The sequence below is a fragment of the Plebeiibacterium sediminum genome, from assembly GCF_026013605.1.
Taxonomy (GTDB): Bacteria; Bacteroidota; Bacteroidia; order Bacteroidales; family Marinilabiliaceae; genus Saccharicrinis; species Saccharicrinis sediminus.
The window spans coordinates 346,029-442,658 of the sequence record NZ_JAPDPJ010000001.1; the positions used below are offsets into that span (position 1 = coordinate 346,029).

Annotated in this window: 90 protein-coding genes (1 of these 90 cut by a window edge); 40 read left to right on the forward strand and 50 right to left on the reverse strand. The window is 30.2% G+C overall.

The window, feature by feature from the left end:
* A protein-coding gene (locus OM075_RS01485) for an adenylate/guanylate cyclase domain-containing protein (RefSeq protein ID WP_301188686.1) crosses the window boundary here: on the reverse strand, positions 1–697 show its 5' portion. It extends 1,115 nt beyond the left edge of the window; 697 of the gene's 1,812 nt are visible here — the first part of the coding sequence; its start codon is at positions 695–697; its stop codon lies beyond the left edge, outside the window.
* A 93-nt stretch (positions 698–790) separates the two neighbouring features.
* On the opposite strand from OM075_RS01485, the gene OM075_RS01490 reads away from it, so the two are divergent.
* From OM075_RS01490 to OM075_RS01510, 5 genes are all read left to right on the forward strand, one after another.
* The gene (locus OM075_RS01490; protein ID WP_301188687.1) at positions 791–1,624 is read left to right on the forward strand and encodes a universal stress protein; all 834 of its coding nucleotides are present in this window, start codon (positions 791–793) and stop codon (positions 1,622–1,624) included.
* Positions 1,625–1,737: 113 nt separating this feature from the next.
* Positions 1,738–2,328, forward strand: coding sequence for a non-canonical purine NTP diphosphatase (locus OM075_RS01495; protein WP_301188688.1), 591 nt, complete (start codon positions 1,738–1,740; stop codon positions 2,326–2,328).
* Between the two features lie 39 nt (positions 2,329–2,367).
* Positions 2,368–4,719, forward strand: coding sequence for a type IX secretion system anionic LPS delivery protein PorZ (porZ, locus tag OM075_RS01500; protein ID WP_301188689.1), 2,352 nt, complete (start codon positions 2,368–2,370; stop codon positions 4,717–4,719).
* A gap of 65 nt (positions 4,720–4,784) precedes the next feature.
* On the forward strand, positions 4,785–7,523 hold the full coding sequence (locus OM075_RS01505) for a hypothetical protein (protein ID WP_301188690.1): 2,739 nt from the start codon (positions 4,785–4,787) through the stop codon (positions 7,521–7,523).
* A gap of 14 nt (positions 7,524–7,537) precedes the next feature.
* A complete protein-coding gene (locus OM075_RS01510) occupies positions 7,538–8,524 on the forward strand; it encodes a Gfo/Idh/MocA family protein (protein WP_301188691.1) in 987 nt (328 codons plus the stop codon).
* 54 nt (positions 8,525–8,578) lie between these two features.
* Here the strand turns inward: OM075_RS01510 and OM075_RS01515 are convergent, their stop codons facing one another.
* The 23 genes from OM075_RS01515 to OM075_RS01625 form a co-directional block, all read right to left on the reverse strand.
* Positions 8,579–9,037 carry a hypothetical protein gene (locus tag OM075_RS01515; RefSeq protein WP_301188692.1) on the reverse strand — a complete coding sequence of 153 codons (459 nt, stop codon included), beginning with the start codon at positions 9,035–9,037 and terminating at the stop codon, positions 8,579–8,581.
* A 62-nt stretch (positions 9,038–9,099) separates the two neighbouring features.
* Positions 9,100–10,023, reverse strand: a complete 924-nt coding sequence (locus tag OM075_RS01520) for a hypothetical protein (protein WP_301188693.1) — start codon at positions 10,021–10,023, stop codon at positions 9,100–9,102.
* A 59-nt stretch (positions 10,024–10,082) separates the two neighbouring features.
* Positions 10,083–13,154: an ATP-binding cassette domain-containing protein gene (locus OM075_RS01525; RefSeq protein WP_301188694.1), complete on the reverse strand. Its 3,072-nt coding sequence runs from the start codon at positions 13,152–13,154 to the stop codon at positions 10,083–10,085.
* Between the two features lie 27 nt (positions 13,155–13,181).
* Positions 13,182–13,562 (reverse strand): DUF1987 domain-containing protein, encoded by a 381-nt coding sequence (locus tag OM075_RS01530; protein WP_301188695.1) that lies wholly within the window; start codon positions 13,560–13,562, stop codon positions 13,182–13,184.
* Positions 13,563–13,587: 25 nt separating this feature from the next.
* Complete coding sequence (locus OM075_RS01535) at positions 13,588–14,163, reverse strand: SiaB family protein kinase (protein ID WP_301188696.1); 576 nt, start codon at positions 14,161–14,163, stop codon at positions 13,588–13,590.
* A gap of 27 nt (positions 14,164–14,190) precedes the next feature.
* Positions 14,191–16,800: a PAS domain S-box protein gene (locus tag OM075_RS01540; protein ID WP_301188697.1), complete on the reverse strand. Its 2,610-nt coding sequence runs from the start codon at positions 16,798–16,800 to the stop codon at positions 14,191–14,193.
* Positions 16,801–16,808: 8 nt separating this feature from the next.
* Positions 16,809–17,576 (reverse strand): GAF domain-containing protein, encoded by a 768-nt coding sequence (locus OM075_RS01545; protein ID WP_301188698.1) that lies wholly within the window; start codon positions 17,574–17,576, stop codon positions 16,809–16,811.
* 10 nt (positions 17,577–17,586) lie between these two features.
* A complete protein-coding gene (locus OM075_RS01550) occupies positions 17,587–18,162 on the reverse strand; it encodes a chemotaxis protein CheB (protein ID WP_301188699.1) in 576 nt (191 codons plus the stop codon).
* A gap of 8 nt (positions 18,163–18,170) precedes the next feature.
* Positions 18,171–18,977, reverse strand: a complete 807-nt coding sequence (locus tag OM075_RS01555) for a CheR family methyltransferase (protein ID WP_301188700.1) — start codon at positions 18,975–18,977, stop codon at positions 18,171–18,173.
* Between the two features lie 3 nt (positions 18,978–18,980).
* The gene (locus OM075_RS01560) at positions 18,981–19,823 is read right to left on the reverse strand and encodes a CheR family methyltransferase (protein ID WP_301188701.1); all 843 of its coding nucleotides are present in this window, start codon (positions 19,821–19,823) and stop codon (positions 18,981–18,983) included.
* 14 nt (positions 19,824–19,837) lie between these two features.
* On the reverse strand, positions 19,838–21,715 hold the full coding sequence (locus OM075_RS01565; RefSeq protein ID WP_301188702.1) for a PAS domain S-box protein: 1,878 nt from the start codon (positions 21,713–21,715) through the stop codon (positions 19,838–19,840).
* A gap of 93 nt (positions 21,716–21,808) precedes the next feature.
* On the reverse strand, positions 21,809–22,906 hold the full coding sequence (locus OM075_RS01570) for a protein-glutamate methylesterase/protein-glutamine glutaminase (protein ID WP_301188703.1): 1,098 nt from the start codon (positions 22,904–22,906) through the stop codon (positions 21,809–21,811).
* An 85-nt stretch (positions 22,907–22,991) separates the two neighbouring features.
* Complete coding sequence (locus OM075_RS01575; RefSeq protein ID WP_301188704.1) at positions 22,992–23,462, reverse strand: chemotaxis protein CheD; 471 nt, start codon at positions 23,460–23,462, stop codon at positions 22,992–22,994.
* A 10-nt stretch (positions 23,463–23,472) separates the two neighbouring features.
* Complete coding sequence (locus OM075_RS01580; protein ID WP_301188705.1) at positions 23,473–24,375, reverse strand: sensor histidine kinase; 903 nt, start codon at positions 24,373–24,375, stop codon at positions 23,473–23,475.
* 17 nt (positions 24,376–24,392) lie between these two features.
* A complete protein-coding gene (locus OM075_RS01585; RefSeq protein WP_301188706.1) occupies positions 24,393–25,262 on the reverse strand; it encodes a CheR family methyltransferase in 870 nt (289 codons plus the stop codon).
* Positions 25,262–25,744: a chemotaxis protein CheW gene (locus OM075_RS01590; protein WP_301188707.1), complete on the reverse strand. Its 483-nt coding sequence runs from the start codon at positions 25,742–25,744 to the stop codon at positions 25,262–25,264. The genes OM075_RS01585 and OM075_RS01590 overlap by 1 nt, the downstream gene beginning before the upstream one ends.
* Before the next feature lie 2 nt (positions 25,745–25,746).
* A complete protein-coding gene (locus OM075_RS01595) occupies positions 25,747–26,208 on the reverse strand; it encodes a chemotaxis protein CheW (RefSeq protein ID WP_301188708.1) in 462 nt (153 codons plus the stop codon).
* A 6-nt stretch (positions 26,209–26,214) separates the two neighbouring features.
* Complete coding sequence (locus OM075_RS01600) at positions 26,215–28,245, reverse strand: chemotaxis protein CheA (protein ID WP_301188709.1); 2,031 nt, start codon at positions 28,243–28,245, stop codon at positions 26,215–26,217.
* A gap of 2 nt (positions 28,246–28,247) precedes the next feature.
* Positions 28,248–28,628: an Hpt domain-containing protein gene (locus tag OM075_RS01605; RefSeq protein ID WP_301188710.1), complete on the reverse strand. Its 381-nt coding sequence runs from the start codon at positions 28,626–28,628 to the stop codon at positions 28,248–28,250.
* Positions 28,625–28,990 carry a response regulator gene (locus OM075_RS01610; RefSeq protein WP_301188711.1) on the reverse strand — a complete coding sequence of 122 codons (366 nt, stop codon included), beginning with the start codon at positions 28,988–28,990 and terminating at the stop codon, positions 28,625–28,627. Before OM075_RS01610 ends, OM075_RS01605 begins: the two co-directional genes overlap by 4 nt.
* 19 nt (positions 28,991–29,009) lie before the next feature.
* Positions 29,010–29,321: an STAS domain-containing protein gene (locus OM075_RS01615; RefSeq protein WP_301188712.1), complete on the reverse strand. Its 312-nt coding sequence runs from the start codon at positions 29,319–29,321 to the stop codon at positions 29,010–29,012.
* Between the two features lie 20 nt (positions 29,322–29,341).
* Positions 29,342–31,045: a methyl-accepting chemotaxis protein gene (locus OM075_RS01620; protein WP_301188713.1), complete on the reverse strand. Its 1,704-nt coding sequence runs from the start codon at positions 31,043–31,045 to the stop codon at positions 29,342–29,344.
* Positions 31,046–31,055: 10 nt separating this feature from the next.
* Positions 31,056–31,568, reverse strand: coding sequence for a YfiR family protein (locus tag OM075_RS01625; RefSeq protein WP_301188714.1), 513 nt, complete (start codon positions 31,566–31,568; stop codon positions 31,056–31,058).
* Positions 31,569–31,753: 185 nt separating this feature from the next.
* Between OM075_RS01625 and OM075_RS01630 the strand changes: the two genes are divergently transcribed.
* From OM075_RS01630 to OM075_RS01680, 11 genes are all read left to right on the forward strand, one after another.
* Positions 31,754–32,827 (forward strand): hypothetical protein, encoded by a 1,074-nt coding sequence (locus OM075_RS01630; RefSeq protein WP_301188715.1) that lies wholly within the window; start codon positions 31,754–31,756, stop codon positions 32,825–32,827.
* A gap of 173 nt (positions 32,828–33,000) precedes the next feature.
* A complete protein-coding gene (locus OM075_RS01635; RefSeq protein WP_301188716.1) occupies positions 33,001–35,322 on the forward strand; it encodes an efflux RND transporter permease subunit in 2,322 nt (773 codons plus the stop codon).
* On the forward strand, positions 35,323–36,297 hold the full coding sequence (locus OM075_RS01640; protein ID WP_301188717.1) for a polyprenyl synthetase family protein: 975 nt from the start codon (positions 35,323–35,325) through the stop codon (positions 36,295–36,297).
* A gap of 56 nt (positions 36,298–36,353) precedes the next feature.
* Positions 36,354–37,862, forward strand: a complete 1,509-nt coding sequence (gene atpD, locus OM075_RS01645; RefSeq protein WP_301188718.1) for a F0F1 ATP synthase subunit beta — start codon at positions 36,354–36,356, stop codon at positions 37,860–37,862.
* Between the two features lie 2 nt (positions 37,863–37,864).
* Positions 37,865–38,119 (forward strand): F0F1 ATP synthase subunit epsilon, encoded by a 255-nt coding sequence (locus OM075_RS01650; protein ID WP_301188719.1) that lies wholly within the window; start codon positions 37,865–37,867, stop codon positions 38,117–38,119.
* A gap of 73 nt (positions 38,120–38,192) precedes the next feature.
* Positions 38,193–39,212, forward strand: a complete 1,020-nt coding sequence (locus tag OM075_RS01655; protein ID WP_301188720.1) for a glycosyltransferase family 9 protein — start codon at positions 38,193–38,195, stop codon at positions 39,210–39,212.
* 61 nt (positions 39,213–39,273) lie between these two features.
* Entirely contained in the window at positions 39,274–40,242 is a 969-nt protein-coding gene (locus OM075_RS01660; RefSeq protein WP_301188721.1) for a glycosyl transferase family 90, read from the forward strand.
* 102 nt (positions 40,243–40,344) lie between these two features.
* Positions 40,345–41,106, forward strand: coding sequence for a lipopolysaccharide kinase InaA family protein (locus OM075_RS01665; protein WP_301188722.1), 762 nt, complete (start codon positions 40,345–40,347; stop codon positions 41,104–41,106).
* Positions 41,107–41,316: 210 nt separating this feature from the next.
* Complete coding sequence (glf, locus tag OM075_RS01670; RefSeq protein ID WP_301188723.1) at positions 41,317–42,465, forward strand: UDP-galactopyranose mutase; 1,149 nt, start codon at positions 41,317–41,319, stop codon at positions 42,463–42,465.
* The gene (locus OM075_RS01675) at positions 42,422–43,450 is read left to right on the forward strand and encodes a glycosyltransferase (RefSeq protein ID WP_301188724.1); all 1,029 of its coding nucleotides are present in this window, start codon (positions 42,422–42,424) and stop codon (positions 43,448–43,450) included. The genes glf and OM075_RS01675 overlap by 44 nt, the downstream gene beginning before the upstream one ends.
* A gap of 119 nt (positions 43,451–43,569) precedes the next feature.
* Positions 43,570–44,667 (forward strand): CDP-glycerol glycerophosphotransferase family protein, encoded by a 1,098-nt coding sequence (locus tag OM075_RS01680; protein ID WP_301188725.1) that lies wholly within the window; start codon positions 43,570–43,572, stop codon positions 44,665–44,667.
* Between the two features lie 24 nt (positions 44,668–44,691).
* On the opposite strand, the gene OM075_RS01685 is transcribed toward OM075_RS01680, so the two are convergent.
* Together OM075_RS01685 and OM075_RS01690 are read right to left on the reverse strand one after the other, a co-directional pair.
* Positions 44,692–45,417 carry an SDR family NAD(P)-dependent oxidoreductase gene (locus OM075_RS01685; protein ID WP_301188726.1) on the reverse strand — a complete coding sequence of 242 codons (726 nt, stop codon included), beginning with the start codon at positions 45,415–45,417 and terminating at the stop codon, positions 44,692–44,694.
* Positions 45,418–45,481: 64 nt separating this feature from the next.
* Positions 45,482–45,961 carry an FAD synthase family protein gene (locus OM075_RS01690; RefSeq protein ID WP_301188727.1) on the reverse strand — a complete coding sequence of 160 codons (480 nt, stop codon included), beginning with the start codon at positions 45,959–45,961 and terminating at the stop codon, positions 45,482–45,484.
* Between the two features lie 193 nt (positions 45,962–46,154).
* Here OM075_RS01690 and OM075_RS01695 point away from each other — a divergent pair, with 193 nt between their 5' ends.
* Entirely contained in the window at positions 46,155–47,192 is a 1,038-nt protein-coding gene (locus OM075_RS01695; protein ID WP_301188728.1) for a CDP-glycerol glycerophosphotransferase family protein, read from the forward strand.
* Positions 47,193–47,677: 485 nt separating this feature from the next.
* On the opposite strand, the gene OM075_RS01700 is transcribed toward OM075_RS01695, so the two are convergent.
* The 3 genes from OM075_RS01700 to OM075_RS01710 all read right to left on the reverse strand — a co-directional run bounded on the left by OM075_RS01700 (position 47,678) and on the right by OM075_RS01710 (position 51,019).
* Entirely contained in the window at positions 47,678–48,877 is a 1,200-nt protein-coding gene (locus OM075_RS01700) for a hypothetical protein (protein WP_301188729.1), read from the reverse strand.
* Positions 48,870–49,751 carry an N-acetylneuraminate synthase family protein gene (locus OM075_RS01705; RefSeq protein ID WP_301188730.1) on the reverse strand — a complete coding sequence of 294 codons (882 nt, stop codon included), beginning with the start codon at positions 49,749–49,751 and terminating at the stop codon, positions 48,870–48,872. The genes OM075_RS01700 and OM075_RS01705 overlap by 8 nt, the downstream gene beginning before the upstream one ends.
* A gap of 101 nt (positions 49,752–49,852) precedes the next feature.
* Positions 49,853–51,019, reverse strand: a complete 1,167-nt coding sequence (locus tag OM075_RS01710) for an acylneuraminate cytidylyltransferase (protein WP_301188731.1) — start codon at positions 51,017–51,019, stop codon at positions 49,853–49,855.
* 189 nt (positions 51,020–51,208) lie between these two features.
* Here OM075_RS01710 and OM075_RS01715 point away from each other — a divergent pair, with 189 nt between their 5' ends.
* Both OM075_RS01715 and OM075_RS01720 read left to right on the forward strand, forming a co-directional pair.
* Positions 51,209–52,465 (forward strand): peptidase U32 family protein, encoded by a 1,257-nt coding sequence (locus tag OM075_RS01715; protein ID WP_301188732.1) that lies wholly within the window; start codon positions 51,209–51,211, stop codon positions 52,463–52,465.
* Between the two features lie 29 nt (positions 52,466–52,494).
* A complete protein-coding gene (locus OM075_RS01720) occupies positions 52,495–53,289 on the forward strand; it encodes a DUF2797 domain-containing protein (RefSeq protein WP_301188733.1) in 795 nt (264 codons plus the stop codon).
* Here OM075_RS01720 and OM075_RS01725 read toward each other — a convergent pair.
* The 4 genes from OM075_RS01725 to hemW all read right to left on the reverse strand — a co-directional run bounded on the left by OM075_RS01725 (position 53,282) and on the right by hemW (position 56,572).
* On the reverse strand, positions 53,282–54,064 hold the full coding sequence (locus OM075_RS01725) for a hypothetical protein (RefSeq protein WP_301188734.1): 783 nt from the start codon (positions 54,062–54,064) through the stop codon (positions 53,282–53,284). The two genes, OM075_RS01720 and OM075_RS01725, sit on opposite strands and share 8 nt — an antisense overlap.
* Positions 54,065–54,146: 82 nt before the next feature.
* The gene (locus OM075_RS01730; RefSeq protein WP_301188735.1) at positions 54,147–55,028 is read right to left on the reverse strand and encodes a cation diffusion facilitator family transporter; all 882 of its coding nucleotides are present in this window, start codon (positions 55,026–55,028) and stop codon (positions 54,147–54,149) included.
* Between the two features lie 5 nt (positions 55,029–55,033).
* The gene (locus tag OM075_RS01735; protein WP_301188736.1) at positions 55,034–55,438 is read right to left on the reverse strand and encodes a rhodanese-like domain-containing protein; all 405 of its coding nucleotides are present in this window, start codon (positions 55,436–55,438) and stop codon (positions 55,034–55,036) included.
* Between the two features lie 6 nt (positions 55,439–55,444).
* Positions 55,445–56,572, reverse strand: coding sequence for a radical SAM family heme chaperone HemW (hemW, locus tag OM075_RS01740; protein WP_301188737.1), 1,128 nt, complete (start codon positions 56,570–56,572; stop codon positions 55,445–55,447).
* 130 nt (positions 56,573–56,702) lie between these two features.
* Between hemW and OM075_RS26070 the strand changes: the two genes are divergently transcribed.
* A complete protein-coding gene (locus tag OM075_RS26070; protein ID WP_363321515.1) occupies positions 56,703–57,110 on the forward strand; it encodes a VanZ family protein in 408 nt (135 codons plus the stop codon).
* On the opposite strand, the gene OM075_RS01745 is transcribed toward OM075_RS26070, so the two are convergent.
* Together OM075_RS01745 and rpiB are read right to left on the reverse strand one after the other, a co-directional pair.
* A complete protein-coding gene (locus OM075_RS01745) occupies positions 57,098–57,541 on the reverse strand; it encodes an RrF2 family transcriptional regulator (RefSeq protein WP_301188738.1) in 444 nt (147 codons plus the stop codon). The genes OM075_RS26070 and OM075_RS01745 overlap by 13 nt on opposite strands.
* Positions 57,542–57,679: 138 nt before the next feature.
* Positions 57,680–58,123: a ribose 5-phosphate isomerase B gene (gene rpiB / locus OM075_RS01750; protein ID WP_301188739.1), complete on the reverse strand. Its 444-nt coding sequence runs from the start codon at positions 58,121–58,123 to the stop codon at positions 57,680–57,682.
* A 559-nt stretch (positions 58,124–58,682) separates the two neighbouring features.
* Between rpiB and nadA the strand changes: the two genes are divergently transcribed.
* From nadA to uvrC, 13 genes are all read left to right on the forward strand, one after another.
* Positions 58,683–59,678: a quinolinate synthase NadA gene (gene nadA, locus OM075_RS01755; RefSeq protein ID WP_301188740.1), complete on the forward strand. Its 996-nt coding sequence runs from the start codon at positions 58,683–58,685 to the stop codon at positions 59,676–59,678.
* A 28-nt stretch (positions 59,679–59,706) separates the two neighbouring features.
* Positions 59,707–60,093: a response regulator gene (locus OM075_RS01760; protein ID WP_301188741.1), complete on the forward strand. Its 387-nt coding sequence runs from the start codon at positions 59,707–59,709 to the stop codon at positions 60,091–60,093.
* Positions 60,094–60,106: 13 nt separating this feature from the next.
* Complete coding sequence (ruvB, locus tag OM075_RS01765; RefSeq protein WP_301188742.1) at positions 60,107–61,132, forward strand: Holliday junction branch migration DNA helicase RuvB; 1,026 nt, start codon at positions 60,107–60,109, stop codon at positions 61,130–61,132.
* 11 nt (positions 61,133–61,143) lie between these two features.
* Positions 61,144–62,667 (forward strand): lipopolysaccharide biosynthesis protein, encoded by a 1,524-nt coding sequence (locus tag OM075_RS01770; protein ID WP_301188743.1) that lies wholly within the window; start codon positions 61,144–61,146, stop codon positions 62,665–62,667.
* Complete coding sequence (gene dut, locus OM075_RS01775; protein WP_301188744.1) at positions 62,651–63,091, forward strand: dUTP diphosphatase; 441 nt, start codon at positions 62,651–62,653, stop codon at positions 63,089–63,091. The genes OM075_RS01770 and dut overlap by 17 nt, the downstream gene beginning before the upstream one ends.
* 27 nt (positions 63,092–63,118) lie before the next feature.
* Positions 63,119–64,870 (forward strand): tetratricopeptide repeat protein, encoded by a 1,752-nt coding sequence (locus OM075_RS01780; RefSeq protein ID WP_301188745.1) that lies wholly within the window; start codon positions 63,119–63,121, stop codon positions 64,868–64,870.
* Positions 64,857–65,690: a lipoprotein insertase outer membrane protein LolB1 gene (gene lolB1, locus OM075_RS01785; RefSeq protein WP_301188746.1), complete on the forward strand. Its 834-nt coding sequence runs from the start codon at positions 64,857–64,859 to the stop codon at positions 65,688–65,690. The genes OM075_RS01780 and lolB1 overlap by 14 nt, the downstream gene beginning before the upstream one ends.
* Entirely contained in the window at positions 65,632–66,840 is a 1,209-nt protein-coding gene (locus OM075_RS01790) for a murein hydrolase activator EnvC family protein (protein ID WP_301188747.1), read from the forward strand. The genes lolB1 and OM075_RS01790 overlap by 59 nt, the downstream gene beginning before the upstream one ends.
* A 96-nt stretch (positions 66,841–66,936) precedes the next feature.
* Complete coding sequence (locus tag OM075_RS01795; protein ID WP_301188748.1) at positions 66,937–67,329, forward strand: ATP-binding protein; 393 nt, start codon at positions 66,937–66,939, stop codon at positions 67,327–67,329.
* The gene (gene ybeY, locus OM075_RS01800; protein WP_301188749.1) at positions 67,330–67,752 is read left to right on the forward strand and encodes an rRNA maturation RNase YbeY; all 423 of its coding nucleotides are present in this window, start codon (positions 67,330–67,332) and stop codon (positions 67,750–67,752) included.
* Between the two features lie 68 nt (positions 67,753–67,820).
* Positions 67,821–69,698, forward strand: a complete 1,878-nt coding sequence (gene mnmG / locus OM075_RS01805) for a tRNA uridine-5-carboxymethylaminomethyl(34) synthesis enzyme MnmG (RefSeq protein ID WP_301188750.1) — start codon at positions 67,821–67,823, stop codon at positions 69,696–69,698.
* Positions 69,699–69,733: 35 nt separating this feature from the next.
* Entirely contained in the window at positions 69,734–71,359 is a 1,626-nt protein-coding gene (ade, locus tag OM075_RS01810; RefSeq protein ID WP_301188751.1) for an adenine deaminase, read from the forward strand.
* The gene (uvrC, locus tag OM075_RS01815; protein ID WP_301188752.1) at positions 71,359–73,167 is read left to right on the forward strand and encodes an excinuclease ABC subunit UvrC; all 1,809 of its coding nucleotides are present in this window, start codon (positions 71,359–71,361) and stop codon (positions 73,165–73,167) included. Before ade ends, uvrC begins: the two co-directional genes overlap by 1 nt.
* On the opposite strand, the gene lplA is transcribed toward uvrC, so the two are convergent.
* The gene (lplA, locus tag OM075_RS01820; protein WP_301188753.1) at positions 73,164–74,138 is read right to left on the reverse strand and encodes a lipoate--protein ligase; all 975 of its coding nucleotides are present in this window, start codon (positions 74,136–74,138) and stop codon (positions 73,164–73,166) included. The two genes, uvrC and lplA, sit on opposite strands and share 4 nt — an antisense overlap.
* A gap of 242 nt (positions 74,139–74,380) precedes the next feature.
* Between lplA and dtd the strand changes: the two genes are divergently transcribed.
* The 3 genes from dtd to OM075_RS01835 are packed head-to-tail and all read left to right on the forward strand — an operon-like array spanning position 74,381 to position 75,517.
* Positions 74,381–74,833 carry a D-aminoacyl-tRNA deacylase gene (gene dtd, locus OM075_RS01825; RefSeq protein ID WP_301188754.1) on the forward strand — a complete coding sequence of 151 codons (453 nt, stop codon included), beginning with the start codon at positions 74,381–74,383 and terminating at the stop codon, positions 74,831–74,833.
* Between the two features lie 45 nt (positions 74,834–74,878).
* A complete protein-coding gene (locus tag OM075_RS01830; protein WP_301188755.1) occupies positions 74,879–75,247 on the forward strand; it encodes an outer membrane beta-barrel protein in 369 nt (122 codons plus the stop codon).
* 27 nt (positions 75,248–75,274) lie between these two features.
* Positions 75,275–75,517, forward strand: coding sequence for a putative outer membrane beta-barrel protein (locus OM075_RS01835; RefSeq protein ID WP_301188756.1), 243 nt, complete (start codon positions 75,275–75,277; stop codon positions 75,515–75,517).
* A 3-nt stretch (positions 75,518–75,520) separates the two neighbouring features.
* Here the strand turns inward: OM075_RS01835 and OM075_RS01840 are convergent, their stop codons facing one another.
* Complete coding sequence (locus tag OM075_RS01840) at positions 75,521–77,125, reverse strand: L,D-transpeptidase family protein (protein WP_301188757.1); 1,605 nt, start codon at positions 77,123–77,125, stop codon at positions 75,521–75,523.
* Positions 77,126–77,375: 250 nt separating this feature from the next.
* On the opposite strand from OM075_RS01840, the gene OM075_RS01845 reads away from it, so the two are divergent.
* Positions 77,376–77,891, forward strand: a complete 516-nt coding sequence (locus OM075_RS01845; RefSeq protein ID WP_301188758.1) for a hypothetical protein — start codon at positions 77,376–77,378, stop codon at positions 77,889–77,891.
* 1 nt (position 77,892) lies between these two features.
* On the opposite strand, the gene OM075_RS01850 is transcribed toward OM075_RS01845, so the two are convergent.
* From OM075_RS01850 to OM075_RS01880, 7 genes are all read right to left on the reverse strand, one after another.
* On the reverse strand, positions 77,893–78,744 hold the full coding sequence (locus tag OM075_RS01850) for a patatin-like phospholipase family protein (protein ID WP_301188759.1): 852 nt from the start codon (positions 78,742–78,744) through the stop codon (positions 77,893–77,895).
* A gap of 138 nt (positions 78,745–78,882) precedes the next feature.
* Positions 78,883–79,878, reverse strand: a complete 996-nt coding sequence (locus OM075_RS01855; protein WP_301188760.1) for an ATP-binding cassette domain-containing protein — start codon at positions 79,876–79,878, stop codon at positions 78,883–78,885.
* 3 nt (positions 79,879–79,881) lie between these two features.
* Entirely contained in the window at positions 79,882–80,568 is a 687-nt protein-coding gene (locus tag OM075_RS01860) for a GTP-binding protein (RefSeq protein ID WP_301188761.1), read from the reverse strand.
* Between the two features lie 7 nt (positions 80,569–80,575).
* Positions 80,576–81,763, reverse strand: a complete 1,188-nt coding sequence (locus OM075_RS01865) for an ABC transporter substrate-binding protein (RefSeq protein ID WP_301188762.1) — start codon at positions 81,761–81,763, stop codon at positions 80,576–80,578.
* A 635-nt stretch (positions 81,764–82,398) separates the two neighbouring features.
* Positions 82,399–83,154 carry a LytR/AlgR family response regulator transcription factor gene (locus tag OM075_RS01870; protein ID WP_301188763.1) on the reverse strand — a complete coding sequence of 252 codons (756 nt, stop codon included), beginning with the start codon at positions 83,152–83,154 and terminating at the stop codon, positions 82,399–82,401.
* On the reverse strand, positions 83,135–84,406 hold the full coding sequence (locus OM075_RS01875; protein WP_301188764.1) for a sensor histidine kinase: 1,272 nt from the start codon (positions 84,404–84,406) through the stop codon (positions 83,135–83,137). Before OM075_RS01875 ends, OM075_RS01870 begins: the two co-directional genes overlap by 20 nt.
* A gap of 72 nt (positions 84,407–84,478) precedes the next feature.
* Positions 84,479–86,191 (reverse strand): carbohydrate-binding domain-containing protein, encoded by a 1,713-nt coding sequence (locus tag OM075_RS01880; RefSeq protein WP_301188765.1) that lies wholly within the window; start codon positions 86,189–86,191, stop codon positions 84,479–84,481.
* A gap of 472 nt (positions 86,192–86,663) precedes the next feature.
* On the opposite strand from OM075_RS01880, the gene OM075_RS01885 reads away from it, so the two are divergent.
* From OM075_RS01885 to OM075_RS01895, 3 genes are read left to right on the forward strand one after another with little or no spacing between them, the layout of a single operon-like run.
* On the forward strand, positions 86,664–87,434 hold the full coding sequence (locus OM075_RS01885; RefSeq protein ID WP_301188766.1) for a polyphosphate polymerase domain-containing protein: 771 nt from the start codon (positions 86,664–86,666) through the stop codon (positions 87,432–87,434).
* Positions 87,435–87,437: 3 nt separating this feature from the next.
* The gene (locus OM075_RS01890; protein ID WP_301188767.1) at positions 87,438–88,136 is read left to right on the forward strand and encodes a DUF4956 domain-containing protein; all 699 of its coding nucleotides are present in this window, start codon (positions 87,438–87,440) and stop codon (positions 88,134–88,136) included.
* Positions 88,137–88,186: 50 nt separating this feature from the next.
* Entirely contained in the window at positions 88,187–88,840 is a 654-nt protein-coding gene (locus OM075_RS01895) for a DUF2490 domain-containing protein (RefSeq protein ID WP_301188768.1), read from the forward strand.
* A 122-nt stretch (positions 88,841–88,962) separates the two neighbouring features.
* Here the strand turns inward: OM075_RS01895 and OM075_RS01900 are convergent, their stop codons facing one another.
* From OM075_RS01900 to OM075_RS01925, 6 genes are all read right to left on the reverse strand, one after another.
* Entirely contained in the window at positions 88,963–90,333 is a 1,371-nt protein-coding gene (locus OM075_RS01900; protein WP_301188769.1) for a C1 family peptidase, read from the reverse strand.
* Positions 90,334–90,659: 326 nt separating this feature from the next.
* On the reverse strand, positions 90,660–91,580 hold the full coding sequence (locus tag OM075_RS01905; RefSeq protein ID WP_301188770.1) for a magnesium transporter CorA family protein: 921 nt from the start codon (positions 91,578–91,580) through the stop codon (positions 90,660–90,662).
* 384 nt (positions 91,581–91,964) lie between these two features.
* The gene (locus tag OM075_RS01910; protein ID WP_301188771.1) at positions 91,965–92,450 is read right to left on the reverse strand and encodes a DUF4625 domain-containing protein; all 486 of its coding nucleotides are present in this window, start codon (positions 92,448–92,450) and stop codon (positions 91,965–91,967) included.
* Between the two features lie 176 nt (positions 92,451–92,626).
* Complete coding sequence (locus tag OM075_RS01915) at positions 92,627–93,088, reverse strand: DUF4625 domain-containing protein (RefSeq protein WP_301188772.1); 462 nt, start codon at positions 93,086–93,088, stop codon at positions 92,627–92,629.
* A 72-nt stretch (positions 93,089–93,160) separates the two neighbouring features.
* The gene (locus OM075_RS01920; protein WP_301188773.1) at positions 93,161–95,572 is read right to left on the reverse strand and encodes a TonB-dependent receptor; all 2,412 of its coding nucleotides are present in this window, start codon (positions 95,570–95,572) and stop codon (positions 93,161–93,163) included.
* Between the two features lie 35 nt (positions 95,573–95,607).
* Positions 95,608–95,997 (reverse strand): hypothetical protein, encoded by a 390-nt coding sequence (locus tag OM075_RS01925; RefSeq protein ID WP_301188774.1) that lies wholly within the window; start codon positions 95,995–95,997, stop codon positions 95,608–95,610.
* Positions 95,998–96,630: the final 633 nt, after the last annotated feature.

Genomic DNA, 96,630 nt, shown 5'->3' on the forward strand with positions numbered 1-96,630 from the left:
TTAGTGTTTCTGGATTTAAATGCTCTACAATCTTAGTAAACCCCTGTATATCTGCAAATAAAACAGTCGCTTTTTCATATTTAACTGTAGCTTTATGAGTTAATTTGCGGTTTTCTTCCTCATTAGTATCTACTTTTGGCTTTAGATACTTACTAAAAAGTGGTGCAATAGAATCCTGATGCCAATCATTAACTTTTTTATTTAATAAATCTACAACTCCAATTTTTATGATAACAAAAAATACAAATACAAAAACAACAAGTATAATACTTGATACCAAATACCTGCTGACTCCGCTCTTTACTTGAATGTGTATACTTTGACTGGCTTTTTCAGTTTGTACTATAAAGATATAGTTTCCTGAATCTAAATTATAGTAGCTACAACTATTTTTGTAGGTCCAATTCTGAGGTTGAGTTTCAAAATCTTTCAGATAAAATTTATATTTCTCCTTAACTGATGATAAATTGAAAAAATCAAATTCAATAAAGTCATCAGTAGATATTTCTAACAAAAAATCATCATTTATTTGATCTGTATTGATGGTATCTCCGGAAACTATTATATTTTGTATTAATTTTTCACTAATATTTAGATTAGCAGAAGCATAAACACTATGACTTAAAATCACAATCTGGTATAGAAATATAAATAACCCAAACTTATACCTGTACACATCTCTAACGTAACCAATCACCAGATCTTGTTTTTTATATTTAAATTATTGATTTTATTTCAAAAGTAGTATATTTATTTCGCAAAATGAACCTATGTTTTTTAAATAGTTTATATGGAAAATTCTGAAAGGACAATAATTGTACCTTATGATTTTACTGATATGGCGATGTATGCAGTAGAACATGCCATTGATCTTTCAAAAGGTAAAGATATTGGAATTACACTATTAAATATTGTAAAAAAAGAAAGTGAGATTAAGGATCTAACTGAAAAACTTTCTGCTGAAGCCAATAGTATTCATGAAAAATTTGGTGTAAAACCTAATTTCCTTGTTAAAGAAGGAACTATTTTCAAAACAATAAATCAGGTAGCAGAAGAACTTGAGGCTATTCTTATTGTTATGGGCACTCATGGCATCAAAGGATTACAAAAACTAACCGGAAGCTGGGCTTTAAAAGTTATTGTTGGCTCAAAAATTCCATATTTTGTGGTTCAGGATTCTCCTACAAAAAATTTAGTTAGGAAAATGGTATTCCCTGTTGATTTCAGAACTGAAAACAAGGAAAAATTACATTGGGCTGAATTTATTTCGCATTTTTTAAACACTAAAATCTATTTATTTAGTTCTTCAACTAAAGACGGAGCTGTTGAACCAAGAACTAAAGCAAATTTAGTTTTTTGTAAGAACTTTTTATCAGATAAAGGAATTGATTACGAACTTAGTCTTTCTGAAGGTGGTGGCTCTTTTTCTCAGGAGACGCTAAACTACGCTAAAAAAATTGAGGCTAGTGGAATCATAATCATGACAACAAGAGATATTGCATTTCACGATTACGTATTGGGTGCAAATGAACAACAAATTATTGCCAACGATTCAAAAGTTCCTGTTCTGGTAATTAATCCACGTACGGACTTAATGAAGTATGGCTATGGAGGTTTTGGTTGATATCATAATTATTTAAAATATAACATTAAACAACGGCCCACGGTCGTTGTTTTTTTTTAAATGATAAATAATTTTACAACAATAAATTCGTTTCTACTATAAACAATACATTTATGGAATTAGTTTTTGCCACTAATAATTTAAATAAACTCACAGAATTACAAAACATTATAACTGACTCGATTGTTCTTAAGTGTCTTTCTGACATTAATTGTAAAGAAGAAATTCCTGAAACAGGAGATACTTTAGAGGATAATGCCTCACAAAAATCGACCTACATATATTCAAAATATAAGATTAACTGCTTTTCTGACGATACAGGACTAGAAATTGAAGCGTTAAATGGAGCTCCTGGTGTTTATAGTGCCAGATATGCAGGAGAAGATAAAGATGCGAAAAAAAATATGACTCGGGTTCTTCAGGAACTTAATGGAATTAAAAATAGAAAAGCAAGGTTTCGAACTGTTATTTCTTTAATTATAGATGGGAAGGAACACCAATTTGAAGGAGTTGTAAACGGTCAAATAACAGAAATTGAATCTGGTAAAGAAGGTTTTGGATATGATCCTATTTTTATTCCTGATGGTTATACTAAAACTTTTGCCGAGTTATCCTTAGATGAAAAGAATAAAATTAGTCACCGTGGCAACGCGGTTAAAAAATTAGTAAAATATCTTAATACCAACTATACAGAAAACAAATAAACAAACAACTGTTTCTAATATCAATCAATTACCTCTTATATGAAATATATTTTTATTTTTTGTTTAGCTATAATACTTCCAACTAAAACATTTACTCAAGCCTCCATCGGAGATTGGCAGGAGTATTTAAGCTTTTCAAATGTTCAGAATATTGAAAAAATAGATCATATTATATATGCAGCTAGTGATATTGGAATTTTTACATATGATACAAATGACTTTATAATACAAAAGCATACAAAAATTAATGGTTTAAGTGATATCGGTATTTCAACAATTAAAAGAATACCAAATTCATCCAAACTTTTTATAGGATATGAAAATGGAAATATTGATATTTTAGAAAATGGGAATATCAATAATATCCCTGAATTAAAAATTAAATCAATATCAAACAGCAAAAAAATAAACAATGTTGATTTTATAAACAATCAGGCATATTGTGCTACTGATTTTGGGATTTTAGTTGTGGATTACAATAAATTAGAAATATCTGATTTTTATTACATAGGCGATAATGCTTCCCCACTAACTGTTAATCAGATAGCTCATACATCCGATTCAATTTTTGCAGCGACTAAAGAAGGTTTAAGAAAAGCACCTTTAAATAGTACTTCGTTAGCATATTATGAAACCTGGGAATACACATCTGAAGATCATAGTGAATTCAGTGGAGTAATTTCTGTAAATGATATGATAATAACTACTAAACACACAAATACCTATCAAACTTACGCATACTCAAACAATAACTGGAATATTATAAACTCTGCAAGTAATTTTATTAAACTGCAATCATTCACAAATAACTTTGCCATAGTACTTAATAACGAAATTGAATTATACTACAACAATCTAATACATCAAAGCACAATATCAGAATACCAGATTGAGGATAAAAAGTTAAGTATTGCTTATACTTGTATTTTAATTGATGATGAAATAGAATGGGTTGGTGATAAGAACAATGGATTAATTAAAATTGGAGAACCTTTTGATTTACAAATAGTGCCTGATGGTCCTTACTCCAACAGAAGCTTTAAAATAATTACCACTGCTAATGCTCTCTGGACAACCACTGGTGATTATAACCAAACACGACGAATTCCTGCAGAGGTTTCTATTTTTAGAGATCATGAATGGAAACATTTAAATTCTTCAACAGATCCTTTATTTCAAAATTACAACAACATTACGGATATTGTAATTGATCCTAATAATGAATCGCATGTCTATTTAGCAAGTTATAATAACGGAATTTTAGAACTAGAAGATGATAAAGCTGTTTATCAGTACAATGACCAAAATAGTGGTTTACAAAAAGTATATATCTGGGAACTTGTTGCCTCAATAGTACTTGATAATGATGGTAACCTATATGCAAACAACCAGGAAGTAACTTATCCTATCGTAGTTAAACCTGTGGGTGTAACCGATGACAAGGAATCATGGATACAATACAATTATTTACCTTATGACAATCCAGGTGACCAGTTTTGGATTAGAAAAATGATTTATACAAGCTGGGGTGATATTTGGTGTACAACCACTGATCAGGCCTTTGGTTTATTTATTATGAATACTAATGGTACACCTTATAATCCTGAAGACGATATTTATAGAAGCCCAAGAACAACAGCGAGCTTTAATGATTCCCGAAATTCTGTTATTAGTTTATGGGATGAAGATGGTAACAGCATTACATCACGACTACAATGTTTGGCAGAAGATAAAAATGGTTATATATGGATTGGGTCTGATGAAGGACCTCTTGTTTATTACAGACCTCAGACTGTTTTTGAAGAAGATTATCCACAGGTTTCAAAAATTCTTGTACCGAGAAATGATGGTAGTGGACTTGCTGACTACCTACTTGAAAATGAAAATATCGCAACTATTGAGGTTGATGGAGCAAACAGAAAATGGTTTGGAACACAAAATGGTGTTTATTTAATATCTGAAGATGGAACTGAAACGATCCATCATTTCACCAAAGAAAATAGTCCACTCATATCAAATATCATCAATAGTATTACAATTAACCCAGAAAGTGGCGAAGTGTTTTTCGGTACAGATAAAGGTATTGTTTCATTCATAGGCACAGCAACAGAAGGTAAAGAAAATTATAATTCTGTATTGGTTTTCCCAAATCCGGTAAAACCAGGATATGATGGTGAAATAACAATATCTGGTTTAATAGAAAACACAACAACCTTAATTACCGACATTAGTGGTAAGCTTGTATATCAGGCAATATCTACTGGCGGGCAAGTTGTATGGAATGGTCGTAACTTAAATAATAACAAAGTGTCTAGTGGTGTTTACTTAGTTTTTTCAACAAATGAATACGGAGAAAAATCTCTTGCCACTAAAATTATGATTGTCAGATAACATAACACATTTTTATTTTACATTTAAGCGGACTATTTTTGTGAGAAACCAAAGTTAAAAATTACATGCTTAAACGGATTATTACTATTTCTGCTTGTGTCATTTTAGGTGGTGTGTTACTATACGCATACTTTTTTTTACACGATTACAAAAACTATAAAAACAACAATGCAATAAAAGGGATCCCAACAGATGTTTCGTTTATCTTTAGAGTTGATAATCCTAATAATATCATTGAGTTTATTCAAGAAAAAACAGAATATAGTAGTGACTTGAAGAGCTTTGAATGGTTTAATTCCTTTTTCAGTACAATCAGTAAATTAGACAGTTCTGAAGTATATAACAACAAGGCTTTCAATAACCTAAAAAACAAATCATTAACTATTTCACTGCATCAAGAGGGGAAAAGTACACTTAGTCCTTTATTTATTTATGAAGTTAATAATAAAGCTGAAAATAAACTCCTTAGTTCGTTACTAACAGAAAACAAACCTTCTGATTGGAGCATATCAGAACGAAAATATAACTCAAACTTTATTTATAAAATAAGAGATAATAAAGAGCTCTTTGAAACATATTTATCTTTTGAGAATGGTTTATTACTTATCAGCCCCTCTTCTTTAATAATTGAAAAATCGCTCAGACAACTTGATACTGAGTATTCATTAGAAAAAGAAAAAACTTTTGATCAACTATTTAAAACTGCTGGAGACAATAGTGATATTAATTTATTTATCAATTTTAAAAACTCCAGTGACTTGTTAAATAATTTATTAAAACATGACATTGGTAATTCGCTCTCTTTTATTAATAAAATTGGAGATTGGGGAGAACTGGATATTAATCTTAGTAGCGACATCATAAGTATAAATGGTTTTATATACCCTTCTAAGAATCATGAAAAATTAAGCATTTTACTAAAAGGAATGAATCCTTCTACGTCAAGAATAAGCAAATGCATTCCTTCAAATTCAACTTTTTATCTTAGTTATAATATTGATGACAGTGATATTTTACAAAACAATTTAGATGCATATCTAAATGCTACAGGTAATATATCCTCATTTAATGACAAACTGCACTCCTACTCTAATATATTAGAAACAGAAGAATATCTAAGAACAGTTTTTAATTTTGTTGAAGATGAATTTGCCTTGGTTTTTACACCCAATAATACATCAATTCAGGATGAAGGTAAATATCTAATTATTGAAACAATAAGTAAATCAAAAACACTAAAATCTCTTGGTAACATTATAGATTCTTCAATTGAACCAGTTTACAAATATAATCTGGACACTGAAACTGCTTTTCCGATATATAATGCAAAAGGTCTTGAGGGCATATCATATATATTTAATCAATTTGTTCCTGACCCACCATCTAAGTTCTTCACTTTTATTGACAACTATCTTGTATTTTCAAATAGTATTAATTCACTTAAGTCAATTATATATTCCTTTGAACTAAAAAAAACATTGTATCACAGTAAATATTATCAACAGTTTAATGAAAACTTTTCTTACAAGGAAAACCTGTTTATGTATTGTGATTTATCAAAAATATCATTGATTATACCTAATGAATCTTCCAATAGTATTCTTAATCCAAACAAGGAACAAAAAGATGCACTATCGAAATTTTATGGGATAGGAATTCAAGTATCAAATGCAAATCAATTACTATATACTAATACTTGTGTTGAATATTTACCTGTTAGAGAAAATGAACCGAGAACTGTATGGCAAAGCGGTTTAGACAGCACAATTTTTTCCAAACCCAGTATAGTGCTTAACCATAACACTAAAGAAAAAGAAATATTAGTTCAGGATAAATCCAATATTTTATATCTGATAGCTAACAACGGCAAAATTTTGTGGCAAAAAAAGCTTGACAATCCAATACTAAGCGAAATATATCAAATTGATTATTATCAAAACAATAAATTGCAGTATCTATTTAATACAAAGGAAAGAATATACTTATTAGATAGAAATGGGAATTATGTTGAAAAATATCCAATAAACTTTAGTCATGAGGCTACAAATGGCCTGGCTTTGTTTGATTACGACAACAATAGAAATTACAGAATTTTTGTTGCGTGTAATAATAAGGAAACTTATGTATACGATAAAAGCGGTAAACAAATAAAAGGGTGGAAAGCCTCACAAACAGAAGGTATAGTGAATAATCCTATACAACATTTTAGAATTAATAATAAAGATTACATAGTATTTTCTGATGACAAGAGAAATTATATACTTAACAGAAAAGGTAATACCAGAGTAACCATTAAAAATGACTTTATTCGAAATAAAAATAGTCTGTTTTATGAATTTAATAATAACTCCATAATTACATCAGATAAAATGGGTAATGCAAGACTAATTAATTTAGAAAATGGAGAAACATCTCAAATTAAATTAAAAAATACAGATGAAGAGCATTACTTTATTTCAAGTGACGTAACAAATAATCCAGAGAATGAGCTTTTAATTCTAACACACGATCACCTCAATTTATACACAAATAAAGGTAATAAAATATTTTCTGAAGAAGTTGAAGGCAATATTTCCCTTGTGGCTGATATTTACTACTTCTCATCAGCCAATAAAAAAATAGGGATTTATGACGAGAAAAATCAAAAAATATATCTTTTTAACAGCAACGGAAATTTATACAAAAACTTTCCTTTAAAAGGAAAGTCTCGGTTTAGTATAGGTTTTCTAAGTTCAACAAGTAGTCAATTTAATCTTATTGTTGGGGGTGATAACAATTACCTCTATAATTATCGAATAGAATAGTAAAATAAATAGTTATGAAGAAAATTAATATTGGAGTACTCGGTGTTTCTAATCATCTTTTAAAACGCATTATTTTACCATTAAATAACATTAGCAATGGTTGCATATACGCTATTGCTTCAAGAAATGAAGATAACGCAGCTCAATTTGCTAAAAAATTTAATATTCCAAAATTCTACGGCTCATACGAAGCCTTATTAAATGATCCGGTAATAAATGCAGTATATATTCCTTTACCAAACCATTTACATCTAAAATGGATAAAAGAAGCTGCTCTAAAAGGAAAACATATTATATGTGAAAAACCTATAACTCTAAACGAAGATGAAGCAAAACAAGCTTTAACGTATGCAAATAACAATAAAGTATTGCTACAGGAGGCATTTATGTATAAATTCCATCCACAATGGATTCATGCTTTAAATTTAATAAGAACAAACCAATTAGGACAAGTTAAATATATTAGAACTTCATTTGCTTATAACAACCCAAATCCAAACAATATTAGAAATATTAAGGAGTTTGGTGGTGGAGCAATTATGGATATTGGATGTTACGCTATATCACTTTCCCGATACATTTTACAACAAGAACCATCACAAGTTATGGCATTAATGCAACATCATGAAAGTTTTAAAACAGATACATTATCAACAGCAATTTTAGATTTTAATGGTATTCATTCTTTATTTACAGTTTCTACGCTTACAGAAGCTAATCAATCCGTTGAAATAGTTGCTACAGATGGAATTATTAACATACACATTCCTTTCAATACTTATGTAGATACTAAGTCTAAAATAACTATTTCCACTGCACAGGGTTCGAGAGACGTAGAATTTAATGTCTGTGATCAATATGGACTAATGTTCGAGAACTTTTGTAGTAAAATCATAGAAAATGAAACTGAAAATACAGAAGTAAAAGATGCTATCAATAACATGAAAGTCATTGATGCCTTATTTAAATCGAGTGAAACCAAATCCTGGGTACAGATATAAAAAAAGCGGTGACAAAAACACCGCTTTTTCTTTATATAATTAGTTTGTTATTACTTACATTGAACTAATCTCAGCTGCAGAATATTGCTTAACAAGTGACATTACACCTTTTGCACATCCTTCTGCACCACCTTTAAAAGAAAAGACTAAACTATAAACTTTTGTTTTTAAGCAAAGGAATTCAAATGCGCTATACATTTTTCCTCCTTCAAAATTACTTACTAACAATTTATCTCCATCATAAAGTTGCATGATAACTTTTTCTGGATTACCTAATCCATTAACTGAATTAAATTTATATTGACTTCGGCTATTCAAAATTACACTAAACTTTACATATCCAGTTTTGGTATCTTTCTTTTCTTGCTTAAGATCAATTGTAAAATCTTTCATGTATTGTGTATCACCCATTTCCTTTAAAGCTTGCTTTAATAAATCATCACCACACTGTGCATGACCTTTAACCGCAAATATTGAAATGAACAATATTGATAATATTAAGACCTTCTTCATATTCATAAAATTTTATTTCTTAATAAAACTGTAAACAAAGATAATTTATTAATTGAAATTATCTATGATACAATAAAATCTCTAAGATTTTTGATTTCAGCAACTATTGAATCAATTTGTTCTTGAGTAATTTCAACATGGCTAATTTCATCTTGAACAATGATTAAAGTACCATTTTTTTCAATTCTCTTAGGCTCCCCAAATTCTGTAGTAATTTTAACATTAGCATAAGCTTGCTTAATCTGCTCCATACGGGTTACCATTTCAGCAAAGTTTGGATCGTTACTGTAATTATTTAAGATTATTAATAAAATATCAATTATATCTTTTTGCTCACCAATTCTATTAATTAATTCTTCATTTTTTGTAGCCTGAATTACACTACCTGCAATATATAAACCTTCAATCCATGCTCCGGTAACAATAAGAGTACTTACATTACTTCTCTTTTGCTCTCTTAAATATGAATCCATCTTATTAAAACTATTAACAGATATTTCCATTAATGAATCAAGATTATTACTATTTGTAGCTAGCTGTTTTAAAGAATTAAAATCAAAAAACTGACCAACTTTAATACCTTCTGAAAGTTCTTTAATAGCCAAAAGATAAGAAACTACAATTGTGTTTTTATCAAAAGTATTAATGTAACCTAAGTCAGCACTTAATACACCTAAGTTTAATGCTCTTTTAAAACTTGTATTATAATCCTTAATTTTTTCAGGCTTATTCAATATTTTTTGAGAAAATTCTACTCCTGATTTTTTGATTAAAGCTGCCATTTCAACTGGTGATGAGATATTTTGAATCACGTCCCCAATAATTTCTTCCGACAATTCTAATGGTGCATCATTTGTTAATGCAGAATCAGCAATTGAAAAATCATCTGAATCAGCTTGTTTTTGTCCTGAATTACCAGAACAAGCAGAAAACATAATTAGTATTCCACTTAATATAGCCGTAGTATACAATAATTTCTTTAACATGATAGGTTTATTTTAAATTTTCAAAATAATTAGGTTATACTGTAAACCTCATAAAAAGGTTACTTTTTAAGGTATTTAAATTCACTAAAGGCCTTGAATGATTTACGTAATAAATCATAATAAAGTACAATATATAATAATATGGTAAATAGCCATACCATTGAAATATTAAACCATAAAGTTTCGAAGTAATTTCCTGCAAAATGCTTTTTAGGTGCAAAAAAGTGAGATCTAAAGTCTAAAGCAAAAGATGGTTCCGGCAGCAGATATATTGGATCTACATTTTGTATCAGTTTATCTCCTTCTCTTAAAATCTTATTTTTTTCAAATACTTTACAAACAATATCAGATATACTTTCGTTTACATACTTATCTTTTAAGGCATTAAATTTATCTCTTCCATAAGTTGACATAGCGTAATTTATCATCTTTTCCTTTTTATTTGAGGCTGCAACAAATCTATTAGAATAAGATTCTTTTAGCTCCTCTAAATAGGTATTCAACTCACTATATACTGAAGAATTAAAACTATCAGCTTCCAATTTATCTAAACTTGAAAAGTTAATATCCTTAACCCTATTATTTTCTTTATTAACTTCATTTTTTAATAAAGCTAAATCATTAATAAAACTTTCTTTATCGTCTTCGGTTTTATCTGCTTTTGATAAATATTTATTACAATTATCCAGAATATCTTGTAATTCCTGTATGTAAAAAACGACTTTAAAATCTGTAGAACTTTCTTCCTGTTCCACGTCAAAAAACACCTTCCTAAACTTATTATTCTTATACTGGTCAACCATTAAGCCCTCATATATCCATCTGGATGGCATAAATTCTGCTATAAAAGGCACTTTATCTGCACTAGAAATATCCCTGTTTAACTTGTCAAAAGTAAACATTGCACCACCTAAAACCATTTGAGGAATCATTACCAATGGTATTAAAATGTAAATAGTTACAATTGAATTAAAGGATGCGGATAAAATTAATCCTAAGATATTAGCAAAAGCTGAAACTGAGAATAAGGCCAACCAAAATTCCAGATACATATCCTTGATTCCTAAAACCGTATTAGCAACACCTACAAATAATCCCATTTGTATAGCTGAAATGGTAAACAGAATAAGAACCTTGGAAACAAGATAACTCGATCTTGAAAGATTTAAAAAGGCTTCCCGCTTAAGAATTTTAGCATCTTTAAATATTTCCTCTGCACTAACAATCAATCCAAAAAATAGAGCAACTACAATACCCATAAAGATATATGGAGGAATGTTTTCATTATCTCTAAAGATGTAAACATTTGAATCCGGATTAACAATATATCTTATTAAGAAAGATAGAATGAGTCCTAATATCGGAGCCTCCAAAATATTTAATAAAATATACTGAGTATTCGATATCTTTGAAAAGAAATCTCTTAATGTATAAATCTTAAACTGATTAATCCAGGCAGGAATATTTAATGATCTAGGAGGTGCTGTCTCAACATCTTTAACCTTTGGAATCTCAATGTTGTTTACATAGTGTTCATTCCACTCCTTTGGACTGGTTTTCCTTTTATTAGTATAATTTCCATATTCATCAATTACATTAGCATCGATAATATTAAAAACTAATTCAGGATTAAGGTTACCACATTGCGGACATTCTCCTTGCTCACTATTAATTTGAGCATCTAGACGTTTAAAGTAGATTAATGACTCACTTGGATTTCCATAATAAACCGGATAACCTCCTGTATCAAGAATAAACATTTTATCAAACATCTTATAGATATCTGATGAAGGTTGATGAATTACAACAAAAATTAATTTTCCTTTTAATGTTAATTCTCTAAGAAGATTCATAACATTTTCAGAATCTCTGGAAGAAAGACCTGATGTTGGTTCATCAACAAATAATATTGAAGGCTCTCTGATAAGCTCTAAAGCAATATTTAGTCTTTTACGTTGTCCACCACTAATCATTTTATTTAGTGGAGAACCTACTTTAAGATTCCTTCTTTCAAATAAACCAAGACTTTGTAAAGTATCATTAACCAATTGCGTTAATTCTTCTTCATTTTTGTCTTTAAAACAAAGCTTGGCATTATAATAAAGGTTTTCAAATACTGTTAATTCCTCAATCAACAAATCGTCCTGAGGAATTAAACCAATTACACCTTCTATCTTCTCTCTTTCCTGATGTAAATTAATACCATTAATCCGAACCTCACCAGCACTCGGATTTTCAGTACCTGATAAAACATTTAACAAGGTAGTTTTACCAGCACCACTGGCACCCATAATACCAACCAATCGGCCATGTTCTTCAGCTAAATTTACATCTCTTAAACCAATTCCTCCATTTTTAAACTGAAAACCTAAGTTTTCAACTACATATGAAATCTTAGGTGTAGATGCATCCGTCATAAAACGACTTACTACATCAGTATAATAAATTGGTGCCCTGGCTGGTAACTTTAAAAAACTACCTTTAGGAAAAAGATAAATTCTTCGGTTTGATAATAACAAACCATTTAAAAAGACATCCTGATCTCCAGTATATCTTAAAAAATATAAATCGGCACTTTTAACTCTTAAAATTAAAATATTACCGTGTAACTTCTGTGCCTGAATATGTTCACGATGTTCACCATCATTTTCCTCTGAATTTATGGCTAAAACATTTTCATAATCAAGCTTTTTAAGGTCATCGCTAACAACAAAGGCTTCAATACTTTTCTTTTCATCTGCAGAAAATTTAAAAACATCTGCGGCAGTATTAATGATAGCCATTCGCTGATCGGTAAATTTACGATCGGCATTCACCAATTCGTACATACGAACCAATACAACAACCTTTTGCTCTTTATTAAGCTGTTTGTTAATTTTTTTACAGATTCCGATTATTCTAACAGAATCTTTCATTGAGGTAAGCTGAACCTTACCATCATTATTTCCATTGCTTCTTTTATCTTTTGAATGCCTCTGAAATAAAGCAAAATATTCATCTACAGCTTCAGATGTTAGCTGCTGCGTTAAAAAGTTTTTAACAAATTCTATTTCACTTTCTTGCACTCCATCATCTTGTTTGGCAATTAAACCAAACAATTGCATCAGTGCTTTTAATATTTCTTCACTCATAAGATGTTATTTGCAATAAATTATACTTTAGTCAGTATAAGCTTCGTATTCAAATGGGATTTCTACAATGTCAGCATATTCTTCACCAGCTTCCAGCATATCTTCCTCCTCCTCATGATAATGCCATTTAATGGTGACATCGTTACCATTCTCTACTATTTCTTCAAATTTTAATAAAATATCCAAAATAATTTTAGAAGATGCAGTATTAAAGTATTCTAACTTAAAATTAAATTCTGTTTTTTCGTTAGGAGCCTCAGAGTAACCATCGATCCAATTCATTATTGGCTCATAAAACATATTAACATCTTCCGGTAATGATCTCCCAGAAATCTCGAACTTATTGTTGTCTTTATCTAAAATTACATTAGGAGTATCATCTGTTCCCTGAATATTGATAACTTCCATGATTCTTTATATTTTAATAGTTTTTTTAATTATTTCGTCTAATTGTTGATGTCAGGATAAAGAATGAAACTTCATCACTAATTTTTTTGAATTGATAAGTCAATTCACTTCCTGTTTTCTTTGCAATATCAATAAGTCCTAAACCAGCACCACCTTTATCAGAAATACGTCCATCACGCATTTGTGTTTTATACAATTCAGATAGTCCCTTTTTATCTAAAGAGTTTACTTGCTCAAGATTCTCTCTTAAACCAGGAACTTTTTCATTTTTAATTACATTACCAGTAATGATATTATAACAATCATCACCACGGCTTACCATTACAATTCCCCTTCTCTCGTTTTCATCTTCATCTGAAAGAGAATCTGCGTGTTTGCTAATATTCTGTAAACATTCAACCATTACGTTAAAAACCTTACGCTGAACAGCATTTGATTCTTCACTTTTGGCTAAACTTTTCTCAGTTAATGAAGTAAAAGTTTTAGTTATTTCCTGTGTTACTTCTCCTTCGTACACCAAGCTAATTTCATTGGTTTTCATAGTTCGATAAAGCTGATAAGCAAAATCCAGAAAACTATGATTCTCTTGAGAATTTCCCATTGTAATTAAATATTTAGTTTGTATACTTTACAATTCAATACCGATTAATAAAACATCATCAACTTGCTTTTGATCTCCCATCCAATCATAAAAATCAGATGAAAAATGACGGGCAAAATGTGCCATTGTCAAGTCAGGACTTTCAACCAATGCTTCTTTAATTCGCTTGGTTTGATATTTCCTTCTATTCTCGCCTCCCAACTGATCGGGAAGACCATCTGAGAATATAAAGATTTTATCTCCATCCTCATAAGGTATTTCATGATTTTCAAAATCCTTTTCTTTCTTTTTAAGAAGAGGTTTTCCTCCAATACCTTTTCGGGAACCCTTATACTCTATTAATTCACCTTTTCGTAGCAAATATAATGGATTATGGGCACCTGCAAATTGTATTATCTTTTTTTCTTTATCTATTTTACACAATGCAAGGTCCATTCCATCTCTACCATTATTACCTTCATCGTTCTGTTTTAACGTTGTACGTACTCCCTGATGTAATAACTCTAAAATGTTTGCAGCATCAAAACCATTATCAATATTAACGATATTATTTAATAAAAAGTATCCTATAAATGATAATAGCGCTCCTGGCACACCATGACCTGTACAATCTACGGCTGCCACATAAAAAGTTTCATCTTTTTTGACAAACCATGGAAAATCTCCACTAACAACATCTTTTGGTCGGTAAAATATAAATGACCTTGGAAAATGACGTTGAATAAAATTGGTATCTGGTAAAATAGAAGTTTGAATTCTCTGAGCATAATTAATACTATCAGAAATCTTCTTATTCTTTTCTTTTATTTCTTGCTCAATCTTTTTGACTTCAGTCATGTCATGCGCAACAAATAAGACTGATTCAAGAAGTTTTTCCTCATTAAGTTCAGGGATTGCCTTTATTTGCATTATTTGAGTACCCACACTAGAATTGAGTTCAATCTCTTCGTTTATTTGGGTTGTTTCCCTTTTAACTTTTAATAAAACATCATTAACAAACTCAATAAATCTTTCATCTATATACAATTCAGAAATACGTTTTTTAGTAATTTCATTAATTGGCAATCCAATAAATCCTGCTACGGCAGGGTTAGCATATACAATTTTTCCTGATGTATTGATGCGAAGAATCATATCCGGAGAATTTTCAGAAAGTGATTGCATTCTACTCTTCATCCTTTCTTCTTTTTCTGCTCTGATTCTTTCTGTTATATCCTGAGTATTAAAGATGATACCTTTAATTGCCGGATCATGAAGCAGGTTTTTACCCTGTGTTTCAAGAAATAACTTTTCTCCGTTCTTTTTTAAATAAGCATATTGTGCTACACTCTCACCTCCAGGCGTTTGCTTTAAGTAAGAAAATAAATTATTAATTGCTTTATAACCTCGTGGGGTCATCATTTCAGGATCCATTCCTATTACATGATCTTTATCACTATATCCTAAAATTCGTTTAACGGATGGACTTTCGAAAACCAATCTTTGATTTTCATCGTAAATAGAAATAAATTCAGAGGCATTGGTTAATAAGGCAACTAATCGTTTCTGGCCATTTTCTACCTCTTGAATTTTAGATTCTAATAACTCATTTGATTTTTCTAAATCTTCCTGAGCTATCATCATCTCACGTGCATTTTCTTTAAGTTTTTCTTCATTTTGCCTTAAAGTAACAGTCATTTCCTGCGATTCCTTCAGTAAATATTCTGTTTTAGCATTAATTTTTTGTGCGTATATGGTTCTACCAATCATTGAACTAAGCTCTTCGGCAAAGTTCAATTTGTAAGTTGGAATATGATCATAAAGAAAACCTAACTCTACTATACCTTGTAATTCTTCCTCCTGCATTAATGGAAGAATAATTAAACTTTTGGGTTTATTGTCACCTAAAATACCAGAAGTTACTGTAAAATAATCATCCGGAATTTCAGTCCTGTAAATCATTTCTTTTTCAAAAGCAACCTGACCTACTAACCCACGTCCAATCTCATATTCATGATGAATAAAACGCTGTCTGTTATATGCATAGGTAGCAATATTGACTAATTTATTATTTTCAAGAATATAAAAGGCACCCTGTATTCCTTCTGAATAACCAATAATACCCTTTAACAATTCAATAGCTAATTTATCAATATTCCTGTGAGTTCTCAGGATATCATTTACTAATTCTTTCCCTTTGGTAATCCATCTCTGTTCTTCTTCTTTCTTATTTGTTTCCAACAAATTCTTTGCTAAACTTACTAAAGACGAGGAATCCCCATTTTTATATTGAAAAACAGAAGAAAAATCACCCTGACGAATGTAATTCGCTATCTGAATATTTGAATTTAAATTATTCTTTAAATTATTAATCTCCTTACTAAGATTTTGCTTATTGATTTGGTTGTAATTATAAAAATACAATGCAGTTATTGGTAAACCCATAATAAGTACATCTACAAACCAAACTAAAACAGATGTATGAATTTTTAATATTGAATTCATTGAAACTTTTTCACCCATAAAGTCAATAAACCCAAACCATACAAACAAATAAATCAGTATTATAAATAATGACATAAAGAACCTGTCCCCTTCGTTTATAAACGAAAAGGATAGATACTTCTTAATATGTTTAACAATTTTCTTTATATGCATTTCAAAAATTATAAAACTTTTAATTCCTTTAAACCCTCACTTATAATATTCCAGTGCCTTTCAATATTAACTAACTTAAAAGTAGCTAACTCAATTAGTCCTACTGTTTCATTGTTAACTACAATTGGTAACAAATACAAATGTTTAGGCTTAGATGAACCTGAACATGATTCTATATTAAAATAATCTTCATCAACATCACTAACTAAAGTAGCATTTTTATTAGTAATGCATTCACCACTTATACCACTTTTCTCATCTATTTCACCAAGTACTTCATCTTGGTTTAAACCATAAACACCTTGTACGCTAAATTTTGTTGAAGGTTCTATCTTAAAATAACATACCCCTAGGCCTATTTCGTAGTGCTTGGCTAATTTATTTAATAATGCAGTACCTAAACTTTTAATACTATTATTATTTACAACAACTTCGCTCAAATCGTTTTTAATAATATCAATTTCATCTGAACTTTTTGAATCTGTATTCAGCTCATTTTTAAGGTTTTCTATAGTCTTTTTAAGATGTTCATTTTTTTGAAGTAATTCATTTTCTAATTGTTTAAAATCTTGTTCAGCATCTTCTTTATCCTTGATATTTTGTCTTATTAGTCTATCTGTAAAATAAATGATTCCAATAAATCCAATAAATGAAAAGATTTCAAATACCAGAAAACTTGCAGATATTGGTTCATCAATAAAAAGGTACTTGGATAATGCAAAAACAAAGGCTGCAATAGCAAGAATATAGAGTATAAATACAGGTTTCTTTTTCATTTCAGACATTTTAAAGTTTATTCAAAAAGTCAATAATTCCTTCTGGCGATAATACTTCATCAGGAGTAAATAGCTGTAGTGCGGATTTAGGCATTGTATCAACATCACAGGTAACAGGATCCTGAACAATTGTATATCCATTCTTTTTATGCACTTCAAACATCCCCATAGCACCATCTCTATTTGCTCCAGTCAAAATAATTCCAACCATCTTTTCACGATAAGTTGTTGCGGCAGAAGAAAATGTATAATCAATAGAAGGTCGACTATGATTATTAACCTCCTCTGTTGATAATGAAATTGTTGAATCATATTCAACAAATAAATGATAATTAGATGGTGCTAAATATACTTTTCCACCTTCAATAGAATCCTTATCAAAAGGTTCAACCACCTGCAAATTTGATTTTAAATTTAATCCTTCTAATAGTCCGGATCTAATATGTTTCAGCCGATGTAAACATACAATTATCGGATATTTAAAATCCGGTTTAATATGAGCCAGTATTTTTGACACAATAGAAAAGCTCCCAGCTGATCCACCGATAACAATACCTTTATAATATTTTGCTCTACTTGTACTCATTTATATTATCAAACTTGATAAATTTGTTCATTATGATCATATGCATGACATAAATCCACATTATTATTACAAATTCGTTCCTTTATTCCTATAGCTAAAAAGCCATCTTTTTTAATATACTTTAATATCTCATCTTCCGCTTTATTCTGAAGTTTCGAATTATAATATATCATTCTATTTCTAAACAAAACAATATCAGCATTTTCTTCAGGACCTTGATGAAAAAAACTTTTATTAATAAACTTAACATTCTTAAACAAAGAAGAATCTATTTTTGTTATTCCAACTTCAGAAACAAAATAATCTTCAAAAGAAGTCTGCAATTCAAGCCTTTTAAAGTTCTGCTTACTTACTTCCAAAGTTTTTGTTAACATACACCCCTTTTGTACTTCTTCTATAATTTTTAAAGATGGTGAACTACAATATATCTGAGTTGATTCAATTAAGTTATCTTCTTTAAGAATAACAACTAAAGAACATAACTCATGCGAAGAAGCTAAATCTGGAATCCAAATATTTAAATTTTCCGCATTATATCTGGGCAATACTTTATTTTTTAAAGTCCTCCAAAAGGAAGGATCCCGAAACATTTCAGTGTCACTTACCTGAAAATGAAATAAAAAGTCATCAACTAAATTTCCTTTCCGAATTTCTTCAATAAAAGAATCAACAGACTTGACATTAAGCTGATTAAATACATAAGCAAAACGACGTCGTAAAAAAGATAGCGCATAATTATACACGTCCAGTTTTAAGATATCTTCTAAAACCGGAGTAATTAATCTTATATCGTTTAATGAAGGTACAACAGCCATTTTCTATTTATATTTAAATTGAAATGTTGAACTCTTTGTATATACCATTCCATGTTTTATAAATCGTGTTTTAAAGAAACCATGTAAAGCTTCATGATTACCTAACACAAGCACACCTCCATCAAACAGTTTATCAAAAAACTTCTTTATTATTTTCATTTGTAAATCCTGATTAAAATAAATCAAAACATTTCTACAAAAAATAATATCAAACTTCTGATAAAAAGGAATTTCTTCTGTTACTAAGTCATGTCTGCGAAATATAACTTTTTCCGTAAGAAAATCCTTAAATTTAAAACTATCATTGTTTTTATCTATATCACAGTAGTATTCAAAATCGTTAGCATCAGGTTTAACTCTTTTCATTAAATCTTTATATGCTTCAATATAGGTAACATTAGTACTAATACTATATTCTGCTTTTTTTGAACTACGTATAACTTTTTGATTGATATCTGAAGCAACAACCCTGGCCTTATCAAGTAGGCCCAATTCATTCAAAAGAATTAAATTAGAATATACTTCTTGTCCTGTTGAACACCCGGCATGCCATATATTAATCGTATTTTTGCTTTTTAGTGATGGTAATATTTTTGAATATAAATATTCCCAAGTTTCAGGATTACGAAATAGTTCAGTAGTATTTACAGTTATCTCGTCTACTAAATTTTCAACAAATGCTTCATCAGTCTTTGTTAAATATAATAACTCCTCCATATCTATTTTGTGATCATTCAATACCTTTTCTATTCTTCTTTGAATAGAATTATCTGAATACTCACAAAAATTGTATGGTGTATGCTTTTTAAGCTCTTCTAAATACGTTTTAAATGTTAAACTCCCCACAGAATAATTAAATTTTAGAATAACTCTACTTCAACATTTTGAATGAATGCCGTAAATGATTGATCTTCTCCAACTTGTGCCTCTGAAAGTAAAAATAAAACTGCTATATCATCTCCGAATTTATTCTTAATAGGAACTTCTTTACGTTCTCCGACAACTTTTTGCTCTTCTGTATTTACGTAAGCTTTAACAAAAAGATCATTTTTAGCAGTTTCTGTTGAGAACAGCATAGATACATGTTGACCTAACACTTCAGATCTTTCATAACCCCATAGTTTTTCTGCAGCAGCATTAAAGAATTCAAGAATACCTTCCTTATTTGTTGTGATGATTGCATCTAATGCGCCTTCTAAGGTTTTTTCATTTCTGATTTTAACAGCTTCTATTTCTTTAAACTGCTCTTTCATCTCATCTCTGGCTTGCTCTAACATAATTCCAAGTTCGTCTTTAGAACGTTGCATTTGCTCTTCCATACGTACTTGATCTGTTACATCATTTTCAAGACTCAAAATTTTAACAATGTCTCCGTAATTATCAATTACAGGGGTATAAGTGGTAAGTAAAAATATTTCTTCTCCAAGTTTTGTTCTTCTTCTTACTCGTCCTTTAAAGTTTTTACCATTTTGCAGGTCGGATAAAACCTTATTTAAATCATCTGCATCTTCCTGAAATGTAAAAATCTTTAAATTTTGTCCTTCGATTTCTTCAGGCAAATATTTAAAGGTTTCTAAAAACAGCTGATTGACTGAAATTAAAGATCCATCAACTCCAAACTCGCAACTGATTGCAGAGTTATCAATCGCTTCTAAAATACCCTTCATTTCTACAGCTCTACGGTCAGATTCTTCTTGTGTAGCCTGCATTTCTTCAAGGTTTTGGCGCAATTCTTCCTCTTGCTGCGACATACGTTCAGCCTGAATTTGAGTTTCGTGAAGAAGTTTAGTTGTTTGAATATTAATTTGAACAGCTGAAATTGTTGATGCTATACTTTCTGCAGTCTTTTCAACAAATTCAATTTCAAAAGGCTGGAATTCTTTAAAAGACGCCAATTCGATTACTCCATAAACTTCATCATTTGCTTTTAATGGAACAATCAGAATAGCGGAAGGATTTGTTTCTCCCAAACCAGATGTAATTGTGATATAATCATTAGGAACATCAGTAAGGTAGATTGTATCTTTTTCCAAAGCACAACGACCAATTAATCCTTCCTCCCATTGTATAACTTTATCTGCAAATTTCTTTCTATCAAATGCTATACAAGAGGTAAGTTCAAAAAACTTATCTCCTTTTGCATTTTTATTTAATAAATAGAAACCTCCCTGATTAATTTTTAAGTAATTAACCTGATAACTAATAATATTAAAAGCTAGTTCTTCCAGATTATCATTGTTACGTCTAAGTATTTCACCAAATTGAGCCAATCCTTGAGTAACCCAAGTACGCTGTTCTTCCTCAATTCTATTTTGCTCTTGTTCTTTTTTACTTTTTACCAAATAATCATGTAACTTTAATAACGACCTGCTCAATTGGTCCCTTTTATCAGTTACCAATTCAGTATTATTCAAATTACCTTCGCGTAGATTATTTACAAATTTTAAAACTCTTTCTGAACGTCTTGATTCAAATTTTAAAGATTTGCGTTGTTTTCTTATAATTTTTATAAATTTCAATGCAAAATAATATCCAACGGCTGTTGTTATAAAAGGCAAAACAATTACAATCCACATACCTGGAAACAGAATCAACATATCTGCAAATGTTCTATTAGATTGCATAAAAACATTTGAATTCAGATTGAAAAGAAAAACCAATAATGCAACAATAAAACCTAATAAAAAACCTCTGAAAGTAAACTTCCTTAATATATTAGATAATTCTACCTTTTTCACAATTTTGAGTTTTTAAATTTTTTGTAAATAGTCTTTTTTAAGAACCTGGTGAAGATAAGACATTTTAATCACCATATCATAAAAACCTAGTGTTTATAGGGATTTTATTAAATATGGAGCAATTTGGTCCAAACTTAAAATATGGTTGGCAGCGCCTAATTTTGCTGCTTCTTTTGGCATACCATAAACAACAGAACTTTGTTCATCCTGAGCTATGGTATTAGCTCCACTCTCCTTTAGTTCTAAAAGTCCTTTAGCACCATCATTGCCCATACCAGTTAACAAAATACCAATAGCATTTTTACCTGCGTATCTCGATGCACTTCTGAATAATACATCAACAGATGGCCTGTGTCTGTTAACTAGTGGTCCTTCTTTTACTTCCACAAAGTATTCTTTTCCCACCCTTTTTAGTAACATATGGTAATTACCAGCAGCAATTAATACACGGCCCTGATACAACTTATCACCATTTTCAGCTTCTTTTACCTCCAAATCACAGATATTATTTAAGCTATTTGCAAAGGATTTTGTAAATCCTTCAGGCATATGTTGCACAATAGCAATACCGGGCATTTTAGGAGGTAAATTTCTTAGAAAGGTCCGAATAGCTTCAGTTCCACCGGTAGAAGCTCCAAGCACAATAACTTTTTCTGTTAATGTTATTCTGTCTGAAGCAGATGCTCTTTGTAAAATTACATCAGCACTATATTTAGGCTTGACTTCTAACTTTGGAGGAGGCGTTGAAGGTATGACCTTATTGACTATTTTTTTTCTTGACAGTTTTGCTTGCGATGCGGCTTTAACAGCATCACAAATCATAATTTTTGATTCATTAATAAACTTAGCAGCATTCATTGCCGGCTTACCAATGATTTCTGAAGCTCCATATTCAAGAGCTTTCATAGCAGTTTCTGTACCCTCTGTTGTTAATGACGAAATGATAACTACAGGTATAGGATGTTGTGACATGATCTTTCGAAGAAACGTAAGACCATCCATTCTTGGCATTTCGATGTCCAGAGTTATAACATCTGGAACTTCTTTCATTATTTTCTTTACCGCAATTATAGGGTCAGCAGCTGTTCCCATTACTTCAATATCCGGATCGGAACCCAATATTGAAGAAAGACTTTGTCTTACAACAGCTGAATCATCAACAACTAATACCCGTAACTTATTATTCCGCATAGCACAAGGTTATCTATAAATCTTTTATTTCTACCTTAAATATAAAAATATTCAATACAAATAAATAAAAGATGTAAATATTCCTTTAAAGATTTTTTTTATCAAGCAATTTATGCCTGACTTCACCAGTATCCGTAAAAAAGATAATTTTTCTACCTCTTTTTCCTCCTGTACTTGAAGCAACAATTGGAATCTTCCTTTCTTCTAGCATAATACGTGCAACACGAATATTACGCTCTCCTATCTGAATTCTGGAACCACCTGTTTGCATCAACTCTCCACCACCAAAAATTTTAGCCTGCAAATCTTCAATTCTAGAACCATGAAAAAGCAGTTTATCAATCAATTTGTCGATGGCAATATTTCCATATTTAGGTGAAGCCAAATCATTACCACTCCAATGAGGTAGCATATAATGATTTATCCCTCCTATTTTTAACCGAGAGTCCCACAAACAAATTGCAACACATGAACCTAAAATAGTTTTAACCAGAAAGGGTTCTTTGCTTACAAAAAGAGAGGATGGATATAAAAAATGTTGTAAATATTGACTCATTTATTCACCATTAAAAAATCTCGTCCTCTTCATCAAAGAAGATATCATTACCTTCACCACTAAATCCATCAACTATATTCTTAGCTTCAGGAACACTAATTGTAAATGTTGATCCCTCTCCTTTTTGGCTTGAAATTTCAATATCACCGCTTAATACATCTAACAAAGCTTTGGTTATTGATAATCCTAAACCATGTCCTCTATTAATTGAATTAATACCAGTATCTAATCTTTTAAATCTTTCAAAAATGGTTTGCTGATTCTTTTCTGAAATACCAGTACCAAAATCCTGTACTGAAATTTTAAGAACATCATCTTCATCCAACCAAACAGAAATAACTACTTTACTATCCTTATAACTATACTTTAGCGCATTGTTAATAAGATTACTTAAAATTAGTTTTAACTTCTCTGAATCAGTCTTAAAATAAAAGTTTTTACCAAATCCATGTTCAATATTAAACTGAATATCAAAACTAATACCCATTTTTCTAGAGATAATATTAAATGAATCCACTACCGTTTGTAGCAAACTTCTAATATTAACTTTGGCAATATTTGGTGCAATTTCACCCGCTTCAATTTTTGCAGCAACAAAAATATTCTTCAACTGAAAATCAAGGTTAAATGCTTCAGAATGGATTAATGCCACCATAGAAACCACCTTTTTCCAATCGTGTTTTTCTACCGATAATATCGCTTTTGATAATCCAAGTATCGATGTAAATGGATTTACAATTTCATTGGAAATATTTGAAATAAAGTGACTTTTAAGTGCTTCCGAATCTTTAAGTTTTTTTGATACACTTTGTAATTCAAGTGTTAAATCCTTAATTTCCTTTTCACTATTTTTACCAGCCTCTAGCCGTTGTTTTAGCTCCTTAAGTAATTGTCTGTCTGATAAATTATTCATGGTTCTTTTTTTGTGCTTTATTTTTTTCTAAAAATAGTTGGCTTAATATGTTCTAAAGGAACATCCATCCCTGTTAACGATTCTGAATGACCAATAAAAAAGTAGCCTCCCGGTTTTACATGGGAACTTAACTTATTTATTACACTTTCTTGTGTTTGTCGATCAAAATATATTAATACATTTCTACAAAAAACTACATCAAAAGTTTCATTAATATTTGAATATGTAGAATCCATTAAGTTCAAATACTTTAATGACAAATTCCTTTGTAGTTCCGGTCTTACTTTAACCGTTGGATTAATTTTATCCTTACTCTTTAATAAATATTTCTTTTTTAAATCTATTGGAATAATATCCACTTTATTTAACGGATAAATTCCCTTAGCAGCCTTACTCAGAACATTCTGTGATATATCAGTTCCTAGCATGTTATATTCAAAAGCTGCATTTGAACTTTTAAACTCATTTAAAGTAATAGCCAAAGTATAAAGTTCTTCTCCACTTGAACATCCAGCACTCCAAATCTTAAATGGTTGACGTGTTTTACCGTTAACAAATTCAGGCAAAACTGTACTTTTTAGAAAATCAAAGTGAATTGGCTCTCTAAAAAAATCAGTTTTATTGGTAGTAACAACATTTAAAAAATTAAAAATTTCTTCTCGCTGTCCATCCTTACTAAACAAGTAGTCTTTATACTCGGTATAAGAATTCATATTTAATTCACGAATTCTTTTTAATAACCTTCCCTGCAACATGATTCTTTTAACAGGAGGCATTTTTATACCAAACTCAGTATAAATAAATTGACTAAATGCCTCAAAATCCTTGGTGGATAATTCAGCTTTAAAGCAATCTAAATCTTTTGAGTATGACTTTTTATTATCCACTACTTACTAATTTGTTTAATCATATCTCCCATTCCAATAATTTCATTAATACTAAATACTTTATCAGAATTTAATACTAAGTAAAAATTATCATTAATATTACAAGTTGCTTTTATATAATTGGGACTATAATCTGTATCTATTTGTTTAAATTCAGATTCTTCAACTTCAAAAACATCTGTAACAGCATCAGTAAGAATTCCTACTCTAAAAGAGCTATTTGTGTCTTCTCTTGTAACATCAATTATAACGATACATGTTTGCGGTGTAATTTGAACTGGATTCATACCAAATTTAACTCCAGTGTCAATTACTGGTACAACTTCTTCTCTGTGGTCTATTACACCCTTCATAAAAGAAACTGTTTCAGGCATTTTTCGAGGTTCTTCATACTCTCGAATCTCATTAACCCTGCTCACATGAATTGCAAACGATTCAGTGCCTATTTTAAACGAAAGATATGAATTGTTAATGTCTTCCATTACTATACGTTTTTACTTTCAATTTGATTAATAACATGCATTAAATCAATCATATGAATAAATTCATCTTTTTCCTGAACCGTACCTTCAAATGTATCAATTAAACCCATTCCATTTTGAAAGGCTGCAGGCATGATTTTATCATTTCCAACTTCAAAAACTTCTTTTACAAAATCTACAACAATACCAAATTGAGATTCGAGTTTATCCTCAGGTGATACAACAATTATAGAGGTATCTCTTGTATTTGTCCAGTTTTCAATTTGCATAATAACTCTTAAATCAGTTACCGGAACAATATTACCATGTAAATTAATTACACCAAGGATAAAATCTTTTGTATTTGGTACTTTTGTTACATTACCTTCTTCATAAGGTAGAATATTTCTAACCTTAAGGCTATCGAAAGCAAAAATCTGGTTTCCCAAATTAAATGATATTAATGTTTTAAAATCGCTCTCCATACCTAATTATTTATGTAGTTTTTGAACCCAATGATAATGTATCAATCTATTTGTATCAATTACCATAGATATAGTACCATCTCCCATAATTGAGGCTCCGGAAATCACTTCCTGATCTTTTAATAATCGGCCAAATGGTTTAACTACAGTTTGAAATTCACCAATCACTTCGTCAACTACTAAACCAATCTTTTTGTTTTCGAATTTAACTTGTATAATATGCTTTTTACCTTCACGAACAGGTTCATTAAATATGTTTCTCATATCTATTATTGGAAACTGTTCTCCATTTAGTGTTATTACATTATTGAAAATAAGTTTTTGTTCCGCAACTTCAAGTGGGAATATCTTTTCAATTAATGAAATAGGAATCACATATTGTGTTTCAGCTACAGTAACAAGTAAACCATCAATTATAGATAATGTTAATGGTAACTCAAGTGTAACAGTAGTACCTTTATCTGGTTCTGATGTAATTGAAACTTCACCTCTGATTTCCCCGATTTTTCTTTTTACAACATCCATTCCTACTCCTCTACCCGATATGTCTGAAACTTTATCTTTGGTAGAAAAACCACTCATGAATACTAAATCGAAGATTTCTTTCTCTGTTAATTCTATACCATCATCAACCAAACCTTTAGAAATGGCCTTTTTAAGGATATATTCAGGATCAATACCTTTACCATCATCAATTACCTTAATGATAACACTGGCTCCTTCATAATATGCTTTAAAAATGATAGTTCCCTTAGGTGATTTACCTTTTTTGATACGCTCATTTGGCAACTCAATACCATGATCCACACAATTCCTAATCATGTGTAACAACGGATCTGTAAGGTGTTCGATTATGTTTTTATCTAACTCAATATCACCACCTTCAATAATAAAATCGATATCTTTATTCAATTCTTTTGATAAATCACGAACCAATCTTTGGAATCGCATTAAATCATTCTGAATAGGAATAAGACTTATTTCAAAGGCATTATCTCTTAGTTGACGTGTTAATTTTTGAATATTTTCAGATAGCCCCATTAAATGTGCATCACCACTGTTTTCAGCATGCAGATTTAATTGTGCTTGTATAGTTACTAACTCACTAACTAAATTAACAAGTTCATCTATTTTTGTAGATGATACACGTATACTAGATATTTTATGTTCTTTTAATTGAACTTTCTTTTTTTCAGCTTGCTCTATGTCCTGTTTTTCTTGCACCCAGGAAACACTCTTTAATAGCTCTCCTGTTAATTCTTCCTCACCAGCTTGTGCTCTTTCTACAAAATCCTCTAATTCCGGACGTCTTAGTATATTTCCTTTACTAATTTCTGTAACTACAAGATCACATTCATCTTCAACAAATATAAATACGTCCTGAATTTCATTTTCAGGCTCAGTTGTATTCAATATCACATCCCAGGCAACAAAACAATCCTCAGGATTTAAATCCTCAATTTCAGGAACATTATAATCATAAGAAACAACAATAGCTTCACCTAATGCATGAAGGTCATCAAGCAAAAACAATGGGTTTGTTCCATTTTGCAAAATATTGCTATGAGGCTTTATTTTGATTAAAAATGTTTTGGAGTCATCGTCTTCAACTTCGTCAGCAGTTTCAATTACTGTTTCTTCAACTGTTTTTTCACCAGGAGAATTAACAAATTGTTGAACTCTGGTTGTTAAAGCTGCAAGCTCCTTTTTGTCTTCAGAGTCTGTAAGATCACCAACATCAAGAAAATGTTTAATTTGATCTATTGCATTAAAGGTTAATGAAATCAGATCATCAGTAACAGATAACTTCCCATTGCGAACCCAATCAAATACTGTCTCTAAATGATGAGTAAACTCACTTAAATCATTAAAGCCAAACATTGCACCTCCACCTTTAAGGGAGTGCATAGCTCTAAATATCCTCTCTATTATTTCTTTATCACCTTTATCATTCTCAAGTAACAATAATGCTTCTTCAAGATCATGAACATTATCCAGTGATTCTTCAACAAATTTTGCTCTGAACTTATCAATCATGCCTATGCATTTTTTGTAATTAAAGAATCAAAAAAACGTAAAGTGTCATTTACGTCATTCTTATCTATTTGATGTTGTTGAGTTTGTAGGAGCTCCGATTTAATTACAGGAATTAACTTTTGTGTATTTGAAACGATTTCACTCGAAGAAGCAATACTACCATCTCTTAAACCACTGTAAACTAACTCCATTGGTTTTACAATATGATCAACACTCTCAATGCCTAACATTGGAGCAGTACCTTTTATATTGTGAGCAATAGCAAACACCTTTTCAATAATACAATCTTCTAATTCCCCCTTTTTTTCTCTTACAAGGTTTTCTATAACTTCCAAATCCTTGATAGAGTCCTTAATAAAGGTCTCCTTAATTTTCTCAATCATCGTAATACTCTTGATATCGCACTAAGTAATTTGGCAGGAACAAATGGCTTAATAATCCAACCTGTAGCACCAGCTTGTTTTGCTTCCATCTTTTTAGCTGCTTGTGATTCTGTTGTTAAAAACAAAATCGGAATATGCTTATAAGCATCTATTTCTCTTACTTTACGAATTAAACCTAAACCATCAAGGTTTGGCATATGTAAGTCTGTAATAATGATATCAATGGTTCTGCCATCTAAAAATTGTAAGGCATCTTCTCCATCAACACCAACCAATACATTATAACCTTCGTTTTGTAGAGTAAAGTTAACAACTTCCCTTATACTTTCTGAGTCATCAACAATAAGAACTGTCTTAGCCATAATTAGTTAAAATTAATTTCTATAGTTTAAATAGATTGTTAAATCCAGCATTTGATATTAATCCATGAATCTCTTCACTAAACATTCCCTCAATCGTACATTCCTTACCTTTATTTTCAAAAGATTTTTTTACCGAACTCATCAATTGAATAAAAGTAACATCTAACGATGATGGATTAGTTATACGAATATCTAAATTATTTGAAAAATCAACAGCATCCAAAATACTTTCTCTGATTTTACAAATATGATTTATTATAAGCTCACCAGAGATTAATATTTTACTCTGATTTTTATCGTGTTTAACATCAACTGAGAATGCTGTATCCATAATAATATTTTATTATAAATTTAAAATTTCTCGTAGTTATCTAGATCGAACTCTTTATCTAAGTTAATAATATCGCCTTTAGCCGATACATTAGCTTTCTTTTCTTTATTATTTTTAGGAGTAACCACATTTTCGTTAAAAGTTACTTCTGTTTCGATCTTCTCTTCCTTTTCTACTTCTATTACATCTTCATCTCCAATATTAAAGAAACTTACTGCTTCTTTTAAACTATCGGCTAACACAGCTAGTTGCTCTGCACTTTGTGTTAACTCATCAGATGAAGAGGCATTTTCCTGAGTAATAAGGTTAAGATTCTGCATTGCCATATTAATTTGCTCGGCACCTGTCTTTTGTTCCAAACTGGCAGCAGAAATCTCTTTAATTAACTGAGTTGTTTTTTCAATATCAGGAACTAATAATCGTGATTTTTCTCCAGCTTCCTGAGATACTTTTAAACCTCCGTTTACCAAAGTATGAATTTCATCAGCGGCAACTTTACTTCGTTCTGCCAACTTACGAACTTCAGCAGCTACTACAGAAAAACCTCTACCATGCTCTCCAGCTCTGGCAGCTTCCACTGCAGCATTTAATGCTAAAATATTTGTTTGGAAAGCAATATCACCAATTATTGTAATTTTTTCTGCAACACTTTTCATTGAAGCAGCTGCTTCAGAAGAAAGTTTGTCTGCAACATTTACATCTTTAGCTGTTTCTACAGTAATTTTTTCTGTCTCAACTGCATTCTCTGTATTTTGATCAATATTCGCTACCATTTCTTCGATAGAAGTTGAAACTTCTTCGGCTGAAGCAGCCTGATCGGCAGAACCTTTAGATAATTGTAACGAGCTATCCTTTACGTTTCGACCACTAACAACCAAATCATTGGCATTTTCTTTAATTGAAAGTACAATACCTTTCAGGTTAGAAGCCATCTTGTTTAGGGCATCTGCTAATAATCCAATCTCATCTTGCTGATCAATTTCAAGTTCAGCTGTCAAATCACCTTGTCCGATTGTTTGAGCAAATGTTAATCCTTTATTTAAAGGTTTAACAATACTTGTATACAATACATAGGCACTAAAAACAGCAACAGCAGCAAGTACAAAAATCATAATAATTACAAACAACCCAAAACCTGCAAATGAATCATCCATATTTTTTAATGAAGATTCATTTAAACTATGAAAGTTATTTTCAATTGTTTCAAGATCTTTTATAATTTCGGTACCTAGATTGATTATTTCACCATCTTCCTGAACCATTGGTTCAACTTCAAAAATAACCATTACATCATCGTAGGACTCAAAACTATTTAAACTGGACATTACATATTTTTGCTTTTCAAATAATGAATCAGTTTTATGTACTACCTGTGCAAAACTATCTTGAAATTCTTTTTTCCACCTTGGTGTAAGAGATTTTAAATCATTTACCAGTGAAGGATAATCTTCTTTAATTAAAGTTTCTAATCTTTGTTTGTCAGATGTACCTGGTTGTCTATCTACAAATACCCAGCTCTTGATTAAGGATTTGGAATTATTAACCATATCTCTGAATTGCTGAAGTTTTTGTTCTGAAGGATTGTAGATACCAGTAATTTCTTCACTTAAATTTCTACTGTTATGTAAAGTCACATAAGTAGAAACTCCATTAAAGATAATTGCTATTAAAATTAACCCAAAACCTGCAAATAATTTTTGAGCTATATTCAATTTAATCTTCATACTAAAATTTTTACTTTTTAATGGCTGCTGCCATATTTGCTAATTTTGAACTAATACTTAAGCCTAAAGTTTGTGCATTGGCTTCATCAACCTCAAACTTAAGGTTATTATCTCTGACTACAAAATTAATTACAGCACCATGATCTGTTGCTCCCTCAGATTCTGTTATTATTAATGAATTTTTCCCCAACGTCCCTTTTAAAGTTTCTGCATGACGAGAAAAATTGATGTATGATGATACATAGAGTACTTGACAATCTGTAACGTCTTCAACACTATTAAACTGTTTAATAACTACATTTTGATACCCAAACTTTTTTCCAGCTGATTGCTCAGTTAACCAATCTGCTATTTTTGAGTTTTTTAATACTCCAATTACAAAATCACCTTGTTTTGCTTCTTCTGCCCAACCAATATAACGAATGAAATTTAAAGTAAATACAGACTTATATTTTTCAACTTGACTAAAACCTGTCAATGGTATAAGCACTAAAAAGAATAAAATTAAAAATTGTTTCCTCATAACACTCTCTGAATATGTTTTTACTGTTTCCCTTGCCCTTAGTACGGCGAATATATTTTTAGGTTACCTTTTTTGTTTATAAAATGCTGAAAAGACCACACAAGGAAAATAATTACTAACTTAAAAATGGTAATAAAACAATATTACCATAACTTTGTCGCCACTTATAAATACTTGATTAATCAATGAGGAATTATAAAATTTTCAATTTACAAGAGGGAGAATCATTTGTTTCAAGAGTAAAATCAACTTTTCTTGAAATACAAAAACAATTAGCAGATAAAACAATCACTAAATTAGATATACACATTCATTCAACAAATGCTGAAACATTTAAAGATGAATGCGACATTTTAAGTGCAGCAATAAAAGAGTCATTTAAAAATAAGATTCCTGCTACCACCTTTATTTCAAATCATCCGGCAGATAATAACGATGTTTTGATTTCATGTCAGTTTTATACACACAGTAGTGAAAAAATCAACTTCAAAAAAATACTTGACCATCATTATGTAACCATTGAACACAAAAATGGTATTGAATTAATTTCAGGTGGGATACATTTTAACGAAAACTCCATATTACTAAATATACAACGTGCTTTTGATTTTGCTGAACAGTTATTGATGGCTGAAGACATGAATTTTGGACACATTGTTAGACAATGGGACTACATAACAGCAATAAATGAAAATTCAGAATATGATGGATCATCAAAAAATAATTTGGAAATTTTTAATGAAATAAAATCATTTTTTCTTGAAGAATCGTTGTTTAAAAATGGATATCCTTCTGTTTCTGACAATGGAATATATCAAGGAGGCATTGTTATAGATTTTATGGCCTTTAATAATTATGAACACTTTACTTCAGTTAATATTAAATCTGATTATTACTTACCATTTTCTGATCAGGCTAAATATTTATATACAGATAAAGATGAAGTATGGATTTCAGGATCATGTTTAAACTATGATACTTCAAAGGATATTGAAAAACAAATTTTAAAAGCGCTTGAGGAAACTTTTAAGCTAATTGAAAATAAAAATTTGGTGGCATCCAATATCAACATCCCTGAACCATATAATTTTAAAGATGGTTTTAAATTAATAAAAGCGTACGTGCGACATGAATCTTACAACAAAGAGGTGAAAGACATTATTCATTCAGTACTACCCAATACAGAATGCATTATTATAAATACAGAATTCTACAGTAAAGACAAACTTATTGAAATTGAGTCTTTTACTTCTATTTAACTTTTAAAATAAGTTAATATTAATCATTTATTAAGCAGGTCTTTCAATTTATAATAACTTCGCAACTCATTTTTATTATTTAATACAGATTGATAATGTGGATTCTGGTAGCGCGCACAATATTAAAAAATAGAATATTCTTTTTAAGTCTTTTATTGGTCATCACGTCTTTTATGGCTTATAAAGCTGGTGATGTACAAATGTCATATCAATATGCACCATTACTTCCTGAAGATGATCCGGCATATTTGGAATATGAAGCTTTTGAACAACAATTCGGAAACGAAGGTAATTTAATGGTTATAGGAGTAACTGACTCAAATTTCTTTAAGCTTAATCATTTTAAACACTGGACAAATTTTTCGAAAAAGATAACTGAAATTAATGGAGTAACATCTGTTCTATCAGCTACAGAAGCTTATAACTTAATAAAAAATAAAGACGAAAAGCAGTTTGAGATAGAACAAGTTTTTAATTCTGATTTTAACAGTCAATATGAATTAGACTCTCTTAAATCTATCTTTTTTGATTTGCCTTTTTATGAAAGTACACTTTACAATAAAAAGACAAATACATATTTAATGGCGATTACTTTGACTCCGGAAATTCTTCAAAGTCCTGAAAGAGTTGAATTAATTAAAAATATAAAAGAAGCAGGAGAGGAGTATTCTGTAAAATCAAAAAATGAATTACACTATTCTGGTTTACCATATATTAGAGTAACCACTGCTGAAATGATAAAAAAGGAACTTAACATGTTTATTTTCCTTGCTCTTGGCGTTACTGCTGTTATCATGTTTTTGTTTTTCAGATCCTTTAAGGTTGTCATGTTTTCAATGCTTGTTGTGGGCATTGCAGTAATTTGGGCTTTAGGAACACAAGCGCTCTTTGGATATAAAATTACCATACTTACAGGGATGATCCCGCCGTTAATTATTGTAATTGGAATTCCAAACTCGGTATTCTTGCTCAATAAGTATCACCAGGAATATAGAAAGCATGGTAATAAAATTAAAGCCCTTCAAAGAGTAATATGTAAAATTGGTAATGCTACTTTTTTAACCAATTTAACTACTGCATCCGGTTTTGCCACTTTTATATTTACCAGCAGTAAAATTCTTGTTGAATTTGGAATCATTGCAGCTATAAACATAATTGGAGTATTTGTGCTTTCACTACTTTTAATTCCAATTATTTTCAGCTTTTTATCTGAACCAAAAGAAAGACATCTTAATCATTTGGAAAATAAAGCGGTAAATAAAATTGTTGATAAGCTTGTTCATATTTCATTAAATCACAGAACTAAAGTATATATAATAGGAGGGGTAATGCTTCTGATTGGTTTTGTTGGTATTTCTATGATCAAAACCACCGGTTTTATGTTGGATGACATACCACATGAAGATCCTCTTTATATTGATTTAAAATATTTTGAAGAAAACTTTGATGGATTAATGCCACTTGAGGTGATGATAGATACTCAAAAACCAAATGGAGTACTAAAATCAAGCAACTTAAAAAAAATGGATAAATTCCACGAGGAATTGTCTAGTCATCCGGAGATTTCAAAAGCTATATCCCTATCTGAAGTAGTAAAATTTGCTCGTCAGGGATTTTATAATGGTAATAAAAAATACTATGACATACCTAGTAATCAGGAAAGAAATTTCTTATTATCCTATGTAGCTAATAGTAAAGGAGATCAATCAAAAATAATAAGTACATTTATTGATTCTGCTAAAACAAAAACACGACTAAGTTTTAGGCTTAAAGATGTTGGAACAACAAAAATGACAGAACTTTATGATCATGTTGTTAAGAGTTTAAGCGAAATTTTTCCCAACGATAAATATTATACCTCTGTTACAGGAGCAAGTGTATTGTTTTTTAAAGGCACAAAATATTTAATACATAACTTATTTGTAAGTTTATTTCTTGCTATTATTTTAATTGCATCATTTATGGCATGGATGTTTTCATCCAAAAGAATGGTTCTTGTTTCACTTATTCCTAACTTAATTCCATTAATAATGACTGCGGCTTTAATGGGATACTTTTCAATACCAATAAAACCATCAACCATATTGGTGTTTAGTATTGCATTTGGAATATCTGTTGATGATACTATTCACTATTTAGCCAAATATCGTCAGGAATTAAGTGAAACCAACTGGAGTATTAAGGCTGCAGTTGTTTTGGCCTTAAAAGAAACTGGTGTAAGTATGATGTACACCTCTATTATACTGTTCTTTGGGTTTGGAATATTTGGTTTTTCTGAATTTGGGGGAACTGTCGCTTTAGGTGTATTAGTTGCTGTTACATTGTTAATAGCGCTCTTCTCTAACTTAATTTTATTACCTTCGATTTTGCTAACACTTGAAAAACTCATTACCAATAAATCGTTTAAAGAGCCATTATTACAGATATATAATGAGGATGAAGATATTGAGTTAGAAGAACTAAAAATTGAAAAAAAATCAAAAGATCAAAAATAAATGTTATCGATAAATCAGGTTCAGGAACTTATTAAAAGTGAAATAGAACAAACCAACTTCATTAAAACACCTTCTAATTTATACGAACCCATTGAGTACACAATGGAAATGGGAGGTAAAAGAATTAGGCCTTTGCTTTGTTTAATGGCCACACAACTTTTTAATGGGGATATTCAAAAAGCTTTAAAACCTGCTCTTGGACTTGAGATTTTTCACAACTTTACCTTACTCCATGATGACATTATGGATAATGCAGATGTGAGACGTAACAAACCAACTGTTCATAAAAAATGGAACGAAAATGTAGGTATTCTATCGGGTGATGCAATGCTCATTAATGCCTATCAATACATCTCTCAATGTGAAAGTGAAATATTGCCAAACCTCTTAAATCTATTTAATGATGTTGCTTTAGGAGTGTGTGAAGGACAACAATATGACATGGACTTTGAAGATAGGGTAGATGTAACTGTTGATGAATATATTGAAATGATCCGGCTTAAAACAGCCATTTTATTAGCCGGAAGTTTAAAATCGGGAGCGATTCTTGCTAAAGCCTCTGAAAAAGATGCTGATCTAATATACCAATTCGGTATTAATATAGGCATTGCATTTCAACTTCAGGATGATTATTTAGATAGTTTTGGAAACCAAAAATCCTTTGGAAAAAGGATAGGAGGTGATATTATAGCAAATAAAAAAACATTTTTACTAATTACTGCCCTTAATAATGCAACCTTTGAGGACAAACAAACGTTAAAAAGTTGGATTGATGCAAAAGACTTTGACGAACAGGAAAAAATAGACTCTGTCAAAGCAATCTTCATCAAAAATTTGGTAGATAAATCTTCCCAAAAATTAATGGAAGAATATTACAATCTTGCTATGAACAATATCTGCCAAGTAAACGGTAATGAAAAAATTAAAAACGAATTAATAGATTTTGCAAAAAATCTTATGCAAAGAATTAACTAATTATTACTAAAATAATTTGTAACTTTTTGCCCAATTCAAAATATTTTCGATATCTCATGGAACAATTAGAAGGGAAAATTATACAGGTTGTTGGACCTGTAATCGACGTAAGTTTTGACTTAAAAGACCAGGAACTTCCTAACATTTTAGATGCGCTGGAAATAACGCGTGATAATGGAGAGATAATTACTATAGAATGCCAACAACATATTGGAGAAAATACGATCAGATGTATTTCTATGGATGCAACTGATGGTTTAGTTAGAGGTATGAAAGTAATTCCAACTGGTCAACCAATATTAATGCCCCCGGGAAACTCAGTAAGAGGACGCCTTTTAAGTGTTACAGGAGCTGCCATTGATGGTATTGGAGATGTTGATAAAACAAATGGTGTTCCTATTCATAGAGAACCACCAAAATTTGAAGATTTATCAACAGAAAGTGAAATTCTTTTTACCGGTATTAAAGTAGTCGACTTAATTGAACCATATGCCAAAGGTGGTAAAATTGGTTTATTCGGTGGTGCTGGTGTTGGAAAAACAGTTTTAATTCAGGAGTTAATCAATAATATTGCGAAAGGTTATGATGGTTTATCTGTATTCGCTGGAGTAGGTGAACGTACCCGTGAAGGAAATGACCTTTTACGCGAAATGATTGAAGCTGGGATTGTTAACTACGGTGAAGAGTTTAAGAAAAGCATGGAGGAAGGTAGTTGGGATTTATCAAAAGTGGATAAAAAAGCTTTAGCAGATTCTCAGGTTACCATGGTTTTTGGACAGATGAATGAACCACCAGGTGCTCGTGCAAGAGTAGCATTATCAGGATTAAGTATTGCAGAAAGTTTTAGAGATGGTGATGGTTCTGGTGCCGGTAAAGATATTTTATTATTCGTTGATAATATATTCCGTTTTACACAGGCTGGTTCTGAGGTTTCGGCTCTTTTAGGTCGTATGCCATCAGCAGTAGGTTATCAGCCAACTTTATCTTCGGAAATGGGTGAATTGCAGGAAAGAATTACATCAACAAAGAATGGTTCTATTACATCAGTTCAGGCTGTATATGTACCTGCAGATGACTTGACTGACCCTGCTCCGGCTACAACATTTACTCACCTTGATGCAACAACAGTATTAAGTCGTAAAATTGCTGAATTAGGTATATACCCTGCAGTAGATCCATTGGATTCTACATCGAGAATTCTTACTCCTGAAATTGTTGGTGATAAACACTATAATACAGCTCAAAGAGTAAAAGAAATTTTACAACGCTATAAAGAACTTCAGGATATTATAGCAATTCTTGGAATGGAAGAATTATCAGAAGAAGATAAACTTGTAGTACATAGAGCTAGAAGGGTACAAAGATTTTTATCTCAACCTTTCCATGTGGCTGAGCAATTTACTGGTTTAAAAGGAACTTTTGTAAGCATTGAAGATACCATCAAAGGATTTAACATGATTATTGATGGTGAAGTAGATAAATATCCTGAAGCTGCTTTTAACTTAGTTGGTACTATTGAGGAAGCCATAGAAAAAGGTGAAAAATTACTTGCTGAAGCTAAATAATTATGGATTTAAATTTAGAAATTATTACACCTGAAAAGATACTTTATTCTGCAGATATTGGACTTGTTTCATTACCCGGAATAAATGGAAACTTTACCATTCTAAAAAATCATGCTGCCATTATTTCTAAATTGGCTAAAGGTAAAATTAGAGTTATTGGTAAAGATGGTAAGGAAAGTATTTTTGATTGTGATTCAGGCATTTTCGAATGTAAAGACAATAAAGCTACCATACTTATTGGTTCTATAAAAGACTAAGATAATTTAATAGATATATTGAAAAACCGTTATCATTTATTGATATCGGTTTTTTGCATTAATAAAGGTTATTGTGAAAAAGGTACTTATTATACGTTTAAGTTCAATTGGAGATATTATTCAATGTATGTCTGTTACAGGAGGTTTTAAAAATCATTATCCTGATTGTGAGATACATTGGATTGTAAGAAAAGATTTGGCTTCATTACTAAAAATTGATCCCAGAATTGACCAGTTAATTGAATTTGACCGAAAACTTGGTATGTCAGGTTTAATAAAACTGGCATTAAAACTAAGAAAAGAAGGTTATACTCACGTTTATGATGCCCACAGCAATATACGCTCTAACATATTAAAATTAATTCTTCGTCCATTGGCAATAGGGCCTAAATTGGTTACGAGACGAAAAAGTAGATTGAAGAGATTTTTACTCTTTAAATTCAGAATTAATCTTTTGCCAAAACCATTCAGAGCTTTTGAATCGTTTAGATTACCATTAAAAAAATGGGGTATACTTAATTTTTATACCCTTAATGATAATTGGGTTTTTCCTAAAGAAACAGAGGAAAAATGCCTGGAATTATTAAAAGACCAACCATTAAAAACAATAACACTGGTACCTTCTGCAGCCTGGGAACTAAAACGTTGGCCTGTTGAATACTGGAAGAAACTTGTATCGCTATTACCTGATTATCATTTTACCATTTTAGCAGGACCTACAGATTACTTTTGTGAAGAAATTGTTGCAGCTGATCCGGATCGTGTTCTAAATTTAGCTGGAAAAACTTCACTATTAGAGAGTTTTTGTGTTACCGCAAAATCAAATTATGTAGTAAGTGGTGATACCGGATTTTTACATGCTGCGGATTTATTTAATATTCCCGGTTGTGCTATTATAGGACCTACAGCATTTGGATATCCTACGGGTGAGAAAATGAAAATATTTGAACAGAATCTACCTTGTCAACCATGTAGTAAACATGGAGATACCAAATGTAAATTAAAAGAAATAAAAAAGTGCCTGATAGACATAACTCCTGAACAAATAGTTAATGAGATTAAAGCTAATGAATCATGTTTTTTACCTAAATAAAATATATCGTTAACATATAAATGATTCATAATTAAGATTTTTGAACCCTAATTAATAATAAATGGGTTCAATTTTATCAAAAAGAATTAGTGGTAAACACAAAAACAACAAATTAACTTACTATATAATTGGCTATTTAGTAAAATGGTTTTACTCTGGATATAAACCAAAATATCTTAAAACCAAACTAAAATCACTAAATCAATATAACTTAACTTATATTGAAAAAAGAGTGAATTATTATAATAAATTATTCAGGATATATAGCACAAAAAATTCTATCCCTTTATCAAAATTTAAATACATAGGCCAATTTAAAACCTACTATCTGGATTTTTTAAAATTTAAAAGATACTTTTCACCAATCTCAAAAATACACTACGAATTTGGTGATGTAATCCATATTCCCAAAAATCCTACGATAGTTAAGAGCAGACCAATTTCTAGTTATAATGAAAATTCAGTTCTTCTAAACTTAAACAAAATACGACACTTCACTTTTGTAAAGGACAGTATATCATTTACAAACAAAATAAATCAATTAGTTTGGAGAGGGAAAATCACGAAATTAATGCCACACAGAGAAGCTTTCTTTAATATTCACCAGAACAATTCAATTTGTAACATAGGAGCCGTCAATAATTATGTTAACAATAAGGATTGGATTAAACCTCGCCTGACAATTGAAGAACAATTACAATACAAGTTTATTTTATCAATTGAAGGAAATGATGTTGCCACAAATCTAAAATGGATTATGTCATCAAATTCGGTTGCAGTAATGACTAAACCAAAATATGAAACCTGGTTTATGGAAGGAACATTGATTCCAAATTATCATTATATATGCATAAAAGATGATTACTCAGATTTAAATGAAAGATTGGAGTATTATATAAATAATCCAGATAAAACATTACAAATAATTCAAAACGCAAATAAATACGTAGAGCAATTTAAAAATAAGAAGCAAGAAAAATTAATTGCTTTATTGGTTCTTAAAAAATACTTTGATTTAAGCTCCAAATAAAAAGTGAATTTAAAGTTTGGTATTGGTTATTGCCATCAAGTTTTACTATCAGGACAAAATTTGATATATATTTGTTGACAAAATAAAATTAATTGACAATTGATGAGATTTCAGGTAAACCCAAAGTTTAAAGAAGTAGAAGATTTTATTAAAGATTTACCCAATAGTTTTGACAACACTGGTGAATCTATATACAAAGGAAGAAACGAAATCAAAATTTTTGATTATAAGGGCTATAAAATCAACGTAAAATCTTTTAAAATACCTCATTTCATCAATAAAGTAGCATATGCCTGGCTGAGAGGTTCAAAAGCAAAACACTCTTACCAATATGCCTTAAAAATGCGTAGAGTAGGAGCTGATACTCCTGAACCAATTGGATATGCAGAAACTTTAAAAAATGGCCTTTTTAACAGAAGCTATTACGTAAGTATCCATCAGGATTATGATTTTACGATAAGAGACTTAATCGGGTTTGAATTTGAAGATAAAGACAATATTTTACGTCAGTTTGCTCGTTATACTTTTCAAAAACTACACAAAAACAGAATTCATCACTTAGACTACTCAAGAGGTAATATTTTAATTACACGAAAGGATAAAGGCAACTATGAATTTAGTGTGGTTGATATAAACAGAATGAAGTTTGAAAAGATGCCCTATTTAAAAGGATTAAAAAATTTCCGCCAGATATGGGCTAGTGAAGAAGAATTAGAAGTTGTTGCCAGAGAATATGCCAAATTAAATGGCAAAAATGAAGAAGAAGCGGTAAAACTTTTAATTGAGTTTGACAAACAACATAAGTATAAAATTAATCGCAAAGCTGAACTTAAAAGAAAAATGAGAGGAGAGGATAAAAATTAATCTTTGATTAATAATTGAATATTAATTTTCCCTTAGTGTAAAGTTGTAATTAAATACACTTTAAATTCATTTATTTATTTCAATCTAAATATAGTTAACTTAATTTCCACTTAATTAGTAATACATCTACAACATCTATTTTTATTTACTAAACAATTGATTAGCAGTACATAGAACTAATTAGTTATAGATAAATAAATCTTGAATGTTATGGAATATTCTTATGACTATTTGATTGTTGGAGCTGGGTTATTTGGAGCTGTTTTTGCAAATGAAGCTACAAAAAGAAATAAGAAAGTTTTAATAATTGACAAAAGAAATCATGTAGGTGGAAACTTATATTGTGAAAATATTGAAGGCATAAACGTTCATAAATATGGCGCTCATATTTTCCATACTAGCAATAAAGAAACCTGGGACTACATAAATCAGTTTGTTGAATTTAATAGGTATACAAACGCTCCAATAGCAAATTATAAAGGAAAGCTATTTAACCTTCCTTTTAATATGAACACCTTTTACCAACTTTGGGGTGTTACAACTCCTGAAGAAGCTAAAAACAAAATTGACGAGCAACGAGAACCTTACCTCAATCTAAAACCAAAAAATCTTGAAGAACAAGCTCTTCATCTGGCAGGAAAAGATATTTATGAAACGCTTATAAAAGAATATACAGAAAAACAATGGGGGAGGCCTGCTAACCAAATACCAGCATTTATTATTAACAGACTGCCTTTTAGATTTACATTTGATAATAATTATTTTTCTGATTTGTACCAGGGAATTCCGATAGGTGGTTACAATAAACTTTTTGATAATTTACTGAAAGATGCAGAGGTCTTAACAAATGTAGATTATTTTGAAAATAAAATGTTATTCGATGAGCTTGCAGAAAAAGTGCTGTATACTGGAAAAATTGATACATTTTTTAATTATAAACTAGGCATACTCGATTACCGGAGTTTACACTTTGAAACATCAATTCATAATACTCCAAATTATCAGGGAAATGCGGTTGTTAATTATACAGACAAGGAAACGCCCTATACTAGAATAATAGAACACAAACATTTTGAATTTGGTAACCAGGATAAAACAGTTATTACCAAAGAATTTCCTCATGAATTTAGCAAGGATAATGAACCTTATTATCCTATCAATAATCAAGATAATAATTTACTCTATAGCAGCTATAGGTATTTAGCTGATTCGTTATCCCATAAATTTTTATTTGGGGGAAGGTTAGCGGATTACAAATATTATGACATGGATGATACTATTGAAGCTGCCTTAAAATTATCAAATACAGAATTTAATGGACAAATATTATATAGCGAGAAATTACAGGTCGAAATTTGACGCTGCAGGAAAAGCAAAAATGGATTGTGAAACCATCCTGGAGAAAAATGGTTGGAAAAATATAGGTTTTAAACAATCATGGATTAGTATTGCTGTATTAGGAACATTAATTAGTGCAATAGGAATATCATGGGCACTAATTAAATTAAAGCCTAAAAGTACCTTATGTTTGCAATATCCACTTAACAAATTCTATGATTATATATTAACTATAGCCTTATTTAAACAGTGTAAGATCATTACAATAGTACATGACGTATATACTTTAAAAGGTAAAGTAACAAAACAAAAAAAGGAACTAGGTAATCTTTCTAAATCAAATACACTTATTGTACATAATTCTACAATGAAAGAATGGTTCTTAGACCAAAATATTAATACAAATTTAATTGAACTGAATATATTCGATTATTTGCACTCCATCTCTTATAATATTAAAAAACAACCATTAAATAGTTCTAATTATCGAATTGTTTTTGCTGGAAATATGGGTGGTAAAAAAAGTTTTATTTATCAGCTTGATACAACAAAAAAAGGTAATTATTCAATTGATTTATATGGAATAGGCTTTGACAAGGAGCAGGTTATTGATGCCAATAACACAATGTTAAATTATAAAGGTGTATTCCCATCAAATGAAGTTATAGATCATATTGATGGTGATTTTGGATTGGTTTGGTATGGAAATTCATTACAATCATGTGATGGACAATCAGGACAATACCTAAAATATAATAACCCGCACAAAGTTTCATTATATATTCAATGCGAAATGCCAATTATAATATGGAATAAAGCAGGAATGGCGGCGTTTGTTGAAGAAAATAAAATAGGGTTAACAATTTCCTCACTTGAAGAATTATCAGATAAAATAGCAAAAATAACACCAGACGATTATAATATGATGAAGTCAAACATCTTAAGCCTGAAAGAAAAAATATCTTCTGGATACTTTTTAAATACAGCGCTACAACAAGCTGTATAGTTATCAAATCGATTACATTTTAAGGATAGTTTAAAAAGTTATTGAATAACTTATAGTATACGTATATTTGTTGTCAATTAATATTTCTACCAATACAACGTAGAAAAGAATTTTTACCTATGACAGCAACACATTATTTTGCCATATTTTTTACAGAACATCTTTACTATATCCCACAATTTTTACCTGTTGCACGAGAACTTGATAAAAGAAATCTGAACTATATTTTTGTTGTATTAGAAAGTAGTAAAAGAGATATCTTTAATCAGAATGATTCTATTGTAAGAGTTTGTGAAAAAGAAAATATACCATATAAAGTTGGTGAATCAGGGTTTGAAAATAGTACATGTGATTATTTAATTTGTGGAGGAGATAATTATCCGGAAACCTCTTTACCTCATGATAAAAAAGTACTTATTGTTCATGGAATAGGGACTAAAGTTAGTGCGTTTACTGAGGATAAAAATAGATTTGATATTAGATTTATTGAAGGAGAGTTCAGGTTAAAAAGACTACAGGAATTATATCCTAATGCAAAAACAGTTTGGGAAAATGTTGGTTTTTCTAAACTAGATGATGTTTTTAGGTACACAACTAAAATGAAAGATGAGTTATTAGAAAAGTTAGGGCTGGATAAAAATAAACCAACACTTTTATATGCTCCTACATTTTATCCTAGTTCTATTGAAAACATGTCTAACAAGTTTCCTGAAGAGTTTAGTAATTTTAACTTAATAATTAAACCTCACTACTACAGCTATTTAAGAAAAAAGTATAAAGCTCAGCGAAAGAAATTTAAAAAATGGGAGAAATATAAGAATGTTTATTTTGCGGGATTTGAGGATTATAATATAGCTCCATTTTATGCTGTTTCAGATCTTTTAATTTCTGATGAATCCTCTGTAATATTTGAATTTGCAGCATTAGATAAGCCTGTAATTTGTAATCGATTTATTCATTTAAGATTATCATACAGATTATTTGGAAGATATAAGTTCAATAAACGAATGGAAAGTGCGATGAATCGTTTTAGAGATATTGGTGAGAATGTTTGGAAATATAAAAATTTGAAATCAACTGTCGAATCAGAACTAAAATCACCAGAGCACAATCATTCCAAAAGGATGGAGTATACAAAGGAAATCATTGGTCCTGTAGATGGTAAAGTATCTGTTAGGATGGTTGATTTGTTAGAACGTGAACTTAAAAACAAATAAAAAAGAGGGAATTCCCTCTTTTATTTATTCATAGTTATAACCTCCGTCCAATTGAATAATTTGACCTGTTAAATAAGGCGTTTGAATTATATTAAAACATAAATCTGCCACTTCTACTTCTGAAGCAAAACGTTTTAAAGCCACCTTACCTTTAATTTTTTCTCTTAACCATTCAGGCTTTTCTTTTTGCCAATCTGTATCCACAAATCCAGGGGCAATAGCATTTATGGTAATATTATCCTTAGATAAAAATTTCACCATATTTTTAACCAAGGCATGCACTGCACTTTTACTAACGCCATATGAGGTAGATACTGAGTGCGGCAGATTTCCTAACATGGATCCTATGAAAATAATATTACCTCCGGTTTTTATGCTGGGAACCAATTCTTGCATTAAAAAGAATGGAATATTTAAATTGGCATTGAAAACTCTTAGCCAATTATCTGGATTAATTTCTCCAAAAACAGACCGATCGGTTATGCCTGCATTAAAAACCACTGTATTTAAATATGGAACAATATCCCTTAATTGTTCTGAAACATGTTGTACTGAATCAATATCAGATAAATCAGCTTTAATAATATTATACATACCATTGTAGGAATCTTGCAATAACTCATATAATTCTCTTGCTGATTCCTCTGAATTACAATAATTAAATACTACATGATAACCTTCTTGTAGTAATTTAATTCCAATAGCTTTACCAATTCCTTTTGTTGACCCTGTTACAAAAGCATATTTCATAAGTGTATATTATTTGAGTTTAAATAAAAAATGTTCACCTCATACAAAGTGAACATCTATTATATTATTTTTTTTCATCTTCTTTTGAAACCACATCCGGGTTACCATGATTATCTATTCGCTGCTTTATTTTAGCATAGCTTTCATAGATTTTTTTCTTTAAAGCAGTAGAACTAGTTCCTTCTCCGTATGGAAAATAGAATACTTTAACTCCATATTCTTCAAGATAATCATATTTTCCAGTCCAGTCATCTCCAACAACAAAAATATCAATATGCAGTTTTTTTACAATTTCTTTGTGATCTAATGATCTTTGAGGAATAACAATATCAGGAGCTTTTAATCCTTCAACAATAGCTAACCTTTCTTCAAAAGGAACAATAGGAGGGGCTTTATATGAACTTACTAACTCATCAGTACTTACACCAACTATTAATACATTTCCTAATCCTTTTGCATAATTAATCATTTTTAAATGATTGCTATGAAACATATCAAAAGTACCTGAAGTGTAAACAATTAATTGTTTTTTCTTTTTCCCCATTATTTAATTCTTTTTTAAACAAAAATCGTGTAAAAGTACATTAATAAGCAGTAATCACAAAAATGATATAATAGAAATTCTTGTGATTAGAAATTCAATCATATATTAATAAATCGATCACGTTCGTCTAATTATACAAAATCACTACAAATTAATTATTTTTGAAGTCTTTTGTATCATATAAAATCAAATAATGAAAGCTGTACTATTTTGTGGACAACCCTATGCCTTTGATATCATGCGTTCTCTTTACCTACAATTGGAAAAACAGGGATATGAAACTCTATGGTACTTCAATAAAAAAGTGGAGCAATACTTTCCTTTTGATAAAAATAAAGTACAGTATACAACTACAATTGATGATCTTATTACATTTAAAGCTGATGTAAATTTTGCGCCTGGTAATGTAATACCTCATTATATTCCTGGTGTAAAAGTCCAAATATTTCATGGTTTAGCTGGTGAAAAATCAGGTCATTTTCATATTCGTCATTACTTTGATTTATATTTAACTCAAGGCCCATATTTTACAGAGCGGTTTTTACAATTAAAAAGTAAGTATAAAAATTTTGAAGTAAAAGAAACAGGCTGGTGTAAACTTGATAGTTTGTTTACTCCGGATGAAAGTAAAGAAAATCTTATACCCAAAGGATTTAAGCACGTATTACTTTATTCACCTACATTTTCACCGAGTCTTACCTCTGCCACTAAATTTATAAAATCAATATTTGAATTAGCTCAAAATCAAGATTACTTTATTTACATTAAATTCCATGATAAAATGGATAAATTTGTGGCTAAAGAATATCAGGATTTTGCTGATACTAAAAATAATGTGGTTGTATATGATGACACCAATATTAAACCATTACTTCAGCAATGTGATTTAATGATTAGTGATACTTCATCGGTAGTTTATGAGTTTTTATTATTAGATAAACCTGTAGTTACTTTTAATTCAACATCAAAAAATATTCGTTGGGAGGATATTAATACAGGAGAAAAACTAAAGGATGCAGTTGATTCAAACCTTAATCAGGATCCATTTAAAGATGAAAGAAAATGGTTTTATGATAATTACCATCCCTTCAACGACGGAAATTCAGCGTCAAGAATGATTGCTGCAGCAGAAGACTATATCAAAGATTTTGGTGTTCCGAATCAAAGAAAACTACCATTTTTAAGACGAAGAAAAATGTATAAATTGTTTGGTAAACCATCAAAAAAATAGAATTAATTTATTGATATTGATAATCCCAACATAATGCCCAAAGAATGATACAATTCTCCAAAATCATATGAAAGTGAAGTATTGATTTTATATGCATTTTTCTTATTTAAATATGATAAGTTTAAATTCGTATATACTTGTTCTTTACCTCCTTTATAGTGAAAGTCTTCATCTTTTATCCAACTATAACTACTTAAATATTTTTCAGAATAAGCACCTAAATTGTTAGTGTAGGTTGATTTAATAATAAAACTAAATTTATTACTAAGCGACCCTAGGAAACCTATGTGAAAACCTTTTATTCTGTTATTAATAAAAGCTAAATAGCTATTTAGTTGCCAATCCGAGACATACGACTCAACTTGCCAAATTGTTTGAAGAGAAAATACCCATACTATTTACATGTACTTCAACATTCTTTTGAGATAATAAGGAAGTAACCGAAAACAAAAACATTATAAAAACATTCAATAGAAATCGTTTCATCATATAATCTCAACGTTTAGATCAGATTTAGCTTCTTGAAATTGTATAATATCTTCAATAGCATCTTTAAAAGTGATGCTTTCAGCATTTGGTGACTTTATAAAAAGATTAAAAAATTCAGTGTATTTATCTTTGGTATTCATTGATTTAAATGACTCTACTTCTATATTATGATTTAGATACTTAGTTGCATTTAAAACATTAACTTCAAAGAAATTAGCAAAAGCCGAAATTTCTTCTTTAACACTACTTTTTGAAAAACAATCTGAACCTAATAATATAAACGGTTTATTATAAATAACAGAATAATTAATTGCTGTACTAAAATGAATTAATGATACTTCGGCATATTTAACCAGTTGTGCAGTTTTATTATAATAAAGATCAAAGTCGCTATTAAAATTACTATTTACCGTGTTTATTCTTCGTGGATGCGCTGCTATAACAATCTTTAAACCTGTCTGTTTTGAAAATTGATTTAAAAATTGATTCAATTCTCCATAATATTGCTCTGCTGTAAAATGATGAATGATGTGATTAGTTTTAAAATCAGGATGATGAATAAAATACTGATCAATAAAAACAGCATATGGTTCCTTAATTAAATTATTATCATCAACACTTGAAGCACTAATAAAATCTAACGATGCCGTATACTTTATGTTTGTATCCTTACCAAGTAAAGGCCTTTTACTTGACGAAACCTTTTCTTTAGAACTAATAATTGAAGTTGCTGGTCTCTTAATTAGGTTTGCATAATAGAAACATAGCAGCTCAATGGGCTTTTGATATATTTTTTTTAGATCAAAACGAGCAAGAAATTTTATAAATCCCAGCTTCATACTTTTATGATCGACTTTAGGTAGAACAGCATTTTCGAATAATACATATGGAATATTATTCTTAAAAATATTTATATACAACCATGCACTATTTAACCTAAAACCTACATCTGATATAATCAGACTATTCTTCTTATTCTTATGAATAAAATTTTTAAAATCTTGTTTAGATTTAAATGAAATCACATGTTTTTCAAGATCCTGAGCATATGATAAAATGAGTTTCTTCTTCTTTAAAAATTGTGAAACATCTAAATATTTTACATTGTAGCCTAATTTCAAAAAATAATCAAATTCATCTCTTATATAAGCCTCTTTTGTAAATGGAAATCGATGAATAAAATAAAGATTAGTCATTTAATACTAAATTATTTCGGTACTTCAATTTATTTCTTTGAACCATTTCAATATCAAGTATATCTTTATTTTTAAAATTCAAAGCCTTACTAACAGCTTTTAAATCTCTGCATAAACGACGTAATCCATCTGGTTCTAAGGAGGCTGCATGATCAGTTCCTTTCCATGTTCTATCCAGCGTATAATGCCTTTCAATATATGTAGCCCCCAGAGAATATGCTGCTACATCAACTGCTATACCTAGATGATGGCCAGAAAAACCAATTTCGTTTACTAAAGAACCATACTTTTCTATGAGATTTCTTATTTCCAATAAACAGATATCATCAAATGGTACAGGATAACCAGATGTACAACTATAAACCACTAAATCTTTATTCCTTTTGAATTTGATAAAAAATTGAATCAATTCTTCAATTTCAAGTTTAGTAGTCATACCTGTAGAAACATGAATTTCTCCGATATAGTTTAAAGCCAACCATTCTAACATCTCAAAATTATTATTGCATGCTGATGGAATCTTAATCAATTTTGGATTTAAGGAAACGATTTCTTTAGCAGAAGTCAAATCCCATACTGATGTAGAATATTCAATATCTAAATCATTACAATATTGCTGTAACTCTCTATGTTGATCGAGCGTAAATTCTAAATATTCTCTATGCTCACCATACGATTTTCCATAGGAATGCATAGGATTTGGATGTGGTGCATGATATTGTTCTTCCGTTAATAATTCCTTATTATTTCGTTTTTGAAATTTAACAATATCAGCTTTACAAAAGATCTTAGCCATCTGAATCATCTCTTTGGCAATTTCCATATCACCCTTATGATTACATCCTATTTCAGCTATTATTTTTGCTTCTTTCATATGTCTAAATTTGTTTTTAATTGCCATATGGAACTCGCCACAGAAAAATCTTTCTCTTGTATGAGAAATTCTTTTAAGGCTCATTTCATTCCTTCCACTACCTATGACCTTTTATTGTATTTAATTAAGAATTCTATAAACTCTCTAATAGCACCATTTCCACCAGAATGATGTAATTGTATATCTGAATTTTGTTTTACTATATCTACAGCATTGATAGGACAGGCACTCCAACCAACTGAAAGCATGTTTGATAAATCATTAATATCATCACCTAAATAAGCTACTTCACTTCTTGTTGATCCTAACTCATTTAATAAAATTGATAATCGTGTGTACTTATCTTTTACCCCTAAATAAACATGTAAAATATTGAGTTTTTCCATTCGTTTTTGAACTAAGGAACTTTGTTCTGAAGTCATAATAATTGGGTCAATCCCATTCTCTCGTAATAATTCAAAACCCATTCCATCGATAAAGCTAAAGTTCTTAGAAAACTCTCCATCTTTAGTATAAAAAACTGTTCCATTGGTAAATACGCCATCTACATCAAATACAACATATTTAATATTTTGATGGAACTTATTTTTTGATTGTAATCTATTCTTTAATAGTTGTTCAATTATTACTAAGTCACCAGGCTCATCAATTTCTATCAAAGTATCCTCTGACATCTCAAGAACTTCAATCTTATCTCCTAATCGATTATTAGTTTTTAAAAATGTTTCTTTTTTACAACCGTAAATGGCACCATTTTCAATTAATAATCCTTCAAAATCTTGTCTTCGTGGCCTGTTCAAATAATTATAATTGAGTGATTCTCCTTTATTATTCCATATAAATCGGTGAGTTTTAACTACAGAAAGAACAGAATCAACTTGAACATTATTGAGTAGAGTTATAGCATTATTAATATCAGAGGATGTTGTTAACGGAGAAGTAGCTTGTAATAAATAAAATTGAGCAAATTTAAAATTGATCATTTCAGCCAATTCATTCATTGCAAATTCAGTACTTGCTGTATCATTAGCACTTTCCTCACTTCTTTCAACAACAGAAACTTTTGAGGTCCATTGGTATTCCTTTTCTACATAAGCTTTAATTTCATGATCATCTGTAAATAGATAAATATGGTCAAGATTACTTTGAATGGCTTCACCTAAAACCCATGTAAATAAAGGTCTGCCTAATATTTTCTTTTGATTCTTTTTTATAATTCCTTTTGATCCAGCCCTTAACGGAATTATTGCAATTTTACGCTGCTCCATTATATTCTATGTATATACTAACAGCAAAGAAGTAATTCACATATAACTCATAGGTTGGCTAAACATTAAATTATTACTATTGTCTATTAACTAGAAAGCGAGTTTTAAAATTTATTTAAAAGCAATTTAACATCAGACAGACGTGTTAATTATTAATTATATATTTTTGCGACTGCTAAAACATTATAAATGAAAAGAGAAGATTTTGAAATAATGGCACCCGTAGGATCCTACGAATCATTACGTGCAGCTATTAAAGGTGGAGCAAATTCAGTTTACTTTGGTATTGAAGGTTTAAATATGCGATCAAGATCATCAAATAACTTTACTGTTGATGATTTACACGAAATAGTAAGAATATCAAAAGAAAATAATGTAAGAACCTATTTAACGGTTAATACGGTACTTTACGATCAGGATTTAAACCTGATGAAAAAAGTTATAATGGCAGCAAAAGAGGCTGAATTAAGTGCAGTTATTGCTTCTGATGTGGCAGCTATTTCATTTGCCAGAGAAATTGGTGTAGAGGTACATTTAAGTACACAATTGAATATATCAAATATTGAGGCTTTAAAATTTTATGCCAAGTTTGCTGATGTTGTAGTTTTAGCCCGTGAATTAAATTTAGATCAGGTAGCTCAAATATACCGTGAAATTGAACTTCAACAAATTAAAGGACCTAATGGTAAATTAATCCAGATTGAAATGTTTAGTCATGGTGCGCTATGCATGGCGGTTTCCGGTAAATGTTACATGAGTCTTCATAATACTGATCACTCTGCAAATAGAGGAGCTTGCCTTCAAACTTGCCGCAGAAGTTATATTGTTACAGATAAAGATACAGGTCAGGAACTTGAGATAGATAATGAATACATCATGTCACCAAAGGATTTAAAAACCATTCATTTCTTAAATAAAATGGTTGACGCCGGTGTTCGTGTATTTAAGATTGAAGGTAGAGCCAGAGGTCCGGAATATGTACACACTGTTGTAAAAGCTTACAACGAGGCATTAAATGCGATACTTGATGGCACGTTTGAAGAAGACAAAATTAATCTGTGGAATAAGGAATTAAGCACAGTATTTAATCGTGGATTTTGGGATGGCTATTATTTAGGACAAAAGCTAGGAGAGTGGAGTCATAAATATGGAAACAGAGCAACAAAGCGAAAAATGTATATTGGTAAAGGAACTAACTATTTCCCAAAAATTGGAGTTGCAGAGTTTGTTCTGGAAACTAAAGATCTTAAAGTAGGTGATGAAATATTAATTACAGGACCTACCACTGGTATAGTACAAATGGTAGTATCTGAAATTAGAGTAGATTTAAAAAAAGTTGAACAAACTGTTAAAGGAGAACGTTTTTCAATGCCGGTACCTGAAAAGATAAGAAGATCGGATAAATTATATAAGATGATACCTTCTCATCCTTCATTAGATCAATAATTATTAAACTTTTACAAGAAAAATATAATATGGAATACATAGGCAACATAGAAAAAATGTTAACTCAATTGGATGATAATGTAAAATACATTTTACCAATAGGGGAGGAGCGTATTGAAATGAATCAATATATTGGTAAACAAATTTCGTTACAGTTCCAGAACCAAATAAACTGTGTTGCCTGTGGAACTAAAACCAATAAATCTTTTGCTCAAGGTTTTTGCTTTAACTGTTTTAGTTCAGCGCCAGAAGCTAGTGAATGTATATTACACCCGGATAAATGTCAGGCGCATTTAGGAATAAGCAGAGATATGCAATGGTCTATTAATCATTGCTTAACACCACATATCGTTTATTTAGCCAACTCTTCAAATATTAAAGTAGGTATAACACGTAAAACTCAAATACCAACTCGTTGGATTGATCAGGGTGCTACCGCAGCAATTATTATAGCTGTAACTCCGAACAGACATATCGCCGGGATTATTGAAAAATACTTGATGCAATACTATTCTGATAAAACCAGCTGGCAAAGTATGCTAAAAGGAGTATCAAATCATGTAGATTTAAGTGCAGAAAAGGCTAAAGTAAAAAGTTTATTACCAGCTGAATTATTACAATACTATTCTACATCGGACGACATTACAACAATAAAATTTCCCGTTGAAGAATACCCGGTAAAAATTAAAAGTGAGAGTTTTGACAAAACTCAAAATGTTGAAGGTGTATTAACTGGTATCAAGGGGCAATACCTAATTCTGGACCATTCAAGAGTTATTAATATCAGAAAGCATAGGGGATATTTAGTAAAGTTTACTATTTAATTAATAAATCATTTAGTTGATCTCCAACCATATTTCTTTCAACATTATTAGTATTCAATGAAAATTTAATTTGAATATTACAAAGAGATAATGTATTAACAGTGTCTTTATTTAGATTAATGACTTTAAAAAAATCATTTACGTAAAATTTAATACAACTATTTGTCATACTCTTGATTGCTTTAAAATTATAATTATCTATCCACTCATTTGTTAATATATTACTCATTTCCAGACAATTTGAAATATTATTACTTAAAATAATAACAGGCGCACCAGCTGAAATTTCATCAACTTTTTTTAATAAATGATAACTGATTAGTTTAATTTGCTTGTCATTGAGTGTATCCTGAGTATCGATTTTAAATACATAAAATATATAACCTGACTTTAGATATTTTAATTTATACCACGATATTATATTCAATTCACTCATTAAAATATCATGTTTAATAAGTAGAGTAGAGGAAGATAAAAGCTCTATTAATTGTTTATTGGCATATAAAACTGAATTTGTTTTTGTGGATTCATTTTCAGTATTGCTGGAAATAATATTATAATCTTCATTTAATACTCGATTAAGTACTATACTATCAGTTATTGCAGTTTTTATTTCAATTAAATCAGAAGATAAACCAGAAATATATTTTGAGATAGAATCTGTATTATGCTGTATTTTATTGGCAAAATTTAATGATACAAACGACAGTTTATTATTATTTTGATAACAACCAAAACAAATAAGAATCAATATTAAAGTTAATAATCGCTGCATCTAATTAATTTTATATCAATATAAAACCAAATTAAATGCAATGACTACTTTTTACATTAGAGGCATAATTATCTTGATATTTCTACTTAATTCTTACATTATTATATTCATCTAAAGAATCAATGTGAATGGTAACACCAATACTATGTATTTCCATAATAGCATTTTCGTATTTTGTTGCAATTTGATGAGCTTCTGTTAAACTCATATTACCAGGTAAGGATATATGAAAGGTAAGTTCCGAGTGATTTCCATATTGATGAATTAAAAAATGGTGTGGATCTAAATCACTATTAAAATTATGAATTCCTATTTTTTGAATACTCTCCTTAAGATCATCATCTATTTTTTCTCCTAAAAATATGGATAAGGATTCTTTTAATATTTTATAGGTTGTATAAAATATTAATAATGAAACCAATAAGCCTAAAACACCATCAACCCACCAAAAATACTTACCTACAAAAATACCACCTAGGATAATAATACTTGAAAAAGCGTCGCTTCTATGATGCCATCCATCAGCAATTAACGATTTTGCATTTATTTTTTTTCCATAAAAAATAGAATACTGAGCCATTACTTCCTTTACAACGATAGAAATGATGGTTACAATTATAGCAAAATTACCATATTCAACAGATTCATGCATTCGTAGCTTCAACACTGATTCATATGTAAAATTAGCGCCTACTAGTGCAAGTAAAATTCCAACAAAAATAGTTGACATTAACTCAGCTCTACCGTGTCCGAAAGGATGTGTTTCATCAGCTGGTTTAGATGAAATTTTAATTCCTATTAAAACTGCAACAGATGATATGGAATCCGTTAAAGTATGCCATGCATCTGCTATTAATGCCACTGAGTGAAATAAAATACCAGCCCAAAATTTTATAATAAAAAGCGCAATATTTAATATAATAGAAGCCCAGGATATAAATATTCCAAGTTTATATTTTTCCATTTTACTTATTGTTTAACCTTTTCTGAATCTATTGGAAAACCACTTTTTTTCCAATTTATAAATCCACCTTTTAATTGAAATACATTAGTATATCCCAGATCTCTCAGCCATTGAGAACATTCAATTGACCTTTTACCTTTTTCGCAGTACAAAAATATTTTAGTATTCTTATCTATATCATTTAAATATACAAGAAACTTCTCTTTTGTGTCAACTAAAATAGCATCCACTAATCTTTCTTTATTAAATTCTTCAGTACCTCTTAAATCGAACAATTTACTCTTACCGTTTTCATAAACTTCTTTAAAAAAAACATCGCAATCCAGAACCTTTGTTACGAAATCTTGTCCATTAATAACCTGAAGAAGACTGAATAAAAATATGAGTATTGTAATTTTTTGTTTTAGCATAAATAATTAAATCTTAAAAAAATCGGAAATTATTTGATCGGTAATAAAACGTTTATTTTCACACACTTTTAAAAATCCATTATCAATAAAAACATTTGATTTAATTTTTTGAATTTCGTATTCCTTCTTAAAAAAGTTCCAAATTTCAGAATTAAAATTATCATTCAAAAAATTCATATCGACTCCTTTTCTGGTTCTTAAACCTAACATTATTAACTCATTAAATCGATCCTCCTCAGAGAGTGTTTCATTAGAAAAATAACTCTTATAAGAACCAACATTTTTTATATATTTCAATAAATTACTAATATTCCATCTTCTTATATTGTTTTTGTAGGAGTGAGCACCTGGTCCGAAACCAAAATAATTTTTACCACTCCAATATCCTGAGTTATGTTGGGATTCACAACCATTTTGTGCAAAATTAGAAATCTCATAATCATTAAATCCGGATCGATTTAATATTTCTAAAAGTTTTTGATATTGGTCCACACTATCAGAATCAGATATTTCTTTTAGTTCTCCTTTTTTAAGTTTACTGTAAAAAGGAGTTCCTTTTTCAAAAGTTAAATGATAGGCTGAAATATGCTGGACATTCATACTAACTGCAATATTTAAAGAAGACTCCCAATCTGTTAAACTCATATCAGGAACACCATAAATCAAATCAATACTTATATTCTTAAAACCTTTTTTCTGAGCTAATTGTACTGTTTTCATAGCCTGTTTAGCATCATGACGTCTATTCATCATTTTCAGAATATCATCATTAAAGCTTTGAGTACCTATACTAATTCTATTAAAACCAATTTCAATTAACTCCTCTAAAAATTCAGGTGTTATATCATCCGGATTAACTTCAATAGTTAATTCATTTACCGATTTTTTGGGAATATATTGATAAATAGTATCTAAAATTGAAATAAGATTTTGCTTAGTTAATAAACTAGGTGTTCCACCTCCAAAATAAATGGTACTAATTTGTTCCTCATTAAATTCTGATTTCCTTGAACTAATTTCACTTATTAAACTATCTACAAACTTGTCTTTCAAAGACAAATCTGTAATACTATAAAAATCACAATATCCACATTTTCTTATACAAAATGGTATGTGTAAATAGATTCCTGCCATTTATAATTACTAGATTAAAAATTTTTAACATGAACGTTTCACGTGAAACATTTGTTTTATGCTATATTGCAATTATTTGTTGATAACTTTTTAATAACTAAGTTACAAAATCAAACATAACATACTCATTATGTACACATTAAAAACATATTGGCGCACAATTTTAGTTATTTGTATTATACTTTTTTTAAGCTTAATGAATGTAAATAAAGTACTTCCAAGTGAAGTGAAATTTTTTAAACATTTTGATAAGATAGTACATTTTCTGATGTATTTTGGATTAAGCTTTATATTCTTTATTGAGAACTATGTAAACAAAAATTCAATCAGAAAATATTGGATAATTATCGATACTATCTTAATAGGTATTTCAATTGAATTTTTACAATTCTTATTGACTAATTACAGAAGTGGAAACTTCTATGACGCAGTATTTAATAGCATTGGTGTTTTAGCTGGAAGTATTTTGTTTATTTTAATGAAAGACCAAAATTTTATATATAAAGTTTTACTATTTAAATTAGATTACAAAAGATAATAATCCAATTTTTGATCCACTCTGTTTACAATATTTTCTATCGTTTCTGTTTTGAATAGTTTAAATAATTCTGCTCTTACCTCACAAAATTTTTCATGTACAGGGCATGGAAGTTGTTGGGCATGAGCAGCCTTACAAGTATTCATACCAATTAAACACATCTCAAACATATCCATTCCATCAATAATCTTTACTATATCTAATAATGTAATATCTGCAGGATTTTTACCTATGGAAAAACCACCATGGGGTCCTTTGGTAGATAATAACATTTTTTGTTTCACCAATTGCTGTAATATTTTCCCTAAAAATGGAGTAGGTATATCTAAATCCTCAGAAATCTTCTTAATTCCTATTTTTTTATCCTCTTCATTATTCAATGCGAGATAAATTACAGATCTGACAGCATATTTGCAGGTGTTCGATAACATAATAAAAGATTTTTATATGCTAAATTACATTATTTTATTAATAATCAAGAAAAATTTAAGTAAACATTTTACCTAAAAATAAAATACTGTAAAATCATCATATACTACAGTATTCTATTTTCAAGATTTGAATATAATTTACGATTTACAAGGGATTTTTTCAATTCTTTTAATGTGTCTTCCTCCTTCAAAAGGTGTATTGATAAAAGCATTAACAATAGCTTTCGCTTCGTCTACAGAAATAAAGCGTGCAGGTAAGGAGCAAACATTTGCATTATTATGAGATCGGGCTAATTCAGATATTTCCTTATTCCAACATAAAGCGGCTCTAATACCCTGATGTTTATTAACAGTCATGTTAATTCCGTTTCCACTACCACAAACAGAAACTCCAAAATCAACTTCATTGTTTTCAACAGCTGATGCCATAGGATGAGCCCAATCTGCATAATCAGTACTTTCAGTTGAATGTGTTCCATAATCTGAAACTTCAATACCTAATTCAGTAAAATAACCCTTTAATATTTCTTTTAACTCATAACCGGCATGGTCTGCAGCTAAACCAACTTTTGAAAATTTCATGTTTTTGTTTCAAAGATAACAAGAAAATAGAGTATACTATACAATAAGTATAGTTGAACGTATAATTAAAGTAACCTTTAAGGCTAAATATCAGTAAAATACACGCATAAATAACATGTAAAATCAGCTTATTAATAAACTGTGCATAACCATTTAATAACTGTTCATAAGCTGTGAATCCAAAATTAAAACATTTGAAAAAATAATTTTGGAATTCTCATTTTATAATACAATCAACACTCTTTATTGATATATCAAGTTATTTTTATAGGATTTTAACGACAATTTCAAACAGTATTTTAACAGCTTAAATCTTCTTTAAACAGATAATCTTATTAAATTTGCCAACTATTAACAGCATGTTAATAATCCTAGTTAAATAACTGATTACAAAGTAAAACTAGTATAAAATTATTGTTAATTATCTTTTAATATCTGTTTCACTAATGTTTACGACAATATGAAACAATTAAATTGCAATAATTTTATAAACGTTACTAACAGGATATTATAATTACTATAGTTTTTTAAAATTTCTCTATTTTATATATATATTATAATGGAAGTAAAAGAAAGTTGGTTGAAAAAAGGATTCGTTGATGAACCTGTTGAAGGTATAGAGAATATTCAAAATGAATTTTTAAAGTTAAAGAAAGAAAAGAATGCGGTTTTAATGGCGCATTACTATCAGGAAGACGAAATACAAGATATTGCCGATTTTGTCGGAGATAGTTTAGCACTTGCCCAATTTGCCAGTAAAACTGAAGCTGATATTATTATCGTGGCTGGTGTTCATTTTATGGGAGAAACAGCTAAGATATTATCACCTGATAAAACTGTTTTAGTTCCGGATTTAAATGCTGGTTGTAGCTTAGCGGATAGTTGTCCTCCTGATCAGTTTTCTGAATTCATTAAACAATATCCGGATCATAAAGTCATTACCTATGTGAATACATCGGCAGATATTAAAGCTTTATCTGATATCGTGGTTACTTCAACTAATGCAAAAGCAATAGTTGATAGTTTTGATAAGGATGAAAAATTAATCTTTGGTCCTGATAGAAATCTAGGTAATTATATAAATGGTATAACTGGGAGAAATATGATATTATGGGATGGAGCATGTCATGTGCATGAGAAATTTTCTTTAGAAAAGATTTTAGATCTTAAAAAAGAAAATCCTGATGCAAAGTTGTTGGCTCATCCTGAATGTAAAAAGCCTTTACTGATGGTTGCGGATCATGTTGGTTCTACAGCTGCATTATTAAATTTCTCAAGTAAAGATGATGGAAATAAATATATTGTAGCCACTGAATCTGGCATCTTACATCAAATGAAATTAAAAAGTCCAGAAAAAACTTTTATACCTGCGCCACCTAATGATTCTACTTGTGCATGTAACGATTGTAATTTTATGAGATTAAATACAATGACAAAGTTATATAATGCATTAAAATATACCTGGCCTACTATTGAAGTCGAAGAGAGTATTCGTTTAAAAGCTGTTCAACCTATTGAAAAGATGCTTGATATTTCTAATAAATTAGGTTTATAGTAATAAAATTTTGTATGTTTATATCAGTATGACGCATAACAATCCCTTAAATATCTTACTTGTAGAAGATAATGTATTAAATCAAAAATTAATTTATCTGAATTTATCTAAATTCAATTATCAAATTGATGTAGCTAATAATGGACAGGAGGCTGTTTCGTTAGTTATGCAGAAAAAATTTGATTTGATTATTATGGATTTAATGATGCCAGTAATGGATGGATTAGAAGCAACAACTGAAATAAGGAAATTTGAGCAAAATAAAGGTGTTTACACGCATATAATCGGTTTAACGGCTAATACCTTTGATGCAGATAGAGATAAGTGTTTAAAGCATGGTATGGATGAATATATGGCTAAACCTTTTGACTTGACTCTATTTGAAGAAATACTACATAAACTTAATTTAATTTAGGACTTGTTTATTCATGCAGGATAATTTTGATATAAGGGAAGAAGGATATCAGTCTGTTGAGAATGATGTAGAAAATAAATTACGTCCCCTTAGTTTTATTGATTTTCAAGGACAAAGTAAAATTGTTGAGAATCTTAAAATATTTGTTCAGGCTGCTAGTATGAGGGGTGAAGCTCTTGATCATGTTTTATTGCACGGACCTCCTGGTCTTGGTAAAACAACTCTTTCAAATATTGTGGCAAATGAATTAAATGTCGGCTTTAAAATAACTAGTGGTCCGGTTTTGGATAAACCAGGCGATTTAGCTGGTATATTAACGAATCTGGAGCCTAATGATGTTTTATTCATTGATGAGATACATCGTTTAAGTCCTATTGTTGAAGAATATTTATATTCAGCGATGGAAGATTATCGAATTGATATTGTTATTGATAAAGGACCCGGGGCAAGAAGTATACAAATTGATTTGAATCCTTTTACTTTAGTAGGTGCCACCACTAGAAGTGGTTTATTAACTAGTCCTTTAAGAGCAAGGTTTGGAATTAATTGTCATCTTGAATATTATGATACAGATATTCTTTCTGGTATAGTAAAACGTTCATCATATATTTTAGATACACCTATTACAGAAGAAGCAAGTTATGAAATTGCAGGAAGAAGTAGGGGAACACCACGTATTGCTAATGCTTTGTTAAGAAGGGTTAGGGATTTTGCTCAAGTTAAAGGAAATGGAAATATTGATTTAAGAATTTCACAATATTCACTTGAAGCATTGAATATAGATCAACATGGATTAGATGAAATGGATCATAAAATTCTATTGACTCTTATAGATAAGTTTCAAGGTGGACCTGTAGGAATTAGTACAATTGCAACTGCTATCGGAGAGGATGCCGGAACTATTGAAGAAGTATATGAACCGTTTTTAATTAAAGAAGGATTTATAAAAAGAACTCCTCGAGGAAGAATGGTTACTCCATTAGCATATAGCCATTTAGGTAAGGATAATCTTAATCAGGAACAATTTTCATTATTTTAATCTAACTTATTTTGGGAAGTTTAAAATCGCTCGCTGGTGAAACAGTAGTTTACGGTGGAGGAACTATATTAGTTCGTTTGTTAAATTGGTTGTTAATGCCATATTACATTCGTACAATGAGTAATATTCAATATGGTTATATTACTGAAATATATGGATATATTGCTATTTTTCTGGTTGTTTTAACGTATGGATTTGAAACTACATTTTTTCGGTTTTCAAAGAATGATAATTATAAAGGTGTTTTTACTACAGGCTTTCTTAGTATTTTAACAACAAGTTCAGTTTTTATAGTATTCCTTTTTTTTCTTCTAAAAAACATTAAATTATCTGACCAACTTGAATCATATAATGAATTAATTTGGTTAGCCGGTTTAATTGTTGCTTTTGATGCTGTTTCAGCTCTTATTTTTGCTAAACTTAGGTATTTGGGTAAAAGTATACGCTTTGCTATCATAAAGCTATTAAATGTACTTATTTTAATATTTTTCAATATCTTCTTTCTTTTAGTTTGCCCTTATCTTTTAAAAAACTATACTGAAAGTGTCTTTTCTAATCTTGTTAATAGCTTTTACAGAGATAATCAGGAAGCATACTATGTATTATTTTCAAACCTAATTGCATCGGTTTTTATTTTAATTATTTTACTTAAAGATATAAAAGGAGTTATTAAAGGTTTTGACTTTAGTTTGTTGAAAAGGATGTATAAGTATTCTTTTCCCATATTGATTGTTGGTATAACTGGCATGATCAATCAAAGTATAGATAAAGCATTATTACCTAGATTGATAGGCGGAGATGAAGGATATAAAATGGTTGCATTATATGGTGCTAATTTTAAAATTGGTGTACTAATGGCAATGTTTACGCAATCATTTAGAATGGCTTTTGAACCTTTTTTCTTTAAGCATAGTCAATCATCTCAGGATAACAGTATTTATTCCACAATATTAAATTATTTTGTTCTATTTGGGTTACTTATTTTTATTGGAGTTACTTTTTTCATGGATATTATTAATTTGATTTTAGTTCCGGAATATACAAAAGCTAACGGAGTGATTCCTTTAGTTTTAATAGCTCAGTTATTAAGTGGCATCTATTTTACATTATCAGTTTGGTATAAAGTGTCAGATAAAACTATCTATGGTGCATATATGGGTGTTATAGGAACTACAGTAACACTACTTTCTAACCTTATTTTAATACCAATTATTGGTTATTACGGTTGTGCGATTAGTGGTTTATTATGTTTTGCCAGTATGGTTGTATTTAGCATCATATGGGGAAATAAATATTATAAAATAGATTACGATTGGCTTAGAATATTAAAATATGTTGTATTTACAGCATTACTCTATTTTTTAGGTATATACATAATACCTTATATTTTTCATGTAATTACTCCTTTAACAGGTCCACTTTATAATATTGCTTTATTTTTATTACGCTTTGGCTTAATAGTTGTATTTTTATGGACTATTTATGTTTTAGAATTTAAAAAATTAATTAAAATAAAGAATGTCTCTACTAATTAACATCATCAATAAAAGCAATAATCAATTACCAGAATATAGTACAGCTTTATCTGCAGGGTTGGATTTAAGAGCTTATTTACAAGATGATATTATCCTTAAACCTTTACAAAGAGTTTTAGTTCCAACAGGCTTATTTATTGAACTACCAGAAGGTTATGAAGCTCAAATTCGCCCTCGTAGTGGTTTGGCTTATAAGCATGGTATAACCGTTTTAAATACTCCGGGAACAATTGATGCAGATTATCGTGGAGAAATAAAAGTAATACTTGTAAACTTAAGTAACGATGACTTTGTTATTAAGTCAGGAGAAAGAATTTGCCAGATGGTTATAGCCAAACATGAAACCGCTTCGTTTATTATTGTAGATGAATTACAATCCACAGATAGAGGAGAAGGTGGTTTTGGTCATACAGGTAAACATTAACATTATTAGACTTTTATATCATTATAAATGAAATACTATTATATTATTGGTTTATTAAGTATTGTTTTATTTAGTTGTAAAACATTGCAAAATACACCTTCCAAATCTATTAAATCAGATACTGTATTAACGACAACATCTTTAAATTCAGTAGAGAAAAGAAAATTTGATTATTTTTTCTACGAGTCGCAAAGATTAAAAATGCAGGGCCAGATTGATAAGGCCAAAATGTATTTAATTGAATGTATCAAAATTGATAGTTTAAGTAGTACCTGTTATTATGAATTATCTAATATAGAAATAGGTTACAAGAATTATAAAGGAGCACAGGATTTGTTAAAGAATGCAGTGCGTTTAGCTCCTAATAATAAATGGTATAAAATGTTATTAGGGGATTTATATCAGCAAAATAAAGATATTCCTAACTCAATTGTTATGTATAAATCATTAACTGAACAATTTCAGGAGAATGAGGAATACTTATATGTTTTAGCGCAATTGTATGCTCAAAATCAAGAATATCAAAACGCTATTGATACATATGATTGTTTAGAAGGAAAAATTGGAATTACTGAAATTATTACGCTTGAAAAGGAAAAATTATATCTTCAACTAGGTAAAGAATCATTAGCTTATAAAGAGGTTCAAAATTTAATAAAGGATAATCCTTATGAACCTAAGTATTATGGTTATTTAGGTGATGTGTATTTTTATAATAAAGAATATGATAAAGCGAAGGACTCCTATAATAAAATTTTCACTTTGGATCCTGGTAATGGACTAGGATATTTTTCATTAGGAAATATAGCAATTAATGAAAAAGATACAGTTTTGTTCCTGACAAATTATACAAAAGCCTTACAGGATAAAAACCTTGATGTTGAAATAAAAATACAAAGATTATTACCTTTCTTAGTTGGTCAGGATTTCAATAATTATAAAGATACGGCATCAGTTGAAGCATTATTTATAGAGTTAACTAAAACTCATAATGAGGATGCAAAAGCCTTTGTTTTTTATGGTAATTATTTGCAAAATAGATCACGAATTAAGGAAGCAATCAGTTATTATAAAATTGGACTTAAACTTGATAATACAAATGCATCTGTTTGGCAGGATTTGTTTTTGTTAGAAATTAATAATGGTGATTTTACATTATTATATAATGATACAAAAGAAGCTTTAATATCCTTTCCGGAAGAACCTCTGTTCTTTTTATTCCATGGTATGGCGTGTATGCAAAAAGAATTAAATGAAGAAGCATATAACAGCTTTATTAAAGGTTTGGAGTTTGTAGGAGATAATAAACAGATGACCGTACAGTTTTATGCCAATTTAGGGGATGTACTCTATAATTTAAAGCGTTCTGATGAGTCGTTTACTTATTACGATAAGGCCCTTAAAATCGATGAAAATAATGTCGTAGTATTAAATAATTATAGTTACTATTTATCTCTTGAAAATAAAAATTTAGATAAAGCTGAATCTATGATTGCAAAGTGTATTGAATTAGAACCTTCTAATTCTACATATCTCGACACTTATGCATGGGTTTTATTTAAAAGAGGACGTTATTTTGAAGCAAAATATATCATTGAAAGAGCTATAGATAATGGTGGTAATTCAAGTGATGTAATTGTTGAACATTACGGTGATATTTTGTTTAAAAATGGTGACGTTGAAGGTGCTGTAGCACAGTGGAATATATCAAAAAAAATGGGGAATAAATCTTCTATTTTGATGAAGAAAATAGATCAAAAAAATTATGTTGAAGAATAAATGGGGATGGCTGGTTTTAATTTTTTTAATAATTATTTCCTGTAAAACCACTGAGAAAGTTGTAATAGGTAATGTTACAAGTATTTCTGATGTTAAGTTGCGTAAACAACTTAAAGATCATGAGATAAACTATGATCAACTATATATTAAAAAGGCAAATTTTACTTTTAATGATGGTTCGCAAAAAAGATCATTTAAAGGAAGTTTTGTAATTAAAAAGGATAGTGTTATCATTGTTTCTATTTATGCTCCTATGGGTATAGAAGTCGTTCGTACTCAGTTAACAAATGACAGTGTAATCATAGTAGACAAGCATAATAAACAAGTATTTAAAACAGATTATTCGTATTTTAGTAAAGATTTTGGGGTTGATATAAGCTTTGATATTTTACAAGCACTTATTTCAAATCAATTATTTTTATATCCCAGTGAGTTAGATTTTTATGATGGATTAAAGAAATATAAAAATCATGTGGAACAAGATTTTTATTCTTTTAAATCAATAAGAGATAAACGTGTCAACCGTATAGTGAAACGTGATAATGCAAATCTTGTAATTCATGAAATAAGTATCCACCCAGATATTTATAAGATTTTTAATGTATTTATAAAAGATTTTGGTAGCGGGCAGACTTTGACTGTTAAGTACGATGACTTTAAACAATTTGATAAAATATTATTTCCAGAGACCTATGAAATAGAAGCATCTCAGGGGATAAAGAAATTTCAGATATCTTTGAAAATTAATTATTTAGAAATTAATGATGGTGGAAGCCTGCATTTCAAAATACCTTCTTCGTACCAAGTTAAAGAGATATAGTCTTCTTATCTTTTTTACTTTAATTTATATTTTTGGCTCTGCACAGAATTCTGAAGTAGAAAAGTTAAAAAACCTTCGGAAAAAATATCAGAGCGAAATTGCTAATGCACAAAAATTATTAGAGAAAAAGGGTGTTTCTAAAAATAATTATTTGAATGAATTAAAATTATTAAATTCTAAAATAAGTTCTCAGCAAAGTATTATTTCTACTTACCAATCTGAAATACAAGTAATTTCAAATGAAATAGACCGAAATAAAGAGTTTATAAATCAATTAGCTACAGAAATACAATCCTTAAAAAAAGGCTATGCAAATTTAATTGTTGAAGCTAATAAGCAATTAAGCAGTAATTTAAATGAGCTTATGATTATATTCAGTGCTAATAGTTTTTCTGAAGCTTATAGAAGATTTAGTTTATTAAAACAATATAGTTCTTATAGGAAAAAGCAAGGTGTTGTCCTTGAACATACTAAAGCCAAACATGATAGTATACAAGCCATTAATCTACAAAATTTACGTGAGAAACAAAATGTATATGATCTTCTAAATAATGAATTAGAATCAATAAAATTAGCTATTTCCAAAAAAGAAAACTATATCGACAAATTACAACAGGATGAAGTTTGGCTTAAAAGAGAAATAAAGAAGAAACAAAAAGCTTCAAATGAACTTGAACGAAATATAGAAAAGTTAATCAAGGAATCTTTAGCTAGTTCTTCAAAATATATGTTTAGTAATTTCAGTAAAGCTAAAGGACAATTGATATGGCCTGTTAAAGATGGAATTGTAACAAGTAGGTTTGGTGAACATAATCACGCCGTTTTAAAGGGCGTAAAAGTAAAAAATAATGGTATAGATATTACTGCACTCAAGGAAAATGCAGTTAAATGTGTGTATGATGGTACTGTAAGCCGCGTCATTGCTATCCCTGGCTACAATAAAGCTGTTATTGTTCGTCATGGTAAATATCTGACAGTTTATGCTAATCTTGTTAATGTTTATGTAAAAAGTGGAGAAACTATTCACAGTAATCAAGATATTGGTCAAATATATACGGATAGTGAAGATAAGAGTGGTATATTGCATTTTGAAATTTGGGAAGAGAGTAAAAAAATTAACCCGATAGAGTGGTTGGCTAATTTTAATTAAATGTTTAAAAATATTTATTGATTTTAGTAACTATTTATACAAATTTTAGTATACGCTTGTAAACGTATATAATTCGGAAGCTAAATGGATCTGATTGTGGAAAAAATTGTAATTGATTCAGACATTAAAAATATAACTCTTATAGAGAAGCTAATTGATGATATTTCTAATCAGTATGACTTACATTCTGATATTTATGGAAAACTTCTTTTAGCCATAGTTGAGGGTGTAAATAATGCCATTGTGCATGGAAATAAGCTTGATATTAATAAGAAAGTTAGATTAGAGTATACAATTACCGATAAAACCTTGGAGTTCATTATAATGGACGAGGGTAACGGTTTTGATTATTCTAAAATTCCTGATCCCACCTTACCTGAAAATGTAGAAAAAACTCATGGTAGGGGAATATTTTTGATGAATCATTTAGCAGATGAGATAGAATTTGAAAATAATGGTAGTACTGTAAAATTAATTTTTGATTTATAAGTGATCAACTTTTATTACGAAGAAGTATCTGATAAACAGATAGATGAAAATATAGTAAAGAGTTGGATTAGTAATGTTATTACTAGTTACAACTCTTTTTTAGGTTCTATAACCTACATTTTTTGTAATGATGATTATATTTTAGATATTAATAATCAATATCTTAATCATAATTATTATACTGATATAATAACATTTGACTATTGTGAAAATAATACAATATCTGGTGATTTATTTATAAGTTTAGATACAGTATTAACAAATTCTCAACAGTTTAATACTTCATATAACGAAGAATTGCACAGGGTAATTGTTCATGGTATTTTACACTTATTAGGTTTTAAAGATAAAACTGAAGATGAAGCTAAAATCATGCGACAAAAAGAAAATGAAGCCCTAAAACTTCTAGAAACAATTTCTTAGTTTTTCTGTTACTATTTTGATGGTTAAATAACTGGATACATGTACATTTGCATCCTTATTTGTTTATTATGGATTTTAATTACGATGTAATTGTAGTGGGAGCCGGACACGCTGGATGTGAGGCTGCCGCTGCTGCTGCCAATTTAGGTTCTAAAACCTTGTTGGTTACTATGGATATGAATAAAATTGCACAAATGAGCTGTAATCCTGCTATTGGAGGTATTGCTAAAGGACAAATTGTGCGTGAAATAGATGCTTTAGGTGGATTCTGTGGAATAGTTACAGATAAAAGTTCTATTCAGTTTCGACTATTAAATAGATCAAAAGGACCTGCTATGTGGAGTCCTAGATCTCAATGTGACAGGATGGTTTTTTCAAGTGAATGGAGAAAAGTATTGGAAAATACTGATAATCTGTTTTTTTGGCAAGATAAAGTAGTAGATATAACTTTTGAAGGAAACCAGGTTAAATCTGTTATAACCGAACAAGGTGTAGAATTTACTTGTAAAGCCCTGGTTTTAACTAATGGTACTTTTTTAAATGGTTTAATGCATATTGGAAAAGTACAGATGAAAGGAGGGAGGATAAGTGAACCTTCATCTTCAGGTATAACCGAAAAGTTATTTAATTTTGGTTTTACTACGGATCGAATGAAAACTGGTACACCTGTTCGTATAGATGGAAGAACAATTGATTTTTCTAAGTGTCTGGAACAGAAGGGTGATGATACTTTTTATAAATTTAGCTATTTACCAGAGGTTAAATCACAACTGGAGCAAAAGAGTTGTTGGTTGACTTATACAAATGAGGAGGTACATACATCATTAAGAGATGGTTTGAAGGATTCACCATTATATGACGGTACTATACAAAGTATAGGTCCAAGGTATTGTCCAAGTATTGAAACTAAAATAGTAACTTTTGCTGATAAAGATAAACATCAACTTCACCTTGAACCTGAAGGTGAAACTACCATAGAGTATTATTTAAACGGATTTAGTAGTTCGTTACCTTTAAATGTACAACTTGAAGCTTTAAAACAAATTCCTGGATTGGAGAATGCCAGTATTTTCAGACCAGGTTATGCTATTGAATATGACTTCTTTGACCCAACTCAATTAAACCATACATTGCAAACTAAGTTGGTCTCCAATCTTTATTTTGCCGGTCAAATTAATGGTACTACAGGATACGAGGAAGCTGGTGCACAAGGTTTAATGGCAGGGATCAATGCTCATTTAATGCTTAATGATAAAGAACCGTTTATATTAAGTAGAGATGAAGCTTATATAGGTGTATTAATAGATGATCTAGTAACTAAGGGAGTGGATGAACCTTATAGAATGTTTACCTCTCGTGCAGAATATCGTATTTTATTAAGGCAAGATGATGCAGATGTTAGATTAACTAAAAAATCACATGATATTGGTTTGGCAGATGACTATAGGTTAGCTTTATTAAATAAAAAAATAGAACTTAGAGATTCTATCATAGAATTTATTAATGATTTCAGTATTAAACCTAAATTTATAAATGAATATTTAGAAAAGGTAGGTACAACACCATTAAAACAAACTGTTAAGTTAAAAGATGTTTTACTTAGACCACAAGTTAATATTCATGATCTTGTAGATAATATAGAACCTTTTAAAAAGCATATTACCATCTTACCAGATAATAGGAGAGAAGAAATATTAGAATCTGCCGAAATCTTTATTAAGTACCAAGGTTATATTAATCGAGAAAAGGTTATGGCTGATAAATTGAAAAGATTAGAGAATTTAGAAATTAAAGGTAGATTTAATTATACTGAATTAAAATCTTTATCAACAGAAGCACGTCAAAAATTAACTAAAATAAATCCTGACACTATAGGACAAGCAAGTCGTATTTCTGGCGTTAGTCCTAGTGATATTAACGTTCTGTTGGTTATGATGGGAAGATAGTTTAATGTTCCACGTGGAACAGAAATATTTATATTATGAACATATCAGGTAAAATTCTAGATTTATTTAATAGGAAAATTTATAATGGTACTATTAAATATAATAATGGAAAAATTATTTCTATTACTCAAACTGATCAAGAATATTCAAATTATATACTGCCGGGATTAATAGATAGTCATGTACATATTGAAAGTTCCATGCTCACTCCAAAGCAATTTTCTAAAATAGTTGTTCCACGTGGAACAGTTGCGGTGGTAACAGATCCACATGAAATAGCAAATGTGATGGGAGTGGAGGGTGTAGAATATATGATCCAGAACTCTAAAGGTACACCATTGAAATGTTTTTTCGGAGCACCATCTTGTGTACCTGCAACTTCATTTGAAACATCAGGAGCTGTTATTACTTCTGAAGATATTGAGTTATTATTACAAAAGGAAGAAGTTTATGCTTTGTCTGAAATGATGAATTTTCCTGGGGTGATTTATGAAGATGAAGAAGTTCTGAAAAAGATAAAACTTGCGCATAAATATGGTAAGAAAATAGATGGGCATGCACCTGGTTTAGTAGGAGAGGATTTAAAGAAATATGCCCAAGCTGGTATTACAACTGATCATGAATGTATTAATACAAATGAAGCAATTGATAAAATCAATCAAGGTATTGTAGTTCAAATTAGGGAGGGTAGTGCAGCTAAAAATTTTGATAATTTAGCCTCATTGTTTGATACTCACCCTGATGATATCATGTTATGTACTGATGATTCTCATTCAGATGAAATCTTACAAAAAGGACATATAGATAAGATTATTAAACTTGGAATAGCTAAGGGAATAGACATTTTTAAACTATTAAGAGCTGCTACAATTAAGCCAGTAGAGCATTATAATTTACCCGTTGGTTTACTTCGGGAAGGAGATGATGCTGACTTTATTGTAGTAGATAATTTGGATGATTTTAATATTCTGGAGACTTATATTAATGGTGAAAAAGTTTATACAGAAGGTAAAATTACGTTTGATTTAGATAAATCTGAGGCTATAAATAACTTTAATATTTCATCTATTAATGAAGATGAAATTAAAATTTTACCTCAAGAAGGTAAAAATATTAGGGTTATAGAAGCTGTCGATGGGGATTTAATTACCGACGAATTGATATGGAAACCTAATATAATTGATGGAAATATTGTATCGAGTATAGATGAAGATATACTAAAAATAGTTGTTGTTAATCGCTATAAAACAGCTCCTCCAGTTGTAGGATTTATTAAAAACATTGGTTTAAAAAAGGGTGCAATTGCTTGTAGTGTTGCTCATGATAGTCATAATTTAATTGCTGTAGGTGTTTCTGATCAGGAAATTGTGAAAGCATTAAATGAAATAATTGCTTGTAGAGGAGGTATTACTTGTGTAAATAATGATGAAATTAACACACTTCCTTTAGAAATTGGAGGACTAATGACAGATGAAGATGGTCAAAAAGTAGCCGAAAATTATCTGCTTTTAAATGAAAAAGTAAAAGAATTTGGCTCTCCATTAAAGGCTCCTTTTATGACTTTATCATTTATGTCGCTCTTAGTAATTCCTAAAATTAAAATAGGGGATAAGGGTTTATTTGATGTAAGCACCTTTTCTTTTACTAATTTATTTGTTTAATGAGTCAAATATTAAATCCTAAAATTGATTATTTAAAAGAAAAAATTGCAGTTCTTCCGTCCGATCCCGGAGTGTATCAATACTTCAATAAGGATGGGAAAATTATCTATGTAGGCAAAGCCAAGAACCTAAAAAAGCGTGTTTCATCATACTTTGTAGGAAAGCCTGATAATGGTAAAACCGCTTTATTGGTTCGTAATATTGCCAATATTGAGCACATTGTAGTTAACTCAGAAGAGGATGCTTTATTGCTCGAAAATAACCTCATTAAAAAGTATCAACCCCGATACAATGTATTACTTAAAGATGACAAATCCTTTCCTTGGATTGTTGTAAAAAACGAATCTTTTCCTAGAGTTTTTTCAACCAGAAATGTGATCAAAGATGGTAGTTTATACTTCGGTCCATATACCTCAGTAGGGATGGTTCGAACTCTATTAGATCTGTTTAAATCGACATATCCACTTCGAAATTGCAAACTAAATTTATCTCAAGAAAACATTGCTCAGGGCAAATATAAGGTCTGTTTAGAGTATCATATTGGTAATTGTAAAGGTCCTTGTATCGGAAAATATGACGAAGAAATCTATCGCGAAAACATAGAATCTATTAAAAATATTCTTAGAGGAAACATTAATTCTGTTATTAAATATTTAAAAGAAATGATGCATTCCTATGCTTCTGAATATAAATTTGAAGAGGCTGAAGAAGTAAAGCAAAAAATAAAACAACTCAATTCTTATCAAAGTAAGTCCACTATTGTAAGTGCAAGCATTAATAATGTGGACGTATATTCTATTATAGAAGATGAAAATTCGGCGTATGTAAACTTCTTAAAAGTGGTAAATGGATCCATAATACAGGCGCATACTATTGAGATGAAAAAGCGTTTAAATGAGTCTTTACCCGAATTATTATCATTGGCGATTACCGAAATCAGAGAAAGATTACATAGTAATTCACGAGAACTTATTGTTCCATTTAAGCCCGATACAGCGTTTGAAAATGTTCGTTTTATCATACCTCAAAAAGGCGAAAAGAGGCAATTATTAGAGCTTTCTGAACGTAATGTAAAGTATTATCGTTTGGAGAAATTAAAGCAACAATCGATACATAAAAAGGAAACCAGAGAAGATCGTATTTTAAAAACAATGCAAAAAGATTTAAGATTAAAGGAAAAACCTATGCATATTGAGTGCTTTGATAACTCAAATATTCAGGGAAATTTTCCTGTTGCTGCGTGTGTTGTTTTTAAAAATGCCAAGCCTAGTAAAAAAGATTACAGACATTTTAATGTAAAAACAGTGGTTGGTCCTGATGATTTTGCCAGTATGGAAGAGATCATAGAAAGACGATATAAACGCTTAATAAACGAAAATGAATCGTTACCTAATCTGGTTATTATTGATGGGGGAAAAGGGCAATTAGGAGCTGCTATGAAAATATTCAGGAAATTAGAAATCGATGATAAAGTTGCTGTAATTGGTATTGCAAAACGTTTGGAAGAAATATTTTTTCCTGGTGATCCAGTACCTTTGTATTTAGATAAAAATACAGAAACGCTAAAAGTTATTCAGCATGCCCGAAATGAAGCTCACCGTTTTGGTATCACATTTCATAGAAATCAAAGATCAAAGAATTTTGTGGCTTCGGAATTAGATCAAATAAATGGGATAGGAGAGAAGACAGCACAAAAATTATTGGCCGAATTTAAGTCTGTAGAACAAATAAAAAAGTTAGGTTTAGATCAAATTCAGGGGGTAATTGGAATGGCTAAAGGTAAAGTTGTTTGGGATTACTTTCATTAAAATAAAGCCTCTAAAAACTCTTTTTGGTCCAATTCTGTGTATTCATTAAATATGGTTTCAGTTTTAGTTTTGATATCATCGTATTGATGTAAACATGAATTTAATGTTTTTTCTAACTCTGATATTTTAACTTTTTGTGTTGCATTTGTTTTTATTTTAGCCTCCAGAATCTCTCCTTTTTTGATCTGCATTGTAATTTCAAATCGCTTTCCGGAATTCGATTTTAGTCTTTTTTTAAACTCATATTTTGGGCTATATCCATAGTTCCATTCCCAAGTACTAAACTTCTCTGATACGAGAGAATTAATCGTTTTGTAATCATTTTCATTTAAGCAATAAGAAGTACAATCATAATTATTAATAATGTATTGATTCAATTGTTGTACAAATTCATTTACTTCTATTTTCTCCTCTAAATGTTCTTGTATATTGGTCACCTTACTACGAACCGATTTTACGGCCTTATCTGTGAATTTTAAAGGATCATTTTTTAGTGCATTAGTTAGTGATTTTAGTTTACTATCAAAAAGCAATGTACCGTGATGCATCACTCTATTTTTAAAAACATGACATGCATTGCCGCTTATTTTACTTCCTTCAATAAGAATATCATTTCTTCCTCCGTGAGCAGCCTTTACATTTAATGCATTTAAAAAGTTTACAATTGGTGTGGTATGTTTCTTAAAGTTTACCAATTCACCTTTATCACCGGAGGTAATAAAACAGAAATTTATATTTCCCGGATCATGAAAAACAGTTCCCCCTCCCGATAATCTCCGAATGACAGGAATGTTATTTTCATTAACAAAAGAATAATTTATTTCAGCAAGTGTATTTTGATGTTTTCCTACAATGATACTTTTTGAATTGATGTAAAGAAAAAATACATCTTCCTTAAAATTTTTAAGTAAATATTCCTCGGTTGCAATATTTTGAAATGGATCGTTTGTTTGACTTAAAATAATGAGCATATCTCTGTATAATCTATCGTATTAAAAAAAATATTAAAATCTCAGTGTGTTTATAGTTAAAGTAAAAGTATATATAAAATATGTAAACAACAGATATAAAGCTTAATAAACTAAATTAAAACATTGAGTATCTGTTTGTGATAAAAATTTAATCTAGCTTTGATTTGTTGAATTTATCATATTTTTACCCAATTCAACAAAAAAAACTATTGTAAGGTTTCGATAATTAAAAAAATATATACATGCGAGTAGTTATTCAAAGAGTTTCTCAAGCGTCGGTTACTATTGAACAAAATATTAAGTCATCTATTGATAAAGGATTATTAGTTTTAGTTGGAATTGTAAATGAAGATGATCATTCGGATATTGAATGGTTATGTAAAAAGATTGCAAATCTTAGAATATTTAATGACGAAGATGGTGTAATGAATAAATCATTGATGGATATTAATGGTGATATTATTGTGGTAAGCCAATTTACTTTACATGCTAAAACTAAAAAAGGAAACAGACCTTCGTATATTGATGCAGCTAAACCAGAAGTTTCTATACCCCTATATAAGCAATTTGTAGTTTGTTTGGAGTCAATGATAGGTAAGAAAGTACAAACAGGCGAATTTGGGGCTCATATGGAAGTTTCATTGGTAAATGATGGTCCGGTTACTATCATTATTGACTCAAAAAATAAAGAATAGCATTTAAAATTTAATTATAACATTTTATCAAGCCTTAATCTCACTATGAAAATTATAAGATTTACTTTACTTTTTTCGTTATTATTTATTGCTTACAATGCAACAGCTCAAAAAATTGGTGTAATTGGAGGATTTAATATTTCAACAATATCATATGAGCCTGCTGTTAATGATAATAAATTATTAGTTCGAAATCATATTGGAATTGTATATGAGCAATCTATATCTGGTAAAGAAATATTTGTTCAAACAGGGTTAATATTTTCTCAGAAAGGCTCCGCTTTTAAGGATATGTATGTAGGATATGGAACGTATGTAAACGATAATAATGATATTAAAAAGATGTTGAATTACATTGATATTCCTGTACTTTTTGAATATAAACATAGTTTTACAAATCTAGCCCTAATTTGAAAAATAGGGCCTGTTTTTTCGTTTGGAATGCAGGGTGTAGAAACGAGTAGTGGAGTAAATGATAATAAAATTAGTTTTGATGGAAAAGATCATCATTTAATGGATATAAGCGCAGATGTAAGTTTAGGAGTAGAGCTTATAGAACAGTTCCAATTTACCTTGAATTACCAATATGGACTAACTAATATTGAAGTAGATGCAATACAACAAAGGAATCGAGTATTACAATTATCAGTGTCTTATTTCTTTAGTAAACTTAGTTTTAAATAAGTATCAGTGAAGTTCCTTACTAATTAAATAATCTTTTAAATAAACATCTTTTCCATACACTACTTCACCAGATTTTGGATCAATCCAACAGGTTAAATAAACTATGTTTATTGGGATTTCTTTTTTTAAATAAACTTTTACAGGATAACCTTTAGCTAGGTATTTGTTTTTATCAATGTTTTGATGATCAATTTTATTTAATGTAAAATCTGCCAATTCTAATGCATTCTCTACCCTGATACAACCATGGCTGTAGGTTCTTACAGGTTTCTTAAACAAGCTTTGCTGTGGTGTATCATGCAAGTAAATTGAATAATGGTTTTTAAACATGAATTTAACCTTTCCTAATGCATTTGATGGTGATGTATGCTGAAATACTGTAAAAGGGAAATTTGAGGCCGTATATTGCGAAAAATCGATACTATCGGTCGGTATTTCGATTCCATTGATACAGGCAAACATTTTTCGCTTTTGAAGATACATTGAATCACGTTTAGCACCTCTTAGTATTTGAGTAGTTGCAATGGATCTGGGAACAGTCCAGCACGGATTAAATACTAAATAATCAATAGAAGACTGAAATACAGGTGTTTGATTTTTATACTTTCCTACCACAACTTTTGAAGTTAAAAGACTTTTATTATGGTCTCTAAAATCAAGTAGTTGAGATGCGATATTTATAGTAATACCTGTTGTAAACTGATCGTCAGAAAACCATCTTAAACGCTCTAAATTTGCTTTTATAAGGTTAATATAGGTCTCTTTATTCCAATTTAAGTAATGATAGGTTTGTTTACCAACAATTCCATCTGGTACAAGACCATGTTTTAATTGAAAATTTTTTACAGCATCAGATAATTCCTGATTAAAATCCATAGATATATTTGAATCATTAGGAAATTTAAGGAGTTTCCTTTTTAATGGAAGAACATATTTATTGGAATCACCTTTTTGCAATATAAATCCCGGATCAATAATTTGAAAATCTGATTCTATATTCTGCTGTGAATAAAGTTTTTTTAGTTCTAATGTTAGTTTATTGTAGAGTATGTTTTTAGGCTCAAAAAAGGTGTTTAATTGGTTTAATTGGTTCTTTTTAATAGAATTAATCCAAATAGAATCATGGGTTGATAAAATAGGTTTAGGGTAATTCCAACCAGAATGAAATTGATTGGGATCCAATTGTGAAAATCTGATATCTAACCCGCATTTTCTAATGGCTGATGTTAAAAGAATATCCAGCTGTGCATATTTTGTAGTATTGATACATGTATCTGTATGTATTTCACTATAAAGTTGTTCTATTTTAGAGAGGTTATACTTAGCTGGGCTTAACCCATGATATTTGGCATTTCTAATCCATTGAATACCATTGGTAATTAATGTATCTGATTTCCAAATGGGAGTATAGTGATTAGAATAATAAATGGATTTAATGGATGAATCAGGAATATTGATAAGATCATTTTTTATATTTTCAGCTATTTCCTGTTCTGGAAATACGTCTGCTATTTCCTCCTTAATCAATGGTTTATCAATGGTGACTTGTTTTGTTTTACAAGCCATTGATAAAACCATTAAACCAATATATATTCCCTTTCTAAGCATATGCAAATGTAATCATTTGCCGCACTTACAATAATGAAACATATATGTAAATTTAGTGATTACAATAAGTTTGAAAGAGGAGTAATTTAAGTATGTGAGATGTGTATATGTCATTAAAAAACATTATAAACTTGTGTAATTAAAGAAGTTTATTTTAAACTTTATTTAATGTACTAATATGTGTAACACCGGTTATAAATGTCAGTATAATAAATCAATAATAGATATTATTAACTTAAAACTATTGTAAATGAAAGTTTCTATAAGTGTATTGGTAATGGTTATTTTTATGGCAATATCTTGCACAGAAGATATTCTTGAAATACCTACTATTACCGGATCCTGGATGTTAGAATCTACCAATCATGTCACCACAGAGATTATTTCGTTTACTGATGTTATGACTTATGAAATAGTATCTTTTCCAAGTCAGCTAGAAAATCCAATTGGTTCAGAAGTAGATACCGTATATATAACAGGTGATTATGCTTATTTAGGCAATCAAATATCCTTTCTTTCGGCTAATTTTAAAGGTGAAGAAGAAGCTGCTATAATTTATGCAGAACCTACAATATATGGTGCTACCGTAAGTGATTTATTTGTTGGAATGGTTAATACTGTGGTTGGAGTTTACCAGTTTCTTGAATTTATTCCTACAGGTTTAAATTTCATATTTAATCCCTTTACATGGTCTGTTGATGAAATTACCAGGAAAAACCTTATTCTAAATAATAATGGGAAATTATGTAAGTATAGACGGTTGTAAATTAAATATGAAGCCAATTGTTTAAATCGTTAAATATTTGTTCGCAATGCTTATATCCCATAGTAAAAGCTTCCTGTAGTTTTTCTTTATTTCTTTCTGTCCTGCTTACAGGAATTTTATTTTCAGGTCTTATCACATAGGCTTTTCCTTCTTTTTCTAATTGTTTAATCTCTTCAAGTTGCTGATTGTAAAAATGATATCTTTTAGATAAAACATCGATCAATTGAGGGTATTTGGGATACAATAATTTTCCTATAGTTGAAAATTTAGTAGGTTTCTTTTCAAATTCAATTGGTTGAGTCAGTACAATAACAACTTTATCGCATCCATCATTAAAAGCTTTTTGAAAGGGGATAGGATCGCTAATACCTCCATCTAGCAGTTTTTTATCATGGAATTTAACCATTTTTGAGGCAAAAGGAAGGCTTGCAGATGCTTTTAAAGATGTAAGTAAATTATCATAATCTAATGTTTTAATATAGAATGGTTTCCCTGTGATACAATCTGTAGTTCCAATTACAAAATCCTGCTCAGATTTAGAATAGGTTTCAAAGTCAAAAGGAATTAGTTTTTTGGGTATTTCATTAAATATAAAATCCATACCAAACAATTCGCCTTTAGTAAATAAGCGTGAGTAACTCATATATCGCTTATCATTCACATATGAATAAGGAACATTGAGGTTTCTGCCAATTTGTTTTGAAATATAGTTTACGCCATTACAAGCACCCATTGAAACACCTATAACATAAGGCAACTCAATGTTTTTCTCTAACAGATAATCAATAACTCCTGCGCTGTATATTCCTCTAAAGCCACCACCTTCAAGTACAAGTCCTACTTTTTTATTCATCTGATTATAACCTATTTTCTTAAGCCATATATATGGAACTTGCAGATTTTGTTATCTATGTGTTTGATAACTCTGTACGACGGCTTGTTTCATATAATTGAATTTTGGTGACTAAATTACGAATAATCTAAGAATGATTTATGATTCTTTTAACTCATTTCCATATCTAAAAAAGTCTTTGGCTTCTTGCATTGCTTTATCCATTTTTTCTAATTCAGCATAATATCCTTTTTCATGCGTATTGGTGGTAATGATTTTATCCATTCCTCCATTTTTAATGACAACACGTTTATCTGCCAGTAAAATAAGCAGAGGATCATGAGTAGCCATCAATACAATTTTATCTTTACTAACCAGTAAATCAAGGGCTTTTTTCTTGTTTACACCAGCATTTTCAATTTCATCGATAAGCACAATAGGGGCCTGACCAATGCATGCTACATCAGCAATCATAAGGGCACGGGATTGTCCGCCACTTAAAAAAGTTACAGGAGTTGTTGGATCAAATGGTTCACCAGAAAGCTCATTAGCCAATTTCATTACTTCTTTAACAGCATCTTCTGCATTCATTAATAAGCGGCTTTGAGCATGGAGCATTAGGAAGCTTTCTACATCCATATCCAAAACAAAATTCATGTTTTGTGTTATTTGGGCAATCAATTTACCACCAAATAGGGCAGAGGTATCTTCGTCGGCAGGTTGGCCATTAATGAGTACTTTACGTTTTGTTGGCGTATCGCCATTTGCTAACCACTCAATATCAGCCAATAAACGACTTTTACCAGAACCGGTGGGACCAACAATACAGGTGATTTCTCCAGGATTTAAATGAAGATTACAATTTTCCGGATTTTTACTTTTATCTATTCCACGAAGGATATCCAGTGTTTCAATTGTTGTTTTTTGTTCCGAAGCTGCAATACCACTTATATAATCCACAAAAAGATTAGCTATTTCTTCTTTAGAACTGGCATTTTCATCCCAAAATGAATCCGGTTGAGTACTTATGTACTCTGTAAAAGATTTGTGCTCATTTTCAGCTTTTATTTGAAAGGACGAAAAGAAATCACTAAACAATGGATTTTCATTAACAATTTCCTTTAATGGTTTATGTAGTAATATCTCTGTTTCCATATTTTAAAGCTTAATCTTTCTGTTTAATCCTATCTGAAAATCTTCACCTACGCGGGTTTCTCCTAAACAATAAGAACATAATGCTGTTGGCATTGAAAAGCGCAGTTTCATTTGTTCTTTCTCCATTTTTTTGTTTTCAGTAATTACCAATCTTGCTAATTTATCAGCGCCTTGTCCGGTTATTCCATTTATAAATAACACTTTACATTTAGGGTTGACTTGTTGTATTTTAAATCTGAAAACCTCTTTTTCGGCTTGCGATACTAAATCGCTTTTAGTTACAACAACAACATCCGCCAACTTTACCATTGGTCCGGTTTTTAAAGGGGTATTGATACCACTTAAATTGTCGAGAATACAAATTGCAGGCACATTTTTAAGGTGAGGAGCACACCGGTTACATAAACCCGCACTTTCTGTAATAAGGGTTGAAAATCCTTTTTCTTTCGCCCAATTGATGCACTCTTCAAAATTAGAAACAAAATAGTGATCGGGACAAAGATTACCTGCTAATCCGGTTTTAGCTGTAATGCCATGTTTAGCGTATTGCTCTTCATCTAAAGCACTTAAACAGTCAAATTTTATTACCCCGCATTTATCTTTAAAGCCTTCAATACTGTCAATCATTTTTATAATCACAGAGGTTTTACCAGATGAAGGAGGGCCTGCAATTGTAATTAAATCTATCATAAGCGATCTATTTTTTATTCCAAACTTCCATAAAAGTTTCCTGAATGTCTTCTTTTAATTTTCCGATATAGTGGTTGTTTAGGAAATCCCAACCCAACCATTTTACGGTTTCAGGTAAATCTTTATGATCAATTTCAGGATGAATAACAGGGAAATGACGTTGTTTAAGTAACTCAGCTAATTTTTTACTAAACAGGAAGTTTAATAGTTCTTTATGTTGTTCTTTTTTATCTTTTTTAACCAATAGAAAAACAGGACTGGCAATAGCACCATCTTCAGGCCATACAACTTCAACATTTTTATCTTTAATACGTTTTGAAAAGAAGTAAGGCATAATATAGATGGCTGTACCTTTGTCGTCCTCTTTTCCTGCCAGTTTCACCATCTCGGCAGGATGCATGCCGCTTTTAATATTGTTGGCCAATATTTTAATGGCTTCAAAACCATGATCTTTATAAAAAGGAAGCATAACAGCGTTACAAAAGAAATCGTTTTCGCCTCTCATAATAATGCTGTTTTCAAATTCAGGCTGTAAAATATCATCCCATTTTTTTGGCATCTTTCTGTCTCCCAATTTGTTTTTATCCACTACCATAACCAACATATTTGCGGTATACATGGTATAATGCTTATTAGGATCTGCAAAACCCTCTTTTTGCAGGTAATGATTTGGAATAAATGGTTCAACAGCCTCAAATACATCGTTTTCAATAAATCGATGAATAAAAGGACGATGAAAAAAATTGTTGATATCAGAAGCCATAATTACATCAGGTAATTCATTTTCATCGGTAATGCTATCTAAAAGAGGGTAATATGATAATTCGTGGTTTACATTACCTTCCATCATATAATTTAAGTCCTTAAAAAGTGCTTTATTCTCCTCAAAATAAGATTCAGTTAACTCTTTAAAAGGATTTCGTAATCCACAAGGTAACATGGCTGAAAAATGAAGTGTTTCGTTATCATTTTCTTTCACTTCCTGCTTTTCAGAGAGCGATTGATTGAGTTTATTGATGAAATGCTCTGAATTGATATTGTTAGATGTTAATAAAGTATTTAAACGTATAAAACGACCTGTTTTACTCAGGTTTTCAGGTTTAAAATAATTACCTAATCCATGCTGTTCAAATACAGAAATATACTCCTTGTTTAATTCTGAAATCTGTAATAAGTTTTCGTTACCTGTGATCATAATCAATAATTGTTTGGGTTATAAAGCGACTAATAGTTTTCTTTTTTTACTGGTAGAAGTCGAAGCTTCAAACAGTTTGACAGGAGTGATCTATTAATCATATAAAGTTTCAACCGTTAACCAATCTTCTGTAATGCTAATGGATGAAACTATACTTTTAAGAATTGCTCCATATCTCAAGTTTTCAATATGTATGCCACTTTCAGTATAAACAGCGTATTACACTATTCAAATTGAAAGCTAATTTATCCATTGCGATATATATTGGTTTTCAAAACATTGATTGCATCATCAAATGCATGCACTTTAAGTCAACAATCAATTGCTTTATATTGAATTATTTTTGCGCTTCATCATAATAAATCATTAAAACACAACTTTGATACTTTATCGAAAAAAGAATTCAGTATGATTTAGTTACTGATTCAAGTAAATAAAATGCATAAATATTTTGAATATAAGTTTATGATATTAAAACCTACATTTTTGTAGGATTATAAGAATTTAACTTACGTTATTGTATTGCTTTTACAAGTTAGTTATGTAAGCTAAACGGCATAAAAAAGGAGCTGTAATATAAAACTTACAACTCCTATAAAATATGAATGTATAATGAATAAAATCCTTGGTTCTGTTTAATTATTGACCAACCATTTTTTAAAAACAGACACTCTTGCTTTACTTATGATGATACGTTCTTTTGTTGGAACATTAAGATTTACTGAAAGCCGGTTTCCAAACCAAACTACTACCTCTTTAACTGCGCTATGTGAAATGATAAATTGCCTGTTGGCTCTAAAAAATTCTGAAGGATCCAGTTTAGACATTAAAGTATCCAGAGAAGATTCTACAGGCCATTCCTGACCATCAAGCGAGTGTACGGTAACCATTTCATTTTCTGTGTAAAAATATGCTATTTGTGCGGTTGGTAATGGAATCAATTTATCACGATATTTAATTAGAAGTGTTTTGGTATATTCTGCTTTATCGGCAATAAAATGATTCATTCTTTTAGCGTATTCCTCTAAATCATTATTAGAAAAGTTCTTTAGCTTGTTTAATGCACGCTGCACATTTTCAGGTTCTATTGGTTTTAATAAATAATCTATGCTGTTTACTTTAAAAGCTTCTAAAGCATAACTATCATAAGCAGTTGTAAATATAACAGGACAGGTTATTTCAATTGATTTAAAAATTTCAAAAGATTCTCCATCAGCGAGTTGAATGTCCATAAAAACCAAATCAGGTAATTCGTTATTTTGAAAATAATTTACTGAAGATTGAATACTATCCAGTACTGCAATAATTTCCAGATTTGGCTCAAGTTCTTTTAAAATTGCTATTAAGTTTTTAACAGCAACAACTTCATCTTCAATAATTACTGCTTTCATTCTCTACGTTAGTTAAAGGAAGTTCTACAATAAATTTCCCATCGTATATATAATTACTAATTTCTTTACCTGCCAGGTATCTGTATCGTTTAGATAGGTTATTTAATCCAATTCCTGTGGTATTTTGAATACCAGCCTTAGGTTGAAATCTGTTTTCAATAATTAGCTTGTTCTCAACATTGATATAAACCCTGATTGTCATGGGATATTCTTCGCTAATAATATTGTGTTTTATTATGTTTTCAACCAATGGTTGAAGCGATAATGCGGGTAATTTTAGTTTAGATTCAAGCTCTTCATCAATTTCAATTTCAAAAAGCAATTTGTCTTCGTACTTAATATCAAGCAAATACTGATAGGCTTTTAAAAAAAATATTTCTTCTTTTAATGTAACTAACTCCTGCCAATTTCCTTTTAAAATGTAGCGAAACAGGTTTGAAATTTCATTAATGAACTTTAATGCTTTTTTGTTTTGATTTTCGCGTACAAGTCCTGATAATGAGTTTAAAGAGTTAAAGAAAAAGTGTGGGCTAATTTGAGCCGAAAGTGCCTCAAATCTGTTTTGAAGGCTCTCTGTTTTCAATTTTTCGTTTTCTACAACCATATTTTGTTGTTTGTAGAGCAACTGATAAAGCTGTCCGAATAATACTACTGATACAAAAATAAATAAACCCTTAAATATGGCTATGCCATCAAGATATCGGGGAAATGGGTGAAACTGAACCTTGTAGTGTAAGATAAATGAGTTTAAGAAAACACCTATATAACAAATGATTAATGTGAGTCCTATAACTATGTATGGTCTGTATTTATCTGATATACTATGAAACAGAGGATTCTTTTTTTGTCTGTTAGGATTATTAATAGCCAATAATATCCAGGTTAAAACAAAAAAGAATACAAAATCGAATACAATACCTGTTACACTATCTCTATTAAGAAAAAAATCAGGTGGTATTTCACCATTTTTTCTGAATGGTTCCTTTTTGTTTTGAATGCTATCATTAAATACGTTAAGCCTCTCCTCATTCATTGGAGGAGGAGGTATTTTATCAAATGCGTTATTGGATGGAGGTGAGGGCCTTTCTGTATGCTCTGCATTTATCCATTTACCTCTTTCGTGCATATCCCGGTTATCTGATGATGATTGGTCAATATGTCTCACAACATCAGGAAAAACAATAAATACTCCAATTATTAAGGCAACTAGAATATTTATAATCTGTGTTTTATATAAGTATTTTAAGCTCATTACCACTAAATATAATCCTAATAGATATATTATACAAAGATTGCAATTTAGATTATCTCTTAAATTTATAATTCACAATTCTTCAGAAGATACAGATCTTCTTCCTCCTGGGCCACCACCGCTTTGACTTCCTATTGAAGTGATGGTACTTGAAATTGTAAATGATTGATATTCTGTACCAGGCGTATACTCACCATTAGTGTACAAACCTCCAGATTCAGTTCCTGTTGAGCTTCCACCTGTGTAGATAGAATAAGTTTTACCAGAACTTAAGTCTGGAGAAGATATGGCTACAGATTGGTATTGATGTGCTGGTTTAAAGGTTGCGATGGTATTACCACTATTGTCTTCTAAATGAAATAATGTATTGGCAGAATAACTCGAAGTAAAGTTGATTAATGCTGCATACTGAGAAGAACTGGTACTAGGAGCTTCAGCCATTCCGGAGCTACCTGCTGCAATTAAAAGTCCGCCATTAACTTTAAAAGAACCATCATAATCCAGTGCTCCATTTCCACTGTTTGTTGGTCCATGAACCAGTACTGTACCTGCAGTCATTTCACCCGAACCATTCATATCCAAACCATCGCCATAAGCATATACAAATACAGTTCCTCCATTAATATAGAGGTAGTTGCTATTTCCACCTGCAGCGTTAATGCCGTCATCAGAAGCTGTCAAATCAATATGTCCTCCATTGATTGTAATTGTTCTGGCTTCTAAACCCTCATATGATGTAAGGATTTCAATAGTTCCATTGTTAATCTCCAGCTCGTTTTCTGCATGTATCCCATCATCGTTGGTCGATAGGGTCAACTTTCCATCATTAATCATAATATCTAAATCAGAATGCACAGCATCATCAACTGAATTGATTGTAAATTCACCATTCTGAATATATACTAAAGTTCCTGCTTTAATGCCTTTAGCGGAGCTAGTACTTCCATTGCATGTAATATTAAAGGTTCCATCAGTAATGGTAATCTTATTGTAAGCATATAATCCATCACTATATGTATCTATTGTAAAGTCAGCATAAACAATATTAATATACCCGCATGCACTGTTTTCGTTATCAGATTTTACTGCATCACCATCGGAATCAATTACAAAAGTACCATCATTAATTATTAGGTAGTCTTTACCTCTTATACCATCATCATTAGCAGTTATATTGTAGTTGCCAGAGTTAATAACAAGCCCATCTTTACTTGTTATACCATCTTTATAATTAGCACTAATATTTAGTGTGCCATTACCAGATAGTCGTAAATCAGATTTTGAAAAAAGTGCGGCATTGGCATCTTCGTCAGTAAAGGTATTTCCATCACTAATTGAATTGGTAGTATTGTCGTTAAGAATAACAATGGTTCGTAATGATTTTTGAATATATATTCCAGGGTTATCAGAACATGTAACACTAACATTATCTAATATTAGTTTAACAACAGATTCGTTATCTGCGCTAACCAAAATTTCACCATCAGTTAAAGTTCCTTGAAATAAATAATTTCCCTGGGATGAAACTGTTAATATTCCATCTTCAAAGGTAGCGCCATCCCCGGTTATTTCGGCTGTATTATCGTTAAAAACTATAGTGGTTACATCAGAGGCATCCCATTGATAATCAGTTTCTATTTCGTAGTATTCTGAGTAATCTGAATCATCGTCATTTGAGCTGCTGCTTCCTCCACTTTCTGAGTCTGAATCAATATTTCTTTCGCAAGCTCCCATAAAAAATAGGATTAAAAGAGCTAAGGTGTAAAATCTTAATGATGCTATCATAACTTTTAAATTTTTAGATTTTAAAGCAAATGTAGGTTTGGTACTAAAAAGCAAGAGTAATAATATCAGGGAAGTGGCATTAAACGGGGGTGAAGTGGGAAAAATTGAGTTGGCTTGTTTTTGTCTAAGAATTATATTGTATGTGGTTGTTAATTAGTAGTATAGATTTATGAATATACATGTTGTTTTGAAGTGAGATAAATATCCTAGTTCACCCTGAAAAAATTCCGTTTAACCATAAAACCACTCATCATACATTAATTAAAGGTTTAAAATTGCTGTCATAATTATTGCTTGTTTATAGAAAATGGTTTTAAAACTATATCAAACAAATATGATGTGATTACAAGGTTTATAGGATTGTTTACTTTATATAAAACATTGTAATACAGTTGATAATTAGTAGTAAATCAATTCGGTGGTTTATGGATTATTTAGGTTTTATAATGTGTACATATTAAATTCAGGAATGATGAAGAGGATAGAATCAAGTTTCTTTAAACCCATTCATATTGACCAGATCGATAATGTAAAGCTAATGGATCGGACAGATACAAAATATTGTATTGCGTTTAATCAATTACAGGAAATCTTAAATAGTATTAGTACAGACTATTATGCATTATCAATTGAAAATATGAATCAATTAAAATATGCAACCACCTATTACGATACCTATCATCGTCAAATGTATGGTAATCACCATAGAGGAAAATTAAACAGGTATAAAATACGGAAGAGAACCTATCTTATTTCAGACACCAGTTTCCTGGAGGTAAAATTTAAATCAAATAAGGGTAGAACCATTAAAAACAGAATGGAGATTCCTCAAAACTTTCAATTTATAACTTTTGATGAACAGGAGTTTATTTCAAATAATACGCCTTATAAAAGTCATCAGTTATATCCGGTTTTAAACAATAGATTTACTCGTATAACTCTTGTAAATAAAAGATTAAAAGAGCGTTGTACCATCGATTTTAATTTGAGGTTTTATAATGATGATCGATTAGTAAAATTAGATGATTTAGTCATCGTTGAAGTGAAAACAGGGAAACGAAGTGAACACTCTAGTTTGGTCAATGCACTTCGGGAACGTAAAATTTTACCCTGTGGGTTTAGTATGTATTGCATAGGCCTTTCTTTAATTGAAGATACCCTTAAAAAAAACGCATTTAAGCCCAAATTAAGGGCTATCCACCATAAGTTTAAAACAACATATCAACTTCAGGAAGTAGTGTAAATTATGGCCAATTTAATATATCAATTATTCGATTACAAAATAAACCTGCTTTCTGCAATGGGAGGTTGGGATGAAAAGCTTAGTCTGTTTGGAATTCAAATCATTGACATAAGTGGATTTACTGAACTTGCAGTTCGGTTTTTATTTAACACTGTTTTATTGTTAGTGGTGGTTCACTTTATTTATGCTAAAAACAGTCGGCGAAAGGACTTTTACTTTTCTTATTTGTCTATTGGAGTAATTGTATTTCTGCTATGTTTCTTGCTAAATAGTGTAAAGTTAGAGTTGGGCTTTGCCATGGGCCTTTTTGCCATTTTTGGTATTATACGCTATCGTACTGACGCTATTCCAATTAAAGAAATGACCTATCTATTTATCGTAATAGGTATATCGGTTATGAATGCTTTGGCACACAGTAAATTGAGCTATTCTGAGTTGGTATTTACAAATGTAATAATTATTGCAGGCTTGTGGTTTTTGGAAAAAAGATTGAGTTTAAAGCAGGAGCAAAGTGTCACACTGATCTATGAGAAGATTGAAAACATTCATAAACACAATTCTTCAGAGTTGTTGGATGATTTAAGGGACCGTACAGGAATAAATATCAATAGATATGAGATTAATAAGATTGATTTTCTAAGAGATGTAGCCGAAATCACTTTGTATTTTCATGTGAATGGAAATATTCAACATAAAGAATAATACTTATGCTGCTTACAATTTGTTGATGTAAAATAAGAATGATGAAATTGATGAAAATTAGAATATTAGTACTGTTCTCTTTTGTTTTAATAACTAGTTTTATGGGTATTGGACCATATGCTCAAACGGTAGAGAAAGAGTGGCAGACCAGGATGGCCTTTCAAACTTCATACAAGATTATAGATGATCTGACAATTGAAATTTCTCCTGAATTACGCTTTGATAATGAATTTAAGTTAGACAAATATTTATTGGAAGGAGCGCTGGAATATGAGTTTTTAAAGCATTTTTCGGCAGGAGCAGGGTATCGGTTTTTAGCCAATAAAAAGAAAAGTGGAGATACAGAATATCTGCATAGATATAAATTTTTTGCTAGTTATCAGACTAAGATAAAGAGGTGGAAACCTGGTTTTAAATTAAGTTATGCCGATTATTCTGATGATGAAGAGGAAGATTCTGAATATTTACGACCTAAGTTGTCGCTAGCTTATAATATTCGTAAAAGCAAAATTACACCTAAAGTGGGAGTGGAGTACTTTTATCAAATACCTACCTCAGAATGGTATAAGGTACGATATAATGTAAGTTTAGATTACAAGTTGATGAAGAAAAATTATCTAAATCTGGGGTATAAATTTGATTATTACTTAAATGATTATTTAAACAAGAATATTATTGAAATATCTTATAAACTAAAGTTTTAGCTGAGTCAAGATGTTGCTTTAAATAACTTTTGCATATAAAACATATCATTAATGCTAATTTTAAAAGAGGCTATCCAAATTGTGTATCGGATAGCCTCTTTTTTTCTTTTATATACTAATGTTTAAAACATGGGATCCCATGGAGGTAACATCTCTGATTTTTGTTTGTAGATATCCAATACTTTTTGACTGATAAACTTTTTATTCACAACAATGCGAAACATATATTCATCGAACCATTTATCTGTAAAAGTAAGGTATCCATTTTCTCCAGAATTGGCTCCCCAACTGTTTTCAAACTGCCATTTCACAGGATTTTCATTTTTATCAACTTCCACTGCAATTAATGCCATTCCATGCGATGAACCACTATCGTGAGATTGAATACGCTGTTTTTTAGTCATTCCAAAAGGAATATCATAAACAGCTTCAAAGTCGTAATTATCTACATCTAAAACCCCGAAATCTCTGCGTAATTGTTTACCTACATCACAGGAAGCATACATTGCTTCATTGTTTTTAATCGATTCAATACAAAATTGTTTAATTACTTCATTAGGAAGGTTTACATAATGCCAATTTTCACCTTCTTCAACATTACGATAGTTCTCTATTTCATAATGTTTCCAGTAATCACGCGAAGGATCATTCATTAACATTACATAATCACTTAGTTTTATATCACCTAAAACCTCTTTCATAAACGATTGAGGCGTATATTCTTTATTTTCAGAAACAGTACCTTCTTTATCTTTAAATCTATATTCGAAGTTTACCGGTGGTTCACCTAAATTTAAAACCAACATACGATAAACGTCACCTAACATTTCTACTTTGCGATCATGAATTTGTTTGTTGTTTTTACCATCATTTTTCATATCACGAAGCTCTAATGCCTGTTCCCTTAATTTGCGATTAAGCAATTTGGTTAACCAGCTTGTATTATTGCTGGAATAGGTTTCTTCCATGGCTTCTTTGGGCACCATACCGTATTTTTCAGCAAGATTTACAAAGTTAATCCACTGTCCGCCGTCATCAACAGGATATTTGAAATACCAACTTACTTTTTCATCATCAAATCCTCGATCTGAAGTGTTTAAAATGTTATTTAAAAACAGATTCGATTTCTCAAATAAGTCCCAGAAATACAGGTAGATCTGGGAAAATTCAAAAGAACTTACATTAAAGTGATTCATTGCAACCGGACGAAAAACATTTAACGAAGTAAATAACCAGCACCTGCCTGATTTATTTTGATTGGTGATGCCGGATACATCCACTCGATAAGTGAAGTAATGGTCTGTTGTTCCTTCGTTTTCACGATTCCAGGCAATGTTTTTTATTGAATTTGAGGAAAGTGCATTTTCCATCGCCTTCGTATAATTATCTTTTACAAAACCCTCACGTATTTTATTCAAATCGTTTTGATCTACGCTTTGAGCCATTGCAGATAAAGACAAAGCCATTCCGGCTAGTATCAATAACTTCTTCATGATATTTATTTTATATGATTATATTTTTTCAGATAAAAAGTAGCTGCAATAATAACATTTACAGTTTATTTAAAAACTGACAAATATTATTTATAGTCAGATATTTATGAGTGGATGTTGGGGTAGATAGGCAAAGAAAATACTCCAGTAAACATGTTCACTTGTGAGAAATCAACGATTAGTTTTAATCAATATTACTAACCTGAGATAAATCTTTATCGTTGACTTTAGTTTGGTAATATTGATTATTTTTATTTAGTGTAAATCGTTTAATTATAGAATTATATAATGGTCTATTTATAATTGTACTTTAATAATGTTTACTATTAAAACCACTGTCTTTTTCTGAAGATCATTACACCTAAAAAGGATAGGCCCAAAGACCCTGCAATTATAGAAGGCATAGCCCACATTGAATTTTCCATAAAGTTAGGCACGTTCATACCAAACATACTGGCAATTAATGTAGGGATCATCAGTATAATGGAAATCAGCGTTAATTGCTTCATTACCACATTTAAATTATTGGATATTACCGAGGCAAAAGCATCCATCATTCCACTTTGGATATCGGAGTATATTTGGGCCATTTCAAGAGCTTGTTTATTCTCAATAAAAGCATCTTCCAGCAAATCGGTATTGATTTCGGTTGTAATCTTTTTAGAGTTACGAAGTTTAGCCAATACAATTTCGTTTGCTTTAATAGAAGTGATGAAATATACCAAACACTTTTCCATCTTTAAAAGCTTGTTTAACTCCTTGTTTTTAATTGATTTTTCAAGATCTTTCTCAATTAAAGAAGTCATTTTATTGATTTGCTTTAAGTAGCTTAAATACAGACTTCCGGATCTTAAAAATAAACGAAGAATAAAGTTGATATTATCAGTTATTTCATGATACTGATCTCTGAATGGAGATGGCTTATCAATAGGTAATATCTCGTTATTTTGAGAGCATAATGTTAAGGTAAAACTATCGGTAATAAATATACCTAATGGAATGGTGTTAAAAGGCACTCCATTGTTTTCTACTATAACAGGAATTCTTAGAATAATTAAAGTCCAGTGATGATCAAATTCAATACGAGGCCTCTCGTCCTGGTCTAAAATATCATTGATAAGATCACTTGGTAATCCAAATTCGTCGGTAAGTTTATATAGCTGGGCATCTGTTGGATTGGTCACATTAATCCAACATCCTTTTTGGGGTTTGTCTATCTCAACATAACCACCAAAGGTTTTAAACATTTTGATCATGATATGTCTCCTCACAATTTATCCTGTAAGGAAACACGAAGCCCTTACAGAAGTTCTACAACATTTAATCTACTTGGATACGGGTCTTCGTCCATTGTTTTGTTATTTTTTAATTACAGTGTGCAAAAGTAGTTTTATTTTATAAAAAATCTTTGAAATGAAGATTATATTTCGTTTTCACTCCTATAGGATTGGTATATAGTAGATTAAAAACTTTAGTGGTGCCCGGTGAGATGTAGGTGAGATAATGTAGGGAAGGCTGTTATTTAGAATTGACTTACAAATTGTAAGCAATAATGAGGTGTTTTATATCTCAAAAAAAAGGAACTGGCTTTTAAATATGGACCAGTTCCTTTTTATTAATACAATTAAGTATTATTCTCTATGCATAATTTTAATGCTTAAACCTTTTTGAGTAGACCATCCTTGTTTATCTGTTAAACTAATAAAAAAGTGATAATCCCCTTCATCAAATAGGCCATTTTCATCACCGGTAGGTATTGTAATAGATTGATTAGCCTCGTATTCAGTTAAGTTATCCGGGATTTCAAAATCTTGAATAAATGTAAAGGGATTAACCGGTGTTTTTATTTCACCTAATTCACATTCTGTTACTTCGGTACTATGTGAGTGGTGATCAAAATTATTGTGTAAACTAATACTGTACGATCCCAGTTCAATATTATCAGTGAATAATGCACTAAAATTAAAATCTTCTCCAAAATATAGCGTAGTACATTGTTTAGGAAAAGCAAAAGATACATTGGTATCAATTTCAGGCTTTATATCATCAATATCTTTACTGTCACTACATGCTATAATTAAGGATGTTAACATAGCAATAAAAAGTATTTTCTTCATAAACTCTAATTTAATAAAAAGTGGATTACCAACATATAAGTAATACTTGATTTAGTAATTGTTTTGCTTTGTGTTTGTTTTCAGTCTGTTATACTTGCTGATTAAGTTTAAATATTCTTCCCCAAACTAAAGTAAGGGGAAGAAATATTGTTCTTATTTAATTTAATTACAAAAGTTTATTCTACGTGGTCATGATCATCTTCAACCTCTTCATGTGTGGCATGCAGGTGTTCTTCAATTTCTGTAACATTGCCCGACATATCAACTACCCTAAGATGAAAATGATATTCACCTTCTTCTACAGTTTCAGGTATCATAATGCCATGATGATGTACAGTGTAATTCTTTTTGTTACGAATTTCAGTAAATTCCTCTTCATATTTCCACCCTGTTATCTCAGATTCTTCCTGACCTTCTTCTCCACCATGTATTTCTACAGAGTAATAGTCTAGTAAATCATTGTCTTCAACATAAAATTCTAAGTGCAATGCTTCACCAATATGGGCTTCTCCATCATGTCCAACTTCCAGCTCAGTTACAGTTGGTTTTGTGTTGTCTTGGTTGTCATCATCCTCACATGAAACAAATAAAAGATTAGCTACTAATGTAATGGATAATAAAAACTGTATATTTTTCATCTTTAATGACTTTAATTTTGTTGTAACTCACCAATGGTTTTAAATGGTGGGTTACTCGTTAATAATTATTTTTTAATGCATATGTGCTGAAAATGGAATAGAAATGGTTAATACAGCATTTCTTCCTGATTCAGGCACGTTAATTAATCTGTAATAGCTTGTGTGGTTATAATACTTTGTATTTAAAACATTGTGTACCGACACTGAAACATTAATTTGTTGATTTCCCAATTGAAAATCGGCCCCTGCATTTAAGGTTAATACCTGATACCCATCTGTTTTGTTCTCCGGTGGCACAATCTGATTTTGTGCTGCCGTCATCCTGTAATCCATAGATAAATAGGCATTGTGTGCCAAATTAAAATGGATGGGTTGATATTTAACACTAAATAAAGCTGATGGAGGAGGAGAGAAGGGAAGTGTAAATCCCTCTTTTTCTCCGGATAATTGCTGAGAGTATACATATTCACCCATTATTCCTAGTTGTAATTGAGGAATTACTTCCCAATGAAAATGCATCTCTCCACCATATCTGAACACAGAACTTTGTGTATAATAAAATATCTGATTACCAAGACCATATTGACTATCATGCTTATCGCTTGGATTTAGATAAATATAGTTTGGAAAAAAGTTAACAAAAGGAGTGATACCAATAGCAAAGTGATTTTTATTGTATTCTGCTCCCATATCAAGTTGATAGGATACTTCTGCATCCAAATCTGATTTTCCTACTTCATAGCTAAATCTGTGATAGTTTACACCATTAGCAGCCAACTCTTTGGCAATAGGCATTCTGAAACTTTTACCAATATTGGACTTTAGTGATAATGCCTGATGATTATATACATAGCCTAACGACCATGAAATATTTTCATATACCTTGTTAATTTTATCAGCTCTTTGTAAGTATTCTTCTGTTTCAACTCCATTTTGTTCAACAGTAGAAGGAAACCAGTCGTAGTATTCTTTTGTATTGATTGCTCCACGATCAAAACGAATTCCTGCTTGCAATTTACTGCGGTCTGACAAAGTATATTTAGATACCAGATGTAAACCCATAGACCATAAATTATAGTCCGGTATAATGAATCCTCTGCCACCAATGCTATTATTTTGATACTCAGCATTGATACCAGAAAAAAGCTTAAGTCGTTCTATTTTAGAATAGGAGGTTTTAACGTTAGCAGAATATATGTACTTGTCAAATTCCCGTTCCATATCAGGATCCATATTTAATGTTTCCGGAAAATTTGCAGGCATATCTCCATGAGCTATATATTTACTTTTTTCCCTGCGTAAATTACGTTGCACCCCAATATCTGTTTCAAGCCTAATTCCATCCCATGTTTTTATTGTTTTATTTATCAGCTTTGAATGATTTACACTTTGATAAGGAAACAAAATATCTCTTGAGGATTTGTCGTGTACTTCAGTATTAACTCTTTGTGGTTCAAGTCCATGAGTATTAGCAAAAAAACCACTTTTAGTGTACACATTACTTACAAAAAAGCGTGTTTGAAAATCAGGTTGAATCAATCCAAAAGAAAAATGTACATCCTGTTCTTTTCCTGCTGTATTTCTCATTAAATGATCATGTAAACCAGCTTTATATGAATAAATACTTATACTGTCTGTAGGAACTTTATAATCTCCATAGTCCATAACCGTACCACGCAAATCGGCAAAAAGCTTGTTTTTACGTATAAAAACATTTACCGATGAGCCCACAAGGTTATTGTTGCTTTTGCCAATCAAATTAACTTGTCCTCCAACAGTGTTGGGGGTTGGTATTTCACTTTGCTTTACATCAATAACACCTCCAATGGCATCGGAACCATACATTAGTGAAGCCGGACCTTTGATTACTTCAATCCTGTTGGCAGCGAATTGGTCTATTTCCAAACCATGGTCGGAACCCCATTGCTGGCCTTCGTGTTTTATATTGTTTTCAACTACTAAAACGCGGTTAAAGCCAAGTCCTCTGATCACAGGTTTTGATTGACCTGAGCCAATACCAATCATAGAAACTCCAGGTAGGCGTTCTAATGATTGACTCAAACTACCACCCAAATTTTGCTGAATGAATTTATTGTTGACCACTTCAACATTCAGGCTCTCTTCCTTTTTACGACTTGCTGCGTAATTATCCTTAACAACAACTTCCTGCAAACTCATTGCAAGAGCAGTAAGCTTTATATTATGTTTCGTGTTGGCTGTAATCATAATGGTATCTGTATAAGTATCGTATCCTAAAAAGCTTACTTGAACTACATAAGTCCCTTTTTTGGCAATATGCAAATGATAGTTACCGTTTGAATCGGTAAAAACTCCATTATCAATAGCAGGTATATATACAGAGGCTCCTGGTAATGTAACGTTCTTATGATCTGTTACTTTTCCCGAAAAAATGTATGATTCCTGACTATAGGCAGATACAAAATACATTCCCAGTAAGATAAACAGCATATAAAATCTGTTCATAATGATTTACTGAGTAAATAAAACTAAAAAAATATCTATGAAAGTAAATCTGAGGATGGAGGTCCCCGAGGGTGTTTTGGGAATAAAACACATTTTAATATTTGGGCTACTACAGAATCGTTATAAAGGTATTTTATAGCTGGTATTGTGGTTTTGTAAATAAATAACCCAGCTACATCATTAACCGAAAATTCGTAATCACAAATCAAACATTCTTGCTGTGCCTGTTGTGATTTATTAATAAAAAATCCTTTGTCTAACTTATTGGAAGAATAATTATTGTGATGATGATGATGAGAGCAATTGTGGTGTTGCTCAGCTAATTTTTTTTTGTGATTGTATATATGAACAGGCTGAAATGCTATTGGGTATAAAAAACCTAACAGCAGAATAAGAGCAATATGTATGTTCCTTTTTCTTTTCATCCTAATCAGCTATTTTTAATAGCCTTTTTATAAATATTGTTTCCTAATTATTTTGTTAGCAAACTTAATGTAAATGCAACAATGTTGCAAGTAGTGAAATTTAATAATGAATAATAATAATCATTTCAACAACATAACAAGATCAATAGAAAATAGTTCATCAATCTAAATATCAATTTAGTGTGCGAGCAGTCGATAACTTTTATAAAGTTCAAGGGTAATCTGATTATATAATTATTTGAATATGTCCAATACTGCCAGCTAATTGAATTATGATAATTTTAATAATTAAGAATCTTTTCTCAGTATTAATGTGCATTATTGATGAAGGTTATTCAATCGTTCAGGTAATACTGAGTATTTCTCAATTTTAACGGATAATTATCAGGTTGTAACCCTGATTTCTCATATGTTAATCCTGTTTTTATCAAGGTTGAAGTGTTATTTCTCACAAAGAGAAAGGAATTTCTCAATAATAGATGTGTCCGCTCAGGTAGAAACCTGTCCTTTCGCGGCTTCTATAGAGATTATATATTTTAAATCACTAGTGACCGAGTAAAAAAATAAAAGAGGGTACTTCCTTTCGGTTTCCCCTCAAAGTTGTAAATTGATTTTGCGAAACTTTTTACAACA

Bases quoted from the DNA above. Each gene is read 5' to 3' on its own strand.
- OM075_RS01490 (WP_301188687.1), top strand. From the start codon at position 791: ATGGAAAATTCTGAAAGGACAATAATTGTACCTTATGATTTTACTGAT.
- OM075_RS01495 (WP_301188688.1), top strand. From the start codon at position 1,738: ATGGAATTAGTTTTTGCCACTAATAATTTAAATAAACTCACAGAATTA.
- porZ (WP_301188689.1), top strand. From the start codon at position 2,368: ATGAAATATATTTTTATTTTTTGTTTAGCTATAATACTTCCAACTAAA.
- OM075_RS01505 (WP_301188690.1), top strand. From the start codon at position 4,785: ATGCTTAAACGGATTATTACTATTTCTGCTTGTGTCATTTTAGGTGGT.
- OM075_RS01510 (WP_301188691.1), top strand. From the start codon at position 7,538: ATGAAGAAAATTAATATTGGAGTACTCGGTGTTTCTAATCATCTTTTA.
- OM075_RS01515 (WP_301188692.1), bottom strand. From the start codon at position 9,037: ATGAAGAAGGTCTTAATATTATCAATATTGTTCATTTCAATATTTGCG.
- OM075_RS01520 (WP_301188693.1), bottom strand. From the start codon at position 10,023: ATGTTAAAGAAATTATTGTATACTACGGCTATATTAAGTGGAATACTA.
- OM075_RS01525 (WP_301188694.1), bottom strand. From the start codon at position 13,154: ATGAGTGAAGAAATATTAAAAGCACTGATGCAATTGTTTGGTTTAATT.
- OM075_RS01530 (WP_301188695.1), bottom strand. From the start codon at position 13,562: ATGGAAGTTATCAATATTCAGGGAACAGATGATACTCCTAATGTAATT.
- OM075_RS01535 (WP_301188696.1), bottom strand. From the start codon at position 14,163: ATGGGAAATTCTCAAGAGAATCATAGTTTTCTGGATTTTGCTTATCAG.
- OM075_RS01540 (WP_301188697.1), bottom strand. From the start codon at position 16,800: ATGCATATAAAGAAAATTGTTAAACATATTAAGAAGTATCTATCCTTT.
- OM075_RS01545 (WP_301188698.1), bottom strand. From the start codon at position 17,576: ATGAAAAAGAAACCTGTATTTATACTCTATATTCTTGCTATTGCAGCC.
- OM075_RS01550 (WP_301188699.1), bottom strand. From the start codon at position 18,162: ATGAGTACAAGTAGAGCAAAATATTATAAAGGTATTGTTATCGGTGGA.
- OM075_RS01555 (WP_301188700.1), bottom strand. From the start codon at position 18,977: ATGGCTGTTGTACCTTCATTAAACGATATAAGATTAATTACTCCGGTT.
- OM075_RS01570 (WP_301188703.1), bottom strand. From the start codon at position 22,906: ATGCGGAATAATAAGTTACGGGTATTAGTTGTTGATGATTCAGCTGTT.
- OM075_RS01575 (WP_301188704.1), bottom strand. From the start codon at position 23,462: ATGAGTCAATATTTACAACATTTTTTATATCCATCCTCTCTTTTTGTA.
- OM075_RS01580 (WP_301188705.1), bottom strand. From the start codon at position 24,375: ATGAATAATTTATCAGACAGACAATTACTTAAGGAGCTAAAACAACGG.
- OM075_RS01590 (WP_301188707.1), bottom strand. From the start codon at position 25,744: ATGGAAGACATTAACAATTCATATCTTTCGTTTAAAATAGGCACTGAA.
- OM075_RS01595 (WP_301188708.1), bottom strand. From the start codon at position 26,208: ATGGAGAGCGATTTTAAAACATTAATATCATTTAATTTGGGAAACCAG.
- OM075_RS01600 (WP_301188709.1), bottom strand. From the start codon at position 28,245: ATGATTGATAAGTTCAGAGCAAAATTTGTTGAAGAATCACTGGATAAT.
- OM075_RS01605 (WP_301188710.1), bottom strand. From the start codon at position 28,628: ATGATTGAGAAAATTAAGGAGACCTTTATTAAGGACTCTATCAAGGAT.
- OM075_RS01610 (WP_301188711.1), bottom strand. From the start codon at position 28,990: ATGGCTAAGACAGTTCTTATTGTTGATGACTCAGAAAGTATAAGGGAA.
- OM075_RS01615 (WP_301188712.1), bottom strand. From the start codon at position 29,321: ATGGATACAGCATTCTCAGTTGATGTTAAACACGATAAAAATCAGAGT.
- OM075_RS01620 (WP_301188713.1), bottom strand. From the start codon at position 31,045: ATGAAGATTAAATTGAATATAGCTCAAAAATTATTTGCAGGTTTTGGG.
- OM075_RS01625 (WP_301188714.1), bottom strand. From the start codon at position 31,568: ATGAGGAAACAATTTTTAATTTTATTCTTTTTAGTGCTTATACCATTG.
- OM075_RS01630 (WP_301188715.1), top strand. From the start codon at position 31,754: ATGAGGAATTATAAAATTTTCAATTTACAAGAGGGAGAATCATTTGTT.
- OM075_RS01635 (WP_301188716.1), top strand. From the start codon at position 33,001: ATGGCTTATAAAGCTGGTGATGTACAAATGTCATATCAATATGCACCA.
- OM075_RS01640 (WP_301188717.1), top strand. From the start codon at position 35,323: ATGTTATCGATAAATCAGGTTCAGGAACTTATTAAAAGTGAAATAGAA.
- atpD (WP_301188718.1), top strand. From the start codon at position 36,354: ATGGAACAATTAGAAGGGAAAATTATACAGGTTGTTGGACCTGTAATC.
- OM075_RS01650 (WP_301188719.1), top strand. From the start codon at position 37,865: ATGGATTTAAATTTAGAAATTATTACACCTGAAAAGATACTTTATTCT.
- OM075_RS01660 (WP_301188721.1), top strand. From the start codon at position 39,274: ATGGGTTCAATTTTATCAAAAAGAATTAGTGGTAAACACAAAAACAAC.
- OM075_RS01665 (WP_301188722.1), top strand. From the start codon at position 40,345: ATGAGATTTCAGGTAAACCCAAAGTTTAAAGAAGTAGAAGATTTTATT.
- glf (WP_301188723.1), top strand. From the start codon at position 41,317: ATGGAATATTCTTATGACTATTTGATTGTTGGAGCTGGGTTATTTGGA.
- OM075_RS01675 (WP_301188724.1), top strand. From the start codon at position 42,422: ATGGACAAATATTATATAGCGAGAAATTACAGGTCGAAATTTGACGCT.
- OM075_RS01680 (WP_301188725.1), top strand. From the start codon at position 43,570: ATGACAGCAACACATTATTTTGCCATATTTTTTACAGAACATCTTTAC.
- OM075_RS01685 (WP_301188726.1), bottom strand. From the start codon at position 45,417: ATGAAATATGCTTTTGTAACAGGGTCAACAAAAGGAATTGGTAAAGCT.
- OM075_RS01690 (WP_301188727.1), bottom strand. From the start codon at position 45,961: ATGGGGAAAAAGAAAAAACAATTAATTGTTTACACTTCAGGTACTTTT.
- OM075_RS01695 (WP_301188728.1), top strand. From the start codon at position 46,155: ATGAAAGCTGTACTATTTTGTGGACAACCCTATGCCTTTGATATCATG.
- OM075_RS01700 (WP_301188729.1), bottom strand. From the start codon at position 48,877: ATGACTAATCTTTATTTTATTCATCGATTTCCATTTACAAAAGAGGCT.
- OM075_RS01705 (WP_301188730.1), bottom strand. From the start codon at position 49,751: ATGAAAGAAGCAAAAATAATAGCTGAAATAGGATGTAATCATAAGGGT.
- OM075_RS01710 (WP_301188731.1), bottom strand. From the start codon at position 51,019: ATGGAGCAGCGTAAAATTGCAATAATTCCGTTAAGGGCTGGATCAAAA.
- OM075_RS01715 (WP_301188732.1), top strand. From the start codon at position 51,209: ATGAAAAGAGAAGATTTTGAAATAATGGCACCCGTAGGATCCTACGAA.
- OM075_RS01720 (WP_301188733.1), top strand. From the start codon at position 52,495: ATGGAATACATAGGCAACATAGAAAAAATGTTAACTCAATTGGATGAT.
- OM075_RS01725 (WP_301188734.1), bottom strand. From the start codon at position 54,064: ATGCAGCGATTATTAACTTTAATATTGATTCTTATTTGTTTTGGTTGT.
- OM075_RS01730 (WP_301188735.1), bottom strand. From the start codon at position 55,028: ATGGAAAAATATAAACTTGGAATATTTATATCCTGGGCTTCTATTATA.
- OM075_RS01735 (WP_301188736.1), bottom strand. From the start codon at position 55,438: ATGCTAAAACAAAAAATTACAATACTCATATTTTTATTCAGTCTTCTT.
- hemW (WP_301188737.1), bottom strand. From the start codon at position 56,572: ATGGCAGGAATCTATTTACACATACCATTTTGTATAAGAAAATGTGGA.
- OM075_RS26070 (WP_363321515.1), top strand. From the start codon at position 56,703: ATGTACACATTAAAAACATATTGGCGCACAATTTTAGTTATTTGTATT.
- OM075_RS01745 (WP_301188738.1), bottom strand. From the start codon at position 57,541: ATGTTATCGAACACCTGCAAATATGCTGTCAGATCTGTAATTTATCTC.
- rpiB (WP_301188739.1), bottom strand. From the start codon at position 58,123: ATGAAATTTTCAAAAGTTGGTTTAGCTGCAGACCATGCCGGTTATGAG.
- nadA (WP_301188740.1), top strand. From the start codon at position 58,683: ATGGAAGTAAAAGAAAGTTGGTTGAAAAAAGGATTCGTTGATGAACCT.
- OM075_RS01760 (WP_301188741.1), top strand. From the start codon at position 59,707: ATGACGCATAACAATCCCTTAAATATCTTACTTGTAGAAGATAATGTA.
- ruvB (WP_301188742.1), top strand. From the start codon at position 60,107: ATGCAGGATAATTTTGATATAAGGGAAGAAGGATATCAGTCTGTTGAG.
- dut (WP_301188744.1), top strand. From the start codon at position 62,651: ATGTCTCTACTAATTAACATCATCAATAAAAGCAATAATCAATTACCA.
- OM075_RS01780 (WP_301188745.1), top strand. From the start codon at position 63,119: ATGAAATACTATTATATTATTGGTTTATTAAGTATTGTTTTATTTAGT.
- lolB1 (WP_301188746.1), top strand. From the start codon at position 64,857: ATGTTGAAGAATAAATGGGGATGGCTGGTTTTAATTTTTTTAATAATT.
- OM075_RS01790 (WP_301188747.1), top strand. From the start codon at position 65,632: ATGATGGTGGAAGCCTGCATTTCAAAATACCTTCTTCGTACCAAGTTA.
- mnmG (WP_301188750.1), top strand. From the start codon at position 67,821: ATGGATTTTAATTACGATGTAATTGTAGTGGGAGCCGGACACGCTGGA.
- ade (WP_301188751.1), top strand. From the start codon at position 69,734: ATGAACATATCAGGTAAAATTCTAGATTTATTTAATAGGAAAATTTAT.
- uvrC (WP_301188752.1), top strand. From the start codon at position 71,359: ATGAGTCAAATATTAAATCCTAAAATTGATTATTTAAAAGAAAAAATT.
- lplA (WP_301188753.1), bottom strand. From the start codon at position 74,138: ATGCTCATTATTTTAAGTCAAACAAACGATCCATTTCAAAATATTGCA.
- dtd (WP_301188754.1), top strand. From the start codon at position 74,381: ATGCGAGTAGTTATTCAAAGAGTTTCTCAAGCGTCGGTTACTATTGAA.
- OM075_RS01830 (WP_301188755.1), top strand. From the start codon at position 74,879: ATGAAAATTATAAGATTTACTTTACTTTTTTCGTTATTATTTATTGCT.
- OM075_RS01835 (WP_301188756.1), top strand. From the start codon at position 75,275: ATGCAGGGTGTAGAAACGAGTAGTGGAGTAAATGATAATAAAATTAGT.
- OM075_RS01840 (WP_301188757.1), bottom strand. From the start codon at position 77,125: ATGCTTAGAAAGGGAATATATATTGGTTTAATGGTTTTATCAATGGCT.
- OM075_RS01845 (WP_301188758.1), top strand. From the start codon at position 77,376: ATGAAAGTTTCTATAAGTGTATTGGTAATGGTTATTTTTATGGCAATA.
- OM075_RS01850 (WP_301188759.1), bottom strand. From the start codon at position 78,744: ATGAATAAAAAAGTAGGACTTGTACTTGAAGGTGGTGGCTTTAGAGGA.
- OM075_RS01855 (WP_301188760.1), bottom strand. From the start codon at position 79,878: ATGGAAACAGAGATATTACTACATAAACCATTAAAGGAAATTGTTAAT.
- OM075_RS01860 (WP_301188761.1), bottom strand. From the start codon at position 80,568: ATGATAGATTTAATTACAATTGCAGGCCCTCCTTCATCTGGTAAAACC.
- OM075_RS01865 (WP_301188762.1), bottom strand. From the start codon at position 81,763: ATGATCACAGGTAACGAAAACTTATTACAGATTTCAGAATTAAACAAG.
- OM075_RS01870 (WP_301188763.1), bottom strand. From the start codon at position 83,154: ATGAAAGCAGTAATTATTGAAGATGAAGTTGTTGCTGTTAAAAACTTA.
- OM075_RS01875 (WP_301188764.1), bottom strand. From the start codon at position 84,406: ATGAGCTTAAAATACTTATATAAAACACAGATTATAAATATTCTAGTT.
- OM075_RS01880 (WP_301188765.1), bottom strand. From the start codon at position 86,191: ATGATAGCATCATTAAGATTTTACACCTTAGCTCTTTTAATCCTATTT.
- OM075_RS01885 (WP_301188766.1), top strand. From the start codon at position 86,664: ATGAAGAGGATAGAATCAAGTTTCTTTAAACCCATTCATATTGACCAG.
- OM075_RS01890 (WP_301188767.1), top strand. From the start codon at position 87,438: ATGGCCAATTTAATATATCAATTATTCGATTACAAAATAAACCTGCTT.
- OM075_RS01895 (WP_301188768.1), top strand. From the start codon at position 88,187: ATGAAAATTAGAATATTAGTACTGTTCTCTTTTGTTTTAATAACTAGT.
- OM075_RS01900 (WP_301188769.1), bottom strand. From the start codon at position 90,333: ATGAAGAAGTTATTGATACTAGCCGGAATGGCTTTGTCTTTATCTGCA.
- OM075_RS01905 (WP_301188770.1), bottom strand. From the start codon at position 91,580: ATGTTTAAAACCTTTGGTGGTTATGTTGAGATAGACAAACCCCAAAAA.
- OM075_RS01910 (WP_301188771.1), bottom strand. From the start codon at position 92,450: ATGAAGAAAATACTTTTTATTGCTATGTTAACATCCTTAATTATAGCA.
- OM075_RS01915 (WP_301188772.1), bottom strand. From the start codon at position 93,088: ATGAAAAATATACAGTTTTTATTATCCATTACATTAGTAGCTAATCTT.
- OM075_RS01920 (WP_301188773.1), bottom strand. From the start codon at position 95,572: ATGAACAGATTTTATATGCTGTTTATCTTACTGGGAATGTATTTTGTA.
- OM075_RS01925 (WP_301188774.1), bottom strand. From the start codon at position 95,997: ATGAAAAGAAAAAGGAACATACATATTGCTCTTATTCTGCTGTTAGGT.